110 protein-coding genes and 1 riboswitch (2 of these 111 cut by a window edge) are annotated in these 115,343 nt (G+C 47.3%); of the genes, 68 read left to right on the forward strand and 42 right to left on the reverse strand.

Translation table 11 applies throughout. The features are described 5' to 3' along the window. Positions 1-1,493, forward strand: partial view of a glycosyl hydrolase gene (locus MKY44_RS01965; protein WP_341005850.1) — the 3' portion only. Its footprint begins 472 nt before the window's first position; only the last 1,493 of its 1,965 coding nucleotides appear in the window; its start codon lies off the left edge, out of view; it ends in the stop codon at positions 1,491-1,493. Positions 1,494-1,683: 190 nt separating this feature from the next. Then, positions 1,684-2,820 (forward strand): glycoside hydrolase family 88 protein, encoded by a 1,137-nt coding sequence (locus MKY44_RS01970; RefSeq protein WP_341005851.1) that lies wholly within the window; start codon positions 1,684-1,686, stop codon positions 2,818-2,820. A gap of 378 nt (positions 2,821-3,198) precedes the next feature. Here the strand turns inward: MKY44_RS01970 and MKY44_RS01975 are convergent, their stop codons facing one another. Continuing rightward, positions 3,199-3,804 (reverse strand): class I SAM-dependent methyltransferase, encoded by a 606-nt coding sequence (locus MKY44_RS01975; RefSeq protein WP_339196560.1) that lies wholly within the window; start codon positions 3,802-3,804, stop codon positions 3,199-3,201. Positions 3,805-4,012: 208 nt separating this feature from the next. Here MKY44_RS01975 and MKY44_RS01980 point away from each other — a divergent pair, with 208 nt between their 5' ends. Further along, entirely contained in the window at positions 4,013-6,388 is a 2,376-nt protein-coding gene (locus MKY44_RS01980) for an Ig-like domain-containing protein (protein WP_341005852.1), read from the forward strand. Positions 6,389-6,797: 409 nt separating this feature from the next. On the opposite strand, the gene MKY44_RS01985 is transcribed toward MKY44_RS01980, so the two are convergent. From MKY44_RS01985 to MKY44_RS02010, 6 genes are all read right to left on the reverse strand, one after another. Further along, on the reverse strand, positions 6,798-7,343 hold the full coding sequence (locus MKY44_RS01985) for a chromate transporter (protein WP_017691072.1): 546 nt from the start codon (positions 7,341-7,343) through the stop codon (positions 6,798-6,800). A 2-nt stretch (positions 7,344-7,345) separates the two neighbouring features. Next, on the reverse strand, positions 7,346-7,933 hold the full coding sequence (locus tag MKY44_RS01990; protein ID WP_315939344.1) for a chromate transporter: 588 nt from the start codon (positions 7,931-7,933) through the stop codon (positions 7,346-7,348). Positions 7,934-7,945: 12 nt separating this feature from the next. Beyond that, entirely contained in the window at positions 7,946-8,440 is a 495-nt protein-coding gene (locus tag MKY44_RS01995) for an Lrp/AsnC family transcriptional regulator (RefSeq protein WP_036616550.1), read from the reverse strand. 270 nt (positions 8,441-8,710) lie between these two features. Continuing rightward, entirely contained in the window at positions 8,711-9,826 is a 1,116-nt protein-coding gene (locus MKY44_RS02000) for a PAS domain-containing sensor histidine kinase (protein ID WP_341005853.1), read from the reverse strand. Further along, positions 9,819-10,469, reverse strand: coding sequence for a response regulator (locus MKY44_RS02005; protein WP_017691068.1), 651 nt, complete (start codon positions 10,467-10,469; stop codon positions 9,819-9,821). Before MKY44_RS02005 ends, MKY44_RS02000 begins: the two co-directional genes overlap by 8 nt. 109 nt (positions 10,470-10,578) lie before the next feature. Further along, a complete protein-coding gene (locus MKY44_RS02010; protein ID WP_341005854.1) occupies positions 10,579-11,010 on the reverse strand; it encodes a GAF domain-containing protein in 432 nt (143 codons plus the stop codon). Between the two features lie 373 nt (positions 11,011-11,383). Between MKY44_RS02010 and MKY44_RS02015 the strand changes: the two genes are divergently transcribed. Further along, positions 11,384-12,160, forward strand: a complete 777-nt coding sequence (locus MKY44_RS02015) for a Crp/Fnr family transcriptional regulator (RefSeq protein WP_240662277.1) — start codon at positions 11,384-11,386, stop codon at positions 12,158-12,160. A gap of 165 nt (positions 12,161-12,325) precedes the next feature. Here the strand turns inward: MKY44_RS02015 and MKY44_RS02020 are convergent, their stop codons facing one another. The 3 genes from MKY44_RS02020 to MKY44_RS02030 all read right to left on the reverse strand — a co-directional run bounded on the left by MKY44_RS02020 (position 12,326) and on the right by MKY44_RS02030 (position 13,764). Beyond that, a complete protein-coding gene (locus MKY44_RS02020; RefSeq protein WP_341005855.1) occupies positions 12,326-12,883 on the reverse strand; it encodes a GNAT family N-acetyltransferase in 558 nt (185 codons plus the stop codon). A 278-nt stretch (positions 12,884-13,161) separates the two neighbouring features. Then, entirely contained in the window at positions 13,162-13,317 is a 156-nt protein-coding gene (locus MKY44_RS02025; protein ID WP_017691064.1) for a hypothetical protein, read from the reverse strand. Between the two features lie 153 nt (positions 13,318-13,470). Then, positions 13,471-13,764, reverse strand: a complete 294-nt coding sequence (locus tag MKY44_RS02030; RefSeq protein WP_074093165.1) for a hypothetical protein — start codon at positions 13,762-13,764, stop codon at positions 13,471-13,473. A 224-nt stretch (positions 13,765-13,988) separates the two neighbouring features. Between MKY44_RS02030 and MKY44_RS02035 the strand changes: the two genes are divergently transcribed. The 4 genes from MKY44_RS02035 (at position 13,989) to MKY44_RS02050 (ending at position 20,025) form a co-directional block, all read left to right on the forward strand. Beyond that, complete coding sequence (locus MKY44_RS02035; protein WP_341009762.1) at positions 13,989-15,503, forward strand: DUF6359 domain-containing protein; 1,515 nt, start codon at positions 13,989-13,991, stop codon at positions 15,501-15,503. 202 nt (positions 15,504-15,705) lie between these two features. After that, complete coding sequence (gene cdaS / locus MKY44_RS02040; protein ID WP_315371026.1) at positions 15,706-16,335, forward strand: sporulation-specific diadenylate cyclase CdaS; 630 nt, start codon at positions 15,706-15,708, stop codon at positions 16,333-16,335. A 286-nt stretch (positions 16,336-16,621) separates the two neighbouring features. Next, positions 16,622-17,728 (forward strand): Leu/Phe/Val dehydrogenase, encoded by a 1,107-nt coding sequence (locus MKY44_RS02045; RefSeq protein ID WP_341005856.1) that lies wholly within the window; start codon positions 16,622-16,624, stop codon positions 17,726-17,728. Between the two features lie 230 nt (positions 17,729-17,958). Next, on the forward strand, positions 17,959-20,025 hold the full coding sequence (locus MKY44_RS02050) for a methyl-accepting chemotaxis protein (protein WP_341005858.1): 2,067 nt from the start codon (positions 17,959-17,961) through the stop codon (positions 20,023-20,025). A gap of 330 nt (positions 20,026-20,355) precedes the next feature. Here the strand turns inward: MKY44_RS02050 and MKY44_RS02055 are convergent, their stop codons facing one another. The 4 genes from MKY44_RS02055 to MKY44_RS02070 all read right to left on the reverse strand — a co-directional run bounded on the left by MKY44_RS02055 (position 20,356) and on the right by MKY44_RS02070 (position 24,549). Further along, positions 20,356-20,928, reverse strand: coding sequence for a nitroreductase family protein (locus MKY44_RS02055; protein WP_341005859.1), 573 nt, complete (start codon positions 20,926-20,928; stop codon positions 20,356-20,358). Between the two features lie 6 nt (positions 20,929-20,934). Beyond that, positions 20,935-21,951: an ABC transporter substrate-binding protein gene (locus MKY44_RS02060; RefSeq protein WP_341005860.1), complete on the reverse strand. Its 1,017-nt coding sequence runs from the start codon at positions 21,949-21,951 to the stop codon at positions 20,935-20,937. An 87-nt stretch (positions 21,952-22,038) separates the two neighbouring features. Beyond that, complete coding sequence (locus MKY44_RS02065) at positions 22,039-23,622, reverse strand: AraC family transcriptional regulator (RefSeq protein WP_341005861.1); 1,584 nt, start codon at positions 23,620-23,622, stop codon at positions 22,039-22,041. 63 nt (positions 23,623-23,685) lie between these two features. Continuing rightward, positions 23,686-24,549, reverse strand: a complete 864-nt coding sequence (locus tag MKY44_RS02070) for a LysR family transcriptional regulator (protein WP_341005862.1) — start codon at positions 24,547-24,549, stop codon at positions 23,686-23,688. A 156-nt stretch (positions 24,550-24,705) separates the two neighbouring features. Between MKY44_RS02070 and MKY44_RS02075 the strand changes: the two genes are divergently transcribed. After that, complete coding sequence (locus MKY44_RS02075; protein WP_341005863.1) at positions 24,706-25,767, forward strand: oxidoreductase; 1,062 nt, start codon at positions 24,706-24,708, stop codon at positions 25,765-25,767. 41 nt (positions 25,768-25,808) lie between these two features. Here MKY44_RS02075 and MKY44_RS02080 read toward each other — a convergent pair whose 3' ends face one another. Together MKY44_RS02080 and MKY44_RS02085 are read right to left on the reverse strand one after the other, a co-directional pair. Continuing rightward, positions 25,809-27,095, reverse strand: a complete 1,287-nt coding sequence (locus tag MKY44_RS02080; RefSeq protein WP_341005864.1) for an MFS transporter — start codon at positions 27,093-27,095, stop codon at positions 25,809-25,811. Between the two features lie 66 nt (positions 27,096-27,161). Beyond that, entirely contained in the window at positions 27,162-28,409 is a 1,248-nt protein-coding gene (locus MKY44_RS02085; protein WP_341005865.1) for an ATP-grasp domain-containing protein, read from the reverse strand. Between the two features lie 217 nt (positions 28,410-28,626). Here MKY44_RS02085 and MKY44_RS02090 point away from each other — a divergent pair, with 217 nt between their 5' ends. Both MKY44_RS02090 and MKY44_RS02095 read left to right on the forward strand, forming a co-directional pair. After that, complete coding sequence (locus MKY44_RS02090) at positions 28,627-29,190, forward strand: hypothetical protein (RefSeq protein WP_036673091.1); 564 nt, start codon at positions 28,627-28,629, stop codon at positions 29,188-29,190. Continuing rightward, positions 29,187-29,597 carry a DUF2000 family protein gene (locus tag MKY44_RS02095; protein ID WP_047840412.1) on the forward strand — a complete coding sequence of 137 codons (411 nt, stop codon included), beginning with the start codon at positions 29,187-29,189 and terminating at the stop codon, positions 29,595-29,597. The genes MKY44_RS02090 and MKY44_RS02095 overlap by 4 nt, the downstream gene beginning before the upstream one ends. 111 nt (positions 29,598-29,708) lie before the next feature. Here MKY44_RS02095 and MKY44_RS02100 read toward each other — a convergent pair whose 3' ends face one another. After that, positions 29,709-30,923: an MFS transporter gene (locus MKY44_RS02100; RefSeq protein ID WP_341005866.1), complete on the reverse strand. Its 1,215-nt coding sequence runs from the start codon at positions 30,921-30,923 to the stop codon at positions 29,709-29,711. Positions 30,924-31,202: 279 nt separating this feature from the next. Here MKY44_RS02100 and MKY44_RS02105 point away from each other — a divergent pair, with 279 nt between their 5' ends. Continuing rightward, on the forward strand, positions 31,203-31,781 hold the full coding sequence (locus MKY44_RS02105; protein WP_341005867.1) for a TetR/AcrR family transcriptional regulator: 579 nt from the start codon (positions 31,203-31,205) through the stop codon (positions 31,779-31,781). 103 nt (positions 31,782-31,884) lie between these two features. On the opposite strand, the gene MKY44_RS02110 is transcribed toward MKY44_RS02105, so the two are convergent. Continuing rightward, positions 31,885-33,009, reverse strand: coding sequence for an LLM class flavin-dependent oxidoreductase (locus tag MKY44_RS02110; RefSeq protein WP_341005868.1), 1,125 nt, complete (start codon positions 33,007-33,009; stop codon positions 31,885-31,887). 405 nt (positions 33,010-33,414) lie between these two features. Between MKY44_RS02110 and MKY44_RS02115 the strand changes: the two genes are divergently transcribed. The 10 genes from MKY44_RS02115 (at position 33,415) to MKY44_RS02160 (ending at position 44,373) form a co-directional block, all read left to right on the forward strand. Then, positions 33,415-34,665, forward strand: coding sequence for a transcriptional regulator (locus tag MKY44_RS02115; protein ID WP_341005869.1), 1,251 nt, complete (start codon positions 33,415-33,417; stop codon positions 34,663-34,665). A gap of 212 nt (positions 34,666-34,877) precedes the next feature. Then, a complete protein-coding gene (locus tag MKY44_RS02120) occupies positions 34,878-35,402 on the forward strand; it encodes a pyruvate kinase (RefSeq protein ID WP_341005870.1) in 525 nt (174 codons plus the stop codon). A 310-nt stretch (positions 35,403-35,712) separates the two neighbouring features. After that, on the forward strand, positions 35,713-35,901 hold the full coding sequence (locus MKY44_RS02125; RefSeq protein WP_223868875.1) for an aspartyl-phosphate phosphatase Spo0E family protein: 189 nt from the start codon (positions 35,713-35,715) through the stop codon (positions 35,899-35,901). Positions 35,902-36,143: 242 nt separating this feature from the next. Next, positions 36,144-37,967, forward strand: a complete 1,824-nt coding sequence (locus MKY44_RS02130) for a sensor histidine kinase (RefSeq protein ID WP_341005871.1) — start codon at positions 36,144-36,146, stop codon at positions 37,965-37,967. A 5-nt stretch (positions 37,968-37,972) separates the two neighbouring features. Beyond that, a complete protein-coding gene (locus MKY44_RS02135) occupies positions 37,973-38,740 on the forward strand; it encodes a response regulator transcription factor (RefSeq protein WP_340965596.1) in 768 nt (255 codons plus the stop codon). 103 nt (positions 38,741-38,843) lie between these two features. Beyond that, the gene (locus tag MKY44_RS02140; RefSeq protein WP_341005872.1) at positions 38,844-40,139 is read left to right on the forward strand and encodes an ABC transporter substrate-binding protein; all 1,296 of its coding nucleotides are present in this window, start codon (positions 38,844-38,846) and stop codon (positions 40,137-40,139) included. 30 nt (positions 40,140-40,169) lie between these two features. Beyond that, the gene (locus MKY44_RS02145) at positions 40,170-40,871 is read left to right on the forward strand and encodes a hypothetical protein (RefSeq protein WP_341005873.1); all 702 of its coding nucleotides are present in this window, start codon (positions 40,170-40,172) and stop codon (positions 40,869-40,871) included. Positions 40,872-41,223: 352 nt separating this feature from the next. Continuing rightward, positions 41,224-42,138: a carbohydrate ABC transporter permease gene (locus MKY44_RS02150; protein WP_341005874.1), complete on the forward strand. Its 915-nt coding sequence runs from the start codon at positions 41,224-41,226 to the stop codon at positions 42,136-42,138. Then, positions 42,131-42,976 carry a carbohydrate ABC transporter permease gene (locus MKY44_RS02155; RefSeq protein WP_445670669.1) on the forward strand — a complete coding sequence of 282 codons (846 nt, stop codon included), beginning with the start codon at positions 42,131-42,133 and terminating at the stop codon, positions 42,974-42,976. Before MKY44_RS02150 ends, MKY44_RS02155 begins: the two co-directional genes overlap by 8 nt. Before the next feature lie 59 nt (positions 42,977-43,035). Continuing rightward, complete coding sequence (locus MKY44_RS02160) at positions 43,036-44,373, forward strand: FAD-dependent oxidoreductase (RefSeq protein ID WP_341009763.1); 1,338 nt, start codon at positions 43,036-43,038, stop codon at positions 44,371-44,373. A 520-nt stretch (positions 44,374-44,893) separates the two neighbouring features. Here MKY44_RS02160 and MKY44_RS02165 read toward each other — a convergent pair. The 4 genes from MKY44_RS02165 to MKY44_RS02180 all read right to left on the reverse strand — a co-directional run bounded on the left by MKY44_RS02165 (position 44,894) and on the right by MKY44_RS02180 (position 48,190). Next, the gene (locus tag MKY44_RS02165) at positions 44,894-45,544 is read right to left on the reverse strand and encodes an amino acid ABC transporter permease (RefSeq protein WP_017691038.1); all 651 of its coding nucleotides are present in this window, start codon (positions 45,542-45,544) and stop codon (positions 44,894-44,896) included. Positions 45,545-45,767: 223 nt separating this feature from the next. After that, complete coding sequence (locus MKY44_RS02170; protein WP_036616642.1) at positions 45,768-46,490, reverse strand: amino acid ABC transporter permease; 723 nt, start codon at positions 46,488-46,490, stop codon at positions 45,768-45,770. 101 nt (positions 46,491-46,591) lie between these two features. Continuing rightward, on the reverse strand, positions 46,592-47,422 hold the full coding sequence (locus MKY44_RS02175; protein ID WP_036673119.1) for a transporter substrate-binding domain-containing protein: 831 nt from the start codon (positions 47,420-47,422) through the stop codon (positions 46,592-46,594). A gap of 39 nt (positions 47,423-47,461) precedes the next feature. Continuing rightward, positions 47,462-48,190 (reverse strand): amino acid ABC transporter ATP-binding protein, encoded by a 729-nt coding sequence (locus MKY44_RS02180; protein ID WP_051449904.1) that lies wholly within the window; start codon positions 48,188-48,190, stop codon positions 47,462-47,464. Positions 48,191-48,670: 480 nt separating this feature from the next. On the opposite strand from MKY44_RS02180, the gene MKY44_RS02185 reads away from it, so the two are divergent. Further along, entirely contained in the window at positions 48,671-50,284 is a 1,614-nt protein-coding gene (locus MKY44_RS02185; RefSeq protein WP_341005876.1) for a glycoside hydrolase family 28 protein, read from the forward strand. Between the two features lie 151 nt (positions 50,285-50,435). Here MKY44_RS02185 and MKY44_RS02190 read toward each other — a convergent pair whose 3' ends face one another. Further along, positions 50,436-51,287 carry an AraC family transcriptional regulator gene (locus tag MKY44_RS02190; RefSeq protein WP_341005877.1) on the reverse strand — a complete coding sequence of 284 codons (852 nt, stop codon included), beginning with the start codon at positions 51,285-51,287 and terminating at the stop codon, positions 50,436-50,438. 200 nt (positions 51,288-51,487) lie between these two features. Between MKY44_RS02190 and MKY44_RS02195 the strand changes: the two genes are divergently transcribed. Next, on the forward strand, positions 51,488-51,949 hold the full coding sequence (locus tag MKY44_RS02195; RefSeq protein WP_062837177.1) for a cupin domain-containing protein: 462 nt from the start codon (positions 51,488-51,490) through the stop codon (positions 51,947-51,949). A 151-nt stretch (positions 51,950-52,100) separates the two neighbouring features. Here MKY44_RS02195 and MKY44_RS02200 read toward each other — a convergent pair whose 3' ends face one another. The 3 genes from MKY44_RS02200 to MKY44_RS02210 all read right to left on the reverse strand — a co-directional run bounded on the left by MKY44_RS02200 (position 52,101) and on the right by MKY44_RS02210 (position 54,569). Then, complete coding sequence (locus MKY44_RS02200; protein ID WP_341005878.1) at positions 52,101-52,952, reverse strand: hypothetical protein; 852 nt, start codon at positions 52,950-52,952, stop codon at positions 52,101-52,103. Continuing rightward, positions 52,949-53,467, reverse strand: a complete 519-nt coding sequence (locus MKY44_RS02205; protein ID WP_341005879.1) for a sigma-70 family RNA polymerase sigma factor — start codon at positions 53,465-53,467, stop codon at positions 52,949-52,951. The genes MKY44_RS02200 and MKY44_RS02205 overlap by 4 nt, the downstream gene beginning before the upstream one ends. A 274-nt stretch (positions 53,468-53,741) precedes the next feature. After that, a complete protein-coding gene (locus tag MKY44_RS02210; protein WP_124118025.1) occupies positions 53,742-54,569 on the reverse strand; it encodes an aldo/keto reductase in 828 nt (275 codons plus the stop codon). 334 nt (positions 54,570-54,903) lie between these two features. Here MKY44_RS02210 and MKY44_RS02215 point away from each other — a divergent pair, with 334 nt between their 5' ends. The 4 genes from MKY44_RS02215 to MKY44_RS02230 all read left to right on the forward strand — a co-directional run bounded on the left by MKY44_RS02215 (position 54,904) and on the right by MKY44_RS02230 (position 58,475). Continuing rightward, complete coding sequence (locus MKY44_RS02215) at positions 54,904-56,160, forward strand: DUF445 domain-containing protein (protein ID WP_341005880.1); 1,257 nt, start codon at positions 54,904-54,906, stop codon at positions 56,158-56,160. A gap of 353 nt (positions 56,161-56,513) precedes the next feature. Then, a complete protein-coding gene (locus MKY44_RS02220; protein WP_091038121.1) occupies positions 56,514-56,795 on the forward strand; it encodes a hypothetical protein in 282 nt (93 codons plus the stop codon). Between the two features lie 15 nt (positions 56,796-56,810). Further along, positions 56,811-58,151 (forward strand): hypothetical protein, encoded by a 1,341-nt coding sequence (locus tag MKY44_RS02225; RefSeq protein ID WP_341005881.1) that lies wholly within the window; start codon positions 56,811-56,813, stop codon positions 58,149-58,151. A gap of 51 nt (positions 58,152-58,202) precedes the next feature. Continuing rightward, entirely contained in the window at positions 58,203-58,475 is a 273-nt protein-coding gene (locus MKY44_RS02230; RefSeq protein WP_017691024.1) for a hypothetical protein, read from the forward strand. A gap of 232 nt (positions 58,476-58,707) precedes the next feature. Here the strand turns inward: MKY44_RS02230 and MKY44_RS02235 are convergent, their stop codons facing one another. The 4 genes from MKY44_RS02235 to MKY44_RS02250 all read right to left on the reverse strand — a co-directional run bounded on the left by MKY44_RS02235 (position 58,708) and on the right by MKY44_RS02250 (position 63,305). Next, positions 58,708-59,469, reverse strand: a complete 762-nt coding sequence (locus tag MKY44_RS02235) for a YcnI family copper-binding membrane protein (RefSeq protein ID WP_341005882.1) — start codon at positions 59,467-59,469, stop codon at positions 58,708-58,710. 424 nt (positions 59,470-59,893) lie between these two features. Beyond that, positions 59,894-61,609, reverse strand: a complete 1,716-nt coding sequence (locus MKY44_RS02240; RefSeq protein ID WP_341005883.1) for a copper resistance CopC/CopD family protein — start codon at positions 61,607-61,609, stop codon at positions 59,894-59,896. A gap of 207 nt (positions 61,610-61,816) precedes the next feature. Further along, entirely contained in the window at positions 61,817-62,473 is a 657-nt protein-coding gene (locus tag MKY44_RS02245) for a response regulator (protein ID WP_036616682.1), read from the reverse strand. 1 nt (position 62,474) lies between these two features. Next, on the reverse strand, positions 62,475-63,305 hold the full coding sequence (locus MKY44_RS02250) for a sensor histidine kinase (protein ID WP_341005884.1): 831 nt from the start codon (positions 63,303-63,305) through the stop codon (positions 62,475-62,477). Positions 63,306-63,621: 316 nt separating this feature from the next. On the opposite strand from MKY44_RS02250, the gene MKY44_RS02255 reads away from it, so the two are divergent. Beyond that, positions 63,622-63,789 (forward strand): hypothetical protein, encoded by a 168-nt coding sequence (locus MKY44_RS02255; protein ID WP_017691019.1) that lies wholly within the window; start codon positions 63,622-63,624, stop codon positions 63,787-63,789. A 115-nt stretch (positions 63,790-63,904) separates the two neighbouring features. Here MKY44_RS02255 and MKY44_RS02260 read toward each other — a convergent pair whose 3' ends face one another. From MKY44_RS02260 to MKY44_RS02270, 3 genes are all read right to left on the reverse strand, one after another. After that, positions 63,905-65,737, reverse strand: a complete 1,833-nt coding sequence (locus MKY44_RS02260; RefSeq protein ID WP_341005885.1) for a bifunctional diguanylate cyclase/phosphohydrolase — start codon at positions 65,735-65,737, stop codon at positions 63,905-63,907. A gap of 309 nt (positions 65,738-66,046) precedes the next feature. Then, the gene (locus MKY44_RS02265) at positions 66,047-66,637 is read right to left on the reverse strand and encodes a DUF5317 domain-containing protein (RefSeq protein ID WP_338590296.1); all 591 of its coding nucleotides are present in this window, start codon (positions 66,635-66,637) and stop codon (positions 66,047-66,049) included. A gap of 242 nt (positions 66,638-66,879) precedes the next feature. Beyond that, positions 66,880-68,301 (reverse strand): hypothetical protein, encoded by a 1,422-nt coding sequence (locus MKY44_RS02270; RefSeq protein ID WP_341005886.1) that lies wholly within the window; start codon positions 68,299-68,301, stop codon positions 66,880-66,882. A 276-nt stretch (positions 68,302-68,577) separates the two neighbouring features. Between MKY44_RS02270 and MKY44_RS02275 the strand changes: the two genes are divergently transcribed. From MKY44_RS02275 to MKY44_RS02305, 7 genes are all read left to right on the forward strand, one after another. Next, complete coding sequence (locus MKY44_RS02275) at positions 68,578-69,609, forward strand: BMP family lipoprotein (RefSeq protein ID WP_017691014.1); 1,032 nt, start codon at positions 68,578-68,580, stop codon at positions 69,607-69,609. Positions 69,610-69,839: 230 nt separating this feature from the next. Then, on the forward strand, positions 69,840-71,339 hold the full coding sequence (locus MKY44_RS02280) for an ABC transporter ATP-binding protein (protein WP_341005887.1): 1,500 nt from the start codon (positions 69,840-69,842) through the stop codon (positions 71,337-71,339). Further along, positions 71,336-72,403: an ABC transporter permease gene (locus MKY44_RS02285; protein ID WP_062837193.1), complete on the forward strand. Its 1,068-nt coding sequence runs from the start codon at positions 71,336-71,338 to the stop codon at positions 72,401-72,403. The genes MKY44_RS02280 and MKY44_RS02285 overlap by 4 nt, the downstream gene beginning before the upstream one ends. Then, the gene (locus MKY44_RS02290) at positions 72,387-73,310 is read left to right on the forward strand and encodes an ABC transporter permease (protein WP_076332630.1); all 924 of its coding nucleotides are present in this window, start codon (positions 72,387-72,389) and stop codon (positions 73,308-73,310) included. Before MKY44_RS02285 ends, MKY44_RS02290 begins: the two co-directional genes overlap by 17 nt. 47 nt (positions 73,311-73,357) lie before the next feature. Continuing rightward, positions 73,358-74,029, forward strand: coding sequence for a sulfite oxidase-like oxidoreductase (locus tag MKY44_RS02295; protein ID WP_341005888.1), 672 nt, complete (start codon positions 73,358-73,360; stop codon positions 74,027-74,029). A gap of 1 nt (position 74,030) precedes the next feature. Next, entirely contained in the window at positions 74,031-74,789 is a 759-nt protein-coding gene (locus tag MKY44_RS02300; protein ID WP_341005889.1) for a nucleoside phosphorylase, read from the forward strand. Between the two features lie 255 nt (positions 74,790-75,044). Next, entirely contained in the window at positions 75,045-75,656 is a 612-nt protein-coding gene (locus tag MKY44_RS02305) for a hypothetical protein (protein ID WP_341005890.1), read from the forward strand. 65 nt (positions 75,657-75,721) lie between these two features. On the opposite strand, the gene MKY44_RS02310 is transcribed toward MKY44_RS02305, so the two are convergent. After that, positions 75,722-75,907, reverse strand: coding sequence for an Arc family DNA-binding protein (locus MKY44_RS02310; protein ID WP_341005891.1), 186 nt, complete (start codon positions 75,905-75,907; stop codon positions 75,722-75,724). Between the two features lie 135 nt (positions 75,908-76,042). Between MKY44_RS02310 and MKY44_RS02315 the strand changes: the two genes are divergently transcribed. From MKY44_RS02315 to nfsA, 9 genes are all read left to right on the forward strand, one after another. After that, on the forward strand, positions 76,043-76,261 hold the full coding sequence (locus MKY44_RS02315; RefSeq protein ID WP_341005892.1) for a hypothetical protein: 219 nt from the start codon (positions 76,043-76,045) through the stop codon (positions 76,259-76,261). A 169-nt stretch (positions 76,262-76,430) separates the two neighbouring features. Continuing rightward, on the forward strand, positions 76,431-76,616 hold the full coding sequence (locus MKY44_RS02320) for a hypothetical protein (protein WP_017691007.1): 186 nt from the start codon (positions 76,431-76,433) through the stop codon (positions 76,614-76,616). Positions 76,617-76,739: 123 nt separating this feature from the next. Next, a complete protein-coding gene (locus MKY44_RS02325) occupies positions 76,740-77,228 on the forward strand; it encodes a GNAT family N-acetyltransferase (protein WP_341005893.1) in 489 nt (162 codons plus the stop codon). Positions 77,229-77,351: 123 nt separating this feature from the next. Next, positions 77,352-77,750 (forward strand): metal-sensitive transcriptional regulator, encoded by a 399-nt coding sequence (locus MKY44_RS02330; protein WP_341009764.1) that lies wholly within the window; start codon positions 77,352-77,354, stop codon positions 77,748-77,750. Positions 77,751-77,809: 59 nt separating this feature from the next. Next, positions 77,810-78,010: a copper ion binding protein gene (locus MKY44_RS02335; protein ID WP_017691004.1), complete on the forward strand. Its 201-nt coding sequence runs from the start codon at positions 77,810-77,812 to the stop codon at positions 78,008-78,010. A 217-nt stretch (positions 78,011-78,227) separates the two neighbouring features. Next, positions 78,228-80,714: a heavy metal translocating P-type ATPase gene (locus MKY44_RS02340; protein WP_341009765.1), complete on the forward strand. Its 2,487-nt coding sequence runs from the start codon at positions 78,228-78,230 to the stop codon at positions 80,712-80,714. A gap of 353 nt (positions 80,715-81,067) precedes the next feature. Beyond that, a complete protein-coding gene (locus tag MKY44_RS02345; RefSeq protein WP_074093224.1) occupies positions 81,068-82,228 on the forward strand; it encodes a YhgE/Pip domain-containing protein in 1,161 nt (386 codons plus the stop codon). Positions 82,229-82,383: 155 nt separating this feature from the next. Beyond that, complete coding sequence (locus tag MKY44_RS02350; protein ID WP_074093225.1) at positions 82,384-82,983, forward strand: TetR family transcriptional regulator; 600 nt, start codon at positions 82,384-82,386, stop codon at positions 82,981-82,983. Next, complete coding sequence (nfsA, locus tag MKY44_RS02355) at positions 82,976-83,719, forward strand: oxygen-insensitive NADPH nitroreductase (RefSeq protein WP_341005894.1); 744 nt, start codon at positions 82,976-82,978, stop codon at positions 83,717-83,719. Before MKY44_RS02350 ends, nfsA begins: the two co-directional genes overlap by 8 nt. Before the next feature lie 169 nt (positions 83,720-83,888). Here nfsA and MKY44_RS02360 read toward each other — a convergent pair whose 3' ends face one another. The 7 genes from MKY44_RS02360 to MKY44_RS02390 form a co-directional block, all read right to left on the reverse strand. Then, positions 83,889-84,719 (reverse strand): TatD family hydrolase, encoded by an 831-nt coding sequence (locus MKY44_RS02360; RefSeq protein ID WP_341005895.1) that lies wholly within the window; start codon positions 84,717-84,719, stop codon positions 83,889-83,891. An 81-nt stretch (positions 84,720-84,800) separates the two neighbouring features. Continuing rightward, the gene (locus tag MKY44_RS02365) at positions 84,801-85,709 is read right to left on the reverse strand and encodes an ABC transporter ATP-binding protein (protein WP_341005896.1); all 909 of its coding nucleotides are present in this window, start codon (positions 85,707-85,709) and stop codon (positions 84,801-84,803) included. A 37-nt stretch (positions 85,710-85,746) separates the two neighbouring features. Further along, entirely contained in the window at positions 85,747-86,505 is a 759-nt protein-coding gene (locus tag MKY44_RS02370) for an ABC transporter permease (RefSeq protein WP_341005897.1), read from the reverse strand. Continuing rightward, positions 86,505-86,795 carry a thiamine-binding protein gene (locus tag MKY44_RS02375; protein ID WP_127551654.1) on the reverse strand — a complete coding sequence of 97 codons (291 nt, stop codon included), beginning with the start codon at positions 86,793-86,795 and terminating at the stop codon, positions 86,505-86,507. The genes MKY44_RS02370 and MKY44_RS02375 overlap by 1 nt, the downstream gene beginning before the upstream one ends. A gap of 215 nt (positions 86,796-87,010) precedes the next feature. After that, positions 87,011-88,051, reverse strand: a complete 1,041-nt coding sequence (locus tag MKY44_RS02380; RefSeq protein WP_341005898.1) for an ABC transporter substrate-binding protein — start codon at positions 88,049-88,051, stop codon at positions 87,011-87,013. Between the two features lie 308 nt (positions 88,052-88,359). Beyond that, a riboswitch (TPP riboswitch) is annotated at positions 88,360-88,472 on the reverse strand. A 145-nt stretch (positions 88,473-88,617) separates the two neighbouring features. Beyond that, a complete protein-coding gene (locus tag MKY44_RS02385; RefSeq protein WP_341005899.1) occupies positions 88,618-89,373 on the reverse strand; it encodes an NAD-dependent epimerase/dehydratase family protein in 756 nt (251 codons plus the stop codon). A 17-nt stretch (positions 89,374-89,390) separates the two neighbouring features. Then, the gene (locus MKY44_RS02390) at positions 89,391-89,777 is read right to left on the reverse strand and encodes a VOC family protein (RefSeq protein WP_076253877.1); all 387 of its coding nucleotides are present in this window, start codon (positions 89,775-89,777) and stop codon (positions 89,391-89,393) included. Between the two features lie 174 nt (positions 89,778-89,951). Between MKY44_RS02390 and MKY44_RS02395 the strand changes: the two genes are divergently transcribed. Beyond that, the gene (locus MKY44_RS02395) at positions 89,952-90,461 is read left to right on the forward strand and encodes a hypothetical protein (RefSeq protein ID WP_341005900.1); all 510 of its coding nucleotides are present in this window, start codon (positions 89,952-89,954) and stop codon (positions 90,459-90,461) included. A 424-nt stretch (positions 90,462-90,885) separates the two neighbouring features. On the opposite strand, the gene MKY44_RS02400 is transcribed toward MKY44_RS02395, so the two are convergent. After that, a complete protein-coding gene (locus tag MKY44_RS02400) occupies positions 90,886-92,121 on the reverse strand; it encodes an MFS transporter (RefSeq protein ID WP_341005901.1) in 1,236 nt (411 codons plus the stop codon). A gap of 387 nt (positions 92,122-92,508) precedes the next feature. Between MKY44_RS02400 and serS the strand changes: the two genes are divergently transcribed. The 22 genes from serS to MKY44_RS02510 form a co-directional block, all read left to right on the forward strand. After that, positions 92,509-93,807 (forward strand): serine--tRNA ligase, encoded by a 1,299-nt coding sequence (gene serS / locus MKY44_RS02405; protein WP_341005902.1) that lies wholly within the window; start codon positions 92,509-92,511, stop codon positions 93,805-93,807. Between the two features lie 273 nt (positions 93,808-94,080). Then, positions 94,081-95,187: an Ig-like domain-containing protein gene (locus tag MKY44_RS02410; protein ID WP_289390987.1), complete on the forward strand. Its 1,107-nt coding sequence runs from the start codon at positions 94,081-94,083 to the stop codon at positions 95,185-95,187. Positions 95,188-95,562: 375 nt separating this feature from the next. Next, a complete protein-coding gene (locus MKY44_RS02415; RefSeq protein ID WP_341005904.1) occupies positions 95,563-96,114 on the forward strand; it encodes a GrpB family protein in 552 nt (183 codons plus the stop codon). 4 nt (positions 96,115-96,118) lie between these two features. Next, on the forward strand, positions 96,119-96,526 hold the full coding sequence (locus MKY44_RS02420; protein WP_341005905.1) for a ribosomal maturation YjgA family protein: 408 nt from the start codon (positions 96,119-96,121) through the stop codon (positions 96,524-96,526). Positions 96,527-96,554: 28 nt separating this feature from the next. Further along, positions 96,555-97,112, forward strand: coding sequence for a GNAT family N-acetyltransferase (locus MKY44_RS02425; RefSeq protein ID WP_341005906.1), 558 nt, complete (start codon positions 96,555-96,557; stop codon positions 97,110-97,112). 51 nt (positions 97,113-97,163) lie between these two features. Next, entirely contained in the window at positions 97,164-97,493 is a 330-nt protein-coding gene (locus MKY44_RS02430; RefSeq protein ID WP_264933545.1) for a DUF952 domain-containing protein, read from the forward strand. A gap of 68 nt (positions 97,494-97,561) precedes the next feature. Continuing rightward, a complete protein-coding gene (locus MKY44_RS02435) occupies positions 97,562-98,152 on the forward strand; it encodes a DUF1572 family protein (RefSeq protein WP_341005907.1) in 591 nt (196 codons plus the stop codon). Further along, on the forward strand, positions 98,149-98,742 hold the full coding sequence (locus MKY44_RS02440; RefSeq protein ID WP_341005908.1) for a histidine phosphatase family protein: 594 nt from the start codon (positions 98,149-98,151) through the stop codon (positions 98,740-98,742). Before MKY44_RS02435 ends, MKY44_RS02440 begins: the two co-directional genes overlap by 4 nt. A 58-nt stretch (positions 98,743-98,800) precedes the next feature. Then, complete coding sequence (gene pxpB, locus MKY44_RS02445; protein WP_341005909.1) at positions 98,801-99,517, forward strand: 5-oxoprolinase subunit PxpB; 717 nt, start codon at positions 98,801-98,803, stop codon at positions 99,515-99,517. Then, positions 99,514-100,548, forward strand: coding sequence for a 5-oxoprolinase subunit C family protein (locus tag MKY44_RS02450; RefSeq protein ID WP_341005910.1), 1,035 nt, complete (start codon positions 99,514-99,516; stop codon positions 100,546-100,548). The genes pxpB and MKY44_RS02450 overlap by 4 nt, the downstream gene beginning before the upstream one ends. Beyond that, on the forward strand, positions 100,545-101,318 hold the full coding sequence (locus tag MKY44_RS02455; protein WP_341005911.1) for a LamB/YcsF family protein: 774 nt from the start codon (positions 100,545-100,547) through the stop codon (positions 101,316-101,318). Before MKY44_RS02450 ends, MKY44_RS02455 begins: the two co-directional genes overlap by 4 nt. An 86-nt stretch (positions 101,319-101,404) precedes the next feature. Further along, positions 101,405-101,863, forward strand: a complete 459-nt coding sequence (locus tag MKY44_RS02460) for an NUDIX domain-containing protein (protein ID WP_341005912.1) — start codon at positions 101,405-101,407, stop codon at positions 101,861-101,863. A 456-nt stretch (positions 101,864-102,319) separates the two neighbouring features. Further along, positions 102,320-102,736, forward strand: coding sequence for a pyridoxamine 5'-phosphate oxidase family protein (locus tag MKY44_RS02465; protein ID WP_074093246.1), 417 nt, complete (start codon positions 102,320-102,322; stop codon positions 102,734-102,736). 477 nt (positions 102,737-103,213) lie between these two features. After that, entirely contained in the window at positions 103,214-105,487 is a 2,274-nt protein-coding gene (locus MKY44_RS02470; protein WP_341005913.1) for a bifunctional 2',3'-cyclic-nucleotide 2'-phosphodiesterase/3'-nucleotidase, read from the forward strand. A 214-nt stretch (positions 105,488-105,701) separates the two neighbouring features. Then, positions 105,702-106,760 (forward strand): EAL domain-containing protein, encoded by a 1,059-nt coding sequence (locus MKY44_RS02475; RefSeq protein WP_341005914.1) that lies wholly within the window; start codon positions 105,702-105,704, stop codon positions 106,758-106,760. Positions 106,761-106,933: 173 nt separating this feature from the next. Next, a complete protein-coding gene (locus MKY44_RS02480; protein ID WP_341005915.1) occupies positions 106,934-109,021 on the forward strand; it encodes a methyl-accepting chemotaxis protein in 2,088 nt (695 codons plus the stop codon). A gap of 186 nt (positions 109,022-109,207) precedes the next feature. Further along, the gene (locus MKY44_RS02485) at positions 109,208-110,500 is read left to right on the forward strand and encodes an arsenic transporter (protein ID WP_289390995.1); all 1,293 of its coding nucleotides are present in this window, start codon (positions 109,208-109,210) and stop codon (positions 110,498-110,500) included. A gap of 566 nt (positions 110,501-111,066) precedes the next feature. Beyond that, positions 111,067-111,993 (forward strand): phosphate ABC transporter substrate-binding protein, encoded by a 927-nt coding sequence (locus MKY44_RS02490; RefSeq protein ID WP_341005916.1) that lies wholly within the window; start codon positions 111,067-111,069, stop codon positions 111,991-111,993. Positions 111,994-112,108: 115 nt separating this feature from the next. Continuing rightward, entirely contained in the window at positions 112,109-113,044 is a 936-nt protein-coding gene (pstC, locus tag MKY44_RS02495; protein WP_017690972.1) for a phosphate ABC transporter permease subunit PstC, read from the forward strand. Between the two features lie 2 nt (positions 113,045-113,046). Then, positions 113,047-113,934 (forward strand): phosphate ABC transporter permease PstA, encoded by an 888-nt coding sequence (gene pstA, locus MKY44_RS02500; protein ID WP_026081329.1) that lies wholly within the window; start codon positions 113,047-113,049, stop codon positions 113,932-113,934. A gap of 12 nt (positions 113,935-113,946) precedes the next feature. After that, positions 113,947-114,702: a phosphate ABC transporter ATP-binding protein PstB gene (pstB, locus tag MKY44_RS02505; RefSeq protein ID WP_036616781.1), complete on the forward strand. Its 756-nt coding sequence runs from the start codon at positions 113,947-113,949 to the stop codon at positions 114,700-114,702. 194 nt (positions 114,703-114,896) lie between these two features. Beyond that, positions 114,897-115,343, forward strand: partial view of a phosphotransferase enzyme family protein gene (locus tag MKY44_RS02510; protein WP_341005917.1) — the beginning only. It continues 570 nt past the right edge of the window; only the first 447 of its 1,017 coding nucleotides appear in the window; its start codon is at positions 114,897-114,899; its stop codon lies off the right edge, out of view.

The raw sequence follows: 115,343 nt of genomic DNA on the forward strand, positions 1-115,343 counted from the left end.
TGAGCAAGATGAATAATCCAAATCGCATGATTAACTGGAACGCCATTATGATCTCTGGCGAGTATCTGCGGTGGCGTGAACAGCTGGCGAGTGAGGATACAGCGTGGATGGATCGTTATCTGGAAGCCTATCATGTGCCCCGATTTACAGCACTTGGATTGTATCAGGATGGACCGCTGGACCGCCCGAATTGTCCATTTTCCTATGATATTGCTACCCGTTATCACCTTGGGGTGATGCTTGAAGCTGGTTACGAAGGTGCCACTGCCGACAGGTTGCGTGAGCAGCTGCGCCATGGTGCCTTCAGCTCGCTACTTACGCTCTCGCCGCTAGGTGAGATTCCGCCGCGTGGTCGCAGCTCCCAGCACCAGTGGAATGAAGCAGCCGCAGCTTATGTATGCTCCACACATGCAACGCAGGCTCTGGAGGCGGGAGATCCGGTGATGGCGGGTGCTTTTGCACGTGCGGCCAATCGGTGTTTTGCTGCTGTTGAGCGCTGGAAGATGGATGATGGGCGTCTGAAAATTGTGCGCAATGAATACGCTCCAGAAGATCGGCACGGGTATGAAATCTATACCAACCATACCTGTTACAACCTGTGGACGGCAGCAGCGCTGGCCCACGCTTGTCTCAGTGATCCGGGAGACGATGTGGGCGAAGTGTACCTTCCTTCCGAGTTAGGTAGCAGGGTTTTGCAGACCGATGGGTGGTTTGAAACTGTGATTGCTTCCATACCTGGTCAGCAACTGGTATTACACACGGCGATGAATGATCCGTATACGATTCCTGGTTTGGTACGGATTCAGCAGATAGGGTTACCTGGTCTAATTGGTCCGTCCGCTGCCAGCCATGTGCAGGCAGGATTCACGGAATTTGCTGAAGGGGAGGTCCGTCCGCTCAGCTACTGTCCTGCCTGGAAGACACCAGATGGGGTATGGCACAGTCTTGCAGAGGGGATTCCATCCGGTGGTGCATATGATCGTGACGTTGGATTGGACCCTGCTCAGGGAGGAGGGTCAATAGTGTATGAGAAGGTAGACCATGATACCCGGAATCAAGTGGAGCAGCATCTGGCGGAAAAAGCGTCAGAAGATGGTGTGAATGCCTTGGAGAATTCTTTTGCCGTGACATGGGTCGGTCCATTACCCGGAATTGAAACATTGCGTACTCATTATGTGCAACAAGCGGATGTGCTGACTATAACGTATGAATTCGAAGGTGAGATCGTGGCGGCAGGTGCACTCATTCCGTTGATGTTCCATGATGGCCGTGAACAGGCGGTAATTACTCATACGGATCATAGCGTACGAACGGAGTATCGGGGGGCTTATGTAGAATCCACAGCGCTGGATCAGGAAGCCATTATTCATCTGGAGGAACAGGCTGTGGCTTCACGTAATGGGTTGCTGAAGGAAGCGCGGATTGAAGTGAACGGAGCACGAAGTCTGTCATTTACGATCCGATTGGGCGAGATTACACATGAAGGCGTTTAGGTCGAGGATCATTAGATTTCGAAACATCTCTAAACATCTCGAATGATAGTTAAAAGTGTTATTCGTGGATGATTAGTGATATTTATCGGATAGCTATTGCAGTTATGACATACGACGATATAGATAAGTTGAGGATGAGCTGGAGCATCAAGCATAGATGTCTGGTATTCAATCGAGGAGGGATATGTTCATGAACACATCAACGTCGGTAAAGTGGCTCGAGGAAGCGTGGCAACAGGGGGCTGCCAAAACGATTCGGAATGCAAAGCGGATCAAGGATACTTTTCCGCACATTGCTCCGCAGGGGACGTATGATCGAAATGATCCGGAATGGTGGACAGCAGGTTTCTGGCCTGGATTGTTATGGCTGGTCTATGGGGATGCGCCGGAAAGTGAAGCGCTCGCTCCGTTACATCGTATTGCCGAAAGCTGTGAGCGGCAACTGGAGGGTTGTCTGCGTGATCCCGAATCGGTGGATCACGATCTGGGGTTCATCTGGCTGCTTAGTGGCGTAGCCAACTACCGCCAGACGGGCAGCATGGATGGACGGCGGCGTGGCATGCTTGCCGCCAACCTGCTCGCTGCCCGGTTCCACGTGCGCGGTGAGTTCATCCGCGCATGGAACTTCAGCTCGTCAGCAATGGATACGCGCGGCGTAGCCATCATTGACAGCATGATGAACCTGCCGCTGCTCTACTGGGCATCCGAGCAGAGCGGCGATCCTCGCTTCCGTTGGCTGGCGGAAGCACATGCGGACACCGTGGCGCGCGAATTCATCCGCGCGGACGGGTCCATCTGCCACGTGGTGGAGTTTGATCCACACACGGGGCAGAAGCTGCGAGAGCATGGCGGACAGGGCCATGCTCCAGGTTCCGCCTGGGCGCGGGGTACCGCCTGGGCGTTGCACGGGTTTGCGCTGTCTTTCCGGTATACGGGCGAAGCCCGATATCTGGAGACAGCGGAGCGTGCGGCCGATTTCTTCCTCGCCATGCTTGGCGAAGAGATCGTGCCGGTGTGGGATTTCCGCGCACCTGCGGAGCATCAGGTGGCGTGGGACTCGTCTGCTGCGGCGATTGCCGCGAGCGGGTTGCTAGAGCTGGCGAAGCTGTCGCCGCGCGGGGAAACCTATGCTGCCGCTGGAGAACGTATCGTCCGCGGCTTGCATGAGCACTATAGCTCCGGCGATTCGGCAGCGGAAGAAGGTCTGATTATGCAGGGAACGGTGCATTACCCGGAAGGGCGAGGGCTGAATGTGCCGATTATATACGGCGATTATTTCTATATGGAAGCGCTGGCGAAGCTGCGTGGACATGCGGGGTTATTTTAAAAGAAGAATTGAGAACTACGGGCTGGAAGAACCGAAGGTGAGAACGGATTAGTAAGGTCGTAGTGTTATGAGCTTTCGAGTTATTTCATTAGATTAAACCAGTTATATATTCAGTATTTAGTTGTCAGTAGCATCAGTAGCAAACCATCATCACCTGTCCGCATAAGGCTGTCTCCAGTATTAGGAACGATATTCCCTCTACTGGAGACGGAGTATACCTAAGCTTGAGCTTTGAATAGACAAATCAAGGTGAGCGGACAGGCGGATGGTGTACATAATCGAAGGAAGACAAAAGAAGTATCTGGCCTATGAATATCTCATTCTTACGGATCCAGTTGGGGTGCAGACTTAGTTATGCTCTACTGAAAAAATCGCTTTTCACTTCGAAGGTGTACGTCTCAGGATGACAAAGTCGGCAGAAGATTGATCTGGATAGCGCTGCGGAATAATCTCATGAACTTTGAAATCAGGGTAGTCGAAGAGATATTCGAACAGATTACGGTCCTGGATTGTATCAATCCCCGGGTTGCCGTTTTCTTTCAAACGGGTGTAAAGCACCACCCATGCTGTTGAGGAGTGCAGAATATCATAGAGGGTATTGCGAAAATCTGTTTCATCCGTGATGTGATATAACACATCCAGACAGACCGTCAGATCGGCTTGCAGGAAACCTCGGTTAATCCATAGGCCTGGTGTATACAGCATGAAACTCTTGGACGAATCCTTGGCAAATTGGGAAGCACAACGCTTTACTGAAGAAGCCGCTACATCTACGCCCAGGTAATCCTCATAATTCATGTATTGCAACTGGTTGCCATCCCCACATCCAAACTCAATGACACGATGAATCCCTTCACGTTGAATCAGTCCGTTCACAACCTCGGCCTTGAATTCAGCCAAAACCCCGTATGACCCCCTCCCGGAAGTTTCACCCGAACGATATGTTTCCTCCCAATACCCGATGTAATCAAAAGGCTGAACCATTATGTTTCCTCCAATCCTGTTAAAAGAAGTTCAAGACAGTCAATATACATAGGTATGCGCAATATTCGCAGGTATGATCGGTTGAAACAGGAATTGAAGATAAATTAATTTCCATAGAATTCCCTGAAAATTTCCTGAAAGTCTAAACATCTGGAAAGGACTTGCCGACATAAAACATAAGGAAAAAAATGATGATAATCGGGGGGAAATGATGTTAAAGCCAAGATTGACCAAGTACATGGTGATGATGCTGGTGTTGATGCTGAGTATTTCCAACGTAGGCTTGGCCGCTGCGGCAGATAAAGAACTGTCCAAAATTGTGGTTTCCAAGAATGAGATGTCGCTCGAAGTTGGTGATTCTGGGTCTGTTACGGTGACAGGGGTATATTCAGACAATACCTCGGCTAATGTAACGATTAGTACAACCTGGAGTAGCGAAGATACTTCGATAGCAACTGTATATAATGGTGCAATCACGGCCAAAAAGGAAGGTAAAGCGACGATTACCGCAGCTTACCAGGGTCAGAGTCAGACTGTTCAAGTGAAAGTAACGAAGAAGGTCAAAGCCCTTTCGAAAAACGTGCAAAGTCTGGATTTGCGCACGGGAGATACAAAAGAAATTATTTTGACAGCAACGTATAGTGACAATGAAACAAATAATGCAGCAGCAAGTACTGCAGAATGGTCTACCAGTGATGAGAAGGTTGCTACCGTTGTGAATGGTAAAGTAACTGGACAAAGCGCGGGTACGGCAGTTATTACTGCGAAAGTTGGCAGCCAGAGCGTGACCGTGGATGTTAACGTTGAAGTGGTTAAACGTGTAGATGTAGATAAACAGCAAGTTAACTTGCTGTTGAACAAAAGTGAAAGTGTGAAAGTGACGGCTACGTATCCAGATGGCACAACCAAAGATGTAACCGATCTGGCGGAGTGGACATCCAGCAATGAGAAAGTCGCGGACGTTCTTAAAGGCGAAATTACAGGATACTCGGCAGGTTCTGCCAAGATCACAGCCAAATACGGTACGAAATCAGTATCCGTTGACGTGGATGTGGATCTGACCAGCAAACTGAGTGTGGAGAAACAAAGTATTTTCTTCCGTTTGAGTGAGACAACCAAAACGGCTAATGTCGTTGTAACGGCTTCTTATCCAAACAGCAGCGATGTGAATGTAACGGATCAGGCAACATGGACATCTAGCAACGAGAAGGTTGCAACGGTATTTAAGGGACAGATCACAGCCATTAGCGCAGGTTCAACAACGATCAAAGCAACCTATAGTGGAAAAACTGTAGAAATTGCTGTAGATGTAGATACGGCAAGATATCTGGATATCAAAGATGTAAATGACAAGCTCGCCATGAGTGTTACCGGTGATAACAAGTCTAAGACATTGGTAGCCAATGCCGAATATATTGATGCCAGTACAGAAAATGTAACTTCCAAAGCAACATGGACTTCAAGCAATCCAGATGTCGTATATGTATCAAACGGCGATCTGATTGCATACAAATCCGGTACGGCTACGATCACTGTAGCTTATGGCGGTAAAACGGTTAAATTCACAGTGAATGTAGACGTAGCAGACAAGTATGAGATGGACAAGAAGAAAGCATCGGTAGCCGTTGGTGGAACGACTTCTGCCAAAGTACTGGCGTTGTATGGTGAAACATCCAAAGATGTATCTGAAGATGCAACTTGGAGCAGCAGCAGCGACAAAATCGCTGAGGTAGATAGCAAAGGGGTTATCACAGGTGTTGCTACAGGTAAAGTAACCATTACCGCGAAGATTGAAGGCAAAACACTGACTCTGCCTGTTGAAGTAGGTATGGCTAGTGGACTGGAAGCAGATGTGAACTTCGTTGTTCTGTCTGCCAAAGAAACTCAGACGATCCTTCTAACAGGTACGGATGAGGACGGCAACACGCTGGATGTAACATCCGAAGCAACCTGGAAATCCAGCAATGCACGTGTAGCAGATGTGAAAAAAGGCGTGATCACAGGTAACAGCAGTGGTAAAGCCAACATCACAGCAGAATACGGCTCCAAAAAAGTGACGATCCAAGTTGAAGTGGATGTCATCACACGTATTGAAGCTTCCGAGCCGGTTCTTTCCCTGAAATCAGGCGATACAGCTGATCTGACGGTAACTGCCTTCTTGAGCGACGGTAGCGAGCGTGATGTTACGGACAAAGCTGAATGGAAAACGAACAGCTACAAAGTAGCTCAAGTGACCAAAGGTAAAGTCAAAGCTACAGGTTCAGGTAAAGCCAAAATCACAGCAAAATACGGTAGCAAGTCTGTCACCATTGCTGTAGATGTGGATACACTGAAATACTTGCAGACGGATAAAGTAACGTTGACCATGAAACCTGGTGAAAAGGTAACTGTGGCGGCAACTGCAACGTATGCCGATGGCAGTGAAGCTAATGTATCCAAACCGGCTCTCTGGAAATCTTCCCGTATTGCAACAGCATCGGTGAAAGACGGCATCATTCAGGCAAATGGCAAAGGTAAAGCAACGATTACGGTGACATTTGCAGGTGTGAAAACCAAAGTGACGGTAGTGGTTGAAGCGAAGTAATTGCTTTTCCAAATGTGAGTGTGAAACGCGCAAATAAAAACGGTGATGCCAGCTAATAGCTGGTATCACCGTTTTTTGTTTATAAACTAGGCATGTCTTCAAGCGCTAACGAATCTGAAACGTCTTATTCAGGGGTCTGGAGCGTTTACAGAAATCTAAGGAATCTGAGACACGTTATATCGGAAATTACAGTCTTTTATAGCACTTTTGTCAGGTGATTGTGGTAAATAACGTGTCTGATATTCCTTACAATTTATAAAGAGGACCTAAAGACCAAATAAGACGTCCTGAGTTCCTTAGAAAATGAAAATAATCTAGCCATTCGCCAACGTCCGGAACCCTTGCATACACCACCCTATTACAGAGGTATAACCAAGTGGTTCTGTGACGTTCCCTGTATGTTCTACTACTACATCGTGTGAGATAGTACCAGTGCACCATAGGCAAAAGCGATCACGATTAGAATGGCCGGATGCAGCTTGGTCTTGGTCATAACCCAGAGCGAGATGCCGGCAATGATCAATGTCTGCCAGATGCCGATGGAATCAGTGGATAGCTGTCCAAATTCCCATGTAAGCAGAATCATGAGTACAGCGATAACAGGCTGCACGAGTAGGGTCATGCCTTTGACTTTTGGTGACGTGCGATGTTTGTTCAACAGACGAAGTAATATAATTAGTGCAGTTGCGGAAGGCACGATTGTGGCAAAACTTGCGATAAATGCCCCAAACCAGCCTGCTACGTGGTACCCGACAAATGCAGCAATTTTGGTTGCAATCGGCCCGGGAAGGGCGTTACCAATCGCCAGTACATCACCGAATTGCTCTGTGGTCATCCATTGGTAATGGTTCACAATCTCTTCCTGCATTAGCGGAATGGATGCCGGGCCGCCCCCATATCCCAAGATGTTTGCTACGAAAAATCCCCAAAATAATTCCCACCATGTCTGGAGCATCCTTAGGACACCCCCTTATCAGACTCGCTTTTGGACTTGAAGCGCTGAACCAGATCCAGATGGAAGACACCATATCCAAGGAAAACAGCGATCACAATCCCCGGATGGATATCCAGCAGCTGCAATAGTACAAAGGCAATTACGCCGAATAGGGCGGCAAAAACTTTACCGAGTCCCTTCCAGGCTTTCATGGCAAATTCATAAGCCATCATGCCCAGCATGACAAAAATGACCGGCCGCACGGCGGCTACCATGCCTGCTACCACTTTCGACTCGCGTAGCGCGTACATGGAACCGAGCAGAGCAATAATGGCAATACTTGTCGGCAAAATATGAGCGAGTACGGACACAATGGCGCCCAGCACCCCTTTGGTTTTATAACCGAGATATGCGGCCATCTTGGTCGCGATGGGACCCGGAAGGGCATTGGCGATTGCCAAAATCTCGCCGAATTCCTCATCACTGACCCATTTGTAACGCGTAACGGCTTCGTAACGGATCAACGGAATAACCGAAGGGCCACCGCCATATCCCAGAATTCCGGTCCGTACCATTCCGATGACGAGACCGTTGTAATCTTTCCAACCCATACTGATGTCCTCCTAGAGTCTCATGCCCATCCGGCTTTTATAACGTTTTAACAATAGCTGTGATTCCACTTTGACGATACCCGGCATCTTATAGAGCTTCTCCAGCAAGAATTGCTCCATCTCTTCCATATCCGCAAAAATACCGTGCATGTGCAGGGTACTCGGACCTGTCATATGATAAAGGCTGGTGACGGCTGGCTCTTCGTCTAGTTTCTCAGCAACTTCATCCAGGAAGGGCGGTTCAACATCGACATTGAAAAAGGCCGAGACCTGAAGCCCAACCTTGCCAGGGTTGATCACAACGGTGAAGCGTTCGATGATTCCTTTTTCGGATAAAGCATTAATGCGTGCCTGAACAGCCACACGTGACAACCCGATCTGTGTACCCAGATCCGTATAGGATATCCGGCTGTTGTGGTGAAGCGCGGCGATGATTTTGCGATCCATCTCGTCCAGATTGTACATTTGTGGAATTTCTCCTCCTTTGGAGGAGCGTTTCTCTGACATGTTGACCATCCTTTTCTCTCGCTATATGAAATGAACAATGAAATTTTACTAATCATACAATGTGTATGTGGCATTCATAGTTTAATGACGAATCGTAACTGGAGTCAATCTATTTATCATGATTATTGAATTTAACCGATTTTGAGCCTTCATTTTGTCATTTCGACCAATCGGAAATAAAAAGACCACTCGCACAGTCCAATAGCGAGCAGCCGTTAAATAATAGATAAGCTGGAGCGAAGCGCAAAGTGTGATACGAAGCATGTCCGGTTATACTTGGGCTGTCTTGGGCAATAAAAGGGTAACGGTAGTCCCTTCGCCAGGCTCGGAAGAAACTCTCAACGTTCCTCCTGCACCACGGGCACGCTCTTCCATACTGAACAATCCAACGCCATTGCCAGCGGTTGCTTCGCTGAATCCGGCACCCTGGTCTTCAATAATAACCATCGTCATGTTCTCAGCGTCTTCTATAGTAACACGTGCCTCGGCAACATCGGCATACTTCGCGACATTGGTTAAGGCTTCCTGAATAATTCGGTAGATGGCTATCTCCCGGTTCATCTCCAGTCGTTTGCGCAAATTACATTCCAGATCAACTTCGATCCCGTAGTGACGGGTGTAATTCTCGATATACGTACGAATCGCCGGAACAACGCCCAGGTCATCCAGAACGGATGGTCTCAGCTCCCATGCCATACCGCGTACATCTTCCATGATACCCGTGACCTGCTTACGAAGTGCTTCAACCCCGGGTTGAGGCTGGTCTGCCAGCAGTCGGTCCATCTGAATCACCAGAGAGAAGAGACTCTGTCCAATCCCGTCATGCAGTTCACGCGAGATCCGGCGTCGTTCCTCTTCCTGAATGTTCATCACTTGGGACATCATCTTTTGCAATTCGGCTTCGACGGATTTCAGCTTGGTGACCTCGCTGCGTACAGCCAGGTATTGATAGGGCTCCCCGTCGTTATCAAGGAAAGGCACGATGGTGGTGTTGACCCAATAATGACTGCCATCTCTGGCACGATTGAGAATTTCCCCGTTCCATACCTTACCTGAGGATATCGTGTCCCACAGGTTTTTCATAAAGCTTTTGCCATGGTATCCGGAATTAATGATTCGATGATCCTTACCGATCAGTTCCTCGCGCTCATACTGCGAGATTTCACAGAATTTATCATTCACATACTGGATTTTCCCCTTGCGGTCTGTCAGGGCTACAATGGAGGATTCATCCAAGGCAAATTTCAGATCACTCAGTTGATGCAGGGAACCCTTCAACCTGCTGCGAAATTCATTATCCGTAATGTGATCATCGATTTCGTTCAGCAGGAGGCGTACGGGCTGGTCTGCGAGACCACTTAATCTGTTCTTGCGTGCACTACTCAAAGTTCAGCAACCCCTTTTTCATAGCGAACTTCACCAGTTCCGGTCGTGTACGCAGGCCAAGTTTCTCCATCAGATTGCTTTTGTGGGATTCGACCGTTTTGACACTGATGATCAGATGTTCGGCGATTTCCTTGTTGGCATAACCCTTGGCAATCCAGGACAAAATCTCTTTCTCCCGCTCGGATAACGTGTCATACGGTCCGGCGTTTTCCTGTTTGGCTTTGTCCAGGTATTCACTCATCAGCCGCTTGGTCGCACTGGGGTACAGATAGGCGCTACCCTCTGCTACGGAACGAATCGCAGCAAGCAATTCTTCATGCGGCGCACTTTTGAGTATATATCCGGATGCTCCCGCGTGGATGGCGCGGAACAGATATTCTTCATCGTCATGCATGGTTAGTATCAAAATGGAGACATCTGGCATTAATTTCTTCAATTCAGCGGTAGCGGTCAGACCGTCTTTGCCTGGCGGCATGCTGAAATCCATCAAGACCACATCTGGTTTCAACTCTTGAGCCTTGGCAATGGCTTCATCGCCATCTGCGGCATCTCCAACGATATGTATATCATTCTTTCCTTCAAGTAAGGCGATCAGCCCGGAACGCACGACAACATGGTCGTCTACAACTAATAGTTGAATCACATGATATCCCCCTGTCCGCTTCCTTAGTTCTATCTATATCATAACAAAAAAAGAAGCCATTCAGAGCTTTAATCTCCGAATAGCTTCTCTTACGCTCTAGTTCAAACCTTTATCCAAACACCTTCGGCTGAAGATGTAGAGCGACGTGTTCCGTCTGCCGGATCATATCCGGGGAGAAGGTGCAGGGCAGTCTGCTGCCAACGAGCAGCACGGCGCCAGGCACGCTTCCTTCCTGGAACACAGGTACCGCTATGGCACTTACCAACCGCTCAGCAAGCATTAACGGGCAACGACCGGGTGTATGCTCCCCGGTGGATTGGGCATCAGATCGAGCTGTGCGTCCAGTCCGAAGGGCTGTGCCCACCAGATCTTGTCCGGGGCGCATCTCCATGCGTTTCACCCGTTCATTACTAGCCCCAGAGGTGTACTTCCAGCGTAGCATCGTCCCATTCAGACAGGCAAGTCCACAGAAGTCGCTGGATGTGTTCAGGCGCAGGCCGTCGATCATCTCCTGAATGCCAGATGGCAGTTCATCATGCATGAGAGGACACTTCCTTTTTCGAAATTATAACGTACGTAACGTGGAATTATTATCATTAACCTTTCAGGATCATCTTAAAGTAAGGGTATTACAATGTTAGTTCTATTGTAGACCCTTTCTCTTACGTTGTAATTCAGGGAAAACCCCTATTTCCGTTCCATAATCTACTGAACTTGGGCAGTGGAGGACTCCTGAGTCAGGTGCACCAAGGGATTGAAGAAATGCGAAGGATGAGGCATATCGGTGAAATGTGACTTTTCTCACAGCAAACTCAGGGAGTTTCTCGTTAAGGATCAGGTAATCCCCCGATAACCCTCGCGCTACTTTCGCGGTATGATGGATACATAAGGAATCACCGAGGGGGACGAAGGTTATGGGTACAGTATTTGTAGAAAGAACAACCCAAAGAACAGAGCAGAAACAAACGGAGGCGGGCAAAATGACACGGGAAACAGGCGGAATCCTTTCGTTCGTTACACCTGAGCAATGGGACCTGATTGAAGCAAAAATGCAGCCTAAACGGGTGAAGTCGGGATATAGTCTCTTTCTCGAAGGCGATGAAGCCGGATATCTGTACTACATTCGTTCGGGACGAGTGAAAATGACCAAGTCGACGGAGGATGGCAAGGAAATTATTTTATCCATTCAGCAAAGCGGCGATCTCATCGGTGAATTCGGCGGCATCGGCGGATTGAATCATAGCTACAGTGCAGAGATGGCGGAAAAAGGGGAACTGGCCATTATCTCGCTTAGCGATCTTGAAAGTATACTCAGCAAACATGGCGACCTTGCCTTGAAATTCTTGCAATGGATGGCGCTGTCGCAACGGATCACCCAGTCGAGATTCCGTGATTTGCTGCTGTATGGCAAGGCGGGTGCGCTCGCTTCGACACTGATCCGTGCCAGCAATTCGTATGGCAGGGTCACACCGGATGGTATTGTGCTGGACATGAAGCTGAACCATACCGATCTTGCCGAGATGATTGGAGCTACCCGGGAGAGCGTAACACGGATGCTGGGGGCATGGAAGGAACAAGGTACGCTGGATATGATGGACGGCAAACTGATGATTCGTGACCTGGCAGCCCTGCGCTGTATGTGTGGATGTCCTACATTCCCGAGCTGTCCGGTAGAGCTGTGCCGGTTGTAAAATAACTTGTTCCGGTGTTCCGAGTTGAGGGAAGAACAACGGTTGCATCCCTGAGGAACAAATTTGATTTGGAATCCAAATGAGGCTTCAAGGCTTCACCTCCATTGGCGATTGGGGTCGTTACGGAGAATAAGAAAAGAAAAGCTGGCGTCCCATATATGGGAGTCAGCTTTTTGTGTTTCTTTGAAATTGCTCATGTGCATATTCACTGGAGAGAATCGAATAGATCACAGAGTCATGAAAGGAACCTTTGTAGAACCAGTGCTCCCGCAGCAGACCTTCACACTGCATGCCAATCTTCTTCATGACATTCTCCGAAGCAGTGTTATGCGGACGACATTTGGCGTAAATCCGGTGAATGCCCAGTTCGTTGAAACCGAAGCCTAGTAGAGCACTGGCTGCTTCGGCGGCATAACCTTTCCCTTGGTAAGCGGGGTTAAGGACATAACCGATCTCTGCATTGGTTTTCTCCATAACGTGAATACCGACTCCGCCGAGGAGTCTTCCATCACTTTTCAAACATATCGCCAGTTCATAGCCTTCTCGTGGTTTGGTCTGCTGCATGTCCAACACAAACTGCACATAAGCTCGTGTATCCTCTTCGGTATTCGGCCCCCACGCTGTATGCTGTGTAACTTCCGGCATGGATGTGTAGCTATGTATACTTTTCCAGTCTGTCTCCAGAATATCCCTGATGATGAGTCGTTCGGTCTCCAATTGCATCGTTGTTCACTCCTATATCAATTGAACTAAAGAATATTACACTTGCCACTCCGATGACAGAACAACCTTCCGATCGCTGTTACCCCCAGATTTTTTTGATCCCCTTTTTCAAAAGGGAAAATCCGGGGATAAAGGCGAACGCTCCGCTTCTTCAGGTTATTTCTGTCCTCTCCGTTTCTCTTGTAAATGTTTAGATCAATTATATTGTAAAATAAAAATAGCCCAATAACCGATTCATGTAAAGAATGGGTTATTGAGCTATGTAACTATAAGGCATGCTATTGTGGTTGTTTACATTGAACTGCAGGATAAGTATAAGCCAGCTTACGGATAATTTCCTTTTGCCATCTCGTATCACCCAGATTGGTTGCCAGGTTCAGAAGATCCAAATAATCGTCAAGCTGCAGATCAGCCTTTTGCAGAGTTGTATTCATTCGATGTTCGTTCCCCTTTATCTATAAAATCGTAAAATCATATGCAGTAGAAAGTTACAAAGAGACAAGTTCAAGAATGATAATCATTATCATGTTTATATATTCATTATGCAATGAACGCTGGCAAAATGCAATCCCAAGTCCGCATCGAATTTAACTTTTTTCTGAAAATAGGCTCATCCACAGCACATAGGGAATGTATACACCGAGATATGCAGACGGATACAAGAACCAGCCATTCAGCAGGAAATGGTGAATCTCGGTGGTGAATGTGGTCATATGAGCATTCGTCGCATACACATCACCAGCGATGACGGTTGCCGCACTGTAGAAACAGAGTAGCGCAAGAATATGGAACACTCGGGTAACCATTCGGGAACGAAGAGCAACATAAGCCATAATCAGCGGAACAATCAACAAGAGTATCAAAAATACCAATTTCATCATCGTTTTACTCCTTCGGTAAATGGAATCCTAATGATAATCAGTATGGGCCAATAGACTCAACTTCTAAACTTTTTCATAAACTTTACAAAAAGAAAGAGGAATTCAGCATATGAACAATTAAATTAAAGGAGGATAACCCATTATCAGGTAATTTGGAGGAGGAGAAAGGGAATATGAAGAAGGCGTTATGGCAGCACTGGATCGGGGCATTCCTGGTCTTTATCATGATGGCAACCGCACTGCTGGGGCCGGGTTCGCAAAGTCCGGTACAAGCTGCAGCACCACTTACGGTATCTCAGGCCATCGCTGCCCAGAGCGGTGGAGGAACAGCAACGGTTGAAGGAATCATTGTTGGACATGCTACCGGGTCGCTTACCGCGAAGTTTACATCTCCGTATGCCAATGATTTTAATGTTCTGATTGCGGATTCAGCGTCAGAGCGGACCAACGCCAGATTATTGGATGTACAGATTCCCTCATCTTTCCGTTCGCAATATGGATTGGCGTCCAACCCCAGTCTTGTAGGCAAAAAGATCATCGTAACCGGAACCCTCGGTGCCTACAACAGCTATGCAGGAGTCAAAAACCCAACGTCCATCACACTTTCCTCCGGAACAACCAATCCTGATCCAGAACCGAACCCGGGCACAACACTGCCGGACGGTACCGGCAAGAAAGTATTGTTCGATAATACCCACGCCCAGACAGCAGGTGCTGCCGACTGGATTATTGACGGGGCATTTTCGGATTTTGCGAACGGTTTGCGAAACGCAGGCTTTGCCGTGGATCAGCTGGAACGCAGCATCCCGTATACATTCGGTGAGCAAGCCATCACCTATAATAAATTGAAAGATTACGACGTCTTTGTCATCGGAGAAGCCAACGTGCCGTTCAAAGCGACTGAGCAGGCTGCGCTGGTGCAGTACGTGCAGAACGGAGGAAGTGTTTTCTTCATCTCCGACCACTATAATGCAGACCGCAACAAAAACCGCTGGGATTCTTCCGAAGTATTCAACGGTTATCGCCGCGGTGCCTTCCTGAATCCGGCCAAAGGCATGTCTTCGGCTGAAACCGAATCACCAGCGATGCAGAGTGTGACGAGTTCAGACTGGCTCGCGACGAACTTTGGTGTCCGTTTCCGCTACAATGCTCTTGGAGATGTTAATGCATCGGATATCGTTGCACCTGCACAATCCTTTGGCATTACGGCTGGTGTCAATTCTGTAGCCATGCATGCGGGATCGACCGTTGCGATTATAGACCCGAACAAGGCCAAAGGCTTGGTCTATGTACCAAGTGGTGTGTCCAAGTGGGGCAATGCCGTGGATCAGGGCGTATACAATGGTGGTGGACGAGCTGAAGGAGCCTATGCAGCCATTGCAAAGGTTGGTGCGGGCAAAGCCGCATTTATCGGTGACTCTTCACCTGTGGAAGACGCTACTCCGAAATATTTGCGTGAAGAGACCGGTGCTACCAAGAAGACCTACGATGGATTCAAAGAAGTGGATGATGCAACTTTCCTTGTGAATACCGTGAAATGGCTCGCGGTCAAAGAGAGTTACACCAGTCTGGCACAAGTGCCAGGACTGACATTGGATACGGCAACAAGCCTGCTTCCTATAGAAGCTCCGGCTGCATCAACCGAACCGCAACTTGAGCCATGGGCTGCACCTGCGGCGGGATACAAATGGTATGATCCGACTACATTTAAGACAGGTTCATACGGCAAAGCGCAATAAGTGAAATAGACATCAAATAATGCGAGTAGGGTCTGACCGTGGAGTTTTGCGGACAGGCTCTTTTTTTGCTTATTATATCAGTTACAATGAAGCCCATGATTAGCTCCTACAGCCCTGCCATTGCATAAATATCTGCTCCAGAGGGGAAGGTATGGGTACTAATGATGCGGCGTGAAGCCCAACATAACCTAGGAGGCGGCGAATGATGACTCAGCAAGCAGACTGTGACAGTTCCTCGATGAGGCAGAAGCTTAAGGCAGACCTCCATCGTGTAGCAGAGCGTATGAATCTGACGTTATCCCAATTTGACAATGACAGTGCCTGCCTGCTGGGGCAATTTGCAGAGATTCGAGCGGAAATCAAGCAGATCGAGGTGCTCGCCTCTTCGTTTTATCTGGATTGTTATCTTTCGCCCTTTACAGAGAAGTTTGCCGAATTAACATCGAGCGTACAGCATCTATCTGACCGGAGATATGGGGCGTTGATTGTGATTGAACGGGAGATTCCGTTGGAGTCGATCATTCACTCAGGCGTAACTGTGGATGCAAGAGTGACACATGCACTGCTGGAATCGCTGTTCATTCCCGGTGCACCTCTGCATGATGGGGCTGTGTTGATTCGTGGTAATCAGATTGTATCCGCTGGTAATGTGCTGCCGTTGTCGCAAGCGGAAGTGCATGAACGAAAAATAGGCACTCGTCATCGTGCAGCACTGGGACTCAGTGAATTGACGGATGCGGTTGTGTTGGTTGTCTCCGAGGAGACAGGACAGGCTTCATTCGCTGTGGATGGTGATTTGCATCCAATCAATGTGGTTGAAACGCTCCCTTAAATGAGAAGGATCAAGTGGCCTACATGGGCGATTAAGTTAAGGCTGTTGAGGAAAGTGTACCTTTCTCCTGTAAGGGAGAGAGGTTTTTCTATTGATAGACGATAAAATTATAATCTGAAATTCTACAGCTTTGCTCCCGCCATATGAGAAACATCGATCGATGCTTCTCTGACATTGCGATGTGATTTTGCACAAACTGGGTATTCATGGGTACAATAGAGGATGGTCAATGAATAGAGAACAATGCGATTGGATCGCAAAAATGGTTGGAGGAGACGGTTAGCACATGAGTTGGTTTGAAGCAATGGAGCATCACGATTATGAGGAACTGGTTCTGTGCCAGGATCGAAATTCAGGGTTAAAAGCAATTATCGCCATACACGACACAACACTCGGCCCTGCGCTGGGAGGCACGCGGATGTGGACTTACGCTTCAGAAGAAGCAGCCATTGAAGATGCCCTGCGCCTTGCCCGTGGTATGACATATAAGAATGCGGTATCTGGCCTGAATCTCGGCGGTGGCAAAACCGTTATCATCGGAGATCCGCGGCGCGACAAAAACGAAGCGATGTTTCGGGCGTTTGGACGATATATTCAAGGGTTGAACGGACGTTATATCACGGCCGAAGATGTGGGAACAACGGAAGAGGACATGAACCTGATTTATCAGGAAACCGATTATGTGACAGGCATCTCGGCTAGTTATGGTTCATCCGGTAACCCATCGCCTGCAACGGCTTGGGGTGTATATCGTGGGATTAAGGCAGCAGCCAAAGAAGCATTTGGTACAGATCTGCTGGAAGGTAAAACGATAGCGGTCCAAGGTGTTGGCAATGTAGCGATGCATCTGTGCAAATATCTGTATGAGGAAGGTGCACATCTGATCGTTACGGATATCCATAAGGACTCGGTGAAACAGGCTGTGGACCGCTTCGGCGCGACAGCAGTTGATCCCGCAGACATCACTAGTGTGGAGTGTGATATCTATGCACCATGTGCACTGGGCGGCACGATTAATGACGATACGCTCAGAACGCTCAAGGCAAAGGTTGTAGCGGGCTGTGCCAATAATCAGTTGCTGGAGACCCGTCATGGGGATCAGTTGTATGATATGGGCATCGTTTACGCGCCTGACTATGTTATCAATGCAGGTGGTGTAATTAACATTGCGGATGAGTTGAACGGTTACAACGCGGATCGGGCGTGGAGCAAGATCGGAGAGATCTATTCCAATCTGGAGAAAATATTCGAAAGCTCACGTACCGAGGGCATCGCTACCTATGTTGCCGCAGATCGTCTGGCTGAGCGACGGATTGAACAGATGAAGAATACACGCAGTAAATTCCTGCAGAATGGTCATCACGCATTGAGTTCCCGGAGATTGCGCAAGTAATCTTAATAGAATCATAAAAAAACTTTAAACGGTCTGTTAGATAACGGCAACATCCATTCCCAAGATGGATAGTCGATCTGACAGGCCATTTTTTATGTTGCTATTAGAATTAAAAAAAGAAAAACAGTGGCAATATCTCCCTAAATGATCAATTTAACTATGGATTTTTCCGATAATGTATGTACATCGTTCAGATGCATATGGTTCAGGGAAGTGGGGAGAAGTGGGAAATGGGGAAGAGAAAAGGGTTAGGGCATAGGATCAAAAATATGTCGCTTAAAATCAAATTGCCTTTCATGATCAGTGTATTGGTTGTTTTGGTTCTGCTTGGTGCAACGACCACAAGTTATATGATCTCATCTGATGTTGTGGTCAAGAAAAGCAAGGATGAAATGAATGTGATGGCTGACCGCCTTGGGGAAGGGCTTTGGACAGCTATGCAGCTTCAACAACAATTGAGTCATGCCATATCGGTGCATAATACCTTCAAGGAACTCTTGGAGTTGCGTGATACCAATGAAATGCCAGATGATACCTTTTTCACAGATGAGAATCCATATTTCAACAGAGCAAATACGATTCTCACTGACAGTATATCCGATACGGAAGGCTCCAAGCCGGACCTGTTCGTATTTGACAAGGAAGGAACCATGGTGGCGGGTACCATGCCAGAAGTCATTGGTCAGTCACGGGGAGATCGGGAATATTTTAAGGAATCCATACTGGGGAAATCCTTCATCAGTGACGCGGTCGTCTCTAAGACTAGCAAGAAGCTCATTATTGTATTCTCGGAGCCTATCACCGATGATCAGGGGAATATACTAGGTGTGTTCGCCATGTCGGTGGACAGCAGCTTTTTCCTGGGGCAACTGGGAGACATTAAAATCAATGCCGAAGGCAGAGTTGAAGTGCTGAGCCGGAGCGGCATCATCATGTATGATTCACTGGACCCTTCCATTGTGGGACAAACGCTGGAAGCGGACAAGGAAGCGATGGGAATCATCGAGGCCAGAGCCACTGACAAAGTAAAAATCACTTCGATGGATCGAGATAACATCTATTATCGCGTTAATCAGATTCCCGGTGCAGATCTATCTGTGGTCATCATTGACGACTATGACGATATCAAGCGCCCAATAGAGGATATCCAACGTCAGATGGTTATCGTGACCTTGATCGGAGTTGCTCTGGCTATTGGTGTGGGGTTGCTGATTTCTCGTAGTATTACAAGACCTATCATTCGTCTGATCGGACTGTTTCAACAGCTTGCTCAAGGCAATCTGACCGTTAAGGCCAATGGCAGATATAACAGTGAATTCAAAGATCTGGCGGAGAGCTTTAATGGTATGGTGGAGCAGAACAGGAATCTCATTACCGATATGAATAATTCAATCCATGTCCTTCAAGCCAGCACTCAGGAATTGGAGGAGACATCCAGACAGACGGCAAGATCCATTGATGAGACATCGGCGACGTCCATGGGAATTGCAAAAGCCATGGAGGCCCAATCGGAAGATACCGAGCAGATTGCAGGCAAATTCAACAGCTTTGGCGATAAAGTGGCTGCCATGAACAGCAGTGCACAGGATGTGAAGGCAAGAGCGGATGAGATCGAAACGGTATTCCACAACGGGAATGAAGTCGTGAATGAACTGATGCGTATCAACGAGGTGAACGAACGGGAAGTGGAGAAAATCTCGGAGATTACCGTCAAACTTCAAACGAGTTCGGGCAGTATTAGTCAGATCACGGAAGCCATCAGCCAGATTGCGAAGCAGACCAATCTGCTTGCATTGAATGCTTCAATTGAAGCATCACGGGCTGGAGAGCATGGCAGAGGATTTGCAGTTGTAGCCGAGGAGATCCGCAATCTGGCAGAGCAGAGTTCCCGCCAATCCAAGGAAATCTCCAGCATTATCGAGCAGAATCTGGCCGATGTTGCCGAGAACAACCAAAGTGTTGCCGAAATTCACACCATTTCGTCCAGACAGGATGAGCTTGTCTTGCAGACTCGTCAGGCATTTGATGTGATTCTGGAGAAGGTAACGGTCATTAATCAACAGATCGCTACGATGGCAGGACAGATGCAGGAGATGTTACAGAACAAGGATGATGTACTGGAGTCAGCCCATAGTTTGTCAGCTTCAGGAGAGCAGGTATCCGCTTCGGTTGAAGAGGTAACAGCAACCATGATGGAGCAATCTTCAACAGTACAGCAGTTGGCCAACATGGTGGATACGATCGATCAATTGACGCAAAAGCTGGCCGAATCGGCTGCGCGATTCAAGGTGGAGTAAGGGGCTGTCTCAAAAGGAATTCCGCCTCGCTCCAAGTGCTAACGAACCTACCACACCCTAAAAGGCGGATCATCAACGCTTGCAAGATTTAAAGAATCTCAGTAACGCTATTTCGTCAAAAACGTTGTCAAAACCTAAAAAATCGAGCGAATCGACGAAATAACGTCTCTGTGATTCGTTAGATCTCAGATCGGGGCAACTGGGAGCGAATAGCGTGTCTCAGGTTCATTAAAACAAAATAACACGAACAAGGGATGTCCCCTGTCATATTCATGACTTATGGGACATCCCTTTCTTTTTTATGGTCTCGATCAATGTGCTCTAGTCCATTTAGTGATCAATGAGATGCAACAGTTGAGGGAGAGGTGTGCGAGGCTTGGGCATAGGCTGATCTTCAGCGTTAAAATACCCCATGTGAAGTGTACCTACTATTTTTTCCTCTGATATCACACCAATGGCTTCACAGAATAGTGGACTTTCATTGAAAGGGCTTGTCTTCCATACGACGCCGATGTGTTGTTCCCAGGCGAGCAACTGTATGTTCTGGATCAGTGCCGAGGTTGCAGCAAAAGCCTCTTCCCATGCTTTGGAGGGCAGGTTGGCTGTCATAACCACAACCAGATGTACAGGTGTCTGTGCACAATAGGCAGCTCTGATTTGTTGTCCGTACTTTGCTACAAATTCAGGATTGCGTGTACTCAATACAGCACTCGCGAATGTTTCTCTGCCCTCATTCATAAACAGAATGAAGCGCCAAGGTTCCTTTTTGGAGTGAAAAGGTGCCCATATCGCGTCCTCCAGAATCTCATGAATCGTTTCCAAGGGAATGGGTAGGCCATTAAATTCCTGAATCGTACGTCGTTCGATCACGGTCTGCCTAAGGCTTGTTTTGGGTTTCATCATGTCCCTCTATAACTCGAAGGAAGCAGCGATCTCATCAATGATTTTACTCAGACCGATGGGACCGTATCCTGCAAACCACAGGTTGGCATCACCGATATATACATGATCGTTCTGGACTGCATTCAGATTGGACCAGATGGATGTATCCATGATGTTATTAAGCACAACCTTGTTTTCTTCCCCTGGACGAAGAATGATAAACAGTCGATCCGGGTTCAACTCAGGCAGAATTTCCTCGGAAATTGCCACATTCCATGATCCCTGGAAATCTACACTGTCTACTGAAGCAGGGGTTAATCCCAGAGCACCAAACAGAGTGAAGTTATCATCAGGTTTAATCAACTGAAGCTGTTTATCCTGTACACGCATGTAGGCCACCGTTTCATCTTTGGCTTTTACGGCAAGCTCATCATGGGTTTGGGTCACTTTGGCATCATAGGCATCTTTGACCGCTTGGGCTTCTTTTTCTTTGCCAAGAACGGCTGCTGTTTCCATGAATCGCTCCCAGTCTCCTTTTTCTTCATTATCAAAAAGGATCGTTGGAGCAATCTTGGAGAGTTGCTCATAGTTTGCTTCATTTAACGTTTTGGAGGCCAGAATGAGATCCGGCTCAGCCTGAAGCAATGCTTCGAAATTGGGAGACTCGCCGGAACCTACGGCAGTGGTATCTTTCATCTGATCTGCCAGATATTCAGGGAATCCGAGATCGTTATACGTTACCATGGCTGTTGGTTCAATGCCGAGAGCGAGTAATTGGTCAGCAAAGACGTAGAGCATACCCGCAATTTTCTTGGGTTCAGCAGGAATTTCGATATCCCCTTTGATCGTAGAAATGGTGCGTGTATTCTCACTTCCCTGTTCAGCGGTTGAGGGCTCAGCCCCATTGGACTCGGGTGAAGCGGAGTTCCCGCTGTTCTGGGAAGTCCCACAGCCTGCAAGCATGCTGCATAGAAGAAGAACGGTTATAAGGAATCGTCCTGATTTGAAAAAGGTAGAGAAGCGTTGGTTGTTAGGTAAAGACACGTTGTACACACCCTTTGACTGATTTTGATTATCATTATCAAAATAATTATAGGTGCATTCCAAATCGTAATCCATGGATATTCCTGTTTAATGCATGGACGTTTGGCTCAGGAACAATTGACTAACCCGATTCAGAAACAGATTATGAGCCAAGGAAGTATAACAGGAGTAGGGGGAGGAATCGCCCAATTCATAGACTTGATTCATACGAACCGCCTCCCATTGCTGCCAAATTGAATTTTGCATAAGCGACGCCACAGTGTGCGCACGCTCGTCTGCTTGGCCACTTGTAAACAGAATGAAGTGTTCAATATCCGACTGAACCAGCTGTTCCAGTGACATTATACGGGAATGGGATACGTGATGTAGAGCTTGGGGTACGGATAACTGCAAATCATCATAGAGTACCGTCCCCAGATTACGGTTGCCGTAGACCCGGAACTGTCCATCTTCGTATTGCGCCACAGCCACAGGGCGGTCATCGATGGCATGCTGTATACTGGAGATTTTTTGTTTGACCGATAGATCATAACGTTCCAGCCATTCTTCACCAGCTGTTATTTTGCCCACGGATTGTGCAATGGAGTACATCTGTTTACGCCAATCTCCTGCAAAAGATACGGTGCAAGTGGAGGCAATATGCCGAAATAATTCGGCTTTTTTGGGCTCTTCATAATCGGTTCCTTCATACCCAATGATCAGTTCCGGGTGTGCATTCATTAATAGTTCCAGATCAGGCTGATCTCTGCCCACTTGAATCACATTTTTGAATTCATATGATGTCCTATGGACCGGATTAATCAGTGCCGCATAAGGCTCAATACCAAGGGCAAGCAGATGCCCCGTATAGGGATGGGCAAGTGAAGCGATACGTGTTACGGAGCGATGCTTTTTAATATAAACCATGGGAGACAATCCGGTGGTTGCTTTGAATTTTCGGCTGAAATAGAATTCATCTTCATACCCGACCTGGCGGGCTGTTTGTTTGATCGTGTTGTCCGAGGCCAGTAGCAGATCACCGGCTTCCCGGATGCGTACAGCGTTCAAATATTCGATAGGGCCTTGTCCAATCATTTTTTTAAACAATCTGGAATAACGGTTGACACTCAGTCCAGCCATTTCAGCCAGTTTTTCGCGTGAGAAGTTATCCTGATAATGTGTATTGATATATTTTTGGCTCTGCTTTACCGCTTCAACTGCTGTATCTTCCTGGAATTTCTGCTTTTTCTGCTTCAATAGGACAAGACACAGTTCCTGAAAGAGGATCTGACGTGCCATTCCAGCCCATGGATCTTCCTTTTGCCCACCTTCATGGATTTGAATGGCGAGAACGGGAGCTGAGGGAACAACAGCGGCAATGAATTCAAGATGTGGATCAATAACTGGCTGCATGTTGCCATTCAATTCTTCGTTGTAGACATTGTAGGTTAAGATGACACATTCAAAATCATGCTGTACCTCGGTTGTTGCGATACAGGTGTGAAAAGGCGGGACGGGAAGGACTTGAGGGGCGCATAGGGAGATGATTTTGTCTTCGACTTTGACGGTTAAGCTCCCTTTGATCACAACAAGCAGCGTATGATGTGGACAGGATGGAAAGGACACTTGTTCAGCATTGTTGTCGACACGCCGGGCATCAATGAGCCTATATAAAAGATTCGTGAGTTTCATCTGATCTTCTCCTGACTGCTATGAATGTACATACTATACTGCTGCTTATAAAAGTTATCTATATCAAAACGTGATGCACTTCTGATTCAGCAGCTTCATGAATTGATCCAGCGCACTGCTGACGTACCGATCCTCACCGCGGACAAAGGTTGTCGTGGTATGGGTAAAACGATCTGCCAGATCAAATACGGAGAATTCATCCGGTTTCTTGTGAATAACGTTGCACGGCATAATGGTAAAAGCAATTCCAGACTCCACACAGCTAAGCAGGTTTTCCATCGTACTCACTTCGATGATATTACGTGCGGACAACCCTTCTTCCTGCAAAAATTCTTCGGTCATTTCACGATACGGACAGCCCACGGGGAAAACAACCCACGATACTTGGCACAGGCTTTCGGGTGGTACGTCTGTCTTCTTGGAGATGATATGAACAGTGTCCTGCATCTCGTATTCCACCTTCAAACCCTCTTTCACACAAGCCCCGCTGATAAAAGCACCATCAATCTCATCGTCCTGTATTTTCTTGCGCAGTACTTTGGGTGAAGTGGCGTTAACGAGTGAGATGGACACCTTCGGGTAGGTTATCTGATATTCATTCAGAATCTCCATAAAGCGGCTGGATGCCGCCGTTTCCACAATGCCGATTTTCAGCGTGCCGGAAGGCTCACCGGGATCGGTCATATCCTGCTTCAGATCATGTAAAAGGTTGTGAATCTGTGTGGCGTACTGGACAAACTGTTCTCCTTTGGAGGTCAGTACAACACCTTTGGGAAATCGGTTGAACAACTGGATTTGATATTCCTGCTCCAGTTTTTTGATGCGCGTAGTGACATTGGATTGTGCGTAATTCAGTTCTTTGGCGGCCTGTGAGATTTTGCCTGAACGTGCCACCGCGAGAACAATATCGATATCGGAAAGTTCCATGCTGTAGCCCCCTGAACGTGGATTAACTTCAATTGCTTCCGCAGATGCTAATGTTAGGTATCTCTCTGAGAGATAGAACTATATATTTCAATCATTTTACGATATATCGGAGCCGCCGTACAATATCCTTAATGACAAAGAGAGTAGGGATATGACATGGATAAAATGAATACAGGTTCAACACTATTAAGCCCGGTAACGATTCATCAGTGGCAATTAAGGAACCGAATTGTGATGGCGCCGTTGACCCGGGGATTTGCTGATGATCGGGAGGGGACCGTGACGGATGAGATGGTGGCGTATTATGAGCAGCGTGCGCGGGATGGCGTGGGACTGATCATTACCGAGGGCATTAAACCGAATCTGGCAGGCAAAGGCACTTACGGCATCCCCGGTTTATATACAGATGAACAGACGACTTCTTGGAAAAGGGTAACGGATACTGTTCACAGACATGGCGGCACCATTATTGCTCAACTGTGGCATGTAGGCAGGTTGTCCCACTCCGATCTGATCGGAACCACTCCAGTGGCACCTTCCAGCCTTGCGGCAGAGGGAAGAGTGCATAAGCTGCATAAGCCGTATCAGGTTCCTCAAGCGATGAGTACACAGGATATAGCGGATACAATTCAGCATTTTCAGACGGCCGCCCGCAATGCGGTTCTGGCAGGGTTCGACGGGATCGAGCTGCATGCTGCGCATGGGTATCTGATCGACCAGTTTATCAATGAGAAGACCAACCACAGAACAGATGAATATGGAGGAGACACTGCGGGCAGATTGCGGTTCTTGCGAGATATTATTGTGGCTGTGAAAAAAGAGATCCCTGTGGATCGTATATCGGTACGATTTTCCGAGAAAAAGGATGATGATGCATCCTATGCATGGGCAGACAAAGCTGGAATGATCGATGCATATCTGAACTTGTTCCGCGAGACGGGAATTACGATCTTGCATCCCTCAACAGACCATTATGCGAAAGCATGGGAAGGGGAGCAGTCTTTTCACGAGCGGATTCGTAGTCGGTGGGATGGAATCATCATTGGTGTGGGGGATTTGGATGTTCAGACCGCAGAGCACGCGATTGGTAAGGGAAGCATAGATTTGGCTGCGTTCGGCAGACCGTTTATCGCCAATCCAGATCTGGTACAGAGACTGCATGCGGGTCAGCAATTGATTGAGTATGATGCGAATGCACATTTGCCTGTTTTGGTGTGAAAATAAAGTGAAAAAAAGGGCAGAATAGGCTGCCCTGAGGTTCAGATACTTTTTGAGTGATCCAGAGGTTTCATTTCGTTTCTTCTTGTTGAGCTTTTTTCGATATACCAGAGTATGATCATAGACAACGCATAGAACAGACTGACAGCCAGAATAATGATCCATACACTTTCCATGTCCATGCTTTTGATGAAAATGCCTGTCAAATATGGACTAAGTGTATAGCCCAGGCAACCTACGAATAACAGCAAGCCATTAAACCGCCCCTGATGTGTATCGGGTACACGCGAAGCAATATACAGATTGATATTGGTCTGCACAAGAATCTCTCCAATGGTCCACAGCACCGTGGATAAGGCGACGATGGAAAAATGGGGGAAGTAACCGAGCAGGTTCAAGGCTCCAAATCCGATTCCATAGAAGAGTGCGCCTGTGGCTATGGAGTTTAGGGCAGTTAATTTGCGTGTAGCGGACAGGATCACGGTGGTAAGAATAATGACGCTAATGGCATTGATGGTCATGACCGAGCCGTAATAGGCTGCCCCGTTCTCGCCAAATGAATGATTCATCTGGAGTGGGAGGCTAAATGAGTATTGCATATAGATAAAATAGTTAAGAAATGACACAACGATGAAGAAGGCAACGAGTGGGTTTTTCAGTAGTAGTCTGAATAACGGTGAAGGCGGTTGGCTCAATCGTTGTTGTTCTTGTTGTTGTCCAGCATGTTCGCTGCTTGTTGATGCCAATTCCTTGCGTGTGCCGATCTTAACCTGGTTGATGATGATAAAGGTAGATATCAGAAACACGGTACCGATACTAATAAAGACAATGTTGACGTGATCCTTGATAAAAAAACCGGCGACCAGTGGTCCGATGGCTATACCCAGATTGGCCCCCAGATACATGAGGGAAAAGGCGGACTTTCGCTCTTTCTCCTCCGTACACAGTTGAATAATCAGTGCATTATAAGCAGGCCGGGTAATACTGATGAAGAACATGACTGCAATCAGAAGATAACCAACGGTAATGGTGCCTGACCAAAAAGAGCAGCTTATAATCATGATGGCAGACAACACTTGCCCGATGACAATAATTGTTTTCTTGCCCATAACATCGCTTAAATAGCCGCCGAGAAGTACACCGGGTCCGCTAATCAGGGCTGCCATGGACACAAAGATCCCTGCACTGACCACATTCATGCCCATCTGTAACGTAAGCACCAAGGTAATCAGGGAGAATACAAAATCTCCCGTGCTGTTAATCGTTCTGGCTAAACAGAGATAATAGATATCGCGGCTCAGACCCGCGTAGGTTTTGAATAACGACAATAATTCCAGCCCTCCCCAAGATAACCGTCACTCCAGACCAAAAACGGTGAGGATCATCCGTACATCTTATACAGTTTCAGTTTCAGCAACCGTCACTTCAATCTTGAAGCGATCATACATATCCAGCAGGGTTTGGCGCAATTCTTCAAACGAATCACCCTCCACGATGGCAAATCCTGATCGGGTCATGGTATCGTTTACGTCCCCGGCGCGCTGTCCCACTTGATAGGATACATTGAACTCAACGATGCCAGGGATATCCGCATAATCCTCTATCCCGGATATGTGTTGAATTACCCCTGCGCGTGAAGGGAAGCAGATCATGCCTGTGAATTTATGGCGCGTCTCCTGTTGCTTAAATTCATATATTCCAACTTCCAGATCAGTGACGGCTTCGAAGAAATCAACGCCATGGGTGTTCTTGATACAAGGAGGCATAACATGTGATCCCCCGATTCTTGCACCAATTTCTCCAAACACCACTTCTCCTTCCGGAGTCAGAAAAAGTTCGGCATGTGTTACGGATTGATTGATACCCAAGGCAGCAATGACCTGTTCATTGATTTCTTTGATGTGATGGATAAAATCAGCTTCTGTGCCTTCAGGGAACGTAATACTGGCCGGAGGTTTCTGCTTCGTCGCAATATCCAGGCAGTTATACAGGTATTGGGACACGGATGCAAATACAACCTTGCCCTTGGACACAATGGAATCACAATGAAACTCCGTACCGTGGATGAATTCCTCCAGCAAATCCTTTTGCTGTGCTTGTCTTGTATGGTGTAGATAATGTACCAGTTCATCCATGCAGGACAATTTGAACGTATTGATACTTCCATATCCGCTAAGTGGCTTCACAATAATCGGAAACCCGTGTACAGCAGTGAAACGAATATAGTCCTGTTCATGTAGAGCAATGGCAATTTCGGATGTCCGAATTCCGCGTTGATGCAGCATTTGTTTCATGATCCATTTATTGCGAACAGCCTCAGCCTGATTGCGCTGCATACCGGGGATTCCGAACTCGGAACGGAGTTGACCACCGATCTCAATCGCATTCTCACCCGGCGTTAACAAAGCAGAGATGGAATGGGATTCTCGGATCTGCATCATATGCTCCCGGATGGCATCTTCGGACTCCAGATGATCGATATATCTAATTTCATCAAAGAAGTCCCTGAGGACCTCTTCATGATGCAAATTATGCCGTTCAATAATCAGAATTTTCTTGTGATCCGCCATTTTCTGCAAAGGTTTAACGAAGTTTAATCCAGTTGGAAGCCTGAAATCAGATATGTATACAATGGTTTTCATACGGTCTCGTATATCCCCTTTCAACAAAATACTAAAAATAGTAAAAATTCATTTCATAACATTATAGCTCAATATTTTCCATTTTGAATACACCTTTTGGTTAAAAATATGAACCCAAATACATATTTATGTTGCGTTAAAGTGTTAATTGACAATAGGAATTTTTTGGTATACGATCTTTAGCGGATTAGAAATAAAAAGGAGGAAATAGAAATAAATGGAGATCGTTAAAGAGAAATATGCCATACTGGGAACGCTGGGAGACGATGAAGGATTCCTGACTTGCAGCATGCATATCGCGAAGAAATTAGGCAACTCGGAACGTATCAAGCCATACCCTGAATTTGAAGCGGCTGCGGAAGACTTGAGATCAGGGATCATATCCTGCTTACTGGTCCCCGGGGCGTATCCCAAGCTCAACAGCTTCATCATGGATTCTGAACTAGCGGTGTCTGAGAGCTTTGTGGAGAAAATTCCTGCGCTGGTTCTATCCGGCTTCCATGCGGTATGTCCCGATCAGATCGATATTATCTATCATCATCCAGCAACCACATACTTGTTATCTGAACTTGATACAACCTATAGAGAGAACAGCACCGTATCGTCTAACCCTGAAGCTTGCAGGAAGGTCATGCACAACACGGAGAAGTCCATTGCGCTCACGAATCAGCTATGCGCTGATCATTACGGGCTTGTGACCTACAAAGTATTGCGTGAGGGAATCAATATGCCATGGGTATGTTTTACACAAAATACACAGAGGGTGAATACAGTCATATGAAAAGAATTGCTATTATACTGGATAAAAATCTGGAACCTGGCGCCGCCGCCAATGTGGCTGCCCTGTTAATGGGACAAGCAGCCCTGAATGAGCCGGGGTTATATTCTGATCAACCTGTGCTGGATCATAGCGGCGTTCAGCATGCGGGCATCCGATATAGCACTGTCATTCTGAAGGCCGGGGAGAATCAACTGATCAATCTGGCCAAACTCTGCTCAGATGACAGCGGGGGACTGAGCCATGTTGTTTTTTCACAGACAGGCCAATCGCTCAACAATGCCTTTGAACAATATGCAGTTGAGATTGCTTCGATGGAATTGGAAGCTACCAAAGTGGTAGGTGTCATTGTATGGGGCGAGGATGATCAAGTTAGGGCAGCGACCAAAAAATTCAGTGTCATGAAATAAGGGAAAAGGGCAGAAGCTGATCTTAGAGATCACTCTGCCCTTCTTTACATATGAAAGAATCGTTATAGAGGTTGTTCTCGGTACTGAAAACCGACCTTTTTGTACACGCACTTATAGATGATTGCTGGCGACGGCTGCTTTCTTTTCCGTAAAGTAATACACCAAAGCGAGCAGTGGCATGATCATGCCAATCAGCGTTGTGAGATTCCAGCCTCCGTTAGCATAAGACCAGCTTCCAAGGGATGAACCGATCGCACCGCCAACAAAAAAGATCGACATGAATATACCATTCACACGTCCTCTCGCTTCACTTCCTAACGAATAGATGATGCGTTGACCCAGCACCAGATTTCCCGAGACAGCCATATCCAGTGTGATCGCTACGATCACAAGCAGGATCAATGCAAACGTGGAGTGGCTCTGGAACACATAAGCAAGACCAAACGAAGCAGCAGCGATCACCATGGCAGACCCTGTCAGAATACGTGTTAGTCCGCGATCAGCCAGTCTCCCGGCAATGGGAGCGGCAATAGCACCTCCGACACCAGCCAGTGCGAACCAGGCAATTCCTTGCTGTGACATATCAAAATCGTTAGCGAGCCTGAGCGGAACCGTGGTCCAGAACAAGCTGAAGGCACCAAAGAGACTGGCCTGATAGAACGCCCGTCGGCGCAGTAGCGGCATCGTTCTGAACAGTGTGCCCAAGGACACGATTAATTGACCGTATTTCAAGGTGGGTTCAGGCTGGCGAGCAGGAAGAGCACGTGACAGGAGCAGCATGAGAAGTGTTATGACAATGGCGGAGAATACAAAGACCGTCTGCCATCCGAAGAGACTGGTGATGAAACTTGCGACAGGACGAGCGAGCATGATACCCAGCAGCAGACCACTCATTACATTGCCTACAACCCGACCGCGCTGCTCTTCGGAGGTAAGATACGTTGCATAGGGCACCAGAATCTGAGCGACAACAGAACCTATGCCAATGAACAGGGAGGCAGTCAGAAATACAACAGCAGTGGGCGAGAAAGCCGCAGCAATAAGAGCAACAACCAGTACGATAAGGAAAAGAACGACCAGACGCCGATTCTCGGTAATGTCACTGAGCGGCACGATGAATAACAAACCAATGACATAACCAATCTGAGTCAACGTTACGATCAATCCGGCAGCGGCAGAAGACAGCCCCGTTGTGATGCTGATCGGACCGATAACGGTCTGAGCATAATACAGGTTTGCCACAATCAGTCCACAAGCGGATGCCAGTAAAAAAATAATCCAGGTGGGCACAGGTGCCTTCTTCACTTGTTGTCTCATATCCATCATAATCATCCTCCATAGTTCTAAATTTGTATTCACAATAAACAGTTAATATTAAAAACGTTAATTACTAAACGTTGTGTTCACTAATTACAAACATATAATAAACTAAACGTATAGTATTGTAAATAGGCTCTACATATTTAATGAGAATTTAAATGAGGATAAAAAGGTGCGTGGAGGATGGAATTGTGTGTACTCATGGCAGTTTAGTATAATGAACGTATCGTTTTTATGAATATTACTGATGATTACATATATTTTTTACATCCAGGAGGGCTCAAGATGACTGCCAAAAGAGGACGTCCACGTAACATGGAAACCCAGAATGCCATTCTTACAGCATCGTATGAGTTGTTGTTGGAACACGGATTCGGGGCGGTTACAATCGAGAAGATTGCTGAACGTGCACAGGTGAGCAAAGCCACCATCTACAAATGGTGGCCGAACAAAGGCGCTGTCATCATGGACGGATATATGTCTGCGGCAACGGCAAGATTGCCAGTGCCGGATACAGGCTCGGTATTGGAGGATATACGCATACATGCGAGTAATCTGGTTCGTTTTTTGACCAGTCGGGAAGGAAAAATGATTACACAGATCATCGGAGAAGGGCAGTCGGATGCAGGGCTTGCCGAAGAATACCGTACAAGATACATCCAGCCACGTCGGCGTGAAGCTCGGGGAATTCTGGAGAAGGGTGTGGAGCGCGGTGAATTGAAGAGTGGGATAGACATTGGACTGTACATTGATCTGATCTATGGGCCTGTGTTCTATCGTATGTTAGTAACGGGGGAAGCGATGGATGATGCGTTTGTGGATGTGATGCTTCGTTCATTGTTGGAAGGCATTCAGTCCAAGTAGATATAGGGATAGTCGCGATACAAGTGAGAGGAAGAGGGAAGAGGGCGATTCGTAGGAATCACCCTGGAAGGAGCACATGTATATTATTGTACGTGGGAGATTGTTAGACCTGGAATATAGGTGAGATGGCTGAGGGCCATGAGTCTTTAGCGTTGGAGGAAAGGGAGGATGAGTGCTGGGTTAACACCGAGGGTTCATTCCATACCGAACTGGGCAGTTCGCGGCGTAATACAGGGGCAACTTCCTTGGCAAAACGCTCCACTTGCTCCAGCTGCTCGCTATGCGTCAGTCCATCTACGCTAATACTCAGCACCTGATGTCCGTAAGCGGCATGATAGTCCAGAATTTTCTCAATGACCTGCTCCGAACTGCCGATTAACGCAGGGCCTCGTGCAATGTTATCCTCCAGATCGGTGAAGGGCGATTGGTTATGCTGTGCGGCGGCAGTGGCATGGAACGCTTCATAATATGGCTTATAGCGGCGGATTGCTTCTTCACCCGTATCCGCAAGATAGAGACTCCCGGCACCAGAGCCAATCACTGCTTGCTGCGGATCATGACCATAATAATCGAGGCGCTCCCGATAATGATCAATTAACGCTTTGTATTTGGCTTGCGGATGGAAAGAGTTCGACGTAAAGAGAGGCTCGCCATATTTGGCAGCGAGTTCGGTCGAGACCGTGCTGGACGCGCTACCATGCCAGATCGGGATGGATTGCTGAAGCGGCCTGGGCCACGTGGTCACTCCCTCAAGAGGAGGGCGATACGTTCCCTGCCAGGTTACATTCTCTTCAGACCAAAGCCGTTTTAGCAGATGGTAGCGTTCATCGAGTGAATCCCACTGTTCCTCTTCGCGGATGCCAAACAGCGGATAGTGCCGAGGGTCATTGCCTTTCCCGATGATCATCTCCAGCCGTCCGCCCGATAATTGATCCAGCGTGGCATAATCCTCGGCAACCCGGACTGGATCAAGTATACTAAGAACAGTGACGGTGGTTAGTAACCGAATGCGTGTGGTTGCTGCGGCTATTGCGGTTAATACGACAGGTGGCGAGGAAGATAAAAAAGGCGCACCGTGTCGTTCACCGATTCCATAAGCATCGAAACCCAGTCGTTCAGCCAGCTTTGCTTGCTCTAATATATTGTGGAATTTCTGCTGAGTCGTCAGAGCTTCCCCGGTTACGGCATTAGGCAGATTCATCATGAGACTAAACAAGGCAAATTTCATCTGACCTTCTCCTTGAACTGAATTGATAATATCTGTGTCGTATAACCCTATTGAAATACTAGGATATGTAAGTTGGATTAAATGTATCACGTTCTCACGGATTCTTCTAATGGATTTTTTCTATAAGCAGGAACAATCAGGCTTCATTGCATAAATGTGAAGGGAATTGCCACGATTTTTATTGACCGCTGTAAAATTTAGGATTAAAATTGTGCTTATCATATAAATTCAAAATTATGGATTTTCATTGTGGAGGTGGGATACATGGAACCTACAACTACGATACGCTCATATATTGAGGACTACATCAGGAAACAGGGGTACACCCTGCAGTATTTTGCCGATATATCGGGAGTTAACGCTGGAACGCTTAGCGCAATTATTAAGGGGACTCGGCCCATCGCTATGGCGCAACTGGATCTGATTACCCAAGGCATGAAGCTGGAAGAGGGGTATTTCTACGAGATTTATGGGGCTGAATGTTTCGTGGAATCGGCACCTCATTGGAGGAGACTGGAACCATTCCTGCAACGCTGTGCTGAATTGGACAAGCTCGAATGTATTCATAAGGTTATCCAGGAAGTGACGGATGATCGTTCGTATATCTCGGAGTTGTTTGAGATGGCGGAAGGCATGCTTGAACGTGGACAGACGAAGGCTGCACGGATGTTGTACGAATGTGTGGCGGAGTGTGAGAAATATCAACACTCGGAACGTCTGGCTCTGTGCCAGTATCGCATCTTCACCCTCTCGCTTGGTCAGAATCAACATGATAACCTGCGGGCGGCTGTGCACTTTGAGCCATATATTAATCGGCTGGATGAGGAACGGCAACTGGATGCGATTAAGGATTTGGCGAATACATACTTGGCTCTAAGATACTGGGACAAAGTATTCGAGCTGGCTGAAGATCTGGAGCAGAAAACTAACTTTCTTAACTCTTATAAAAAAAGAAAATCGGAAACTCAAAGGATTAGCACTTATCCTACCTTCGTATACTCCGCGTATTCCAATTTGCTGAGGGCAGCAGCATGTGATGGACGTGAAGAATATCCTGAAGCTCTTCACTATACAGAAGCATATTCAAAATTAACTCGAATTGATAATCCAAGTGACGAGGATCTTAAGTTTATTGATAAATTTAATGGATGGGCACAGGTCAACAATTATCTATATCGCCTTATGATGGGGGATAAAGATGTAATCTATCCGTATGTTCAGTACATTGAGAAAGACGAAGCTGAAATTTTGCCTGCGTTGGTCAAAATAATGGAAGCAGCTAATAATCACGATATGGATGTTGATTTTGTTCTTGATAAATTTGATCCATATATAATGATGTATTCTAATACTTATGGTTATGTTGGTAGTTATAATGAACTTATAACCAACGGCAGATACATTCAATTTCTTAAAGAGTTAACTATCTATCAACTAGATAAAGGCAGATTTGAGCAAGGGTTTCAGCATTTGTTGCATTGTTTAGCTTCAGCTAAAAATATGAAAAGCGAATCTGTGGTTATACAATGTGTAGGCTTATTTGAGAGATTTAGAGATAGTGCTTCAACTGAAATGAAGAACAAGTATAGAAACTTAATTGAGGAGGTTTATAGTAATTATGAGAAAAAAAGCAGCTTTAATAGTAGTTTTGTTTAGCGCTGTTTTATTGTTTACACTGTATCCTCAGCCTAGTGCGAGCACTCCAGTGTTATATAGTACACAAACACATGGCGCTGGTGGAATGTAGTCGTTTCAGGATTAAGTTTTATTGAGCTTGAAATGGTTTATTTCCTAGTTGGAAGTAAGCCTTTTTGTATTGATAACGTAGTTGGAAATTCTATCATCCATAACGAAAAGAGGATTTATCATTGCAGATTGATATTCAGAAGCTTTACGACAAATATATAACGTTAAACATCCCTAATCCATTCACTTTAGAGCAAATTCATGATCGACTAACCAAGAAATACTTCGCTGAGAAGGTGGATTTAGAAGAGTTTTCCGACTTACGCAACGACCCATATGCCGGATTTGATCAGGCGGTTGCAGCTTATGTATTTAAGGACGAGAGGGGAACCAAGCAATTAATTAGCCTGAACAAGGATGAGGATATCCATGAACCATTGGAGTTTGCATGGATAATCAATTCCACTGTGCGAGGATTTTCTCTTCTATTAATTCTTGAAATCGAAGTATTCTATGGGATGGAAGAGAGTGAGATGACTCTTGGCAATCAATGTTTTGAGGAATATTTGATCCTACTCTATTTAACAGGTTACATTGAGTTTGAGAAGGACTCCTTCATTAATCCATTGCTTGCTCGTTATCGAGAGGGCTACAGACTTCGTTATTTTGGTATGCAGAACGGTGATGAAAATTACCTATACAAATAGATTACTTTTCGATAAATTTATTAACTTCTCGCGTGAGAAAGGTGCAAGAGATACTTAGGATAAAATGGATAATATGTCCATAACGCACTTTAACGGTAAAGGATTCGTGTATTCTCGAATACGATATGTAGACATGTTATAATATTCTTTGCCCACATCTTGTAGAAAAGAAGAGGCGTCAACTCTCTATGCAAATTGCTTGATGTTGAAAGTATCTCTATGTAAATAAACATTTTATTCTGCAAAGGAATATAATATGAATTTTTTGGCAATGTATCCTAAAATGTTATACAAAGAGGGGGTGCATGCTGTGAGTGAACCGGTACAGATCACAGATAAAATCGAACGGAACAGGCAAGAGTTGAGTCGTTTGGCGGAGAATCATGGCATGCAGGACAACCAAGTCCTCCGACAGTCCATGGTACTGGACGAGCTTATTAATGAATATAATCGATTCAAATATAAAAGCCATCTTAGGAACAGACAACCGATTGCATAATGCAGTCGGTTTTTTTGTCTAATTAGTGTTCTATAAAAATAGCGTAGTCGACTGTAGCGATACAGTCGGCTTTTTGGCGTTCATCCTGAAACCTATGCGGATAACTTGAAATTCCGTACCAATTCCAGGATTGGCAGGATAGCGAATGATCCTTAAAACTGGATATGATGACCCCAGTTATATCCAGATTGATCTGTGAAGGGGGCTCATACAATGATCGGGAGAGGGAGGGATGAACGGAAATGATGGACAAGGTACGCATTTTTTTCGGAAAAAACGTAAACCTGCGCACCAAGTTGCTCCTGTTGTTCCTGGCGCTGACGTTGCTGCCGCTAAGTTTGCAGGGAATGATGAACTACAAGCATTTCTCGCAGACGATGGATCGCAAGACCGAGCAGTTCACCATTGAACTGGTTCGCCAGATTAACGCCAATCTGAATCGGCTGCTGAAGGACTTTGAGCGGTTGTCGCTCTTGCCGCTTTACGATCAGATGGTGCTTGGCATTCTAGGGAAATACAACGCTCCAATGGGGTCGGGTACATGGGCGAGGTCTGAGGATTATCTAAAAATGAAGCTCTACACATCTGGTCAAGCTTATGACCGGCCGGAGATCCGGGGAATTCATCTGATCAGCAACAGCGGTATTTTGTTCTCCAATCTCGATTCACTGGCGGTCAAGCCGGTATGGGACAGTAGGCAGGATGATTGGTTTGCAGAGCTTGAAGACTCGGAAGGGACATGGCGCCTGCTTCCTCCGCATCAACCCGGCTATTACACGGGCGGTCAGCAAGAATCGTATATATCGGTGGGCAGAGTGCTTCGAGATCCGGGTACGCTCCAGCGACTGGGTTACATTCTGATTGATATCCGTCTGGAGGCCTTCGGTCAACTGTTATCCAATCTGAATTATGAGCAAGATGCAAGCCTGATGATTGTAGACAGCAAACAGCGTCTTCTGTTCGAACGGACCTCAACTGGAGGAATGTCTGCGTACGACCAGTTGCTTATGCAGGGACAGCTTCAAAGCTATGCAGGAAACCAAAAAGTTGTTCTGGATGGGCAGCCCTATCTCTATGTACAACACCATTCCAGCTATTCCGGGCTTTCGGTGATCAGTCTTACACCTATTGCTGTGATTCAAAAGGAGTCGGGTGAGATGCTCACCTTTACAATATGGTTCGCAGTGTTATGTATGGCGGGTATAGCAATTCTGGCGGTTCTGTTATCCTATCGTATCACCCGGCCACTGATTCGACTGAAGCACCACATGATTCGGGTAGAGCAGGGAGATTTCAGCCAGCGTGTATCACACTTCAGCAGCGATGAATTCGGACAGATTAGCCGGGGCTTTAACCGAATGATGGAAGAGATTCATCGACTGTTCAATGAGGTGTTTCTGCTGGGCATTCAAGAGCGGGAGGCAGAGTTGTCAGCGTTACAAAGCCAGATGAATCCCCATTTTATATACAACACGCTGGAGTCCATTAACATGATGGCCATTCGCCAGAAGCATGCGGAGGTGTCGGACATGGTGACGGCGCTTGGCAAGCTGCTGCGTTATACGATTGATAAGGTGGACCGGATGGTTCCACTTGGAGAAGAACTTGCTTTTGTACAATCCTATGTACGCATTCAGCAGGTACGTTACGACGGCAAGTTAAAGATTATCTATGATATCGAAGAAGGGATAACCGAGTATTTGATTCCCAAGCTGGTACTGCAACCGCTGGTGGAGAATGCAGTCTACCACGGCATTGAAGGGCAGGAAAAAGGAGGAGTAATCTGGGTATCTGCCTTGAAATTCGACCACGAGCTGCTGATTAGTGTACGAGACAACGGTAAGGGTATGACTCAGGCAAAGATTGACGAGTTAAATGAGTCCATATCAAAACAGCCTTCCAATGAGGCATTACGTTGCCATGCCGGTGATAGTTTGGGGCTTAATAATATCGCTCAGAGGCTTCGCCTCATGTATGGAGAAGGCGGCAGCCTAAGCATTGATGGAAGTCCCGGGCAGGGCCTGGTGGTCACGATATCCATTCAACTTCTACCGAAAGGGGATTGAAGCGCATGTATAAAGTATTGCTTGTAGAGGATGAGACGGTCATCCGTCAGGGACTGAGGGAGCTGATCGTACAAGCGTCTTCTCAGTTTCAGGTAACGGGCGAAGCGTCGAGCGGTACCGAAGCGCTGGATTTTCTGAGATGTGAGGTGCCGGATGTGTTAATCACGGATATTCGTATGCGTGAAATGGACGGATTAACTTTGGTAAGCAAAGCAAGAGACATGTACCCTGAATTGCTAATGCTCATCATTAGCGGCTATGGCGAGTTTGAATATGCACGCAGAGCGATGGAGTTTGGGGTATTGAACTACCTGTTGAAGCCAATCGATCGTTATGAACTGGCATTATCCATACAAAAGATTCAATTGCTGCTGGATCGCAGATACGGTATAACAACCCTTTCTATCCCTGAGCCATCTGGGAAAACAGAACATGCTGGTGGAGATACTCGGAAGATTATCCGAGATGTGAAGGAGCACATCAAACAACATCCCGATGGAGATCTGCGACTTCAGACGATAGCAGATCTTGTTAACTTGAACCCTACTTATTTAAGCCAGTTGTTCAAGAACGAAATAGGCATCAATTATTCGGAATACATCACGGAGGCACGTATGGAGCGGGCCAAGTGGTTGCTGATTAACACGGGTCTCAAAATCTATGATGTGGCACGGTTATCCGGGCATCAGAGCCCGAAACACTTCATGCTGGTGTTCAAGCAGCAGGTGGGATGGACCGCAGGAGAATATCGAGACCGATTCAGTATCTCTTGAAAAACCATACCATTTCTGTAGTTGACGTGATTTAAGGGGGAACGATGCTTTCGTTATACTTTGGTTGCACATGTATACCACGACGTCCATAAGGGGGATTTCCATGAAAAAAGCAGGACTGATACTGGTGTTTATACTCATGATGATGGCTTCAATCGCGTGCACAAGCTCCAATTCCGGCAGTGAATCTGGGGGTGCAAGCGGAGAGAATGGAGAGGTCGAGCTGAAGTTCATGATGTGGGGCAATCAGGCGCATATGGATGTGTACAACAAGTTGATCGATGACTTCACAAAGGAAAATCCAGGCATCAAAGTAACGATGGAATCCGTACCTTTCGCAGAATACCAGCAAAAAATTTCGGTGCTTGCCGCCGGAGGCTCTCTTCCTGATCTTGCCTGGGTATCGGAGCGAATGGTGCCACAATTCAAGTCCAATCACATTCTGGCCGATGTATCCGAGTTCAAGGATGATGCACAGTTTAAGCTGGATGATTATATTCCAAGTACATTGGATTTGTTCCGTGATGGCGATGAACTGCTGGGACTACCTTTTTCTACACCGCCGGTGGTCATGTTTTACAATAAAATGCTATTCGACCAAGCTGGCCTGACTGATCCAAACACACTTGCCACCCAAGGACAATGGACATGGAAACAGTTCGAAGAGTCTGCCAAAGCCATTACCAGCAAGGATGCGACCAACCGAGTCTATGGTGCCAACTTTTTTCGCGATTGGAAGACCTGGGCGGTTCTCTCCTCCTACTCTTGGTCCAATGGAAGCGGTCCATTCGATGAAGGTATGACAAAGTTCACCTGGAACGATGACTATGGCGTAAAGACCTTTGAATTACTAGAGCGCATGATGTTCACCGATGAATCACACCCGAAGGCGGGCGAACAGGTCAGCTTTGATGCGGGTAATGTGGGCATGTTCTTTGATAATTACAGCTACGTCTCCAAAGCAAGGGAGATTACGGATTTTGAATGGAGCATCGCTCCTATGCCTTCCGGTTCACAAGGCAGTGTACCGATGCTGGGGCAGGCCGGATATGCCATGTTCAACGACAGCAAACATCCAGAGGAAACGAAGAAACTGTTGAAGTATTTTGCCAGTGAGCAGGGGATTCAGGCGACAGCCACCTACTTTGTGCCTCCGCGTACCTCTGTTCTGAACTCAGATGCATTCATTCTTCAGCCGAATAATCCAAGCAAAGAGCATATCGTGCAGGCCGTTATTGATGAAATGCCCAAAGCGCGCTTAATTCCCGGTCATATCCGTTGGCAGGATATCGACAATGCGGTATTGCAGGGATTTGACCGACTATTTGCAAAGACAGCGACAGCTGAGGATAACCTGAAACAAATGCAGGAAGAGATCCAAAGTGTGTTGCAACCCTAAATCATTCGATCGAAACCGGAGGTGAGAACGATGGGCAAATTCAAAGAGTTACTTGAACGGAAACCGCTGTCGCTGGTGGTCAGCCTGCCTGAGAATGATATTGCTTTGGCTCGGGCAGCCATGGAAGAGGGCGCTGATGCACTGAAGGTGCATTATAATGTCGGTCATCGCGCCAGCGGAAATCATTTTGGTCCATTAGACATGTACGCCGAGGTGTTTCGGGCGATCCGCAGTGAGTTTGGTGGTCCGTTTGGGGTCGTACCATCTGGCAGTATAGATGGATCAAGGCGAGAGGATGTGGAGGGGCTTTCTGGGCTGGGTTTTGATTTCTATTCCATCTATGCACATCACTTGCCATCCTTCATGTTGAATGACTTGGGGCTGGACCCAACGTTTGCGATCAATGAGGAATATGATGCTTCCCTCGTAACATCGGCAGCGCACTTCGGCTTCACCGCTCTGGAGGCATCCATTGTACCTGGAAAAGAATATGGTACACCGCTAAGCTTCGCGGATGTGCTTAAGTATCGCCGTCTGGTCTTGCAAGCCCAGGTGCCGGTATTGGTTCCTTCCCAGCGAAAGCTGGTACCAGAGGATGTTCGGGTGTTGCGCGATACCGGGGTAAAGGCGATTATGCTTGGAGCGGTCGTGACAGGCAACACGGAGGAGCAGTTGCGAAGGGCTGTGAACGGGTTCCGTAATGCGATCGACAGTCTGAACCGTCCGGATTAATCCGTTGAAAGTCACGTGAATCACGGGGGACACCCCATATTAGCATTCATTCGTTCTAACGAATCGAGGACATGTTATTCGCGCCCATTTGTACGGAACTGAAGTTTAAGGAATCGGAGAGACGTTATTTCGTCCATTTGGTCGATTTTTAAAGTTCTGGCGACATTTTATAGAGATATAAGATGACTGAGATTCGTTACCCGGTGCATTTTTTTAAAATCTGCCTTATAACATGACTGAGATTCGTTAGCGCTTGGAGCGAGGGGGATCATTCCTTTTGAGACAGCACCTTATATAGAATCGTCACAGAGTTCAGCTCCGGAGGAAATTGGATTAAAAGGGGGAGGCCTGATTGACCCATTCACGCAAGCGCAAAAGAGGGGGGCCGCTCGCCAGAGAGGCCCAGATCGCAGGTTGGCTGTTTGTATCGCCGATGGTGCTGGGGTTTACCCTGCTGCTGTTGTTTCCCATGGGTCTCGCGTTATACATGAGCCTGACCGATTGGCCGCTGCTGGGGGATCATCATTTTATTGGATTGGAGAATTACCGGGATATTATGACAGACGCGATGTTCTGGAAAGTGCTCGCCAATACGGTTTATTTCACAGCGGGGCTGGTGCCGCTTAATATTGTGCTCGCCCTGCTGCTCGCGTTGTTGCTGTCCAGAAATCTGCGGGGCATCGGAATTTTCCGAACCGCCATCTTTGTTCCGGTCATGACCTCGTTGATCGTATGGGCCATCGTGTGGAAGCTGATGTATGCGACAGAGTCTGGATTGATTAATCAGCTTCTGTTGATGCTGGGCATCAAAGGTCCGGCCTGGCTTTACAATCCGGATTTGGCAATGCCAGCGATTATCGTGACAAGTGTGCTGAAAAATGTCGGTCTGAATATGGTGCTGTTCATTGCAGCGATTCAGCAGGTACCGCGTTCACTGTACGAAGCAGCAACATTAGACGGGGCGGGCAGAAGGGGAACCTTCTTTCACGTCACGCTGCCCATGATCACGCCAACCGTGTTTTTGACAGTAGTCATGACCGTGATTGGTTCACTCAAAGTATTTGGGCAGATCTACGTGATGACACAGGGCGGGCCGAGCAACAGCACAAAGGTATTGGTTTATTATATCTGGGAAAAAGCATTCAAATTATTTCAGTTTGGCTATGCTTCTGCTCTCGCATATGTGCTGTTCTTTATCGTGCTAAATCTGACGCTGCTGCAATGGCAGCTCCGAAAGAGGTGGGTGTTCAATGAAGGCGATGCCTAGTCCTTCGGGGCGGAAGATAGGAAGTAATCTGGGGACGTATTTGTTGCTGACCCTGATTTCCCTCATTATGATTGTGCCATTTATCTGGATGATATCGACATCATTCAAGGAACCCCAGAGCATATTCACCTATCCACCGCAGTGGATACCGGAAACATTCCGATTTCAGAACTATATCGATGTCTTTCGATTGATTCCGTTTCACCGTTTTTATTGGAACAGTATCTACATTTCTGCGTTGGTTGTGCTGGGAACAGTATTTTTTGCTTCTCTCGCTGGGTACGCATTCGCCAAAATTCCGTTTAAGGGACGTAATGTGGTATTTCTCATCCTGCTAAGTGCGATGATGATTCCCCATGAGGTGACAGCGATACCGATGTTTCTGTTCATGCGACAACTGGGGTGGATTGATACCCATCTTCCTTTAATTTTGCTGCCGATCTTTGGTGCGGGTGGTGTGTTTGGCATCTTTGTGATGCGGCAGTTCTTCATTACGGTACCAACTGAGCTGGAGGAAGCGGCGATGATTGACGGTTGCAACCGATTCCGAATATATGCGCGAATTATGCTGCCTATTGCCAAGCCGGGTATGGCTACGCTGACGATCTTCACGTTTGTGACGATCTGGAATGAGTTCTTCGATCCGTTGATTTTCATTAACTCGCGTGATCTAATGACGCTGCCGCTTGGATTATCTCTCTTTACAGATGAGGTGGGCACAGCCTGGCAATATCTGATGAGCGCCACCGTCATGGCAACCTTGCCACTGTTAATTGTCTTTTTCCTGGCACAACGGCGCTTCATTGAGGGCGTCGCCATGACGGGACTGAAAGAGTAAGCCGTGCAATACGTGCAATAGAACGGAAGGAGGGACAACATTTGCGTGAACGGATGAGCATGAAAAAGGAAGAGGCAGATGTCGTTATTGTGGGAGGGGGTCCTGCGGGTATAGCGGCAGCCATTGCGGCTGGACGGCAGGGTATACGAACAGTGCTGGTGGAGCGATACGGATTCGTGGGCGGGATGTCAACCGCTGCTATGGTCTATCCCTGGATGACTTTTCATACAGAGCGTGGTGAGCAGGTTATTAAAGGTATTGCACAGGAGATCGTGGATCGTTTGCAGGCACGTGGTGGCTCTCCGGGGCATCTGCGCGATACGGTTGGATTTGTGCATACCGTTACGCCGTACCATCCAGCCATCTTTCAGGTGGTTGCGGCAGAGATGTTACAGGAGGCTGGTGTCCGGCTGCTGTTACACAGCTTTGTGGACGAGGTGGTCGCTGTAGATGATATGGTGGAAGCGGTGCGAGTGACCAACAAGTCTGGACGAAAGGAGTTCCAGGCGAACGTATTCGTGGATGCAAGTGGTGATGCGGATCTGGCTTATCTTGCGGGTGCTTCTGTGGCAAAGGGGAGAGATGGCGACCATCAGTCACAGCCGATGACCATGAAATTCCGCATGCGTGGTGTGGATCTTGGACGAGTGAAGCAATACATGCTGGAGCACCCGGAGGATTTCTATGTGAAAACTCCCTTTGCTGAACTGGACAGCATTCCGTTAACAGGGGTGAGTGGCTTCTACTCCCAGTGGAAAAAAGCAGATGTGCCGATTAATCGCGACCAGGTGTTGTTTTTTACCGGACCGGCAGAGGATGAAGTGCTGATTAATTGTACGCGGGTGCAGGGACTTGATGCGACGGATGCCGAGGATCTGACATCTGCGGAACAGGAAGGGCGGAAGCAGGTGCTGATGATCGCTGAGTTTTTGCAGCGTGATGTGCCTGGATTTGAACGGGCTTCGATCTCGGCAGTAGCGCCGCAGATTGGTATCCGTGAATCCAGACGAATCATTGGGCATTATGCGTTGACCAAGGCTGATGTGGTTGCAGGACGAAAGTTCGACGATGTGATCGCTAGAAGCGGTTACCCGATTGATATTCATGACCCTTCGGGTCAAGGCGTTGTGGCTGCCTTTATAGAGGGAGACGGGGCATATGATATTCCGTATCGCTGTCTGATCTCTCGCAATATCCGCAATCTGCTGGCGGCAGGACGCTGCATCTCCACCACACATGAGGCGCATGCAACGACAAGGTTGACTCCAAGCTGTATGGCTACCGGGGAGGCCGCGGGAACAGCGGCTGCACTCACAGTGAAGATGAAGCTGGACCCGGTGGAACTGCCGATCGAGCTGTTACAGGCGGAATTACGTCACAACGGAGCGGCGATCTAGCAGATGAGTTGATTGTGGACGAATTGGGCAAATCGGGTGAATCATTAATAGTGGGAGTGGGTGTTTATTTAATTCGCGGTGGTGTAAATTTTAACGAACCTGAGACGTCTAATACGGGGCTATAAGCTGAAATGGAAAATGTAACGAATCTCAGTGAAGTTATTTTACTCAAAACCCTGAAATAGGGGGTAAAAGCAGGGTGAATCGGAAGAATAGAGCGTCTACGATTCGTTAGATTAGGAAATGTCCCGAAAAAGGCTAAATAAGCTTCCCTCAGTTCGTTACAAATTGGTGGGAAGCTCGTGAATTGATGAGCATAACTGTAGCCCCAAAGACTCCAAATCACACTGCTAGGTGGGTTTAGAGTCTTTGGGGCGCTCTCATTCTTTTCATCCATTGGTTCTATCCTTCATATCTAGTCCTTCGCATCTAATCAATCACGAGGTCTCGGTTCCGTCATGCTCCTTCATGTTTCGTATTATCTCATGCCTTATTCTCAGCGCTTCATTCATTCATTCATTCAATTCATCCGTGCCTCAAGTCGTCTTGCGACAATGGACAGCGCGTAGTTGATGACAAAATACAATACGGCTGCGAGCAGCAGGGCCGGGATAATGTAATCGAAACTTTGACCGCCAAGGATTTGCACGTTGTGCATCAGCTCCGGCAGAGAGATGATGATCGCCAGTGAAGTATCCTTCAGGAGTGAGATGAATTGGCTGACCATCGGCGGAGACATGCGGCGTAGCGCCTGTGGCATGATGATGCCACCGAGAGTCTGCATGTAGCTGAGGCCCGAGGAGCGGGCAGCTTCCACCTGACCGCGCTCAACGGACTTCAGACCGCTACGGACGATCTCGGCGATCATCGCGCCTTCAAACAGACTCAGTCCAACAACTGTGGACCAGAAGACGGACATTTTAATCCCGAGCTGCGGGAGTACCATGTGGATGAAGAAAATGATGAGCAACAGCGGCAGATTCCGGATCGTATCCACGATCACTGCCACGATCTGTGACAGAACAGGGATACGGGTAAACCGGATCGTACCCAGCACAGTGCCGAGCACAAAGCTGAATATAATGGATAACCCTGCTACCTGCAGGGTTATCAGGAATCCTTGAAGCAGGAAACGAAGGTTGGGCCACGCATAGGCCCCGCTAAAGTCCATATTTTATTAGCCTCCTTCTGTATGTAGGAATGGAATATCGAAGATCAATAGATGGGGCATGGACTGTGTATAAAGCAACTCAAGCACCGTAGCAGTGAATTACAATATGCACTGTGACATGATCACCAATGCCAGTAAAACACAGACGATCCAGTACTCATTTAAACCACATGGACAAGCCGATATTTCTCCCTAAAAATCTGCGGAGGTACAAGTCGATCAGTTACATGGTGACCTGACCTGCCGGTTTGTTCTTTTTCGGTTTGCCCTTGGTGCTGCGCGCCTCTGCATCGCTCTGTCCAAACCTGCGCTCCATATAATGCACCAGGAAGCTGAGTGGTAGCGTCAGCACCAGATAGAACAGCGCAACAATGGTGTACACACTTAGCGGCTGGAACGTATCCGAGTTAACCAGGTCGGCAAAATACATAAGATCCATACCGGCGACAACGGCAAGAATGGATGAGTTTTTGACCAAATTGATAAACTGGTTGCCGATGGACGGCAACACAATCTTGATGGCCTGGGGCAGAATGATCAGGTTCATGGCCTGTACATAGGACAAGCCGGAAGACCTTGCTGCTTCCAGTTGTCCACGCGGCACCGTCTGAATGCCCGCTCGGATCGCTTCGGCAATGAAAGCGGCCGTATAGATGGTTAGGCCCAGAGTGCCGGAGACAAACCCATCCAGCGAAATGCCGAGTGCAGGCAGTCCAAGATAGAAGAAAAACACAACCAACAGCAATGGGATGTTTCGGATAAATTCCACAAAAGCCGTGCCGATCCAGTTCAGCGGTTTCACAGGGGAAATCCGAAAGATAGCCAGGATCGCGCCAAGGATAAAGCTGCCAATGAGAGCCATAATGCTCACTTGAATCGTATTCAGGAATCCTTCCAGAAAACGATCCGAGTGTCGCATCAGTACGCTGAAATCCAATGTGCCCATATAGGCGAAGCCTCCGTTCTCCAGATGTAGAAACGGCGATTACGTCTGCTCATGCTTCGCATCCAGCAGACGAATTCGCCGCTTACCTATCTTAATTCGGGTTACTCGGGCTTCGCGCCCAGCCATTTCTCATGTAATGTGTCATATTCCCCGCTGTCTTTCATGCTTTTGAGCAGCGCGTTGACTTCCTCCACGAAGGCAGTGTCGCCTTTGCGAATGGCCATACCATAAGGTTCGCTTGTGAAATTGCCACCAACCAATTGGAAGCTGTTATCCGTCTGTTGCATACCGATGAGGATGATGTTATCTGTGGTCAGCGCTTCGCCTTTACCTGCTTTGAGAGCAGTGAATGCATCCTGATAGTTATCGAATTCAAGCACCTCAGCATCCGGGGCTTTCTCGCGAATGTTCTGAGCGGATGTGGAGCCTTTCACCGCGAGTACTTTCACCCCGCTGAGGCTTTCCAGGCCGGTAATTGCACTGTCGTTTTTCACCAGCAGGGACTGGCCTGCTTCAAAATAAACATCACTGAAATCCACCTGTTCCTTACGCTCATCCGTAATTGTCATCGTGGCGATGATGATGTCGATGTCTCCATTTTGCAGCATGGGAATACGCGTCTTGGAAGTGACCTCTTTCAGTTCAACCTTTGTCTCATCTCCAAGGATCTGTTTGGCGAGTGCTTTGGCGATATCAATATCGAACCCTTCAACGTTGCCACTTGCAGGATCTTTCAAGCCAAACAGCTTCGTATCGTATTTCACACCGGCAATGAGCTTGCCGCGTTCCTTAATCCGCTCAATCGTGCCTTTCGCCTCGGCGTCGCCACCACCGCTCGCTGAAGGTGTATCTGTACCTGTACTACAACCTGACAATACAAGGGAGAGAATGAGGACAAGCATAAATGATGGCCATTTCAATAATTTCTTCATGAATAAAGACCCCTTTCAAAATGGAATAGTGAATTATTCTCAATGATGAATCAGACGGCTCAGGAATTGCTGTGCTCGTTCTTCTCTGGGGTTGTCAAAAAATTCAGCAGCGTTGGCCTCTTCTACAATTCGGCCTTCGTCCATGAAGATGACCCGGTCCGCAACTTCGCGTGCGAATCCCATCTCATGGGTAACAACGACCATGGTCATGCCATTATGGGCAAGGGAACGCATGACATCGAGGACTTCCCCGATCATCTCGGGATCGAGAGCAGAGGTTGGTTCGTCAAAAAGCATGATTTTGGGCTCCATGGCGAGTCCTCTGGCGATGGCTACCCGTTGTTGCTGTCCACCGGACAACTGGGAGGGGTAACTGTCTGCTTTGTCGGCAATGCCCACCCGGGTCAGATACTTCATTGCTGTTGCGGCTGCCTGTTCTTTGGGTTGTTTACGCACCTTCATGGGTGCAAGGGTAATGTTATCGATGACTTTTTTGTGAGGATAAAGATTGAAGTGTTGAAATACCATGCCGATGTCACGGCGGAAGAGGTTAATGTCCACCTTTTTCTGATGTAGAGGAATCCCACTGACGACAAGTTCACCTTCGGTAATGGTCTCCAAGCGGTTAATACAGCGGAGTAACGTGCTTTTGCCGGAGCCGGAAGGTCCGATAATGACGACGACTTCTCCTTCTTCAATGTGAAGATGGATATCCTTGAGGACATGAAAATGACCGAAATGTTTCTGGACACCCCTAAATTCAATCAAGAGTACACCCCATCCTTTCTGCAACGTCTGTGTGTAAAAGGAATAATAAGGAATAAATTGAAACTAGTTATTTAATCATACATAGTCATCCTGCTTATGGCAATTGGTTTGTGATAAAACATGACATAAGTAATGGGTTCCCTAGGGCTATAGCCAGAAAATGTGTTATATATCTGTCATGTTATTAAACTCCTTGTGACGAATCCTGACAGAAAAATGAATCTATTCTCCTAGTTGCTTTCCAACCTTTGGAATAGTTGTATAGAGTATACTGAAAGTGATGTTTGATTTATGACTCTGATTAACAAAACAAATAGCATCAAGTTCCACGTGTACATGGCAAGAAAGCTCAACCCTACACGTCATGCCATTGATATGATGGAGCGAGAGAGCGTCCGTTTGAACGTAAGTAAGGAAAGTAAAAGCGATGTATTGATCCCATAACAATTCCATTACATGTAGAGAGGATGATTCTGCACGATGAATACATATCACTCCCCAATGTCGACAGGAGCAAGTGCCCAGTCCGATGTTCGAGCTTATGAAGCTAATTTGCCCGTCATTCCTGCTCAGGATTTTCAGCTTACAGACTATGGAGCTGTTGGAGACGGCGTAACAGATAATACGGAGATGTTCCGACTTGCCATCGCTTCATGTGCTGAAGCAGGAGGTGGGAGAATCGTAATTCCTGCCGGGGTATGGCTCACAGGCCCGATTGTAATGCGTAGCCGTATCGAGCTACATGTGGAAGCAGGGGCACTGGTTACGTTTAGCCGAGATTTTGATCAATACCCATTAATTGCATCAAGCTTCGAAGGTTGGCAAGTGGTACGTTGCCAATCCCCGATCGATGGTGATCAACTGGAGGATATTGCGATTACTGGTGAGGGGATATGGGATGGGGGCGGGGAGGCATGGCGTCCGGTGAAACGCTCCAAAATGACCACTTCACAATGGAACCAATTGGTCGCTTCCGGTGGTGTTGTAGAGCAATCCGGCGGAGATGAAGAAATCTGGTGGCCTACCACAGCTGCACTTGAAGGCGGCACCATCGCAAATCGATTGCATCAGGAGCAGGTACGTGATGTCTCTGCCTATGAAGAAGTCAGAGACTTTTTACGTCCCAACATGGTCAGCTTGCGCAGATGTAACCGGGTATTGCTGGACGGTCCAACGTTCCAGAACTCGCCTGCATGGAATCTGCACCCCTGGGCATCTGAGCATGTAACTATTCGTAACGTGAGCGTACGGAATCCGTGGTTCTCACAGAATGGAGATGGGTTGGACATTGAATCCTGCCGTCATGTGGTGGTGGAGCAAAGCGTATTCGATGTTGGCGATGATGCAATCTGTCTGAAATCAGGCAAGGATGCCGAAGGTCGTGAGCTGGGTCTTCCATCGGAGTACATCACCATTCGAGATTGCACGGTGTATCATGGGCATGGTGGTTTCGTGATTGGCAGTGAAATGTCCGGCGGTGTGCGGCATGTGCGTGTGTCGGATTGTACATTTATCGGAACCGACATTGGACTTCGCTTCAAAAGCGCACGTGGACGCGGCGGGGTGGTAGAGGATATTCAGATTGAGCGCATATATATGAAAGATATCATTATGGAAGCGATCTCGTTTTCCTTTTTCTATGCAAATCAGGAAGGGTCTGGACGGGGCAGTGATCTGTCTCAGGAGATTAGTGAAGAGACGCCAGTGTTCCGGGATATTCGAATATCGGATGTGGTCTGTGCCGGTGCCGACACTGCGTTGCTTGTGAGTGGATTGCCGGAACTGCCTTTGGATGGGGTGATCATCCAGCGTTACAATGTGCAAGCTCGCTGTGGTATCCAATGTGCTCATGCGAAACATTTGCATATCGCTGAATTGCAGGCGCAGATCACGGAAGGTCCGCTGGTTCATTTGCACCAGTGCAAAGGGGCAGAGTTAGAGAGCATTCATGGCAAAGGCGCAGATGGCCGACTTCTGATGGTGACCGGACACGAGTCCGCAGGCATTGTATGTCGTGAAGGCGATGCTGACACAGACGGTCGTCAGATCTCTGTGGGTCCCGAGGTACGAAGTGGTGTGATCATTCGGAGGTAAAAGGTATGTAGTAGGGTTTATACAAGTTGGTCCAATTCAGCCGTAGTGGTGCAGCCATGATCCAGTATTCGTGATGCTTTTTGATATAAGGAGTACGTAATCTCTGGAGCGAGGCCACCCACTCGGCTTTTATATGAAGTTATCTGATGATCTACCGGTGTTCCTTGCGATAGCGCAGCGGTGTTGTACCGGTAACCTGTTTGAATGTTTTGTTAAAATGAGCCGTATGCTCAAATCCTACCTTCTCTGCGATCATCTGGACACGTTCTTGTGTGGTCAGCAATCTTCGTTGTGCCTCCCGGACACGAACAACCCGCAAATATTCGCTAAAGCGAAACCCGGTAAACCGGCTGAACATTCGGCTCAGATAGGATGGACTGATATAAAAACGATTTGCTGCACCCTCCAGCGTAAGTGGTTCGGTATAGTTTTTATTCACATAAGTGACAATTTCACTGATTTTGTCCTGCATCGGATGCAAGGGACCGGGGCATGACTGCCGGATGTTCTCCTCTACCCGATGAATACGGATCAAAAGTTGGGCAAGCAGACTTCTTACGGCGATCTCATAGTGAGGGCGTCGCTCTTTGCATTCTTGCAGCATCTGCCACAATATACGCTCCATCTCGGGCTGTTCCGCTTCAGGCAGGCGAAGGAGTCTTGAACAATTAAAAGGCAGAAGACCACATATGCCAAGTTCCATCCCCGTTGCAAAAGCAGGCGAAAAACCGATTAATATCCGTTCGAAGCCGGGAATACTTCCTTTGGAAGTGGTATGTACATCGTGTGGATTAATCAGAATAAAATCACCCTTGCGGGCGGACAGTATCTGACCATTCATGGAATACACTCGTTCACCTTCAAGTAAGTAATACAGTTCGTAGAATGGATGAGCGTGAGGTTGTGGCATACCATTTCCATCATGTCTTCGCATATGTTCAATGGTAAATGAATGTTCACCAATTCGGTATTTGGGTCCAATCCGATCCTCTATGAGACTCATGGTACAGCTCCCCTCTGCTTCACGGATTAACAACGATATCCATATCATAACGGAACATCCATCTTTTTGTAAACGCTATCATTGGAAATCGTGTGCTGTCAAGGTGACAAAACTTGAATGATGTTTTAGAGTAGGGAGAGAGAGGCGAAACTCTGGTTAAGGAGTGTCTCCAATATGATTTGGAAGGAAGGAAACAGGTTATGACGACACATGAATTATCGCCATTGGTTGCTGCGCTCAATATGCAACCTCACGTTGAAGGCGGTTGGTATAAGGAAGAGTGGAAGGCATCTTATCAGATTCCACAGTCCGTTCTGCCGGATACATACTCCGGCCCACGATTCTCGGCAAGTTCCACGTATTTCCTGCTACACGCACATGAAATCTCCGAGTGGCACACGGTTCTGTCCGATGAACTTTGGCTGTGGCACAGCGGCAGTCCGGTTGAACTGAAGCTGGGCGGCAACGGGGAGAATCCTGAGAACGAGGAAGTTCTTGTTCTGGGGATGGATATTGCTGCGGGGCAATCACCACAGGTGCTCGTTCCTGCCGGCGTATGGCAAACCGCGCGTCCACTGGGCGATGAGCCTGTACTGGTAACTTGCGTAGTAGCGCCAGGTTTCCACTTTGATGATTTCAAGCTGGTATCCAAAGGCGAATAGGTTTTGATATGTGAAAATCCCGATCGGAGATGCTCAGGGCATCCGAATCGGGATTTTTTTGGATTGAGCGTATTAAGTATGCTAAGGTTTGTACCCAGTTCAGGGATAGATCATTCCCTTTTGAATAAGCATCACTTTTGGCAATAACTGATCACTTCGGGTTCTCGTTACTTATCCAGCTGTCCACATAAAACTCCTCATGATAATCCGGTTGCTGAGCGAGTTCTTTGAGCTTCTGTTCAGCTTCTTCAGCGGTAAGATATTCTCCAATAACTGCTGTAAACTCACCAGTGGACGTTTTGAGGAAAGAGATGTCCTCATCCGGATAGGATTCTTTAATTATACCCATCGATTCTCCAAAAGGCATTGATTCTGTACGGAGAGAGTATACCTTCCGAGGTGTGACCGGTTTACCGTCAAAAGTCAGTTTCACTTCCAGGTATCCAGGGTTCTTGAACTCCGTTACGGCATACTGTACCCCTTCTTTTAAAACAACTACGAATCCGACGGAAGAGTCGTCTAAAATCATGGAACCATAAACATCTTTCACTAAAGGCTGGGTCATGAAGTCGGCTTTGACTTTCTCTATATCCATGTAACGTGCACCGCTAAACGTGAAGAGGATACGATTCGGTGCTTCTTTGTGTACCACATTATAATGGGGTGCATCATTAGTCTGATCTTGCTCGTCGGTGCTAAAATTGATTTTTAGCGTATTTTCGGTTGCTTCCGATCCCACAGTTACTCCATCGGTAATCTTGCCGCCATCGCCGAATTGAAGTACCTGAACAATCGTTCCGACCACAGGTATTTTGACCATGGCGTTTGCGACAGTAGGAATGTTGACTATGAACAGAAAAGCGGCACATGCTGCCAGAATGGAAGCGTAGCGAATGATACGGGAGGAGCTTTTGCGAGCGGCAGCCTTTTGCTGGGCTTGACGAATAACATCTGTAAGTTGAGCTGGAATTTCAATGTTTTCGTAACGTTCTTTACCTGTCATAGATCTCCAACCTCTCCTTCGATTAAATCCATTTTTAATTTGTTGATAATCCGGTAGAATTTTGACTTAACGGTATTCTCCGACAGGGAGAGCACTTCAGCGATCTCCCGGAAACGCATATTACCAAAGAACTTTAATATAATATAGGCTCTATCTTCGGGCACGAGTCGATCCAGTGCATCATACAGATCCATTTTCTCTTCCGCGGATGCCCCTCGCTCTGGAGCCACAAACTCCTGCGCATGATCCTCCATATAGGTCACTCGCTGGTTGCGTCGAATATGATCTATCGCTGTGTTAATCACAATTCGTGACATCCAGGAATCAAAATAAGTCATGGACTCCATCTTTCCATAAGCGATGTACCCTTTATAGACCGCTTCGGATACGATATCCAGCGCTTCTTGTTCATTTTTAACATAGCAGTATGCCAGTCGATATAATTTATTTTGAATCTCTGTTATTTTTTCGCTGAACTGTTCTTCTTTTGTCTTTCTATGGTTCAGTCTAATCACTCCTGATCCCCCCTGATAAACCTAAATATTCAAGTCACCGCGCGTTCCAGGCCTGGATTCTATATAAGTGCTTGAGTTCGCTTGACACTCGTTAGACTGATGAGGAGACAAAATAGTTCTAAACGTTCAAAAAACTTTTTTTCTTTCGGCCCTGAACAGGATAACGAGCCTCGCCTCCATTCTTATCAACGAATAGTTTGCCTATAACATCACATATCAAAACACCCGCTCTTCCAAGATCGAAGGCGGGTGTAATCGAATTAATCTGCTTATATTAGAAGTTAAAGTTGTCTGGATCAGAACCAAAGCGTTTGTTCTCGTTCAGACCGTTAATCTGCTCTACTTCTTCCGAAGTTAACTCAAAATCGTAGAGATCGGCATTCGCGCGAATACGCTCAGGCGTGACGGATTTCGGTATGGTCACGATGCCGTTCTGCAGATCCCAGCGCAGAATCACTTGTGCCGGGGACTTGCTGTATTTGGCTGCGATGTCCTTCAGCAACGGATGATCCATCAGATGACCTTGTCCGAGCGGAGACCAGGCTTCGATCTGAATCTGATGTTTGTTGCAGTACTCACGAAGCTCTGACTGAATCAATAGTGGGTGAAGCTCCACCTGATTAACTGCTGGTTTGATCGTGGCATCGATCATCAAGTCTTCCAGATGGTGAATCTGGAAGTTGCTCACACCGATCGCCCGGATGCGTCCTTCTTTATGGAGTTTCTCCAGCGCTCTCCATGTATCTTTGTACTTGCCCTTAACCGGCCAGTGGATAAGATAGAGATCCAGATACTCCAGTTCGAGTCGTTCCATGCTGGCTTCAAAAGCAGCTAGCGTGGATTCATATCCCTGATCGCTATTCCATACTTTAGTGGTAATGAACAGATCCTCACGAGCTACTCCAGATTCACGAATACCTTGAGCAACACCTGTTTCGTTGTTATACGCTTTGGCTGTGTCGATGCTACGATAACCAGCTTGAATGGCTGTTTTGACAGCATGAACGACTTCGTCTCCGTCTTTAACTTTGAATACCCCAAAACCCAGCCATGGCATTTTGACTCCGTTATAGAGCGTGGTTGTGTCCTGCACGTGTTTCATGGTCCGAAATTCCTCCTCTTATTGATTCATTGTTCCACTATGTAATTACCCTGCTGTTCAGTAGCCAATCGATATCGAAGGGCCGTCTTGAATGATTATACTAAAATCTTCCTGGTCTTGGAAAAGGGAGCGATCCATTTTACGAAGTAAACACCGCTATTATCCTTTTTCTTCAACCAGAGGTTTGGTTTTGACGCTTGTGGGTGATAAGATGAAGTATACGAAATATGGAAGTCAAGACTTTGTAATTGGAGAGTTTTACATAAGAACAGACGAAGTGCGGAATCGGGTACAGGCCGGGCCGTACGATTAACGATAAAGGAGCAAGAATACAATGGCTAAACCTAAACAAACCAAAAAAGCAGCTGCCTGGTCTCTCGTAGTAATGGGAGCGGGATTTGCTGCATCCTTGCCGTTCCAGGGCGTTCCTGTGGGCAAGTTGCTGGTAGGATCATTTGAAGCGGGACTCGTGGGTGGACTTGCCGACTGGTTCGCAGTTACCGCACTATTCCGTCACCCGCTGGGTATTCCAATTCCGCATACAGCTTTGTTGCCAAAAAATCGGGATAAAATGACGGAAGGTCTGGTCTCCGCGGTAGAGAATAACTTGCTCAACAAAGACAGCATTACCGAGAAAATTGCAGATTTCAAAGCAGCAGAGACGGTGCTCGATACGTTGACACGTGAGCTTCACAGTGACGGGATCAAGATCATGATTGATACACTCTGCAAACGAATTCTGGCGGGTCTGCCGTTAGAGCAGATTGCCCCGCTCGTGGCACGTGAGATCAAGTCACAGGCGGGCGCCTTTGATCTGGGTCCGATTCTGGAACGGGCTGCCCACCAGATGACAGAGCGGGGCTACGATGCCAAAGCGCTGGACTACGGACTGAAGCAAGCCGAGGAGTGGCTGGTTAAGCCCGAGACAATCATGTTTTTAGGTGAAAGCGGCATGAAAGCCATCAGCGGCATTCAGATGAACGGATTGATGCAGTTTGCGATGAATGCGTTCTTGGGTTATATGAACGAGGAGCGTCTGGGTGGCATTTTACAAGGATATCTCTTCGATCGGGTAGAGGATATGAAACGTGAAGGTAGCGCTCTAAGGTACAAGGTGCTTGATATGGTACGTACCCAGACGGTGCGTTTGGCGATGAGCGAGGCTATGCAAGATGGAATCAACAGCTGGAAGAACAATATGCTTGAGGGCTGGAACGCAGAGGAAACGGTGCTGAACAAACTCATCGAACTGAGAGACAAGGCGCTCGCTGCGATGGAAGATGGACAGTATGTAGATACGTATGCACTGCCTGCCATTGAGCGGGTATTGGTTGATCTGCGGGCAGATGACGAGTTGATGACAGGCATGAATGCCAAGATCGTAAATGGCGTCACAACACTGCTGGAGAAAAACCATTCCAAAATCGGTAAACTGGTACGCGAAAATGTGGACAAAATGGACAATGCCACTTTGGTTTCGATGATTGAGGATAAGGTTGGACAGGATCTGCAATGGATTCGGATCAACGGAGCTGTTACCGGATTTGTTATCGGGATTGCGCTGACTGCGCTGCAGATGGCATTGGCATAACAGTAAATCATGTAAAAATAGGGCCGCTCTTTCGAGGAGCAGGCTCTTTTTGTCGTGGATGGGGAAATTATCATGTTCTTGATACAAGAATTAGGAAAGTGGGTAATGTACACCAAAGTGTCCTACTTGAATCATATAGGAAGAAAGTTACATGAAAACGATCCTGTTAGCCGATATGGCTCATGTTGATTTTGTACTATGATGCAGGTAACAGATGAATAGGGTGTACTTCACATATAGTGAATGCCTCGATTCTACCAAGAGGGGGGATTCGTATTAAACGTGTAGGATGGTTGAAGGGTTTATTCACACTAATGATAGTGTTTACTATATTTCTGGGAGGTTGTCAGAACATGAATGCAAGTGAGAAGGAAGCTCTATACCAAGAAGCTGAAGCAACCGTAATTCAGCACTTCAAGCAGAAGTTTGAACTGGATGTTGTGATTACAAGCAAAGAGTTGTTGCCGGAAATGGCAGTGTCCCAGATTGGGCTGAAAGGGCATGTGAAAGATCATGAAGATCAGAGCTTTGGCATATCGTACGACTACAAAAAGAAGGTAACCAAGAATCTGGTCATTAGCCCTGAGATTGAGAAAGTGATGATGGCCAAGGGACACGATCCATACGCCAAATAAAGGGAGGTGTAGTTATTGAGTAACGGGTCCAATATTGATGATGAAACGTATAAAACGATGTCTGATCTAGCCTACCAGGATCAAAAGGCTGGAGACAAATTAACGGAACTTCCCGGATGGGAGGTCCTTGAGGGGACGGAAAGCAACAAATTTTCCGGTTTTGATGCTGTAACATTTTATAATCCCGAGACCAAGGAAGCGGTCATTGCTTATCGTGGTACAGAAGGAAGTGCGTCCTTGGATCGCTCTGTACCTGACTTTGTCATGGATGGCCGCATTGGGGGCGGAGAATTGATTCGTAAGGGTCAGCAGGAAGCCGGGAATTTTGTTAATAATCTTACGCCGGATTGGCTCGACAAAGGGGTCGAAGGCGTCAAGGACTTCACGGGCATATCCAAAGTGGAGGATTGGGCTGGTGACAGGGTAAGAGACGTGGAGAACTGGACGGGTGATCGCGTAAAGGATATTGAAAAAACCGTTTCCCCTACAGGCTGGGCCAATCAGATGTATCAATCCGAAGACTACGCAAATCACATGCAGAACAAGCATAAGGATCTGAATTTCTCGATGACCGGACATTCCTTGGGCGGGGGAAATGCACAATATGCATCTGCTTATACCGGAATTCCAGCCGTGACGTTCAGTGCACCATCGGTAATGGGTAATTTGACACCAGAAATGCGGCGCCGGGCTGAAGCGGGTGCATTTGACGGGCAGGTTGTGAACTATGCCAATCCCAGTGATCTGGTAGCCAGCGGAACATTGGGAGGATATGACCGGCATGTAGGATCGACCTTCTACATTAATTCCAATTATGAGGATGCAAATGATGGAGTGGGCATTATCGATAAGGCCAAGAACTCATTTGGCGGGGAAAACTATCACAGTCTGGATCAATATGATTTCAAAAATGGTTACATATCCAATGACCTGTACGATCCGATTACTGGAGAGAGAATCCGCTATTCACCGCGCCTTATGGATCACATGGGACCGTTCAGCAAGAACTTCGGTCCGTTACGTTCCAAGTCTGGCGGCGGTGGAGGTATGGCTTCGGCTGCTGCGGCTTCAGGTCTAATTCAGGTAACGCCGGAAGAACTGAAAAGTGTCGCTTCCCGGTGGAAGCAAAATGCACAACAGTGCAATGCGGAGCTGAATCAGGTGCGAACCCGCATGGCCCAATATCTGCATACGAGCCGCAGTCGCAGGCTGGAGCCGATTGTCACCCAACTGGACGCGTCGATTCAAGAACTTAGCACATGGCATATGAAACATACCAGCCAGTTCTTGAACTTTATTGATGAGAAAGCAGATGCCTTCCGGCAGGCAGACGAGAGTCCGGTTCATTTTAATTAGGAACCAGGTTGGTTAATGTCGATATCACGTACATGGGGGAGGGGAACGCAAGTGGGTGGACAATTGCTGGTGGAATTGAATGATCTTCGAATTGCGGAAAAAGAACTGACACAGCTGCTTGCCCGTCTGCAAGCCGATGAACAGGAAGCGAGGGCGCTATACAGTCGCCTGAACGATTGGAAGGGGCAGTCCGCAGATCATACAAGACAGCAGATTGAAGAGTTTTTTGCGGGCCTGTCCAGACGTATTCAATCCATCGAACAGCAGAAGAAAAGCTTGCTGCAATACATTGAGATCATGATCCAGACGGATCAGGAACGCTAGCTAAAGAGTGGTTTGGCTGATGCCATATTGCGGATGGTAATCAGCGTGGATATCAGTGTGAATGTGGAGCGGCATGATTAGTGCTTTAACCACGTATTGTAAAGAACATGGGTAGCCAATCAAGATGATGATAGCTAAAAAGCCTATGGCACATCGGGTTTGATCCCGTATGCCATAGGCTTCTTTGTTATCTGAATTTTTCTCATTTTTTTGTAAAAATGTAAGTTAGTTCTTAACGTTTTTTGCGACGTGTAGCCAACGCAATCCCCAAGAAGGACAGGATCAGAGCCAGAATGGATACGATCAATGTTGCTTGTTGAAGCTTCAGTGTACCCGGATCTGTATCCGTGTTGTTTGGCTCACCTGTAACGGTGTCATTAAGTGCATCGCCCAGCGTGGTGTCATCATTTGCTTTGCTATCGTCGGTAGCTGCATTATCCCCAGTGGTTCCTTCTGTACCTGCACTATCATGTCCGCCACCTGCCGCAGCATTATCAGCAGCAGCCGGATCTTCGCTAATAGTCGTGATACTGTGCGGGTTGGCGTCACTTGGTTGGCCTGTCCATTCTACGATGCTACCATCACTGTAGTATTGGAAGGCATCCCAAGCTACTTCAGCTTCCGCCTTAGGGTTCTGTGCAACGAAGTTGAACTGCTGGAATTGTCCTGCCAGAATGCCTTCGTTATCGCCATCAACTTCCCATGTGATCGATGTGACTTCATTGGAATCGTTCTTCTCTGTGGTGATTTTCCAGCCTGCCAGTGGTTGATATTGCTTGAATGCAACACCTTCCGGAACTTTCATGGTGATTTTGGTTGTAGGCAGTTCTTTCTCGGATGGAATCTTAATCGTGTACGTCTGCCATGCGCTTGTCTGTGCAACGGATGGGCTAACGGTAACATGAGCGCTCGCGAATCCGGCGAATAACATGAATGCTGCGGTACCTGTTGCGATAGTGGATGTTAGTTTGGAAATCCATGATGTTTTCTTCAAAATAAATAACCCCTCTCAGTTCTTATCATATATGATGCGGCCCATTTTCTTAAATGAGTGTTTATATTCTGCAAAGGCCGTTTCGGTTACGAATGGTCTTTCGAGTGATTAAAAGCAGGTTACACTTGCTACTTCGATGACAGAATAACCCTCCGATCGCTGTTATCCCCAGATTTTTTGATTCCCTTTTCTTAAAGGGTAAAATCCGGGGATAGCATATGCTTCCGAAGCAGCTTTCTTTCAGAAAGCTTTTAGGCTAACGCTTCGCTTCTTCACGCTATTTCTGTCCTCTCCGTTCTCGTGTAGACTCAGAAAGCTTTTAGCTTCGCTTCTCCAGAATCAATTTCATTCCCTTCACTACATTTGCAGTTTGTAGAAACACTAATTTTAGATTGGGTCACTTTTCAATATAAACGTTGTGTAACTATGGCTTGGCGGTGTCGATCTCAAATTCGGCATCCAGTGCATCCAACGTTTTGGTCAGGAGATGTACCTTGATATTCCAACGTCCAGGCATGGAGATGTAATCTTCAGCCTTGTACACACCGGTGTCGTTTTTCGGAATGGTGATCTCATAGATCCCCATATCCATGTCCAGATGTGTGAGTGACAGTGTGATCTGTTCCAGATCGTTAACGATACTTCCATCTGCTCGTTTCACATCAACTTCGAATTGGTTCTCTCCCGTTACATTGGGACTCACCTGAAGTGTGATCGCCGAGCCGTCTTCTGTAGTCTTTGTCTCCTGATACGGTCCGACCGCAGTCGGTTGTCCTGGAGACAGGTGTGTCAGTACGGCAGCAAGAGCGAGAATGACAGCACCGGTAGCAAGTTCGGCTTTCAGGCTGCCGGATAATCTGCTTCCCGTTGCTGCTCTTGCCAATCTGGCATGACGCCATGCAAAGAGAACCATCACAATCAGCAGAACGATCTTGCCGATCAGGACAAGGCCATAGGCTGTAGTGAACAAGGAGGTCAGCACAGGTGCTGGTAGAATAATCAGACTGCTGTATATTCCTGTAGCAACCAGAGCGGCTACGGCGCCAATCCCCCAAGCGGTAAACCTGCGAATGGCAGTCCAGTAGACTTCTCCTCGCACCTTCGAAGGTAGCTTGTCGGCGAGTGGAGGCAGACATATCGCCATGGCGGTTAAAGCACCAATCCAGAAGGCTGCCCCGATCAGATGTATGAAATCCATGGCAATCGCGAGAGCTCGTTGATCCGCCGCAGCTGGATGTCCCGTCATGGCATGAGTGAACAGCCATCCAAGCACGAGCACGAGTGACCCGTAAGAAGACCAGATGCGAGCACGGATGGATCGATCGCGATCATATCCAGAGAGTATCGTGACGGCCAGCAGCATTACAATGAGTATCTGTAACATCCAGATCTGACCAAAGGATGTCAGCTTGAGCGCACTTCCGATTAGTCCCCAGCTTAGCTCGCCCAGAGCCACACCAGATTCATATAACGTATTTAGTGGCAGGCTGATCAGAGCGGCAAAGGAAGCAGCAGCGTAGCTGATCCATAACATTCTGTAGCTACCCGGAACGTCCATAGGTTCTCTTGTCATGGATGTCGGTGCGATTCGCAGCAGCAAGAATGCAAGTGTCCCCAGAATGACAGACAATCCGAGATACTGAATCCAGTCTGTCAGGGATACAATCCATTTCAGCGGCCCACCTGTTGAACCGGAACCGGATGTAAGATCACTCAGTCCGGCAGGAGAACCGGATGGTTCACCGATATGGAAAACATATGCTCCTTGAATCGGGTGTCCATCGGCAGATACAGCTTTCCAATTAACGGCATAAGTCCCGTTCCCGAGTCCAGTCTGCAGGCCAGTCTCCAGAATATGAGGGCGATCCACATCGATCTGTACATTTCCATCGTCTGCCTGATTGCCGTCAGGTCCGGTAATTTTGATATCATAAAAGGCCGTCTGCAAGGATTCGTTGAACTCCATTGTCAACCGCTCCGGAGCAGCTACGAGGATCTCATTTTCTCCTGGCGAAGCCTTAACAATATAAGCATGGGCAGATGCCCACTGTGGCATAACAAGGCAGCACACAAGCAACAGGCTGGTGACCAATGCCCAGTGCCGTTTGCCCCATTTCAGGGTAAAGCGTGTAAAAATCAAAAAATCATCACCCTCAGGTTATAGATTTGTAGTCATTCGTGGCCTTTAAACACAATCTAACCCATTATAACTTTGTCCAAAATGACTGCGTATGACTACATTGGGCTATAAAAAAACGATTTGGTCTACATAATTGTGACAAAAGCATGAATGCTATGTCATTTCTCACCTATGTCTGACGCACCTGTGAATCCGAAGCAACAATGTTTATTTGCGAAGTTTACGTCCTGCAAGCCCGCTCTCTAGCGCGTAGCGGGTGAGTTGTACCCGGTTTTCAAGCTGCAGCTTCTGCAAAATGTTCTTCAGATGATTCTTCACCGTCTGGTCTGAAATACCGAGCTGATCAGCGATCTCCCGATTGGTATATCCCGCGGATACCCATTGCAGAATCTCAAGCTCCCGCGCTGTTAGCGGGTTATCTTGCACATCTTCACTGCGTGGTGCGGGAAACTCCTGCAAAATCCGGTAGGCCAGTTCCTTACTGAGTGGTGCATCGTCACTGACGATGGCGCGCAGGTACTCCAGCCAGGTGGAAGGCGTTAGATTTTTGAGCAAATAACCTTGAGCGCCTTGTTTCAATGCTTCGAACAGAAAGGTCACATCATCCGAGACCGTGACCATAACAACAATAACATAAGGGAATCGCAGCTTGATCTGACGGGTAGCTTCCAGCCCATCCATGCCCGGCATCTGCACGTCCATCAGGATCAGGTCAGGCATCCACTGTCCGGTGAGCTCCAGCGCTTCCTGTCCATTCGAAGCTGTACCAATTACTTCAAACAGGCTGTCCTCGGATAAAATGCTACAGATCGCTTCACGCGCATGCGCATGATCATCAACAACCAAAACACGTACATGTTCCATATTAAGTATGCTCCTTTCCTATCGTCATTCGGGTATGCCCCGGTCTTGAATCGAGGGTAAAAGACCAACCCATCTCGGCAGCACGCTCCTTCGTAATTCGCAGTCCGTACCGATCCTTCAGATGAAGAGGATCTCCACTTAGTCCATTCCCATTATCCTGAATATAAATGAACCAGGCAATTGGGTTACCTTCTGCGTGAACCTGAACGCGGGTAGCCTGCGCATGTTTGCGTACATTCAGTAAACCCTCCCGGATACAAGCGAGCAGTTCCACTTGTTCCTTGGCAGAGAACGTTACACCCCTGAGGTCCCAATGAATCTGTGCACCAGGTACCGTTTCATTGACGAGCACTTCGACCTGCGCATGCAGTGAAATAATCTCGGGCGCCACGGTAGAGGAGGGAACATAACGCAACTGGGCAATAGCTTGCCTTACATATGTATTGACTTCATGCACGGTTTTTTGAATCTCCTGGATCTCATGCTCATGTCCGCTCCCTGCCAGACTACGGCCGGCTTTATCGGTCTTCACTGACAGCAGGAAAAGAGACTGAGATATGCCGTCGTGAAGTTCTCTTGCCAATTGGTCACGAGCTTCCAGCGCTGCTTTCGCTGCACGTTCCTGCTCCAGAGCAGCCCTGGCACCTTCAAGCATGTGGAACAATCGGCTGAGCAGTGTCACGCTGACGAGGTAAACGATGACGGGTGTTAACCAGTTTCCAGCATCCATCGAAAGGTACGGCATCAGAAACTGATGGCGAATGTATTCCCAGATGCCAACTGTGAATGTGGGGATCAGCAGAATCATCCATTTAATTTGTTTATAGGACATGAATGCAGAACTCCTTTGATCTAGGATTAGCTTAATTAGGTACTTTATTTATACAGGATTTATACAGGGATGGGATCATTATAACGCAAGCTTGTCCAAGACCCTAGTCTGTGTCTTTGGAGAAAGCTGGGGAGGATCAGGGAGTATTTAGAAGGATATCTAAGAACGACAAGGGGTGAAATGTTGTCACGCTAGGTGAGGGTTGGTGTGTCCAGCTGAGGAAGGCTGAGTCCGTTTTCCCTATCGGAGAAGGTCCTCTATACTTAATATAGAACGTGAATTCATTACAAAACATGTTAAGGAGTGACGCAACAACATGAGTCAAGAAGTATTGGAACGTCGCAGTGAATTGCTCAAAAAGAACATTCATCAGATGCTTGTTCAAGACAATCAGCACGGTATCAGTCGCCAAGACAACATGTTTTTGCAGCAGATGATTAAAGAGCTGCATCAGACCTCACATGAGCTGAATACCAAATCTTAATGTAGAATCTGCACGAGAATGAAGTTGTCTGGTGTACGATTCATTCCATGAAAATGAAAATGGCGCTATCTCCGATCAGACCGGGGATAGCGCTTTTACTTTTTCAGGGCTTATATTACTGCAACTGTTGCTGAGCGGTTCTTTTCTCAATATATTGAATGAACAACTCGGCAAGCTCCGGATCGAACTGTGAACCCGAACATACGCGTAGCTCTCGAATCGCTTCTTCCACGTTCTTGGTTTCCTGATACGGCCGCTCTGTCGTCATGGCATCAAAGGAGTCAATCACGGTCAGCATCCGGCAGAGCCGGGGAATCTCGTTACCCTTCAGGCCGTAAGGATAGCCTTTGCCATCATAGCGCTCGTGGTGAAGTTCAATATACGGAATCAGATCGGCGAAGCGATCGTTCGTGATCACCATTTTTTTGCCCCAAGTGACATGTCCTTTGATCGTTTCCCATTCTTCTGCAGTGAGCTTGTCCTTTTTGTTCAGAATGGACCAAGGAATCTCCAATTTTCCGATGTCATGAATCAGTGCTCCCAGCACGAAACGACGTTTCTCGGCATTGTCCAGTGCGAGCAATTCACTGATATCCAGTGCATATTTGTAGACCCGTTTGGAATGTTTAAACGTATCCATATCCTTGTATCTGAACAGATTGAGCTGCTGCTCGATGTCACGAACGTCCTGTACCAGATCAATCTCGTGTTCCATGCCATCATTGCTGCCGTGGCGGTGCACGTTGTTCTTGCCCTGTTTCTTCGCATAATACAGTGCTTTATCTGCCTGATCCACAAGCTGGGATTTGTTATACATATCCACCTGATAGGGCGCAACGCCAGCAGAGAAGGAGAGACAACCGTGTGGAAACACTTCAACGCCTTCAAATGGCGTGTCGTTCAGTTGTTTACGCAGCTTGTTCATGAACCTGTAGGATTCGTCCAACTCCATGCCTGGCATGAGCAAAGTAAACTCTTCCCCTCCATAACGAAAGGCGGTAACAGGTGTGCCTTCCGTCTTTCGCATCAGAAAATCCCCCAGCAGGGCCAGCAGACTGTCGCCTTGAAGGTGGCCAAAACGATCGTTATACTTTTTGAAATCATCAATATCAATAAGCCCCAGACAGAGCGGTGTTCCTTGCGTACGAGCGGTAGTGAGTTCATTTTCCAACATACTTTCAAAATAACTATGGTTGAACAGACCTGTGCGTTGATCCGTATTAGCTTTCTCCTCAATGCTCTGATACATGACAAACAACTGCTTGAATGCATGGGAGAGCAGAATACTGAGACTCAGATACAACAACAGACCGAGCACGCCATTGTGCACAACCAGAATCGTCAGGACAAGCGCCAGAATCAGCGTACATAAATAAACCAGCAGGGATTCGGTAACGAATGCCCGCTTCATCTGCTGTAATGCATCCTTTGTTGAGAAATGAAAGAATAAGCCAAGTGTGATCGTGTTGATGATGAAGTAGGCTGCGAGTGCTGCAAAATAAGGTATCAGGTTATAGCCGTCCAGAGTTCCCGATTGCCCGCCAGTCCACTCAAACACGGCAGCTGCTCCCGTAATCATGAGACTGTAGATGCTGAAATTGACAATGTGTTTCCACCAAGTGAGCTTGCGCTCTTTGATTAACAGGATGATGGAGACAGGAAGCAGTACAGACAAACTGAAAGCTCCGCCAAACATGAATATACAGGCAAGGTATACCGATGAATCCATGGATTGCTGATTGCCTTTGGGTGGAATCTGGAACGTGAAATAATCCAGAATTAACGCTGCACCCAGCATGGTGTAGACCATAACCCAATCCGCCGTGGTTAGATGAAGGTAAGACCACTTGTTCATGTACAGAAAAACACCGATCCCGGTACAACTAAGCAAAATAACATACAGACTGCTTCGATCTGCCTTATGGATAAGGTTACGAATAAAGTTCATAAAAAATCTCCTGCTTGGGTTTAGTCTACTCTTGATGTGTATATAATTGGTGTTCTTGTATATGGATATACTATATAGATGTATAACATACCAAGTTGCCTGCCAAAAATCCAGAAAGAAAAAACAGGCCGCTGGCAGCCTGTTTGTCTTGTTTGGCGGTATGGATACTAGCCGCCCAGCTTGTATCCCGAAGTTAATGCTACAACGACAGAAGCCACGATGATTGCGTTGATGACAATGCGGGAATATTTCACACCTTCAAACTTTTTCATGGAGAAGACCTCCCTTCCTTGGAGTCTACCTGTTTCTTCAAGCCTGATGAGTTTTAGCAGGTTGCACAGCCTTTTTGTCCCGATTCACCATCATGTATTGGATAAAAAGGAATATGCCAACGTTCATGACCACATCACCGATGCTGATGACCTGAGTCCGTGGATAAGGGCTGGAGAGTGGGATGATATCACCGAGAAAAGGCAAACGTGTAGACGCATCCATCATAAAATGTTTTGATACAGCGCCGCCTTCCCTGAGCATGTCTACATAATAGGGTCCCAGTACAGCAGAAGCTTCTACAGAAACTGGCATGCGCCCACCGTTTACAGCCATAACGGCAAAATTGAGAAATACCCCAATCCAGATGAGCATGAAACCGGTATGGTGTCTGTTGAGCCACAGGAAAGCGAGCCCTGTAATGTAGACGGCAGCAAAGAGATAACCATTAATGGATGCCACCCATTCGAATCGTTCCTGGAGATAGAAAATAAAGAACTGGATTAGCAACAATACCGGGAAAATCCAGCCACTTCGCAGCTTGAGTGCTGCAAACTGGTTGAGCCCATGCCGCAACCCGCCCCGAAAAAATCCAACGATCAAGCCTAGTAGAATACCGTCATATACCATGGAGTAACTCCTGTTCGTGCGGAGATATGCAATATGATTGCGTGTTTGTGTACATAAAGGATTCGACCTTATATTGGTAATTCCTGCATGAGAAAAATGATTTTGTAGAAGAAATTTGCAAAATGCTGAACAAAAAACCGCCTTTACGAATCTAGGGGTCGAAACCCCTGTAAAATTCGGTAAAGACGGATGTTTATAATGCCAAAATATGAGCTTTAATTCGGTTGGAGACGGAATTTATTTTATTCAGATCCACCGTTCAGATAGTTGAAGAAAGGCTGATCCACCCAGAAGTCATATGTCGTGATATCCGCATCAGGAGCCAGCTTCAGGAAACCTTCCCGAATGGCTTTGGCATTCTCTTTCAGAGAGAAGGACTGAGCATAATAATTGCCAAGCGCGATCTTATTATTGGAAATGACAGGGTAGTTCGCCAATGCGGTTGGTGAATAATACAGCGGTTGCCACCAGGAGCTGAGAATCAATGGCGATGTACTGTCACTGTTCTTCTTGGCATATTTCAGCACAATGTCGTTGAAGCGAACTTTGTCTGCCACATTGTTGAACTCGAACTGAATATCATATTCCTTCGCAGAAGCAATATAGTTACCGTTCTCGATCTGTGTCACTTTATAGTCTGGCGTTTCCTTTGGCTCGCCCCATTCCTTCAAATAAATGAAGGCAGATGTCTTGGGTTGGAATTGCACATCAGCATCAATGCCTTCACTACGCAGCAAACCAACCAACTGTACAGCATGTTGAATATTATCGTGGCCGTAGGTAAGTGTCAGTTCATCGATAAAGTTGGAATCAAAGCGGCTATCCTTCAGATTATAACCTGTTACGAGATCATCTCGCAGGGCCTGATCCACAATCTTTCTCAGCTCAGGTGATTCGATCAGATCCGCTGTGCGATATGCAGCATACAGTTTGGAATAGATGTCCGCATCGCCGGAACGCCCAATCTCATGTTTGTATTTCCCTTGACTAACCAGTACCCGTCCAAGCAAAGTATTAGCGAAATCTTTACTTGCTACGCCACCCTTAAGGAGAGCGGGGTACAGGCTTTCGGGAATGAGGCCTGTATCAATCGCCGCAGCCAGTTCCTGTGCGGCTTGTCCCTGAACACGGTTTGGGTTAATGCCAACTTTGGCAAGTGCTTTGGCTGTTTTCTCTGCAGGATATGTATAAGCCAGTTCCTTGAATCCGGCAGCTTTCACCGCGATGAAGACCGCCCCATAAGTGCTCAGTTGATCCTTGGCGCGTACTTCTGTACCCGTAAGAACCCCATTATTGTATAAGGATACGGCAGCATCATATGAAGAATCACCAGAAGACAGATCGGTAAAGACAGGAGTTTTGGCTTCACTGTCACTTGCTTGAGTTGCTTCCGTGATGGCTGCAATGGCTTGAATGAAATCACCTTTGGTAATCTGTTGCGGCAATTGAACGTTGTATTTCGCTTGCAAGAATTGAGCAAAATCCGCTGCGCTTTCCGTGTAAGCAACTGGAGCCTGAGCTATCGGTCCTTTGACACTTTGTGAGGTGGTTGGTTTAGCCGGAGTTGCAGATGCTGCAGAAGCAGAAGCGGGCAAGCTAAGGCTGCCGAGTGTTACCGGAGCGGCAAGTAGGGCCGCCAACGTGATCTGGGTGATTTTTTTCAAATGAATAGCCTCCTTAAGATGGGTTGGAAAATGATCAGCTTTGGGTTATAATTCTGACAATTCCTATCAGAATAGAATAATTGGATTGACTTTAGCACGGAGACGCGCTGGATGTCAACGAAAAAAAGCTTGATACAGAGCGGTTTCCAAAGCTTGGTAGAAAGCGAGTTGTCAATTATATTCTATTTGAGTGTATACGCTCAAAGATTTATTGACAAGGATCGACAGTATCCGCTAGGATAAGAAAAAAGAATGTTGAAAAGGGGTATTTTCAAAATGAAAAGAGGTTTATCGTTCGTCTTATCGATCATCATGTTGGCTATTTTGTTGGCAGCTTGTGGGAATTCGGCTTCCAAAGACGAACAATCCGCCCAAGGCAGTGATTCGGAGAAATCTCTTCGGATGGCCCTCGTACTTCCCGAAAAAATAGGGGTTAACCCTTTCTTTGTACAGATGGATGAAGGCTTCAAAAAAGCAGGCGAAGAATTCAAAGTAGATACCAAGACGATTGAATCGACAGACCCGGCAGCATTTGAACAAAATCTGCGTGCTGCGGTTGCCGAGAATTATGATCTGATTATTACAGCCACTTTCCAGGCAGAAGATGCATTGAAGAAAGTTGCTGCAGAAAATCCGGACAAGTCCTTTGCAATTGTAGATACAACAGTGGATCTGCCTAACGTACGTAGCGTTGGTTTCCGTGAATATGAAGGGGCGTATCTGCTTGGTGCAGCTGCTGGATTGTCCACCAAAACAGATAAAGTCGGCATGATCGCAGCAATGGATGTACCATTGATCAAGAAATATACGGAAGGTTTCAAAGCAGGATTGGAATCCGTGAATCCAGACGCAGAATTCCTCGTGAACTATGTAGGTGGATTTAATGACCCGGCCAAAGCAAAAGAATTGGCACTGGTACAATTCGGCAAAGGCGCTGACTTCATCGCTGGCGCATCCGCTGTAGGTGATCTCGGCGTGTTCGAAGCAGCCAAAGAAAAAGGCTTCTACACTTCAGGTCAAGATACGGACCGTACCGTTGAAGACCCGGAACATATCGTATTGTCTCAATTGAAATCAACCGATACGGTTGCTTATGAGACTGTGAAAGATTTTGTAGAAGGCAACTTCAAAGCAGGCGCTGTTAACTACGGTTTGAAAGAAGACGGTGTAGGCCTGACGTACGTTACACGTGATAGTGAATCTCCATTGAATGCTTTTGTCGGACAAGAAGTGATCGACAAAGTTAAAGCAATTAAGGATGATATCGTATCCGGCAAAATCGTAGTCAAAGATCCATTGCAACAATAGTTTTGATTGTTCTTTTCAATGAATGAGTGATGGAAATGATCAGCCGGCTGCCCGATCAGGCAGCCGGTTTTGCTGCTATTAAATGACCAGTATATGTTCAACTTATCGTTTACACGATAACGAAGAGGACAGAAATAACCTGAAGAAGCACAGCGTTCGGAAGGTTGTTCTGTCATCGTAGTGGCGAGTGTAACCTTTTTAAGTTGAACTGAGGGGAGCGAACGCGAGATATGCTGTTGGAGATGGAGCAGATTACGAAGAAATACGGCGGCTTCACCGCTAACCGTGACATCCGTTTTAATTTGCGTGAGGGTGAGATTCATGCCCTTGTTGGTGAGAACGGGGCCGGTAAAACAACCCTGATGCGTATGCTGTACGGTATGGAACAGCCCACGTCAGGCACAATCAAAGTCCGTGGACGTGAGGTAAGCTTTGCTACGCCGTCCCAGGCGATGGCAAGTGGCATCGGCATGGTGCACCAGCATTTCATGCTGTTCCCTTCCTTTTCGGTGGCGGAGAACATCGTGATCGGACGTGAACCGGCTAAGGCAGGCGCATTTGACCGCAAAAAAGCAGCGGCTCAGGTGAACGAGCTGGGCAGACAATATGGCATGCCGGTTGACCCGTGGAAAAAAGTGTCCGAGTGCCCGCTCGGCATGCAGCAGCGTGTTGAAATCCTCAAGGTGCTGCATCAGGGCGCAGACATCATTATATTGGATGAACCTTCAGCGGTGTTGACGCCGCTGGAAGTGAAGGAACTGCTGGCGAACATGAAATCTCTCGCCAAACTGGGCAAAACCTTTGTACTGATCACGCACAAGCTGCAAGAAGTCATGGATGTAGCCGACCGGATCACGGTACTTCGGGATGGTCAGGTGACTGGAACGCTGGAAGCCAAGGATACACATGTGGAGGAATTGTCCCGTCTGATGGTTGGTCGTGAACTTGTGCGTATGGACAAGCAGCCATCGGTTCCAGCGGAAGCGGTGCTTCAGGTGGAAGGGGTCAATCTGTCCGGAGCGAAGGATCGTTCGGCGCTCAAGGACATCCACATGGAGGTACGAAAAGGTGAGGTTGTTGGTATAGCAGGCATCTCGGGTAATGGCCAGTCTGAATTGATTCAAGTCATTGCGGGACTTCGTAAGGCTGACAGTGGTCGTGTCTTGCTTTCCGGGCAGGATACAACCAACTGGCCTGTACGGCGCATCCGGGAGAATGGACTTGCTCATATTCCGGAAGATCGTTACATGTGGGGAGCGGCCAAGGATGCGAGTGTTCGCGAGAACGGGCTAATGGGACACCATCATCGATTGCAGTCACGTGGCATTATCAAAGCCAAAGCAGCAAGAACGATGGTAGAGAGCTGGATCAAACAGTTCAGCATCAAGACAGGTTCTGCGGAGACCAAGGCACAGTTCCTGTCCGGAGGAAACTTGCAGAAGCTGATCGCTGCCCGTGAATTTGCACAGGATACACCGTTTCTGATTGCAGCCGAACCGACCCGTGGTGTGGATATCGGAGCGATGGAGACGATCCATGCCGAATTGCTGCGCAAACGCAGTGAGGGTGCGGGTATTCTGCTCGTTTCATCAGAGTTGTCCGAAATTTTGCAATTATCTGATCGCATTATTGTCATGTATGAAGGCGAGATTGCCGGAGAATTGAGAGCAGAGGAAGCGACTGAGGAACAGATCAGCTTGTTAATGGCAGGAGGGAAAGAGCGGATATGAATCGGGTAAAAGAAACACTTCGCGGACTCGTACAGCCGCTGCTTGCCGTATTCATCGGTCTGCTTGCAGGGGCTGTGGCGATTCTGATCGTTGGCGGTAATGTGGTGGATACGTATGCGGAGATGTGGAAAGGGGCCTTCGGCAACTTCTACTTCTTCACCAATACGTTGGCTCGTTCCACACCAATCATCTTGGCGGGACTTGGCGTAGCATTGGCATTCCGTGCCGGATTTTTCAATATGGGAGCCGAAGGTCAGATGATTCTTGGCGGGCTCAGTGCGGCGCTCACGGCGCTTTATCTGCCAGGTCCGGGCTGGTTTGTGTGTATTGCTGCGATTGTGGCTGGTATTGTTGCCGGTGGAATCTGGTCCCTGTTTGCAGGTTGGCTGGATGCTCGGTTTGGCATGAACTTGTTGATCACAACCTTACTACTTAACTATATTGCCATTTATTTTGGCGGCTACATGGTCTCCTATCCATTCAAGGATCGGACTGGATCAGCAGCGATGGCGCAGACACCCATGATTGATCAGAGTATCTGGTTGCCGAAGTTGTTCCAGGGCATGGGACTGCATGCCGGCTTCATCATTGCCATTGTAGCGGCTATTCTGATCTATTGGTTCACACATAAAACGGTGACCGGTTATGAAATCCGTATGCTCGGCAGCAACCCGTCCTTTGCAACCTACGGTGGTGTTCGTCGCATTCGCATGATGATGCTGTCCATGGTCATTAGTGGTGGACTTGCTGGACTCGCGGGTGCAGGGGAAGTGCTCGGTACACAGTACCGTTTCCTTGATGGCTCATTGTCATCGGCGAGTTACGCATGGAGCGGCATTATGGCAACGCTGCTTGCCCGCTCGCATCCACTCGGTACAGCTGTAGCAGCTATTTTGCTGGCTGCGTTACAGACAGGTGCCATGGGGATGGAACGGAATACGGATGTGCCGCTGGAAGTTGGCAGTGTCATCCAGGCTGTATTGACGTTATTTGTATCAGCTCAGATCGGTTATTCATTCCTGAAGCGGAGAAAGGAGAAAAAGTCCAATGCAACAACTGTTTGATGCAGCCATGTTTGGCTCAACCTTGCGGATTATGACTCCAATCCTGCTTGCAGCGCTCGGTGGGGCTTTATGTTCCCGTGTCGGTCTGTTCAACGTGGGTCTCGAGGGACTGGTTTTGATCGGTGCGTTCTCCGCCATTGTCGGTAATTATCTGTTTGGTAATGTGCTGTTGGCTGTACTCTTTTCCATTATTATTGTGATGTTATTCTCGGCGCTCTTTGCCTTTATAAGTATTAACCTCAAGGCTAACGCCATCGTGGTCGGGATCTCGCTAAACTTCCTGGCTGCGGGAGTGACGACCTTTGCACTGCGTGCGATTTTTGATGTAAAAGGTGCATACTACGACAAAGACATGGTGGGACTTCCCAAGTGGGATATTCCGCTAATCAAGGACATCCCGTGGGTGGGCGATGTATTATCGGGACATAGTCCCTTGGTCTACCTCGGTATTGTGCTCGTGATTGGACTGCAATTCTATCTGTTCAAAAGTGTATCCGGATTCCGCCTGCGCTCCGTTGGTGAGAACCCGATTGCAGCACAGAGCATTGGGATCAAGGTACGCGGCATCCAGTATGGTGCCGTTCTGATGTGCGGTGTGTTGTGCGCTCTGGCTGGAGCACAGTTGTCGCTCGGTCAGGTGACGATGTTTACCGAAGGCATGACTGCTGGTCGTGGTTTTATCGCGCTGGTAGCAACGATGCTGGGGCAAGCGAATCCGCTTGGCGTGATGGGCTCCAGTGTACTGTTTGGCTTCATGGAAGCATTGAGTATTCGTCTGCAAGGATTCTCCCTGCCAACCCATTTCACATTGATGCTGCCGTATATTGTGACGCTGGTCGCGATGTTCTTTTTCAAAGACCGTACTTATGCACAGGATGCACTGAAAGCGGGCGGAAGCTCGCGTTAATTCCTGAATGTCTATGTTAGAGACAGTAAAAGAAGGAGGAATTCCACTTGCATAACAAGGCTGAACGTTTGAAAAAAAGTAAAACCCCGGCACCCAAAACAGGTAACGATCACGGAGATCGGCTGCCGCCAGGACAGATGCTGACGGAGAAATTCCCGATTCTGCATGAAGGGGAAGTGCCGGAATATGACCTGTCCACTTGGGACTTGAAGGTATTCGGCGAAGTAGAAGAGGAGAAGGTGTTCTCCCTGGCTGAGTTGCAGGCGATGCCACAGGTGAACACGGTGAGTGATATTCACTGTGTTACCCGTTGGTCGAAATTTGATACGCCGTGGGAAGGTATCCGCTTCTCTGATTTTGTGAAGCTTCTGGGGGTTAAGCCGGAGGCAAAATACGTTATGATCCATGCGGATCACGATTATGAGACAAATGTACCGCTCGAAGAACTGATGCATGATGATGTACTGCTTGCATTCAAATATAACGGTGAGCCACTAACACCCAAGCATGGTTATCCACTGCGTATGGTTGTGCCACAACTTTACTTCTGGAAGAGTGCCAAGTGGATACGTGGGCTGGAGTTTATGACCGAAGACCGTAACGGATTCTGGGAAGTGAATGGTTTCCACCATTTTGCCGATCCGTTCAAGGAACAACGCTTCTCGGGTGAAGATCTGCCGATTCCGGAAGACGAGTGGACGAAGAAGGAGTTTGATTGATATGTTGATGCCTATTTTGCAGATTCATTCGGAAGACATGCCGGCATACGCCATCGTCTGTGGTGATCCGGCACGTGCGGAGAAGATTTCCCGTAAACTGGAGCAGGCGAGAGAACTGGCATTCAGTCGGGAGTATCGTACATTTGTTGGATTGTATGAAGGGGTACAGATCGCTGTGGTCAGCCATGGTGTAGGTTCACCTGGAGCAGCTGTCTGTTTCGAGGAATTGATTCGCGCGGGTGTAACAACTCTGATTCGTGTAGGTACAGCGGGATCGTATACAACCGATTATCCGGCAGGCAGTGTGATTGTGAGTACAGCTGCTGTTCGTACAGACGGGTTGACTCGCCAACTGGTACCGGATGGTTTCCCAGCGGTAGCGGACATTGGGGTGACACAAGCGTTGATCGAAGCTGCTCGTGAGCAAGAAAGCGCGGACGCTGCAACATTTACAGGTAAAGTGGGCGTTGGTATCACCGTAACACTGGATGCGTTCTTTGCAGGCGTGGAAGAGATTCCACACCGCAAGTACAAGCAGGCTGGAGCACTTGCGGCTGAAATGGAAATTGCGGCGCTCTATATCGTCAGCACCCTGCGTGGCGCTCGCGCCGGAGCCATTGTCGCGATCGATGGATTCGCGGACAGCGATCTGGCTGCCGAGTATGATCCGCATACGGATGCGGTTGGACAAGCGGTGGAGCGCGAGATTAATGCAGCGCTACGTGCGCTAGCCGCGCTTGCTCGCCAAGATCAGGCGTAGGTTGGTTAAGGCAAGTATACATTTTTGCTCATTGTTACAAGCAAAACAGTAGATGATGTCCATTTGAGGTGGACAATATAAAAAGGGCGTCCCGTAAGGTCATGAATATGACCCAAGGGGCGTCCTTTCCTTATAAGTTTTCCGTTTATAGTTAAGTGGAGCCTTTTTAAATAAACTGAAAAAGAAGAGGAAATGCAGGTACAGTAGCGAATTGTATTTGCATGGCATGTCATTAAATTAGGAGAGTGATTAGATATGGGCTGGAGTGAATTACGTGAAATTCCTAATGAATACAGCGATGAGGTACAGCGGATTGATGAGCAACTTTTGAAACTGGTTGCAGCCAGAAAGGACATAACTGGAGCAGTCCAATACCAACCTCCCCAAAATACCATCGATGAATGGGTGAGCTTACTGGATATGAAGGAGGAAGATATCCGATATGTTCTCCGTAGCGTGCAACCGATGCCGCAAAGACACTACTTTCCAAGTGAACCTCTTCAATTGACGAGTGTGGTGCCAATTATGAAGAAAATGATCAAAGATTCGTGTGAGTATATGATCACGCATTCGATGCAATATGAAGGCGAAAGCCTTGTATTTGTGGAGATTCAATATAAGGGGAATGAAGCTGAGCGTATACAAATGGTTCCACATTTGGCTCTGGAAATATTCAGCGAACAGAGACATATCACTATGAGACATGGCAGTCGTGGAGGAGGTGGGGAGACGCAAATTAGTTTCCGAGTGGTTCCTGCTCTTCCTTCTTCTCTGGAAAACGTTCGATTCTCCTTGATTCCCTCAATACCGGAGATGGAATACAAAGTAGAGGAAATCATTTTGGATAAACAGGTTGATTTCGATTAACGGGGAACAGGATACATCATGAAAAATGACGTATGGATGATGCGCATGTACTAAGGGCGCAAAATCTATACGTCATTATGTGTATTTGGGGAAATAACACCTTGTTCTTTCTCAAATTCTTCAATATGTTGTTCAATAAGATACTCAATTTGCATTGCGATAGATCGTTTGTTTTTGTCCGCAATCACTTTAATTTTCTCAAAATTCTTTTCTCGCAGCCTAAGTGTAAAGACTCTTTTATCTGTAGCCATGAAATAAAATCTCCTCAAAAAGTAATGTTCATATTGTATCATTACAAAATAATTCAATATACAATCATATTGACATCTAAGTGATGTCACTCTAATATTTATATTCATAGTGACGTCACTTTTTTGGAGGGGATCATGGAGGATTTCGAAGAAATATTTAACCAGTTCAAAGCTCTTCGTATGGAGAGTATCGGAAATCTTGTGATTTATAATTCAAAAGAATATAAAAGATTGAGTCAAGAAAGTGATCGTTTATTTATGGAGCTATGTGAATATGTTAAGCCAGAGGGGATGGTTTTATTTTTGGACTATTGTAATGTAATAACCCTTCTTCAGGTACAGCAGAGTCAGTAAAGTACGAGCAAGGGTTTAGAGATGGATTTAGCTTAATAAAGTTAATGTTTACGTCAAATAACACATAACTTGGGGACGGCCTGATCCTCGCTGAGAATGATAATGCAGAAAGTGGGCACGTTATATAAAGGAACATCAACCATGAATACGAAAAAGGGAGGACTCTACGATGACACAGAACAATCAACCTCAGGATGAGGCGGAAATTCGCAACAAGCTGGATGAAGACGGGGATTCCTTGATGGAGAAAAAGAAGATTTTAAGCGGAGTAGACATTGAGCCGCAGGCGGACGAATGGGCAGCGAAGCCATCACCTGTTGCTTTTAATGAAGGAAATGCTTCTTCGAAAAAATAAACAACATGAGCATTCTATGGGCTTGATGGAATGAAGATAAATTTAGCGAAGCAGGTACCCTTATGGTATCTGCTTTTTGGTTGTATAATAATGTAAAATTCAGTGGATGAAAGAGTGATGGGGATGAGTACTGGTACGATTAACATCAGAAAGGCAGAAATGAGGGACTACTCTGGTGTGTCATTGTTGATGGATGAGTTGCACCAGATGCATGTCGAGGGGCGGCCCGATCTATACAGAGCGTTAGAGACGAGAATGGAGGAAAAGGAGTTCACCGAACTGCTGGAAACGGACAAGCGTTACCTGTATGTTGCCGAGTCTTCGGAAACGGGTTTGATTCTGGGTTACGGGAGTGCGCAGTTGAGTGTAATTCAGGATAACCCATTGATGGTGGATCGCAAGATGTTGTACATCCATGAACTTGTAGTGGATACCAAACATCGGGGCCAAGGAACAGGCAAACGGTTACTACAAGCATTCATCGAGCTAGGGAGAGAGCTTCAGGCAGACAGCGTGGAATTGTCCGTGTCGACGTTTAACTCTGGCGCACAGACTTTCTATGAACAGATGGGTCTGGTCGTCCGCAGCAGCAGGATGGAGTATACCTTGTAAGATGCATCGCTCTATTTAATTAGGAAGGATTCATCCATTTTTAACAAAATATCAGAATACTATTGAATACCCCCATGGGGTATGTTACTCTTAGAAAAGAACGAAAGAAAAGGGGTGTTCATGATGGATCATCAGAGCCATCCCGAGGAACCTTTGCAATCCTCCAAGTCAGATTCAACGGAAGCTTTGGCTACAGTCCAAGAAGCGGTATCCTGTCATGCCGAGGGCAGTGATGGAAAGCATGTGCGCAAGAGTCATCATTCACAGGAGATGAAGGGTAACCTGGTTTCTCGTTTGAACCGTGTGGAAGGACAGATTCGCGGGATCAAGGGATTGATCGAGAAGGATACGTACTGTGATGATGTGCTGACGCAGATTGCGGCGGCTCAGTCTGCTCTGAATTCCGTAGGCAAGCTTTTGCTTGAAGGCCATATGAAGAGCTGTATCGTTGAGCGTATTCAGGCTGGTGAACATGAGGTTGTGGATGAACTGCTGGTTACGATGCGGAAGTTAATGAAGTAAGCTGAATCAATTCACCTATTTAATTTATCATTTTAATATACCCCAAGGAGGAATTTAGAATGTCTAATGTTACATTGAACGTTACGGGAATGTCTTGCAATCACTGCGTGAAATCAGTTGAAGAAGCTGTGAAGAATACCGGAGCGAGTGGTAAGGTTGATCTGGCAGCGGGAACAGTAGCGGTGGAATATGATGAGCAGACGGTGAACGTGGATCAGATCAAAGCTGCCATTGAAGATCAGGGATACGATGTAGTCTAACGGGATCACAGGCTTAAACCGAACATGCTCATGGGCGAAAAAGAGGTCAGAGTACCTTTTTCCAAGAGTCAGGTTTAAGCCTAATTTTCTGTCTGATATATACCCCTTGGGGGTATAATGGATGCAACATACAATAAATTGAATCGACATGAAAGGAGCTGACATGATGGATAACTCAACGAATAAACCAATGGATAGATCATCCGAACTTACACCAATGCCACCTATGGCAGAAGCACCAGGACTGAAGGCAACACTGCACATCACGGGCATGACTTGTGCTGCATGTTCGACACGAGTGGAGAAGGGCTTGTCCCGTATGGAAGGGGTGCATCAGGCCAATGTGAATCTTGCCATCGAACAGGCAACCGTATCTTATGATCCGAAGACAACCAACGTGAATGCGTTGCGGGATAAAGTAGAGGCGCTTGGTTACGGGACGGTGTCCGAATCGGTTGATCTGAACATTACGGGGATGACGTGTGCTGCCTGTTCTGCCCGGATTGAAAAAGGTCTTTCCCGACTACCGGGGGTATCTCAGGCGAATGTGAATCTGGCGCTGGAAACAGGGCATATCGAATATGCCGCTGGTGCATTGAAACCTTCGGATATTACCGCCAAGATCAAGCAGATGGGCTACGGTGCTGAACTGCAATTGACGCAAGAAGAGACCACATCGGTTCGTGAACGTGAGCTGCAACGCAAAAAGTGGAAATGGATGATCTCTGCGTTGTTATCGATTCCTTTGCTGTGGGCAATGGTCGGACATTTCTCGTTCACATCCGGAATCTATGTCCCAGATCTGTTCATGAACCCTTGGTTCCAGCTGATTCTGGCAACGCCGGTACAGTTCGTGATTGGGTGGCAGTTCTATGTGGGGGCGTACAAAGCACTACGCAACGGTAGCGCGAATATGGACGTTCTCGTCGCATTGGGTACCAGTGCAGCGTTTTTCTACAGTCTCTATCTGACGTTATCGAGTGGTTACTTGCCTTCTACAACGATGGATCATGGGGCAATGGGAACGAGCACAGCCGCCATGCCTTCGGTAGAACTCTATTATGAGACAAGTGCAATTCTGATTACGTTAATTTTACTGGGAAAATGGTTCGAAGCTGTGGCGAAAGGTCGCTCTTCACAGGCGATCAAAAGCCTGATTGAACTGGCTCCACGTGAAGCCCGTGTCATCCGTGATGGACAGGAAGTTATGGTTCCAGCCGCATATGTTGCGGTGGGTGATCTGATCCTGGTGAAGCCGGGGGACAGTATCCCGGTGGATGGTATCGTTGAAGAGGGACAATCCTCTGTGGACGAATCCATGCTAAGTGGAGAGAGCCTTCCCGTGGATAAAAAGCCGGGAGATCCCGTTACAGGTGCTACGCTAAACAAAAACGGGGTATTACGACTACGTGCGACCCGAGTGGGATCGGACACGGCTTTGTCCCAGATCATTAAAGTAGTCGAGCAAGCTCAGGGCTCCAAAGCACCGATCCAACGGATTGCAGATGTCATTTCAGGCATATTTGTTCCCATTGTCGTGGGTATTGCCGCGCTGACATTCCTGATCTGGTATCTGTTTGCAAGTCCAGGTGACTTCGCTGGTTCCCTTGAAAAAGCGATTGCCGTGCTTGTCATTGCTTGTCCATGTGCACTAGGGCTGGCAACGCCGACTTCTGTCATGGCTGGATCAGGACGTGCGGCTGAATATGGCATTCTGTTCAAGGGCGGCGAACATCTGGAATCGGCACAACAGATTCAGACCGTAGTGCTCGACAAAACAGGTACAGTAACCCAAGGTAAACCGGTCCTTACCGATGTTATCACGGCTCCGAATCGGACGGAATCTGATCTGCTTGAGCGAGTGGGAGCGGCCGAACAGAGTTCCGAGCATCCGCTGGCAGAAGCGATTGTTGCAGGTATTCGTGCCAAGGGTCTGGAGCTGACCCCAACAGAGAAGTTCGAGAACATACCGGGATATGGCGTGCGAGCCTCATTAAAAGGGCAAGAAATTCTGGTCGGCACGCGTCGTTTACTTGCGGATGCACAGGTGAATGTCTCTGAAGAAACCGTTCAACAGATGAACCGTCTGGAGGAACAAGGGCGTACAGCGATGCTGGTAGCGGTGGATGGTCAGTGGGCAGGGATCGTGGCTGTGGCTGACACCATCAAGGATACCTCTCGTGAAGCCATCGGTCGTCTTCAGGCGATGGGGATCGATGTCATCATGATCACGGGAGACAATGAGCGGACTGCTCGCGCTGTAGCAGAACAAGCAGGGATCGGTAAAGTTCTGGCTGAGGTGCTGCCGGAAGGCAAGGCTGCGGAAGTGAAGAAACTTCAGGAGAGTGGCCTGAAAGTTGCGATGGTAGGTGACGGCATTAATGATGCTCCGGCACTTGCTACTGCTGATATTGGGATGGCCATTGGGACAGGAACGGATGTAGCGATGGAAGCGGCCGATATTACGTTGATGCGTGGTGATCTGAACAGCATTGCAGATGCGATAGAGATGAGCCGGCGCACGATGGGTAACATCAAACAAAACCTGTTCTGGGCACTTGGATACAACGTTATTGGTATTCCCATTGCAGCAGTTGGCTTCTTGGCTCCATGGCTGGCAGGGGCGGCGATGGCGTTCAGCTCCTTATCGGTTGTCCTGAATTCCCTGCGTCTGCAACGTATGAAGTTGAAGAGAAATGACTGACCGACCTTTGTTTGGAGATATATTCAACGCTTTATTGTAAATGAAGTGAGAATGAATAAATGCGCGGTTCGCTGCGGCGGACCGTGTTTTTTGTTGAGAAAAAATACAGTTGAGTCGCCAAAAAGTAAGACTGAATCGTTGGTATAGATGTTCTTTTCTTCGGAGAAAGGAAAGCATAATGCTCTTTTGTGAAAATGGATCAATTGTATTCATGAATAAGGCTTACGTTTTCTGAATTTTTCAAAAAATGAGTTGACAATATGGACATATTCACATAAAATTTAAACGATCGTTTGATTCAAACAACTGTTTAAATCAAATTAGAACTATTTGAGTAATGGAGGACACCTTTTATGTTACAGGCTTTACGTACATTGTTTAAAAAACCGCCAGTGATTGTAGGGATCGTAACAGCACTTATGTTCCAAGTGATCTTTAGCGTGATCTGGATGACCGCATATTCTGGAGTAAATGACCGTACGAAAGAATTGACGGTTGCGATTGTGAACGAGGACGGCGAAATGTCCAAAGGAATCGCAGATTCGCTCGCAGGAACACTGCCTTTCCATACCGTATCCAATCTGAGTGCGGCTGAAGCGTTGGACCAGCTGAATCATCACCAAGTACACATGGTGCTGGATATCCCGGCTGGATTTAACGAATTGCTTCAGACGGCTGGCTCAACCGCCGAGATTAAATACACCATTAATGAAGCAAACCCGGTTACGATTAAAAGCATGATGCAAGGTGTATCACAAAGTGTGACAAACACGATTAACAAACAAGCTACAGCACAAGGAGTACAGACGGTGTTGACCGCTTCAGGTGCGCCTGCCGATCAGGCTGCTGAAGCCGCGACAAACCTGACTACCCGAGTGGAAGGAACGACAACGTCCATCAACCCGGTTAACGGGATGAATAATCAGATGGTGCCGATGATGATGGTACTGGCTTCCTATGTAGGTGCCATGATCATGGGGATGAACCTCCAGACAGCCATGGGTATGCTGTCATCTACCTATTCCCGATTGACTTTGTTTGGCGCGAGAGTAGTCATTAACGTGGGTTCTGCATTGGTCGTTTCCTTGCTGGGATCTTCACTGATTGTGGCACTGGGAGGACAGATTGCACAAGGATTCGTTGCATTCTGGTTGTTCCAGGCGCTCTTCCTGTGCACGTTCATGTTCTTCTCCCAGTTCTTCCTGATCTGCTTTGGACCAGCAGGAAGTCTGTTCAACATCATCTCACTGTCCTTGCAACTGGTATCTTCCGGTGCAATGGTACCGCGTGAATTGCTGAACAGCTTCTATAGTGGCATTGGGCAGTACCTGCCTGCAACATACGCCGTTCAGGGTATTCTGAGCGTGCAGTTGGGAGGCCCAGGAGTTCAGTCTGCTGCGGGCTCTATCGTGATTGTACTGTTGGTTGCCGTTGCGTTGTCACTGGTCGTGACGTTGTTGAAAAAACAACGCATGCCAGCTATGGCTCCAAGCCCTGCTCAAGCAAACAACTAATACAGCAGATGCATACCATTGCATCATAGGATAGGACAAGCACCCCGATGATTTTCATCGGGGTGCTTGGTGTAATATAATAGACAGATGAATCGCTGGCTGCAGTCCTTGAGCTGGAGCGAATGAGATGAACGGACAAGAGGGAGCGGGACGGAATGACGGAACCGGAGTTGGATATCAAAACGAGGATATTGCTTGCAGCCAAGAAGCTTTTTGCACAGCAGGGGTATGACGGGACGAGTGTTCGTCAAATATGTGATGAGGCAGGTGCCAATGTGTCGCTGGTGTCTTATCATTTTGGCGGCAAAGAAAAAGTGTTCGAAGCATTATTTGAGCATTTCTTCCCGGGGCATATGATGAACGCGCTGGCGGAAGAGTCGATGTCCTCGCCTGTGGAAGGTATCCGCCGAATTATTGGTGAAGTCGTGAAGTTCACGATGACGGATCGGGAGATGAGTGATATTGTGCAGCTTGAAATTACACTGCGGACACATCGTACAGCTACCGTATTTCGTTTTCTAGACCCTGTATGGACCCGAGTGAGGGACCTGCTGCAAGAAGGAAAAGACCAGGGATTGTTCCAAGTCGAGTCCGTATCTTATGCAATGCTTCAGGTTATGGGTGTGGCTTTGGCGCACAAACGGGCCAAGAATTCACGATTTGGCTTTGATTATCAGGATATGAATACAGACGAGCTTGCTGAGCAGACAATTGAGTTCGTACTACGAGGATTGGGAGTGAACCACCATGAATGAAACCATTGAGTTGATGATGAAACACCGCTCTGTACGCAAATTCAAGCCAGACCCGGTAAGTGATGAGCAGCTTGCAGCCATTGTATCTGCAGGGCAGATGGCTTCCTCTTCAAGTAGTGTGCAAGCATATACCGTAATTGCTGTGACTGACTTAGAACAAAAAGCCAAGCTGGCTGAATTGGCAGGTAACCAGGCCTATGTCAATGAATGTCCGGTATTTCTCGTATGGTGTGCTGATCTGTATCGACTGAGTGATGCTGCGAAACGTCATCTTCCTGAGAAGGAATCGTATGCCGATTCAACCGAGAATTTCATGGTAGCCACGATTGATGCTGCTCTGGCTTCCCAGAACGCCGCTCTTGCAGCGGAGTCACTAGGGTTCGGGATCGTATATATTGGCGGGCTTCGTACCCGGATTGAGGAAGTAGCTGAGTTATTGGGATTGCCGGAAGGGGTATATCCGGTGTATGGCATGTGTATTGGTGTTGCAGATCAGGAAACGGGAATTCGGCCACGTCTGCCGCTGGATGCAGTCCTGCATCATAATCGTTATAATGCCGAGCAGAGCATCAAAGGTGTTGAGCAGTATGATGAGACAACGACGGCCTACATGAAAGAACGGACTAACGGTGAAAGAACGACTCCATGGTCCGAACTGATGGCGAAGCGGCTGACTGAGCCGACACGGCTGCAAGTGAGACCGTTCCTGGAAGGCAAAGGATTCTTGAAGCGTTAAGTTGAACTGAAGGTACTTTTAGGCGAACGCGTTGCTTCCTCAGGTTATTTCTGTCCTCTACGTTCCTGTGTAAAAATTTAGTTCAACTGATATATATAGTAGACTAGAAGTCAGTCGGGGCGAAACCGACTGGCTTCTTTGTGCTGTGCTTGCTGCTATCAGATTGTAATCAAGTTAAACCATAGAAACGCTTTGTGTTCTGATAAAAAAGACGGGCGGCCCGCTCGGTTCCCATGCCAGTGATTTCACTCCAAGCTTGGATGACCTGTCTGGTCATGGCCGGGTGTGTCATTCGTCCCTGAAATGGTCCTTCGAAGGGCCAAGGTCCGTCGGTCTCGGCCATCACTTGTTCTGATGGATATTGCCGGGCGAGTTCACGAATCTCTTCTTCATACACAATATCCGGCGTGAAGGAAATGAAATAACCGTTGTCCGCCATGCGCCTTACAGTTTGGCGAGATCCTTTGAACCAGTGGAAGTGAGCACGTCGGAACTGATATTGCTCTAGCAGATCGCAGACGATATCCGCATCATCGTATACCGCATGAAGTACAAGTGGTTTGTTGTGCTTTTTGGCAAGTTGGACGAAACGTTCAAGCAGCATGATATACCCGCTCTGATCGAAGTGCTGTCCTGCCTGCTCCGCCTCCAGACGATTGTAATAGGGGAGCCCGACCTCTCCGATGGCTGAAGCTTGTCCAATATGCTTCTCGATCCATTGGAAGAACAGGTCTATTTCTGCAACGGACGGCAGTTCCTGTTCCGGATGGAAACCGAAGGCTGGATAGATGGTGCGTGGATGTTGTTTTGCAAGCTCCAGATTGGCCTGGGCAGAAGCGAAATTCATGGACACGGCAATGACTGCCTCGACCTGCTGAGACGGGAAAGATAACAGCATCTCGCGTTGTTCGTTAGGGGTATACTGATCGAAGTGAATATGAGCATCAATTAATGGTGCAAAAGCTTGAGAATGCACGAGGGAATTCCTCCTTGTGTTCATTTATATTCTAACTATGTTACGCAGAATTCCTTGTGATGGATCACCCATTAAAGGAAAATAATAACTTAAAAACCCGCGCTATTATGATAGGCGGGCTTTCTGCTGTTCTTCTCTCATCCACTGAGCAATCTGCCGTTTACGCTCCAGAAAAGCGGATTCCTCCGTAATTTCTTCTCGTCTTGGGCGATCAAAAGGAACATGTACCTCGTGCATCACTGTTGCAGGTCGGTTGGATAATACATAGACCCGATCCGCAAGCAGCAATGCTTCTTCGATATTGTGGGTGATGAACAGCACCGAGCGGCGGTTCTGTTCCCAGATATCGAGAAGCCAGCGTTGCATGTCGCTACGTGTCAGTGCATCCAGCGCGCTGAAAGGTTCGTCCAGCAGCATGAGTTCCTGCGGACTGAGCAGGGCACGCAAAAATGCAGCACGCTGCTGCATTCCGCCAGACAGCATATGAGGGTATGCTTGCTCAAACCCGGCAAGACCCACGCTGCTTAACCACTTACGAGCTTCCGCAAGTGCTTCAGCCCGAGGGGGAGCGTTCGAGGCTACTTCTCCAGCAAGTAATACATTATCTTCAATGGTGCGCCACGGGAAAAGGGCGGGCTGTTGTGGCATATAACTGATCTTGCCCCGTTGGCCCGTCACATCATGACCGTTCATGAGCACTTGCCCTTCCTGAGGCTTCAGCAGACCGCCGATAATGTGGAACAGGGTGCTTTTGCCACAGCCGGATGGTCCAACGATAGCGACAAACTCGCCTTGCTCCACAGTCAGGGACAGGCCGTTCAGAACCGGTAACCTGCTCCGCCGTTCACGGAATGATGCATGAACATTAACAACGTCCAGTGCAGGTGGAACCGGAGCAGGAGTCGTATTGGCAGGTCGATTAGGCGTAGCCGAGTTTAACTTTTCACCGTTTGTTGGCTCCACTGCGTGTGCTCCTCGTCCAGGCTGGACTTGTTCGTCCTGTTGCCGATTCATATGGTCATCACTTCCTAATATACAGATTACTTCTTTATTATCGCTTCTGTGGCCGCCAGCGCACGAGCAGCTTCTCCAGCAGGGCAATGAACAGGAAGAGCAGCAAGCTGAGCGCGACAATAATCATGATCGCCACGAATAGACGATCGGTGCGATAAGCCGACTTTTGCAGCATCATATAATAACCAATACCCTTGTCTGCACCAATCCATTCGGCAATGATGGCACCCATCACGCTATAGGTAGCGGCGATTTTGACACCGGAGAACACGGATGGTAGCGCATGGGGGAGCTCCAGCTTCCAGAAGATATGGTGACGTTTCGCACCAGCCATGCGCATATAGTTCATCATCGCGGCGTCAGTACGGGTCAAGCCATCCATGGCCGCCACTGCAACGGGGAAGAAGCAGACCAAGATGATCGTAATCAGCTTGGGCAACAGCCCGAATCCAAACCAGATTAACAGGAGCGGCGCGAGCGCGATGGTTGGGATATTTTGACTAAGAATAAGTAAAGGATACAGGGCTGACTTGAGAAAAGGGACTAAATGTAGCACCATTGCAATTAATAATCCAACCGCGGTGCCAGCCGCGAATCCGATCAGCGTTAACTGAATGGTTGCGGAGGCGTGCATGCCGAGTCGCTCAGCCTGGGATGCCGCTTCGCTGGCGATATCGGACGGTGCTGGCAGCATCCATTTCTCGATATGGAATAGGGATACAGCTCCCTGCCATATCGCTATAAAGAGAATAACCGCCACTATGGGCGGCCATACACTTTTGAAATAGGCATGCATTAGCGATACTTCTCCGTCAGGGTATCCATGCTGAAGCCAGCAGGGCTATGGGCGATTTTGATCTGGGAGATGATGCTTGGGCTGCCAGCCTCCACGAGTACCTCATGCATTTTACGGACAACCTCCAGCAGTTCCTCCAGTTCCCCCTCCATCGTGGTGTCGAGCGCGTTCACCTGATATTTCAAGCCAGATTGTTGAATAACTTCAATGGCGCGATCTACGTAAGGATAAGAGTTCTCGCCATTTGGCGTTTTCGGGATAACCTGAATGCTGAGTAGTGTACTTGCCATGAGAGATCACGGCTCCTTTCGTGATAAATTGCATGAATGAACCAGGTTTACACTTATCACTCCGATTGCAGTACCCTCTTCCGATCGCTGTTATCCCCAGATTTCTTGAATCCATTTTCAATGGGGAAATCCGGGGATAAAGGCGAACGCTTCGCTTCTTCAGATGGGTTCTGTACTCTTCGTTCTTGTGTAAAAAAGTTAAACTTAAGCAATTTTTATTGGGGTAAAAACTCGTTTGTATATGCCTTGCTCACATCGATCTGTTCATCCAGCAGTTTTTTGCTAAACATCCAGTCGGTGTAGTTCTGCCATACTTCCTGCTTTTGCTCACCCCAACGCGGGGCGTCATCTGTGTACTTGGGACTAAGCCATTTCTGGCTTGCCAGTACGAGGTCTTTATCCAGATCCGGTACAGCCTTGATCAGAATGTTCGCTGCGTCTTCAGGATGATCAATTGCGTATTGATATCCTTCGGAGGTGGCTTTCAGGAACGCTTTCACCAGCTCAGGGTCGTTTTGGATCGTCTGCTCGTTTGTTACGAGGACAGGCGTGTAATAATCCAGTGCATCTGAATAATCCTTCACATATAACATGTCGATCGGTTCCCCGCGTAGTTCGGCTTCAATCCCCGTCCAAGCGTAGAAAATCCACGCGAAATCAATATCCCGTTTCACTGCGGTGAAAAAGTCGGCATCACCCATGTTAATGTTTTTCACTTTGGATACATCGGCGCCTTCGCCTTCCATAATGGATTGCATCACGGCTTCTTCCACAGGGGAGCCCCATCCGCCATAGGTTTTACCTTCAAAATCTTTCGGTGATTTGATCTTCCGATCCGCCGGAGCAGCGAACCCGGATGTATTATGCTGAATAACTGCTGCGATGGAGACCAATGGAACACCCTGTGTGCGGGCTTGAGTTACACTCTCCTGATAACTTACGCCAAAAGGCACTTCATTCGAGGCAACCATTGTATCTGCGCCACCGGCACCTGGTTGTACAATCTCCACGTTCAAGCCTTCGGCCTTATAAAAACCTTGATCTACAGCTGCATACAGGCCTGTATGATTCGTATTTGGTGTCCAGTCGAGCACCACTTTAATATCTTTCATGGCGGCAGTGTCACCTTCGTTGCTGCTTTCCGTATTTGTGTTGCCGTTCTGCCCAGCTGGGGCAGCTTCTTTGCTACCACATGCGGCTACAGTCACCATAAGCACGCATAAGAGCAACAATCCCATCGTTTTACTCCATTTCATCTGTGGTTCTCTCCTTCGGTATGTCCGGCCGATTGGCACGGGGTACTCCTTGGCTTCATATCCAATCATCTTGCATAAATCGACAGATTTATACCAGTTGAGATCCGGATGACGTTATTTTTGAGCGTAAGTAAACGTCCATCGATGTCATTCAAGGAAGCCAGACCGCGTTTAGCGGCAGTTTTTCTTGCAATATCAGAAAGGTGATGCTTCCAAACTTATACTTTCTGATAGTAACAAAAAAAGCGCCCCGTATTCCGGGACGCGTGCAGGCGTTAGAGAGGTGGCGTTCAGCCATAGGGCTGTGCCATTTCGATATACTCCGATTCCTACGCTGGCATGATCCAGATCAGGTCTAAGGGTTAGTATCTTGGTGGGATACACTCTCAGCCGGCCAATTCCGACTCCCCTGGGAAACTATGAAGTTACGGGCATTACTAGGTGTAATTATAGGCCAGCGGGTGGAACGTGTCCAGTCAGGAACTGGATGGGGACACGTATGAACTTATCAAAGAGGCTGATATACATATGTATATCAGCCTGTTTGGATGTGTTATTTTCAATAATTATCGTGGCGAATCATATAAGGAAATCTGACTGAGTGCAAAAGCATCGGATTTGGGCTCATAACCTACCTGTCTCTGAGTGGTTTCCAGATTCAATCGTTTAAACCGATTATTCGAGATCCCATGCAGTATGGTGAAGGGCTCCAGATCTGTAGTTGTAATTGCTTTGAACATCAAATCGCACAAGTCAGCCGGACTAATATACGCGCTCATATCCCTTGCCTCCAGCACTGGTCCGTCCGGTTGAAAATCATCATATGCACCTATACGTACCGCAACACTTTGTAAACCTTCGGTATACGCAAAATAGGAAGCGAGCGATTCTCCAAAACATTTGCTAACCCCGTACAAATTCCGCGGGCGTGTGGGCATGTCCGGATAGACTTGAGCATCAATGGGGTACCCCTCAATCGTCTGAGCACTGCTTGCAAGAATGACTCTTCGTACACCTTGGTCTTTAGCTGCACGGAATATATTAAATGTACCTTTGATATTGATATCCAACAACGATTCATAAAATCCGGCATGCGGGGAAGGGTCTCCCGCCAGATGTACAACCACATCCATGCCTTCGCAAGCATGCTGACAGGCTTCGGGATCTGTCACATCCAGCGTCATGATCTCATGGCTTGTCCCTTGATACGTATGCAGTCTGTCGATATTCAAATCCGTGAGTCGCAGGTGAAATGCTTCTGACAAGTGTTGGGACAAGTCACGTCCAATTTTCCCGGCTGCGCCGGTAATTAAAATGTTCATGAAATCAGCTCCAATTCTTAGCGCTGGAAGAACTCAATCCATTCCTTTTCAGGTCCATAGATGAAGAAATAGCGGTAACCGTTAGGCAGTGTGATAATCTCTCCATCGATAAATTCGGCTTCGGTGGATTGAATGCGTTTGTACTCAGAATCAAGATCATCCACGTGGATCGCAAAATGGTGCACCGTACCTTCGGAAGGCAGCTTGTCGCTGTATCCTTGAATTAACTCAATCTCAGTCTCGTTACTTCCATTGAAGCCAAGAAAGGCGAGCTGAATGACGCCGTTAGTATGGGTTACCCGGTCTTTTAATTCAAGACCAACAATCTCCGTATAGAAACGCAGCGTGGTCTCCAGATCACGTACGGCAATACCAACATGGTCAATACGTTTTTGAAAACTCATAATCTAAATCCTCCTTATGTAGTGAATGTTTCTACCATTTTAAGGGATATCATAGGGCTGTACTACATGGTTGTCAAATCCAATTTTAAATTGGAAAAAACATAATTGTTCACAGAATGTTCACTTATGTGGAGGGTTTGGTCATCTCTATAATTACGAAGGTAAACAGAGAGGATGAGAGAATTGCCAACCAGCAAGAAGGAACAGATTATTTTCGGATTAATGATGTGTACAGGAATGGTCTTGGTCATGATGTTCTTCAATCTATGGCACAGTGGGTTACTCGGCAAGATGTCCCCGCTTGAGATACTGCTTCAATTCATATTATGTTTTGTCATCGCGTTTCTGGTGGAGTCTTCCATTGTTGGCCCTGTGGCCAGAAAGATTGCATTCTCCTTGCCCTTTGACAAGTCCAACAAGATTTTGGGTGTGCTCGTCATGTCATTTTTCATGGTGATTGGCATGGTTCTGATCATGTCCATGTATGGAATGATTTCAGCGTATCTTGCAGACCAATTAAGTGGGGGTTCCATATTCCGTACCTATCTTCAGACGATCGCTCGCAACTTCAGCCTGGCGCTTCCATATCAGTTAATCATTCTGGGACCACTCGTGCGATATGTATTCGGTAAATTCATCAAGGATAACGGGCCCGTAATGCCTGTCGTTAACAAAAGTGTGTGATACAGATGGGCCTAAAGTATTTCCTGGGCAATCTTGTGCAAATGAATAGATATTATTCTCACCTTTAATGAAAGGTGATCAGAGAGGCAGAGATAGGGCACTTGCCACCATGATTACAGCGCTAACGAATCGAGGACACCTTATTAGGCCAGTTTCTAAGGGAATGAAAACCTAACGAATCTCAGCGGTGTTATTATGCAAAAAACCTCCAACGAGGCATTTAATTGAAGCTAATTATCTATAATAACGTCTCTAGGATTCGTTAGATTTCAAACATGCGGAAATGGAGGGGGATAGCGTGTGCTAGGTTCGTTAGAACAGAGTAACGCTACAAAAAAATGCCCACTGTCAGGTCATGACAGTAGACATTTCAATATCTTTAATAGGTATTTCTAATCTTCAGGACTGGATCAACACAGAACGGTTAAGTCGCAGAATTCGCTATATGTTTGTTCTGCCATTGATACGTGATTACGCTAATGACAAGCAGGCCAATTGCAAAGATCGCAAGCATCCATGCAGACTGATTAACCGCGAGATGATCAAGACTCCATCCCGTAGTCAAAGGCAGGATGGCACCGCCAACCCCACCTGAGGCAATCAAAATGCTAGGTGTGGATTCTTCTGTTCCGGGCAGCAGTTTACTGGCGAAGACAAGGGCAATGGAGAAAATGCCTGACATCGCAAGTCCAAGCAGCAAGATGATGAGAAATGCAGACCAGATTTGGTTTGTAAATGGAAATACCATTAACAAGAGAACAGATGCGAGACAACTGTACAGGACATAGACGCGGTATTGGAATTTCTCTGCGATATACCCGGCGAAGAGTCGTCCCACGGACATGGCAATCCAGAAACAGGTGACACTAAGCGCTGCTCCGGCTTCCTTCATGTTCATTTTCTCAATCAGAATCGCCGGCATGAAGTTTGCAAGACTCATCTCTGTGCCAACATATAGGAAGAAGAACAGAACGAATAATACCAGAAGAGTCCTGTTACGGCCACGATAGGTTGGACTGGGTGTACTTGCAGATGCGGGATGCATCTCACCCGATGTCCCAGCAGAGTGCGTATTTACGGAAGCATGATTTGAACTCTGTCGCTCCAGAAACTTATCGAGTTCACCGAATGATCCTTTCGCCCAGAAAACAAAGGTCAGCGCTGCGCAGATCGCAACAACGAGAAAGGAGAGACGCCAGTATCCGGCAGCAATCAGACCGCTGGCAATGAGCGGCATGACCATCGCCCCGATCCCGAATAACACTTCCAGTCGACTCATGGCAACGGCTGTATTGTCTTTGATTGCAGCGATGATAATGGTGCCAATAACAGCTTCAACCATTCCGAATCCAAAGCCGGCCGCAGGTGCGATGACGAACATCCAGCCCCATGGTGGCAGCAGCATGTAGGTTAATTCTGCGATACAGAGTAGTGCTGTGGCGATTAACAGGCCTCCCCGTTTACCAAAGCGTCTGTTCAGCCATGGAGATAACAATACACCACCTAGGAATCCGGCAAATTGAGCAAAGATCAGCGTTCCGCCTTGGCTATAATCTTTGCCGTAATGTTCAAGTGCAACCGGTAGAATGGAACCGAGCACAACATGGGCAAGTCCAATCAGGAAATAGGATAGACATCCGATCCAAAGTAATTTTTTCATAAAGAACTCCTTCTACTTATATACATAAATTGAGGATCACAATAAAGCGCAATCTTGAAGACAAAGTCTATCATAACAGGACATGTTAAGTTGTGCCATGAATTCCTGATCGATACAGAAGGTTGCAATCTGGTCCGGCGTTCGTATATACTGAGACCAACAATTACAGATCGGACCATGCCGTTGAAGAGCATCCAACTCGGAGGCGTTTTCGCCAGGGGAGCGATATTTCCCCAAGTTAACCGGAACCGCCCGTTATCGCGGACCAAGAGGCTGGAATTAGGATATCCTGATTCAGCAAGTTGGGTGGCACCGCGAGCAGAGCGCTCCTCGTCCCAAGGGATGAGGGCGCTCTTTGTATTTTTATAGCCAAAGGAGACGGTGACCATGTTAGAAATGAAATGGATTCGGGCACATGCAGAAGAGGTTCAGGCCGCAGCAGACGGGAAAAAAATCAAGATCAACATTCGCACATTGTTAGAGCGGGATGAGGAACGCAGGGCACTTTTGCAGAAATCGGAAGAAGGACGCAGATTGCGCAATACGTTATCCGCGGACATTGGCAGACTTATGCAAGCCGGGAATCGGGAACAGGCCGAGGGTTTGCGGGCTCAGGTAAAACAGATCAATGAACAGTTGGAACAGGTGGAAGCGAGGCTCGCCCCTGTGCAGGAGGAAGTAACCAAGCTGCAATGGCTGGTACCCAATATCGTATCCCCGGATACCCCCAATGGCTCGTCGGATGCGGATAATGTAGAACTGCGACGTGTGGGAGAGGTGCCAACGTTCGAGTATAACACCAAAGATCATGTAGAACTTGGGGAGTTGCATGATCTGATCGATATTCCCCGTGGAGTTAAGATTGGTGGTACGCGAAGCTATGTATTAAAAGGCGCTGGCCTGTTATTACATCGAGCAGTACAGCAACTTGCGCTTGATCTGCTGCTGAAGCATGGGTTTACACCAATGGAGGTTCCGCTGATGGTCAGGGAGGACGCACTGGTGAACACCGGATTCTTCCCAACAGGTCGAGATCAGGTCTATGAACTCGAAGGGGAGAACAAGTGGCTGGTGGGAACTTCTGAAGTGCCACTGGTCTCGTATTATGCGGATGAGATTGTCGATGTTCAAGAGCCTGTGAAGCTGGCCGCGGTATCGACGTGTTTCCGCAGTGAAGTTGGCTCCGGCGGACGTGATGTACGCGGATTGTATCGTGTGCACCAATTTGCCAAAGTGGAGCAGGTCATTCTCTGTGCCCCTGATGCGGAAGAATCGGAGCGCATGCTGCAAGAGATTACGGGACACGCCGAAGAATTGCTGCAATTACTGGAACTGCCGTATCGTGTTGTCGCAGTGTGTACCGGGGATATGTCGCAGAAAACGTACAAACAGTATGACATCGAGACTTGGATGCCGAGCCGCGGTGCATATGGAGAAACGCATTCGTCGTCGAATCTGCATGATTTTCAGGCTCGCCGTTCGAATATTCGTTGCCTGGATGCCGAAGGTAAGTTGGCCTATTGTCACACGCTGAATAATACGGCGGTGGCATCGCCGCGTATCCTGATTCCGTTGCTTGAGAATCATCAGCAGGAGGATGGGAGCATTCACATTCCGCCAGCCCTGCGGCCCTATATGGGCGGGGCCGAGAGCTTGATTTTGCCAGAGCAGGATGAAGTGAATTAGAAAGGTTAGTTAACGCTCTAGTAATTCAAAAAGGGGATGTTCCAAACGTCATGTTGCATGTGACGATGGACATCCCCTTTTCAACTGAAATAGTATTTACATAAACCAAGCTCCTACTATGTTGGGCTAGATTCAAAGGTTTTTATAACGATTACACGCTGATCTCATGAATTGTTCAAAGACTCCCACTTATGTTATTCAACTTTATGCAATTCGTATCCGATATAATATAATAGAAGTAAAATATTGGATTATGGGAGTTGGAAATTAAAAATGAGTAGAATCAAACTGGCGCTTCGAGGCACGCTTGCTCTAATTATGACATTAACAATACTGGTCCCTTCGTTGGCCTTGGCGGCTACTGGTGACGTGAAATCGATTGAAATAACCAATAGCAGCCCGCAGAAGATGAGTGTTTCCGAAACAGCTGCGCTTCAGGTGATGGCAACGGTAGAAGGTTTTGATAACAAGCAGGATGTTACCGAGGGCGTGACTTGGTCCACCAGTAATGCAGCGGTTGCGACGATGGTGAAAGGCAAAGTCAAGGCTGTAGCCGCAGGCGAAGCAACCATTTTTGCAGAGGTAGACGGGGCTAAAGCCCAGTTGGTTGTCCAGGTGCAGGAGAAGATCAAAAGCATCAAAGCTTCACCGAAATCCTACAGTTTCGTTAAAGGCAGTGAAAGTACACTTCCCAAAGTAAGCATTGTACGGGCGAACGGCAAGGAAGAAGATGTGACGTCCGAGATTGTGTGGTCCGTATCCACTTCTTCGGCTGTGCTGGAAAACGGTAAAATCAAAGGCGTTACACCCGGCAGAGTATTGCTGCAGGGTAAATACGGAACAACGATCGTGAAAGTCCCTGTTGCTGTGACGGATGAGATTACCAAAGTCGAGGTTACACCTGCCTCAATGCAGCTGAACATCAAGAAGTCCAAAGCGTTGAAGGTGATCGGCACCTACGCAAACGGCAAAACGATTAACCTTTCGAAACAAGTGATATGGACCTCTTCCAATACAAATGTAGCTATCGTGAAAAATGGAGCCGTTAAGACGCTGACCGAGGGACAAGCAACCTTGACAGGAACTTATCAAAATCAGACAATAAAGGCAGAGGTTACCGTTGTACCTTTGCTCAAAAAGTTGATTACAGGCCAGAAAAAACTGGTTTTGTCCCCACAGGGAAGTACAACGCTGAGTGTGATGGCACAGTATGATACGGGCAAAACCACTGTTGTGACCAACAGTGCGGTGTGGAGCAGCACAAAGCCGGGCGTAGCGACAGTGACAAATGGCAAGATCGTGGCTGTAGGCAAAGGGAAAACGTCCATCACGGCCAAGTGGGGCAACAAAAAAGTGACGATCCCTGTTACGGTAAAATAAATCTTTATATAATGAATTGCTCTGCATCAATTCAAAGATAAATAAGTACATGACATCGTTAAAATCATCAATGTAACAGACAACTAGGGGCGTAGACATACGCTCCTTTTTTGGATATATAGAAATATGTATCTGAAATGCCTTCTGCTAGAACAACAATATAACAGGATCGGATGGGATGAATATGAAAGCTTCGATTATAAGCTCAGACTCTAACTCTAGTGATCTGGCTTACCTGAAATATCTTCTTTTATCCCTAAGTTCCACACTTACATTTCAACGGAGCACTACGATTGAGTGCATGAAGCAATGCACCTATGAAAAATACAGAGAAGGTTACCATTTAAAATGTCATGGTGAAGAGGAGGTTCCTGAATGAAAAATCAATTGCAACCAGAAAACTGGCCTGCCTGGGCGACAGAGTCGGTAGAGATTGCTCCGGCCAACCCTAATTGGGATGCGCAGGCTCAGGAAGAAATCGGACAACTTAAACACCTTCTACAGCAGTTTAGTATCCATCAATTCGAACATATCGGAAGCACGTCCATTCCAGGGTTACCCGCCAAACCCATTATTGATCTGATGGCAGAGGTACAGTCATGGGATGACATGGATCTGATTGCAGATCAGCTGAATCCGGTGGGCTGGAATTACGTTCCGCCTGAACTGGATGGACGGGAGTACAGACGATTCTGGGTCAGGGTTAAGGATGGAAAGAGAGCTGTACACCTTCATCTAATGCGCCCGGGAGAAGAACGCTGGGATCGTCAAATTCGGTTTCGGGATGTGCTGAGAAAACGCCCAGATCTCGTGGAAGCTTACGCCATCCTGAAGACGAAGCTTGCTGATGAGAACAAGGAAGATAGGGAATCGTATACCGCTGCCAAAACGCAATTTATTTTACAAGTGCTTGATGAAGGCGTGTGATTGATTGAAAAGCGTACTTATCAGAGACAGGCTGATCTATTTCTTCGCAGTCATGATGACCATGACGGCAGGGCTCGCATCCAGACACTATAGTGAACGATTGCCAGGTTGGGTGCATGAACATTTCGGGGATGCATTATGGGCGGGCATGATTTATTTCGGAGTACGCATGGTGTGGCCTCATCGCAGCTTGGTATGGGCGATGTGTTTGAGTTGTGCATTCAGTTGGATGATTGAGTTCTCACAGTTGATTCAGACGCCTTGGTTGATTGAGATACGTTCAACCGTATGGGGTGCGCTTATTTTGGGACATGGTTTTCTGGTGATCGATCTGATTCGATATTCGGTTGGTATTCTGTGCATGGTTATGATAGATCGTTATTTCCTGAGAAATAAGATGGCTGGATCATGAACTCAAGTGAATCATGGAGGTGTGCTGAATGAATGTAGAAAAACTTTTTGCCGAATTACCCGAATTCGAAACACAGCGGTTAAAACTGAGGCGGCTTACGATGGATGATCTTGAAGATTATTATGCGTTTGCCTCTGATCCGCGAGTGAGTCAGCAAAGCTTGTGGAAATGCCATGAGACGGTGGAGGATTCAATTCAATATATTCAGCGGGTACTGGATAATTATGAACGGAAAACGGTACATATCTGGGCTTTTGTTTTAAAGGAAACAGAGACCTTGATCGGCAGGGGTGGCATTTTTGATCTCAACGAACCCATGCAGAGTGCTGAACTAGGGTACGCGATAGCCAGCAGTCAATGGGGTAAGGGTCTCGCAGCAGAAGCGATGCAACCCATCGTGGATTATTGCTTTCAGGAACTGGACTGCAATCGGTTGGAGGGAAAATGTAATGCAGGCAACATAGGCTCTGCACGCGTAATGGAGAAGCTGGGCATGTCGTACGAAGGTTTGCTACGCAAACAGTTGAAGATCAAAGGTGTATTTACGGATCAAAAATTGTACTCCCGTATCCGGGATGATCTATAATACTTCCAATGACACATAGGGTACATCGCAGAAATTGAAGGAGGCGGAACCATGATCTATAGTATTATTTCCCGTTCGTTGTGGGAGCAAGTGTCAAAAGGGACTGAGTATGCACCAGATAGCCTGGAGACAGACGGATTCATTCATTGTTCCACTAAGGAACAGATCCCATGGGTAGCCGGGCAATATTATGCAGGCCGTACAGATCTGTTATTACTTAGTATTGATGAGAAGGCGTTGAAGCCGGAACTGGTGTATGAGGATCTCTACGAATTAAATGAACTATTTCCACATATCTATGGAGAACTCAATTTGGATGCGGTTCGCAAAGTCATTCCATTTGAACCGAATGCAGACGGCACATTCTCATTTCCTGAATAAATAACATGTGACGCTTCTGTTTGGCCGTGATCAGTGGACAACATACTTTTCCGAAGGGTGGTTAAAGGATGGATATGAATCAGGTTTTTCTGGAGACAGCCGAGAAGCAATTTCTGTATTACAAGCAGCTCGGGGAAAAAGCTATGGCACAACTGGAGACCGAGCAATTGTTTCAATCCTGGAATGAAGACGCGAACAGCATTGCGGTAATCGTAAAACATCTATGGGGCAATATGCTGTCCCGTTGGACGGATGTACTGACAACAGATGGTGAGAAACCCTGGCGTGAACGGGACGCCGAGTTCGTGAATGATATTTCGTCCCGGGAAGAGTTACTCGCCAAATGGGAGGAAGGCTGGACTTGCCTACTCGAAGCCATTCGTTCGTTTACCCCGGAACAATTGTCTCATATCATATATATTCGGAATGAAGGTCATACCATTATGGAGGCCATTATTCGGCAATTAGCGCATTATCCGTATCATGTCGGGCAGATTGTATTTGCCGCGAAAATGCTTAAAGAAACAGCTTGGGACAGTCTCTCGATTCCGAGAAACGGGTCAGATCAATATAACGGCGGTAAATTTGCCAAGCCGAAGGCACGCAAACATTTTACAGAAGATGAACTTCATATAGAAAAAGGTGAGGACCAACAATGACTCAAATTGCATTGATTCGCCATGGAAGCACAGCGTGGAATAAGGAAAAACGTTCACAGGGCCAGACGGATAATCCGCTGGATCAGGATGGAAGGAAACAGGCCGTTTTACTTGCCGCTAGACTCGCCGAAGAATCCTGGGATGCCATCTATGCAAGTGACTTGGAGCGCGCAAGTGAGACGGCTCGCATCATTGGTGATCGCTTGGGCATTCAGGAGATTCATCTGGACTCTAGACTTCGCGAGATGGGCGGAGGACAGGTCGAAGGAACGACGGAAGAGGAACGGTTAGCCAAGTGGGGAGCGGACTGGAGTACTCTGGATCTGGGACGTGAGCTTGCAGATGCAGGGACTGTTCGAGGCAGTGCGGTGCTTGAAGATATTGTACAGCAGCACCCCGATGGAAGAGTGATTGTTGTCAGTCACGGAGCCGTTCTACGGAATACACTGAGAGGTCTGGTACCTGAGCTTGATATCAGCGTGAAACTGTCCAACACATCCATTACCCGGATCGCCAAGAATGAGAATACGTGGCAATGCGAACTGTACAATTGCAGCGTACATTTGGATTCTTCGAGAGAGTCTCAATAGATGGATGCCCTGACGTTAAAACGCTAGCAAACTTTGTGGACAAAGGAGGAGATGGCGCATGACCAAACAGACGTATGCATGGACCGAGGAGATCCTATCTCCGCTTGGTGAGACAGCGGTTATCATCCATTGCGGGGATCAATTGTCTGACGCTGTGCAGCGCAGAGTGATGTCTGTCTGTGCTTTGCTGGAAAAAAGCACTTTGCCAGCCATGATCGAATGGGTGCCTTCATATACGTCCGTTACAGTATTTTATGATCCGTTCATCTCCCCGTACCCCAAGTTATGCCGCACTCTGCTTCAGCAGTTGAATCAAATGAAGGAATCCGTACAAAACAAGCCCAGAACGGTCACGATTCCTGTATGTTATGGTGGCGAGTGGGGCCCTGATCTGGACTACGTTGCCAGTGAAAATGGACTGACCGCAGAGGAAGTTATTGCGATTCATACATCCGGGGAGTATCTCGTACATATGATTGGATTTGCACCGGGTTTTCCTTATCTCGGCGGGTTATCCGAACGGATTGCTACGCCCAGAAGAGCGACGCCGAGGCTCCGGGTTGAGGCGGGGACAGTAGGTATCGGTGGCAAACAGACGGGAATCTATCCGGTGGATACACCCGGGGGATGGCAATGTATTGGACAAACGCCACTCCGGTTGTTTCGGCAGGAAGAGAACGTACCGAGTTTGCTGGCAGCAGGTGATCGGGTTCGATTCGAACAGATTACGATGCAGGACTATCTGGCGTTGAAGCGGAAGGAGGGCGAACGATGAGTATTGAAGTGATTCGCCCTGGTCTATTATCTACCGTTCAGGATGAAGGCAGAACCGGTTATCGCCGGTATGGTATTCATCCTGGCGGGGTCATGGACACCTTTGCAGCCAGAGCAGCCAATATGCTTGTGGCCAACTCCCGACATGCGGCAGTGCTGGAGATGACGATGACGGGGCCAGAGCTTCGATTTCAGGAGAGCCAGCTAGTCTCATTATGTGGGGCCGATCTGACGGCAACGGTCGATCATCTGCCTGTACCTTTGTGGCGTCCTGTGCTGGTGCGGGCTGGAAGTGTACTGAAATTTGGCCCATGTCGTCATGGCTTGCGTGGATATCTGGCGATTGCGGGTGGAATAGCTGTGCCTGAAGTGATGGGCAGCCGAAGTACAGACCTCAAGACAGGTCTTGGCGGTGTGGATGGGCGAGCCTTGCGCGTGGGGGATCTGTTATCCATAGGTGAACCTTCTGGTGAAGCGCAAGGTTGGATGCAGTGTATGGAGCAGCAGGTAAAGGAGAGTGAGTGGGATCACCGAATTTTGGCGCCTGCGTGGTTTTTATCTGAACGTGAGAGACCTGACTATTATGGGCAACCTGTTATTCGTGTGATGGAGAGCAAGGATAGTTCGCTGTTCAGTCAAGAAAGTCTTGAACAATTCTATGCCGAAAAATACGTGATTTCTTCGCAATCCGATCGGATGGGCTATCGCTTGCAAGGCTCCATACTGGAGTTGGATCAGCCGCTGGATCGGCTGTCTGAAGCCGTTACCTATGGCACGGTGCAGGTGCCACCGGATGGTCAACCCATCATCTTGATGGCAGATCATCAGACGATTGGAGGTTATCCTGTCATTGCACAGGTAGCTCGGGTGGATATGCCAATCCTGGCTCAGGCTAGGCCAGGAACCCGAATTTCTTTTAAGAAGATTACGCATGATCAAGCCCGTCAGTTGTACATGGAACAGGAAATCAATATGCAGCTCATGGATAAACTGATACGCAGAAGAATGGCAGGAATGGGGGGCATTTATTGAATACCTCGAAAACCTTGGATATCAATTGTGATCTGGGCGAAAGTTATGGTATATATCGCACGCTGTCGGACGAAGCCATTCTACCCTTGATTACATCAGCCAATATTGCCTGCGGGTTTCATGCAGGAGACCCGGCTACAATGCGGCTGACAGTGGAGAGGGCATTGGAGCATCAGGTGGCAATTGGAGCCCACCCCGGGTTGCCGGATTTGCAAGGGTTTGGCAGAAGACGTATGGACATTACGCCACGGGAAGCATATGACATGGTGGTGTATCAGATCGGTGCGCTGGATGCCTTTGTCCGGGCAAGCGGAGGGCGAATGCATCACGTAAAACCACATGGTGCCTTATACAATATGGCCGCAGAAGATGCGAAGCTTGCTGAAGCCATCACCGAGGCGATCTATCAAGTACAGCCTGAACTGTATCTGTATGGTCTGGCGGGCAGTGAGCTGATTCATGCTGCGGATCGCATCGGTCTGCGTAGTGTGAGCGAAGTGTTTGCGGATCGAACCTATGGGACGGACGGAAAGTTAACTCCTCGCAGCCAAGCTGGAGCCCTCATTGAAGAATCGGGACAAGCGATTGCTCAAGTGCTTCGGATGGTGAAAGACGGCGTGGTTGTATCCACGGATGGTACGTTGGTTCCCATTAAGGCAGAGACTGTCTGTATCCACGGTGACGGAGCAAACGCTCTCGCATTTGCTCAAGAGATTCGTCGTGTGTTGGAATCGGAAGGCATTAAGTTATCCCCGCATACCACGGGATGATACGCCTGTTCAGTAGAACAATAGTTTTATCAGGTTGTTCGAATTGAACTTTGAAATTTTGGAATGACAAGGAGTGAATGAACAGAATGAAACCCATACGCAACTCGGCGAAAGCTGTCATTGTGCAGGATGGACGATTGCTGGTCATCCGGCTGGAAGACCAATATGGTACCGCTTATGTGTTTCCAGGTGGAGGACAGGAGAAGGGTGAAGAACTTAAGGATGCGGTCGCGCGCGAATGTCTGGAGGAGATTGGTCAGGCCGTGAACGTGGGAGAGCTGTTACATATCCGGGAGTATATCGGTAAAAATCATGAATTCGCCGAGTGGGATGCAGACATCCACCAGGTTGAATTTTATTTTGCGTGCAGCCTGATCGATCCGGAGGCAACCGTTTTTGAAGGCTCCAATCCAGACGACCACCAAGTCGCTGTGGAATGGATTGCACTTGAAGAGCTGTCCCAGATTCGTTTATATCCAAAAACCATTGGCGAATTGCTTCTTAAATCAGGCTCTTCTTCAATCTATCTTGGAGATCTGAATTAAATCAACCATGAAGAAATTTCGTACTAATCTCTTTATGTAAACATTTCTATAAAGAACTTTTCCAATTTTGTCACGTTAGCGTATCGGTTCATGGATTCACCATAGGTGAGGTGGGTACACTATAAGTACAGGCTTATTACAAAAGCATTTGCATTAAGCTGTCTATAGTAATACGAGAATAATGAGCTGTCATTAAACACAAAGAGGTAGTAACAACTACACTACTCTTTGTACTTTTATTATTCACACTTAATTGGGAGAACGGTAGACGTAGTGGAGGGGACGAAATCGATTCTGAGGAAGCGAAGTGTTCGCCTTTATCACCGGATTTTCCCTTTGAGAAAAGGGAATCAAAAAAATCTGGGGATAACAGCGATCCAAAGAACGATCCGTACCCGGAACGACCTTCTACAAGAGTCCTCCCAATATTCCCCCAAACCGAAAGGAGCACTTCCCATGAACCAGACTGAATTGGAACAAAACATTGTAAAAGCATTGGAAAATAACCCTTTTTGCAGTTTCTCCACTGTGGAGAATGGTAAACCGAAATCCCGCTATATGGCGCTTTTCAACGATGGACTGAACATTCATCTGGCAACGAACCGCCGTACACACAAAGTAGAGGAACTGGAGAATAATCCGAATGTTAGCCTGCTACTTGGTTATGAAGCTGGTGGTTCCAAGGAAGTAGTTGAGATCGAAGGAACCTGTGAAGTGACGAAGAACGAAGGCTTACGTGAGCAAGTGTGGAACGACGAACTGAAGGCGTGGTTCGATGGACCTAATGATCCTAACTATGTCATTCTGGACATTACCCCGACTCGTATTGAATACACAGGGAAAGATCATGAACATCATGTGTGGGAACAATAATCCGAATATGAACATAACCTCTGCAAAGTAGTGTCCTTATGCGAAAATACGCGCAGAGTTTAATCCAACCGTGAAAGCCATTAAGGTTTCACGGTTTTTGGTATGGATGAATAACTCTGAATTGGATATACATGTAAGACACATGTAATATACGTATTTTAAAGATAATAAGCACTAAATACCTACTAAAATGTTGAAAAAAATGTCGAAATCACGCATGATAATGTAAACTTGCCTAGGTATGTGCGGGTAATGTAAAAAATAATGCTTTTCAATGACTGAACATTGCGTTATGATTTGGAATGTAAACGACAAGCACAGACATAAATAGATGTTCATGTGAGATAAACTTACCTGAAGTTCCGATGCATGTCATCAGAGCGTCAGTACGCACAACCCATGAAATCTATCTTTTTTCTGCGCTCTTCGTTTGCCCATTAATGCATGATTCAATGTACATAACCGGGAGGGGTTATTTTGAAAACGAGTAAAAAAGTATTATCAAGCCTGACTGCCGCTTTGGTTGCATTAAACGTGCTTGCGGTGTTTCCAGTACCTGTATCGGCTGCGGATGCTGCCAAGGTAAAACTGCGGATCATGGAGACCACAGACATTCATACCAACCTGGTTAACTATGACTACTATTCCGACAAAGAGACAGACCAGTATGGACTCGCCAAAACAGCTACACTGATTAAGAAAGCCCGTGACGAGGCGAAGAACAGCCTGCTGTTTGATAATGGGGATCTGATTCAGGGGAATCCGCTGGGAGACTACTCTGCGAAAATTGATCCACTGAAAAAGGGTGAGACTCACCCTGTATATAAAGCGATGAATCTGCTCGATTATGATGCAGGTAACATCGGTAACCATGAATTCAACTATGGTCTGGACTTCCTGGACATGACGCTGGAGGGAGCGAACTTCCCTTATATTAATGCCAACGTCTATGTAGACGATGGTGATGATGATGAGACAAATGACAAGAACTATTTCACCCCGTATGAGATTTTGGATAAAAAGGTAACGGATGAGACTGGCAAAGAACATACGATCAAAGTAGGTGTGATCGGATTTGTGCCGCCACAAATCATGCAATGGGATAGCGCTAACCTTGAAGGCAAAGTAATCGCCAAGGATATTATTGCTACCGCGAAAAAATTCATTCCTGAAATGAAAGCCAAAGGTGCCGACATTATTGTAGCTATCCCTCACTCCGGATTTGAGGAAATTCCTCAAACAGATCTGATGGAGAACTCCGTTCTGTATCTGAGCCAAGTTGAAGGCATTAATGCCATTCTGTTTGGACATGCCCACAAAGTGTTCCCAAGTGCTGATTTTGCCGGCAAAAAAGGGGTAGACCTGGAGAAAGGTACAATTAATGGCGTTCCTGCTGTAGAGCCAGGATTCTGGGGGGATCACCTAGGGATTATTGATCTGGATCTAGAACAAGTGGATGGCAAATGGAAAGTGGTTGATTCCAAAACGGAAGCACGCCCAATCTATGACACAGCCAACAAAAAGCCACTGGTAGATGCGGATCAGGACATCATTGATGCGGTTCATGAAGAGCATGAAGGTACATTGGAGTATGTTCGTGGTCCGGTGGGCGAAACGACTGCACCTATCAACAGCTTCTTCGCTCTGGTTCAGGATGATCCATCCATTCAGATCGTAACGAATGCACAGAAATGGTATGTCGAAAAACATATGCAAGGTACGGAATATGAGAAAATCCCTGTATTGTCCGCAGGTGCACCATTCAAAGCCGGTGGACGTTCAGGCGCTTCGTATTACACGAATATCCCTAAAGGCACCATTGCGATCAAAAACGTTGCTGACCTGTACGTTTATCCAAATACGGTACATGCTGTAATGGTTAACGGCGCAGAACTGAAAGAATGGCTGGAATGGTCTGCAGGCCAGTTCAACCAGATCGACCCGGCTAAAGGTGGACAACAACAACTGATCAACAATGACTTCCCAACGTACAACTTCGATGTTATCGATGGTGTAACGTATCAGATTGATGTGACCCAACCAGCTAAATACGATAGCAAAGCTACGATTGTTAATGCATCCGCAAGCCGGATCAAGGACCTGAGCTTTAACGGCAAACCGGTTGACCCAGCACAAAAATTCATTGTAGCGACAAATAACTACCGTGCTTCTTCATCCAAACTGGCTAACCCGGACGGCAAACGGATCGTTCTGGCTGCACCGGATGAGAACCGTCAAGTGATCATCGACTACATCCGTGAGAATAAAACAATTAATCCGGCAGCGGACGGCAACTGGTCCCTGGCACCAATCAAACCATCTGCTGGGTTAACCGCAGCAGCGCTGAACGATCTTGAAGTTGTGTTTGCTTCTTCCCCGGATGCAAAAGGTCTGGTTGAAGCAAACCCGGCGATGTCGTTCATCGGTACAAACAATGAAGGTTTTGCAGAGTATGGCTTGAAACTGACAGGTGAAGCAACAACAACACCTGAAACAGGTGTGGAGCCAGCTCCTACGCCTACAAAGCCAACTAAACCTACGGAGCCGGCTACTCCAACCAAACCAACGACCAAGCCACAGCCTGAAAAACCAGCGGGCGGCAAAGTGGTATATGTGGTGAAAAAAGGGGATAACCTGTACCGCATCGGTTTGAAATATGGTGTGGACTGGCGCAAACTTGCGACAGCTAACAAAATCTCAAATGTGCATAACCTGAAAGTTGGACAGAAAATCGTGATTCCCGCTTCTTAAAGTTTAATAAGCTGAGAAGGAGACCGACAGTCATCAGACTGTCGGTCTTTTTTTCTGCAAATTTGAATATATTTGTTCCAAGAACCGTCATACAGGAAGTCATCAAAACAGTAGAGATTAATTTTAAGACCCATGATATAATATTTACAAACTTTGGGTATATACAAGTGAACATTAATGGACATGGAATCTAAATTGGCAAGGGGGGTCCTACATGAATTGCAGTGGCTGCAGTCCAATCTATCCTATAGAGGGCCAAGGTACCTTGTACTTGCGTCCCATTTCCCCCGCTTTGCTGGAAGCGCTACAAACGCCGGGAAGACTTATCGAGACGTCGGATGACATGATGTGGATGGATTTTTCGAATCTTGAGACGGTTCAGAATTTAATAGAAGAGATCGGCGAAATTGATCCGACATTACGTGATTCCCTAACCGTTCAGATTATGCCTATATACGAAAAGGCGAATGAAGAAAGCTGGATTAGTCTAACTATGCAGGAGTCCCGTTTCAAGCATGCGGAGCTTGTTTCCATTATTCTGGAGCATCAATTCAGCAGTCATATGCAACCTATCGTTGATGCATCGGAGCAGATTATCGGATATGAGTTTTTGCTTCGTCCTGCTGAGAATGGAAAATCCTTCAGTTCCTATGAATTATTTGAAGTTGCGCGCGAGACCGGACTACACTCTTTTCTAGATCGTACGGCGCGTATTACTGCTATTGAGACCAGTGCCCTTTTTTTGCCGCATGGTGTCAAACGCTTCGTAAATTTCCTGCCTTCCTCCATATATAATCCCGAATATTGTCTGACACATACGTTTGAAGCGATTGAACGCCTTTCGCTTGACCCTAAAGATTTTGTGTTTGAAGTCGTGGAAACAGAGCAGATACAGCATATGCCCATCTTGCAGCAAATATTTGAGGTATATCGTTCCCGTGGAATGTCGGTTGCACTGGATGATGTGGGTGCCGGATATTCGACAATAGAGTTGATGAATCGGTTAGAACCGGATTTTGTCAAAATAGATCGAAGTCTCATTGACCGTTGTGATCAGGATTCGACCAAACAACAGCAAATTCTTCATATTGTTGAGATGTCGAGTCGATTTGGAGGGCAAGTCCTTGCCGAGGGGATCGAACGAATGGAAGAGTTTGAATTCTGTCGTTCCATAGGTATTGAGCTTGCACAGGGCTACTATTTTGGTAAACCCTCGGCACAACCGCCAGGCGGTCCGTACTGCAATACTTCATTTAATTCATGTAATAATTAGTAACCTGTACCTTGTACAAGTCGCTTCTGATCAGAGGTGGCTTGTTTGGCGTGCCTGCACATTTTTCTCTCAAATAAATACCCTCATTTAGCCGATATATAAGATAAGCCTTTTAGATTGATCCATACATACAAAGAAAGAGGGCATTTTTACATTTTGAGGGGGATAAAGACATGAGTGAAACTCAGGATAATAAACCAATGAAAGCAGCGAAACCTGCCAAACCAAAACATAGTCAAAATAAAAAGAAGAAAAAGAAAGGTTTTGTCTGGAATATAAGGAACAAACTATTGGTCTCCTTCCTGGCCGTTCTACTCCTGCCAAGCTTGGCAGTCGGCGTGATCACACTAACGATGGCTGAAGATGGCGTACAAGGACAATTAGTGGATAGTGCCATGCAAAGTGTGAGCACTGCCAATACGATTGTAGAAAACCAAGTGAATTACAAGATTCATGACATTAACTATTTCGCGGATGCTCTTGATCCGAGCTTGGTCAAAGGGGAGAACGATAGTCCCGAGCTTCAGTTGAAACTGGAGCAATATCTGGGCTTGCATCCCGATGCCATGAATATTTTTGTAGGAACAACAGACGGAATCATGGTTCGAGGTAAACCAACAGCGAGCAGCACACGGGGAGATGCTTATGATCCTAGGGAGCGGGAGTGGTACAAACTAGCGATGGAAAAGCCAGGTACAGCTGTTGTATCAGCGGTGTCTGTTAATACCGATGGTGTTGCAGTTGTGTTTATCTCCAAAACATTAAAGGATCAATCCGGTGTCATCGGTTTATCTCTGGACCTGACAGACCTGCAAGAGCAGGCATCCATTAAGGTGGGCAAAGAAGGCTACGTCATTATTATGGATGCAAACAAAAACTATGTCGTATCCCCTGTAGCAGATGCAGGTACGCCGGAAACGAGCGGCACCCTTGATGAGATGTATCAGAGTCAAGAAGGTCAATTCGATTACGTGTACAACGATCAGCCGAAGATGATGATTTTCTCAACAAATGAAGCAACGGGCTGGAAAATTGCCGGAACGATGTTCAAGAGTGAAATAACCAATGCGAGTAAAGATATTCGCATGGCCACATTTATTGTTATTCTGGCGGCTACCTTCCTTACGCTCCTCTTTATTATCTGGTTTACACGCTCCATGCTGCGTCCAATTAAACGACTGCAGGAATCTGCCAGAGCCGTGAGTAAAGGTGACTTGACTGTGAAAATGGAAACAGGACGTAAAGATGAAGTCGGAGAACTTGCGAAGTATTTTGAACGAATGGTCGATAACCTTCGAATGATGATTCTTGGTGTACAGGAAACGACAGAGCAGGTATCAGCTTCTTCTCAAGAGTTGTCTGCCAGTGCAGAACAAACCACCAAAGCGATTGAACATTCAACACAGGCCATTCAGGAACTGGCTGAAGGTGCAGAGCAGCAGGTAAACAGCGTGAAAGACGGATCGGGAAAGATGAGCCGAATGGCAGAAGATGTTCGAATGATGTCGGAGCGTGTGCAATCGATTACGGCGAATATGCGGAATACGTCCGGAGCAGCTACTTCTGGTAATGAGGCAGCAGGACAGGCCGTGGTGCAGATGAACAGTATCCAGGAAACGGTGGAGCAGCTTGGAACGGTGGTTCAGTCTCTGAATGCACGTTCCGTTGAGATTGGTAGCATGGTTGACGTCATTGCATCCATCTCCAAACAAACGAACTTGCTCGCATTAAATGCTTCTATTGAAGCGGCAAGAGCGGGGGATGCGGGTCGTGGGTTTGCAGTTGTAGCTGGTGAGGTACGTAAACTGGCAGAAGAATCCGGAAGTTCGGCAGCGCAGATCGGTGAGGTGGTTCATAATATCCGTCAGGACATGGATGCCGCTCTAATCGCTATGAATGCGGCTCAGACTCGGGTAGGAGAAGGAATTCAGGCCGTGAATACGTCAGGACAATCCTTTGCTCAGATTCGGGAGGCGGTGGAAGATGCTGTTCATACATTGGATGACTTGTCCGCAACAACGAAGCAACTGGAGAGCGGTGCATCCCACGTTGCCAAGGCGATGAGTGATATTTCGAATGTGACCCAGGAATCGGCTGCGAATACAGAATCCGTGTCGGCATCTTCGCAAGAACAACTGGCATCGGTAGAAGAGATTGCATCATCCTCGGCACACCTGAATAGCATGGCGGAACAATTACAAGGGTTGCTTGGCATGTTCAAGATGGTAGAGGATACGCCGAAGGATAAGGGCAAAGAATAAATCCTAGCATTTCAACACCACAATTTACCACACATTTTATAATAGAAGAAAATAAAGATAGACAATGTTCCTGTAGCCCTGTATAAATATATCGTCTGGTTATTCCGCGCATATAGCGGTGTAATCTAACAATATAAGATCGAATTAACGAATAAAATATCGATACAGGGTACAGCAGGAGGCTTTATGGTATACGTAGCAATACTGATTTTTGTAGTGACAATCACCTTGGTAATCTGGCAACCTCGTGGGTTGGGCATCGGTTGGACTGCCTCGGGCGGGGCATTGCTTGCCCTGCTATGTGGAGTTGTTAGCTTAAACGATGCCTCAGATGTGGCATCCATTGTATGGAATGCAACGCTGGCCTTTGTTGGCATTATTATGATTTCTCTCATTCTCGACGAGACGGGTTTCTTCGAATGGGCTGCCCTTCATATGGCAAGGCTTGCTGGAGGAGACGGTCGCAGACTGTTCTTCTACTCCATTCTGCTGGGAGCCGCTGTGTCTGCTCTGTTCGCGAATGATGGTGCCGCGCTCATTCTGACGCCAATTGTGCTGGCAATGGTGCGTGCATTGAAGTTTGATGAGCGCATGGTGTTGGCTTTTGTGATGGCGAGTGGATTTATCGCCGATACTACATCGTTGCCGCTGGTCGTCAGCAATCTGGTTAACATTGTATCGGCCGATTTCTTTGGTATTACATTTGTGGAGTATGCGGTACGCATGGTCGTGCCCAATCTGTTCTCAATCGTAGCGAGTACGGGGATGTTGTTCTTGTTTTATCGCAAAAGCATACCTCGTCGCTACGACATCTCCGCGGCACGTGACCCGAAGGAAGCGATCCGTGATCCACGGATGTTCCGAATCGCCTGGTTCATGCTTGGGCTGTTACTCGTGGCCTATGCATCCAGTGAGTTTCTGCCGATTCCCGTGTCGGTTATCGTGGGCTCCGTTGCGTTGCTGTTCGCTTTGTTGGCACGCAAGAGCGAGGCTGTTGATCTGAAACGGGTAATCAAGGAAGCGCCATGGTCGATTGTGGTGTTCTCGGTGGGCATGTATATCGTCGTATATGGACTGCGTAATGCAGGGTTAACGGATCATCTGAGCCGCTGGCTGGATGCCATAGCAGAGCATGGTCTACTGGCTGCTTCGCTCGGGATGGGCATCATCGCTGCTGTATTATCATCGGTGATGAACAACCTGCCGACCGTGTTGATTAACCTGCTAGCCATCCAGGGCGCACATACCGAAGGTATCATTCAGGAAGCATTGATCTATGCCAATGTCATTGGTTCTGACCTGGGTCCCAAAATGACCCCGATTGGATCACTTGCCACATTGCTGTGGCTGCACGTGTTATCCCGCAAAGGTGTGAAGATCACATGGGGGTATTATTTCAAAGCAGGCATCATCCTGACGATTCCGACATTGTTGATTACCCTAGCCGGGTTGGCATTGTGGTTATGGATTCTGGGTTAGTAAAATTAGATTTTACATTAAGTATTAATAGATAATTCTGTTGTAATGTAAAAGGCTGCTCTCACAGCCGGTGCTAAGCACTTGCAGCGAGGCAGTTTTTTTCTGCTTTTGTACCTTCTATAGAAGAAACAGATTTTCTTTCTGTATTAAAGAATCAACAAAGAATTTACACAAGGCCAGCCTTTTATAGGGCTGGCCTTCTTTTTTGCCATCTCCCAGGCAGGAGATTGAAATGCCTGAGATCCAACGAGCGCTGACACAGCGAAGGGAACGGAACGATTGTGGAAAAGCGAAGCGTTCGCCTTTATCCCCGGATGTATTCCTTGGAAAAAGTAAATCATATAAATCCGGGGATAACAGCGATTGAAACAACGTCCGTGCCCGCAGCGGCCACTTCAGCGCAATTTGTCTCAGATAAATTTCAATATACAGCCGATATTTTTAACATTGCGTTTACAAAACACTGATTTTAAGATGACATACCGAAACTACAATGAGTAAAGAGTTGATGGTGAACAAACAAATTCACAAAACGCCATCACTACATTGGGGGAGGAAAACAAAACATGTTTAAAAAGTTGCCGTTTATTTTGATGACCTTAACGTTCGTACTGGTTCTCGCAGCATGCGGATCGAAAAATGACGCTGGTACAGAGGGTGCCGCAAGCAATGGATCAGGAGAAGCTGCTACTGAGCTTAGCGGTAACATTCTGGCAGTCGGATCGACAGCATTGCTACCTCTGGTAGAACAAGCTGGACAGAAATTTATGGCAGTTGATGAATATAAGAACGTAACCGTTCAAGTTCAAGGTGGCGGTAGTGGTACTGGTTTGACACAAGTATCTGACGGACAAGCTACAATCGGTAACTCTGATGTATTTGCAGAAGAGAAACTGGAGGACGAAGCCAAAGTAAAAGAATTGGTTGACCATCAAGTAGCAGTAGTAGCTATGGCGCCAGTTAGCAACAAAGATGCAGGTGTAGAAGATTTGACGAAGCAACAACTGATCGACATCTTCTCCGGTAAAGTAACAAACTGGAAAGACGTTGGTGGTGCGGATCAAGCAATCGTTATTGTAAACCGTCCGAGTAGTTCCGGTACTCGTGCAACTTTCGAGAAGTATGCATTGGGTGAAAAAATGGGTGATATCCAAGGTTCCATTCAAGAAGATTCTTCAGGTAACGTAAGAAAACTGGTAGCTGAAACGCCAGGTGCTATTGGTTACCTTGCCTTGTCTTACTTGGATGACAGCTTGCAAGTTTTGAAATACGAAGGTGTAGAAGCAACAGTTGAGAACGTAGAAGCAGGAACTTATCCAGTATGGGCTTACGAGCACATGTACACAAAAGGTGAGCCTGATGCAGCAACAAAAGCATTCTTGGACTACATCTTGAGTGACGAAATTCAACAAAACGACGTGACAGAACTTGGATACATTCCAATGTCAGGTATGAAAGTAAAACGCGATGCAGCAGGTAATGTGGTTGAGTAATCTTTGAACTTGCGCATACAGCGAAAGAGGCGGACTTAGGTCCCGCCTCTTTACGCGGTTTGCTCTAAAATAATCCCATATTTTGCATTAATTCTACTATAGAAGGATGGTTGTTATGGAACAGACCGAAGGGGGAACGGTAATGAATAACAAGTTGAAACCGCGCCGGCCCTTAAAAGAGAAACATTATTGGGAAGAGTGGACGGGACGGATCTATACGTCGATTTGTGTCGTTTTCCTGATCGTTGTCATGTTTTCCATTGTTTATTTTGTAGCGTCCAAGGGACTATCGACTTTTTTCCAAAATGGAATAAGCATCAGCGAATTTCTTGGTGGGAAAACGTGGAATCCAACAGGGGAACCTGCTTTCTACGGGGCATTACCGTTCATCACAGGTTCTTTCATTACAACCTTGCTTGCAGCATTGATCGCAAGTCCGCTTGGCCTGTGTGCAGCGCTCTTCATGACAGAGATTGTTCCGGGTAAAGGCAAAAAGATCTTGCAGCCTGCGATTGAGCTCTTGTCCGGAATTCCATCCGTTGTGTACGGATTTATCGGTCTGAGTGTCATCGTACCTTTGCTTCGCAGTATCTTTGGTGGAACAGGCGTCGGGATTGCAGCCGGATGTCTTGTTCTCGCGGTAATGATTCTTCCTACGGTGACAAGTATTATGGCAGATGCATTGTCCGCGTTGCCAAAAGGATTGCGTGAATCCTCCTACGCACTGGGTGCCACTCGCTGGCAAACCATCTACCGTGTCATTATTCCAACAACTTTGCCAGCTTTGTTGACAGGTGTCGTTTTGGGTATGGCCCGTGCTTTTGGTGAGGCACTTGCTGTGCAGATGGTTATTGGTAATGCACCGCATGTTCCAACATCCTTGCTTGAATCAGCTTCAACATTAACAAGTGTAATTACACTCAGCATGGGTAACACCACGATGGGTTCTGTTCATAACAATGCACTGTGGAGTATGGCGCTTGTCCTGTTGGTGATGACCTTTGTCTTCGTCATTCTGGTTCGCCTGCTTGAAAGGAGAAACCGGGTATGAAAATGAAGGCAAAGACGGTAGATAAAATTGCAACATCCGTTATCGTTGTATTGGCTCTATTCATTGTTATTCTATTGCTCGGTCTGCTTGGATTCATCATGTATAGAGGCATTGGGCATATTAGCTGGAACTTCCTGACGAGCGCACCACAGTTGCTTAAGGGTGGCGGCGGGATTGGTCCACAGCTCTTCAACTCCGTATTCTTGCTTGTTCTGACCTTGATTGTTACCATTCCACTTGGATGGGGCGGCGGGATTTACATGGCGGAATACGCCAAACCAGGCAAGATTACCAGCTTCATTCGTCTGGTCGTTGAAGTATTGTCATCATTCCCATCCATCGTTATCGGTTTGTTTGGTCTCTTGCTGTTAGTAAATCAATTTGGTCTTGGTTTTTCCCTAATCTCGGGTGCCTTGGCTCTGGCGATCTTTAACTTGCCACTGATGGTGCGTACTACGGAGCAGGCCTTCCGGGCTGTTCCGAAGGAACAGAAAGAAGCAGGTCTGGCGCTTGGACTGTCCAAGTGGAAGATTATCACTTCGATTCTGCTACCTGTGGCATTGCCGAGTTTGATTACGGGTACGATCCTGGCATCGGGCCGGATCTTCGGTGAAGCAGCCGCGCTGATGTTCACCGCAGGTATGAGTAGTCCACCATTGGACTTTACAGATTGGAATCCGACGAGTCCAAGATCACCGCTTAATCCTTTCCGTCCGGCAGAGACACTTGCTGTTCATATCTGGAAAGTAAATAGTGAAGGTATTGGGCCAGATTCCAAAGAAGTGGCAGCAGGGGCGTCCGCCGTGCTTGTCATTCTCGTGCTGGCGTTCAATCTAAGTGCACGCTGGATCGGTCGGGTTGTATTCCGCCGCATGACAGCTTCGAAATAAGGAGGAACCAACATGGCCATACCTTTTGGTACGGAACAGTTAAGCATATATTATGGACATTTCCAGGCGGTCAAGCAGATTAGCCTGACGTTCCCTGAAGCAAGCGTAACGGCTCTTATTGGGCCGTCTGGTTGCGGTAAATCCACGTTCCTCCGGTCGCTGAACCGGATGAACGACGAGATTGCCGGTTCCCGTACAGAGGGACATATCTGGATGGACGGTAACGACCTGAATGAGCCTGGAACCGATGTAATCAAGCTTCGCCAGAAGATTGGCATGGTGTGGCAGAAGCCAAATCCTTTTCATAAGTCCATCTACAACAATATCGCGTTTGGCCCCCGCTACCGCGGTACGAAGAGTAAGAAGGCACTGGATGAAATTGTGGAAAAAAGCTTGCGCCGTGCTGCGCTCTGGGACGAAGTGAAAGACAGACTGCATGAGTCAGCTCTGTCTCTCTCTGGCGGACAACAGCAGCGCCTGTGTATCGCTCGCGCCTTGTCTGTTGAACCACAGATTCTGCTGCTCGACGAGCCGGCATCCGCACTTGACCCGGTATCTACGGGTAAAGTTGAAGAGTTGATTACCGAGCTCAAGAAGGAGTTGCGGATTGTTATTGTTACCCATAACATGCAGCAGGCGGCACGCATCTCGGATTACACAGCTTATTTCTATCTGGGAAGTATGATTGAGCACGGGGATACAGAGCATATTTTCACGAACCCGGACAATCGTCTGACGCAAGAATACATTATGGGACGTTTCGGTTAATTGGATCATGGAGTGTAACATAGAGTAATAGACAGAGAGATAAAGAAATAATAGAGACAAAAGAAAGCACAATGCCTGGACGGTTGTTCGGGGGTTGTGCTTTTTTGATTTCATTTTGGAAGAATTTGCTGTATGTAAAGCAATCATGCTACGATATTTAGTAATAAGAGAACGTTTACATTACTTTGAAGGAGATGTTGATAATCACTACGGACCAGATGTATTACGACCATATGGCAGCTCAGATTATACAGAACTACACTATTGAGAAACCTGTCGTTTCATATATTCGTCACAACGAGAATCTGACGTACCATGTCGTCGACGAAGCAAGCGGGCAGAAGTATCTGCTACGGATACACCAAGCCGCATATGCAAGTATGACAGGCATTCAGCATACGCTTCCTGCGCTGGAGGCAGAGATGAACCTGCTTCATGAGTTAAATGCAACGACAGCATTGCGCGTGCAACATCCGGTACGGAATGTATCGGGAGAGTGGGTAACGGTATGGACAAATGAGGAAGGGAAAGAGATTTGTTGTACGGTACTGGAGTGGATTGAGGGTAGGGACATCCAGCAGGGAGAACGCCTGACAACAGAGCAGATCTATGATCTTGGGGCACAACTGCAGATGCTTCAT

The organism is Paenibacillus sp. FSL R7-0026 (assembly GCF_038004485.1).
GTDB lineage: Bacteria > Bacillota > Bacilli > Paenibacillales > Paenibacillaceae > Paenibacillus > Paenibacillus xylanexedens_A.

Excerpts from the sequence above, each read along its gene's own strand:
- MKY44_RS01970 (WP_341005851.1), top strand. The coding sequence starts at position 1,684 with ATGAACACATCAACGTCGGTAAAGTGGCTCGAGGAAGCGTGGCAACAG.
- MKY44_RS01975 (WP_339196560.1), bottom strand. The coding sequence starts at position 3,804 with ATGGTTCAGCCTTTTGATTACATCGGGTATTGGGAGGAAACATATCGT.
- MKY44_RS01980 (WP_341005852.1), top strand. The coding sequence starts at position 4,013 with ATGATGTTAAAGCCAAGATTGACCAAGTACATGGTGATGATGCTGGTG.
- MKY44_RS01985 (WP_017691072.1), bottom strand. The coding sequence starts at position 7,343 with ATGCTCCAGACATGGTGGGAATTATTTTGGGGATTTTTCGTAGCAAAC.
- MKY44_RS01990 (WP_315939344.1), bottom strand. The coding sequence starts at position 7,933 with ATGGGTTGGAAAGATTACAACGGTCTCGTCATCGGAATGGTACGGACC.
- MKY44_RS01995 (WP_036616550.1), bottom strand. The coding sequence starts at position 8,440 with ATGTCAGAGAAACGCTCCTCCAAAGGAGGAGAAATTCCACAAATGTAC.
- MKY44_RS02010 (WP_341005854.1), bottom strand. The coding sequence starts at position 11,010 with ATGCATGATGAACTGCCATCTGGCATTCAGGAGATGATCGACGGCCTG.
- MKY44_RS02015 (WP_240662277.1), top strand. The coding sequence starts at position 11,384 with ATGGGTACAGTATTTGTAGAAAGAACAACCCAAAGAACAGAGCAGAAA.
- MKY44_RS02020 (WP_341005855.1), bottom strand. The coding sequence starts at position 12,883 with ATGCAATTGGAGACCGAACGACTCATCATCAGGGATATTCTGGAGACA.
- MKY44_RS02025 (WP_017691064.1), bottom strand. The coding sequence starts at position 13,317 with ATGAATACAACTCTGCAAAAGGCTGATCTGCAGCTTGACGATTATTTG.
- MKY44_RS02030 (WP_074093165.1), bottom strand. The coding sequence starts at position 13,764 with ATGATGAAATTGGTATTTTTGATACTCTTGTTGATTGTTCCGCTGATT.
- MKY44_RS02035 (WP_341009762.1), top strand. The coding sequence starts at position 13,989 with ATGATGGCAACCGCACTGCTGGGGCCGGGTTCGCAAAGTCCGGTACAA.
- cdaS (WP_315371026.1), top strand. The coding sequence starts at position 15,706 with ATGATGACTCAGCAAGCAGACTGTGACAGTTCCTCGATGAGGCAGAAG.
- MKY44_RS02045 (WP_341005856.1), top strand. The coding sequence starts at position 16,622 with ATGAGTTGGTTTGAAGCAATGGAGCATCACGATTATGAGGAACTGGTT.
- MKY44_RS02050 (WP_341005858.1), top strand. The coding sequence starts at position 17,959 with ATGGGGAAGAGAAAAGGGTTAGGGCATAGGATCAAAAATATGTCGCTT.
- MKY44_RS02055 (WP_341005859.1), bottom strand. The coding sequence starts at position 20,928 with ATGATGAAACCCAAAACAAGCCTTAGGCAGACCGTGATCGAACGACGT.
- MKY44_RS02065 (WP_341005861.1), bottom strand. The coding sequence starts at position 23,622 with ATGAAACTCACGAATCTTTTATATAGGCTCATTGATGCCCGGCGTGTC.
- MKY44_RS02070 (WP_341005862.1), bottom strand. The coding sequence starts at position 24,549 with ATGGAACTTTCCGATATCGATATTGTTCTCGCGGTGGCACGTTCAGGC.
- MKY44_RS02075 (WP_341005863.1), top strand. The coding sequence starts at position 24,706 with ATGGATAAAATGAATACAGGTTCAACACTATTAAGCCCGGTAACGATT.
- MKY44_RS02085 (WP_341005865.1), bottom strand. The coding sequence starts at position 28,409 with ATGAAAACCATTGTATACATATCTGATTTCAGGCTTCCAACTGGATTA.
- MKY44_RS02090 (WP_036673091.1), top strand. The coding sequence starts at position 28,627 with ATGGAGATCGTTAAAGAGAAATATGCCATACTGGGAACGCTGGGAGAC.
- MKY44_RS02095 (WP_047840412.1), top strand. The coding sequence starts at position 29,187 with ATGAAAAGAATTGCTATTATACTGGATAAAAATCTGGAACCTGGCGCC.
- MKY44_RS02100 (WP_341005866.1), bottom strand. The coding sequence starts at position 30,923 with ATGATGGATATGAGACAACAAGTGAAGAAGGCACCTGTGCCCACCTGG.
- MKY44_RS02105 (WP_341005867.1), top strand. The coding sequence starts at position 31,203 with ATGACTGCCAAAAGAGGACGTCCACGTAACATGGAAACCCAGAATGCC.
- MKY44_RS02110 (WP_341005868.1), bottom strand. The coding sequence starts at position 33,009 with ATGAAATTTGCCTTGTTTAGTCTCATGATGAATCTGCCTAATGCCGTA.
- MKY44_RS02115 (WP_341005869.1), top strand. The coding sequence starts at position 33,415 with ATGGCGCAACTGGATCTGATTACCCAAGGCATGAAGCTGGAAGAGGGG.
- MKY44_RS02130 (WP_341005871.1), top strand. The coding sequence starts at position 36,144 with ATGATGGACAAGGTACGCATTTTTTTCGGAAAAAACGTAAACCTGCGC.
- MKY44_RS02135 (WP_340965596.1), top strand. The coding sequence starts at position 37,973 with ATGTATAAAGTATTGCTTGTAGAGGATGAGACGGTCATCCGTCAGGGA.
- MKY44_RS02140 (WP_341005872.1), top strand. The coding sequence starts at position 38,844 with ATGAAAAAAGCAGGACTGATACTGGTGTTTATACTCATGATGATGGCT.
- MKY44_RS02145 (WP_341005873.1), top strand. The coding sequence starts at position 40,170 with ATGGGCAAATTCAAAGAGTTACTTGAACGGAAACCGCTGTCGCTGGTG.
- MKY44_RS02155 (WP_445670669.1), top strand. The coding sequence starts at position 42,131 with ATGCCTAGTCCTTCGGGGCGGAAGATAGGAAGTAATCTGGGGACGTAT.
- MKY44_RS02160 (WP_341009763.1), top strand. The coding sequence starts at position 43,036 with ATGAAAAAGGAAGAGGCAGATGTCGTTATTGTGGGAGGGGGTCCTGCG.
- MKY44_RS02165 (WP_017691038.1), bottom strand. The coding sequence starts at position 45,544 with ATGGACTTTAGCGGGGCCTATGCGTGGCCCAACCTTCGTTTCCTGCTT.
- MKY44_RS02170 (WP_036616642.1), bottom strand. The coding sequence starts at position 46,490 with ATGGGCACATTGGATTTCAGCGTACTGATGCGACACTCGGATCGTTTT.
- MKY44_RS02175 (WP_036673119.1), bottom strand. The coding sequence starts at position 47,422 with ATGAAGAAATTATTGAAATGGCCATCATTTATGCTTGTCCTCATTCTC.
- MKY44_RS02185 (WP_341005876.1), top strand. The coding sequence starts at position 48,671 with ATGAATACATATCACTCCCCAATGTCGACAGGAGCAAGTGCCCAGTCC.
- MKY44_RS02190 (WP_341005877.1), bottom strand. The coding sequence starts at position 51,287 with ATGAGTCTCATAGAGGATCGGATTGGACCCAAATACCGAATTGGTGAA.
- MKY44_RS02195 (WP_062837177.1), top strand. The coding sequence starts at position 51,488 with ATGACGACACATGAATTATCGCCATTGGTTGCTGCGCTCAATATGCAA.
- MKY44_RS02200 (WP_341005878.1), bottom strand. The coding sequence starts at position 52,952 with ATGACAGGTAAAGAACGTTACGAAAACATTGAAATTCCAGCTCAACTT.
- MKY44_RS02210 (WP_124118025.1), bottom strand. The coding sequence starts at position 54,569 with ATGAAACACGTGCAGGACACAACCACGCTCTATAACGGAGTCAAAATG.
- MKY44_RS02215 (WP_341005880.1), top strand. The coding sequence starts at position 54,904 with ATGGCTAAACCTAAACAAACCAAAAAAGCAGCTGCCTGGTCTCTCGTA.
- MKY44_RS02220 (WP_091038121.1), top strand. The coding sequence starts at position 56,514 with ATGAATGCAAGTGAGAAGGAAGCTCTATACCAAGAAGCTGAAGCAACC.
- MKY44_RS02245 (WP_036616682.1), bottom strand. The coding sequence starts at position 62,473 with ATGGAACATGTACGTGTTTTGGTTGTTGATGATCATGCGCATGCGCGT.
- MKY44_RS02250 (WP_341005884.1), bottom strand. The coding sequence starts at position 63,305 with ATGTCCTATAAACAAATTAAATGGATGATTCTGCTGATCCCCACATTC.
- MKY44_RS02255 (WP_017691019.1), top strand. The coding sequence starts at position 63,622 with ATGAGTCAAGAAGTATTGGAACGTCGCAGTGAATTGCTCAAAAAGAAC.
- MKY44_RS02260 (WP_341005885.1), bottom strand. The coding sequence starts at position 65,737 with ATGAACTTTATTCGTAACCTTATCCATAAGGCAGATCGAAGCAGTCTG.
- MKY44_RS02265 (WP_338590296.1), bottom strand. The coding sequence starts at position 66,637 with ATGGTATATGACGGTATTCTACTAGGCTTGATCGTTGGATTTTTTCGG.
- MKY44_RS02275 (WP_017691014.1), top strand. The coding sequence starts at position 68,578 with ATGAAAAGAGGTTTATCGTTCGTCTTATCGATCATCATGTTGGCTATT.
- MKY44_RS02280 (WP_341005887.1), top strand. The coding sequence starts at position 69,840 with ATGCTGTTGGAGATGGAGCAGATTACGAAGAAATACGGCGGCTTCACC.
- MKY44_RS02285 (WP_062837193.1), top strand. The coding sequence starts at position 71,336 with ATGAATCGGGTAAAAGAAACACTTCGCGGACTCGTACAGCCGCTGCTT.
- MKY44_RS02290 (WP_076332630.1), top strand. The coding sequence starts at position 72,387 with ATGCAACAACTGTTTGATGCAGCCATGTTTGGCTCAACCTTGCGGATT.
- MKY44_RS02300 (WP_341005889.1), top strand. The coding sequence starts at position 74,031 with ATGTTGATGCCTATTTTGCAGATTCATTCGGAAGACATGCCGGCATAC.
- MKY44_RS02305 (WP_341005890.1), top strand. The coding sequence starts at position 75,045 with ATGGGCTGGAGTGAATTACGTGAAATTCCTAATGAATACAGCGATGAG.
- MKY44_RS02310 (WP_341005891.1), bottom strand. The coding sequence starts at position 75,907 with ATGGCTACAGATAAAAGAGTCTTTACACTTAGGCTGCGAGAAAAGAAT.
- MKY44_RS02315 (WP_341005892.1), top strand. The coding sequence starts at position 76,043 with ATGGAGGATTTCGAAGAAATATTTAACCAGTTCAAAGCTCTTCGTATG.
- MKY44_RS02320 (WP_017691007.1), top strand. The coding sequence starts at position 76,431 with ATGACACAGAACAATCAACCTCAGGATGAGGCGGAAATTCGCAACAAG.
- MKY44_RS02325 (WP_341005893.1), top strand. The coding sequence starts at position 76,740 with ATGAGTACTGGTACGATTAACATCAGAAAGGCAGAAATGAGGGACTAC.
- MKY44_RS02330 (WP_341009764.1), top strand. The coding sequence starts at position 77,352 with ATGGATCATCAGAGCCATCCCGAGGAACCTTTGCAATCCTCCAAGTCA.
- MKY44_RS02335 (WP_017691004.1), top strand. The coding sequence starts at position 77,810 with ATGTCTAATGTTACATTGAACGTTACGGGAATGTCTTGCAATCACTGC.
- MKY44_RS02340 (WP_341009765.1), top strand. The coding sequence starts at position 78,228 with ATGCCACCTATGGCAGAAGCACCAGGACTGAAGGCAACACTGCACATC.
- MKY44_RS02345 (WP_074093224.1), top strand. The coding sequence starts at position 81,068 with ATGTTACAGGCTTTACGTACATTGTTTAAAAAACCGCCAGTGATTGTA.
- MKY44_RS02350 (WP_074093225.1), top strand. The coding sequence starts at position 82,384 with ATGACGGAACCGGAGTTGGATATCAAAACGAGGATATTGCTTGCAGCC.
- nfsA (WP_341005894.1), top strand. The coding sequence starts at position 82,976 with ATGAATGAAACCATTGAGTTGATGATGAAACACCGCTCTGTACGCAAA.
- MKY44_RS02360 (WP_341005895.1), bottom strand. The coding sequence starts at position 84,719 with ATGAACACAAGGAGGAATTCCCTCGTGCATTCTCAAGCTTTTGCACCA.
- MKY44_RS02365 (WP_341005896.1), bottom strand. The coding sequence starts at position 85,709 with ATGAATCGGCAACAGGACGAACAAGTCCAGCCTGGACGAGGAGCACAC.
- MKY44_RS02370 (WP_341005897.1), bottom strand. The coding sequence starts at position 86,505 with ATGCATGCCTATTTCAAAAGTGTATGGCCGCCCATAGTGGCGGTTATT.
- MKY44_RS02375 (WP_127551654.1), bottom strand. The coding sequence starts at position 86,795 with ATGGCAAGTACACTACTCAGCATTCAGGTTATCCCGAAAACGCCAAAT.
- MKY44_RS02380 (WP_341005898.1), bottom strand. The coding sequence starts at position 88,051 with ATGAAATGGAGTAAAACGATGGGATTGTTGCTCTTATGCGTGCTTATG.
- MKY44_RS02385 (WP_341005899.1), bottom strand. The coding sequence starts at position 89,373 with ATGAACATTTTAATTACCGGCGCAGCCGGGAAAATTGGACGTGACTTG.
- MKY44_RS02390 (WP_076253877.1), bottom strand. The coding sequence starts at position 89,777 with ATGAGTTTTCAAAAACGTATTGACCATGTTGGTATTGCCGTACGTGAT.
- MKY44_RS02395 (WP_341005900.1), top strand. The coding sequence starts at position 89,952 with ATGAGAGAATTGCCAACCAGCAAGAAGGAACAGATTATTTTCGGATTA.
- MKY44_RS02400 (WP_341005901.1), bottom strand. The coding sequence starts at position 92,121 with ATGAAAAAATTACTTTGGATCGGATGTCTATCCTATTTCCTGATTGGA.
- serS (WP_341005902.1), top strand. The coding sequence starts at position 92,509 with ATGTTAGAAATGAAATGGATTCGGGCACATGCAGAAGAGGTTCAGGCC.
- MKY44_RS02410 (WP_289390987.1), top strand. The coding sequence starts at position 94,081 with ATGAGTAGAATCAAACTGGCGCTTCGAGGCACGCTTGCTCTAATTATG.
- MKY44_RS02415 (WP_341005904.1), top strand. The coding sequence starts at position 95,563 with ATGAAAAATCAATTGCAACCAGAAAACTGGCCTGCCTGGGCGACAGAG.
- MKY44_RS02425 (WP_341005906.1), top strand. The coding sequence starts at position 96,555 with ATGAATGTAGAAAAACTTTTTGCCGAATTACCCGAATTCGAAACACAG.
- MKY44_RS02430 (WP_264933545.1), top strand. The coding sequence starts at position 97,164 with ATGATCTATAGTATTATTTCCCGTTCGTTGTGGGAGCAAGTGTCAAAA.
- MKY44_RS02435 (WP_341005907.1), top strand. The coding sequence starts at position 97,562 with ATGGATATGAATCAGGTTTTTCTGGAGACAGCCGAGAAGCAATTTCTG.
- MKY44_RS02440 (WP_341005908.1), top strand. The coding sequence starts at position 98,149 with ATGACTCAAATTGCATTGATTCGCCATGGAAGCACAGCGTGGAATAAG.
- pxpB (WP_341005909.1), top strand. The coding sequence starts at position 98,801 with ATGACCAAACAGACGTATGCATGGACCGAGGAGATCCTATCTCCGCTT.
- MKY44_RS02450 (WP_341005910.1), top strand. The coding sequence starts at position 99,514 with ATGAGTATTGAAGTGATTCGCCCTGGTCTATTATCTACCGTTCAGGAT.
- MKY44_RS02460 (WP_341005912.1), top strand. The coding sequence starts at position 101,405 with ATGAAACCCATACGCAACTCGGCGAAAGCTGTCATTGTGCAGGATGGA.
- MKY44_RS02465 (WP_074093246.1), top strand. The coding sequence starts at position 102,320 with ATGAACCAGACTGAATTGGAACAAAACATTGTAAAAGCATTGGAAAAT.
- MKY44_RS02475 (WP_341005914.1), top strand. The coding sequence starts at position 105,702 with ATGAATTGCAGTGGCTGCAGTCCAATCTATCCTATAGAGGGCCAAGGT.
- MKY44_RS02480 (WP_341005915.1), top strand. The coding sequence starts at position 106,934 with ATGAGTGAAACTCAGGATAATAAACCAATGAAAGCAGCGAAACCTGCC.
- MKY44_RS02485 (WP_289390995.1), top strand. The coding sequence starts at position 109,208 with ATGGTATACGTAGCAATACTGATTTTTGTAGTGACAATCACCTTGGTA.
- MKY44_RS02490 (WP_341005916.1), top strand. The coding sequence starts at position 111,067 with ATGTTTAAAAAGTTGCCGTTTATTTTGATGACCTTAACGTTCGTACTG.
- pstC (WP_017690972.1), top strand. The coding sequence starts at position 112,109 with ATGGAACAGACCGAAGGGGGAACGGTAATGAATAACAAGTTGAAACCG.
- pstA (WP_026081329.1), top strand. The coding sequence starts at position 113,047 with ATGAAGGCAAAGACGGTAGATAAAATTGCAACATCCGTTATCGTTGTA.
- pstB (WP_036616781.1), top strand. The coding sequence starts at position 113,947 with ATGGCCATACCTTTTGGTACGGAACAGTTAAGCATATATTATGGACAT.